The 115,343-nt window shown below is 44.5% G+C and carries 87 protein-coding genes, 3 tRNA genes, 5 pseudogenes and 1 riboswitch (2 of these 96 cut by a window edge); of the genes and pseudogenes, 28 read left to right on the top strand and 67 right to left on the bottom strand.

Translation table 11 applies throughout. The features are described 5' to 3' along the window. The 11 genes from dnaE to ispU all read right to left on the bottom strand — a co-directional run. Positions 1-3,336, bottom strand: partial view of a DNA polymerase III subunit alpha gene (gene dnaE, locus Xsze_RS07650; protein WP_038236311.1) — the 5' portion only. 147 nt of this gene lie to the left of the window's left edge; only the first 3,336 of its 3,483 coding nucleotides appear in the window; the start codon lies at positions 3,334-3,336; its stop codon lies beyond the left edge, outside the window. Between the two features lie 28 nt (positions 3,337-3,364). Next, positions 3,365-3,955 carry a ribonuclease HII gene (gene rnhB, locus Xsze_RS07645; RefSeq protein WP_038236313.1) on the bottom strand — a complete coding sequence of 197 codons (591 nt, stop codon included), beginning with the start codon at positions 3,953-3,955 and terminating at the stop codon, positions 3,365-3,367. Further along, positions 3,955-5,139, bottom strand: coding sequence for a lipid-A-disaccharide synthase (gene lpxB, locus Xsze_RS07640; protein WP_051462343.1), 1,185 nt, complete (start codon positions 5,137-5,139; stop codon positions 3,955-3,957). The genes rnhB and lpxB overlap by 1 nt, the downstream gene beginning before the upstream one ends. A 4-nt stretch (positions 5,140-5,143) precedes the next feature. Beyond that, positions 5,144-5,941, bottom strand: coding sequence for an acyl-ACP--UDP-N-acetylglucosamine O-acyltransferase (gene lpxA, locus Xsze_RS07635; protein ID WP_038236317.1), 798 nt, complete (start codon positions 5,939-5,941; stop codon positions 5,144-5,146). A 3-nt stretch (positions 5,942-5,944) separates the two neighbouring features. Continuing rightward, complete coding sequence (gene fabZ / locus Xsze_RS07630; protein WP_038236319.1) at positions 5,945-6,397, bottom strand: 3-hydroxyacyl-ACP dehydratase FabZ; 453 nt, start codon at positions 6,395-6,397, stop codon at positions 5,945-5,947. 148 nt (positions 6,398-6,545) lie between these two features. Beyond that, a complete protein-coding gene (lpxD, locus tag Xsze_RS07625) occupies positions 6,546-7,574 on the bottom strand; it encodes a UDP-3-O-(3-hydroxymyristoyl)glucosamine N-acyltransferase (RefSeq protein ID WP_038236322.1) in 1,029 nt (342 codons plus the stop codon). Positions 7,575-7,578: 4 nt separating this feature from the next. After that, a complete protein-coding gene (gene skp, locus Xsze_RS07620; RefSeq protein ID WP_038236324.1) occupies positions 7,579-8,076 on the bottom strand; it encodes a molecular chaperone Skp in 498 nt (165 codons plus the stop codon). Between the two features lie 146 nt (positions 8,077-8,222). Continuing rightward, positions 8,223-10,601 carry an outer membrane protein assembly factor BamA gene (gene bamA / locus Xsze_RS07615; RefSeq protein WP_038236326.1) on the bottom strand — a complete coding sequence of 793 codons (2,379 nt, stop codon included), beginning with the start codon at positions 10,599-10,601 and terminating at the stop codon, positions 8,223-8,225. 34 nt (positions 10,602-10,635) lie between these two features. Next, positions 10,636-11,991, bottom strand: coding sequence for a sigma E protease regulator RseP (gene rseP, locus Xsze_RS07610; protein WP_209435272.1), 1,356 nt, complete (start codon positions 11,989-11,991; stop codon positions 10,636-10,638). A gap of 6 nt (positions 11,992-11,997) precedes the next feature. Next, on the bottom strand, positions 11,998-12,861 hold the full coding sequence (gene cdsA, locus Xsze_RS07605) for a phosphatidate cytidylyltransferase (protein WP_038236330.1): 864 nt from the start codon (positions 12,859-12,861) through the stop codon (positions 11,998-12,000). A gap of 9 nt (positions 12,862-12,870) precedes the next feature. Continuing rightward, positions 12,871-13,566: a (2E,6E)-farnesyl-diphosphate-specific ditrans,polycis-undecaprenyl-diphosphate synthase gene (ispU, locus tag Xsze_RS07600; protein WP_244431776.1), complete on the bottom strand. Its 696-nt coding sequence runs from the start codon at positions 13,564-13,566 to the stop codon at positions 12,871-12,873. Positions 13,567-13,662: 96 nt separating this feature from the next. Between ispU and Xsze_RS22100 the strand changes: the two genes are divergently transcribed. Beyond that, positions 13,663-13,800, top strand: a complete 138-nt coding sequence (locus Xsze_RS22100; protein ID WP_156935877.1) for a hypothetical protein — start codon at positions 13,663-13,665, stop codon at positions 13,798-13,800. Positions 13,801-13,890: 90 nt separating this feature from the next. Here Xsze_RS22100 and ispC read toward each other — a convergent pair whose 3' ends face one another. From ispC to rpsB, 5 genes are all read right to left on the bottom strand, one after another. Then, on the bottom strand, positions 13,891-15,087 hold the full coding sequence (ispC, locus tag Xsze_RS07595; protein WP_038236334.1) for a 1-deoxy-D-xylulose-5-phosphate reductoisomerase: 1,197 nt from the start codon (positions 15,085-15,087) through the stop codon (positions 13,891-13,893). A 156-nt stretch (positions 15,088-15,243) separates the two neighbouring features. Next, positions 15,244-15,801 (bottom strand): ribosome recycling factor, encoded by a 558-nt coding sequence (gene frr, locus Xsze_RS07590; protein ID WP_038236337.1) that lies wholly within the window; start codon positions 15,799-15,801, stop codon positions 15,244-15,246. Between the two features lie 169 nt (positions 15,802-15,970). Further along, positions 15,971-16,699 (bottom strand): UMP kinase, encoded by a 729-nt coding sequence (pyrH, locus tag Xsze_RS07585; protein ID WP_038236340.1) that lies wholly within the window; start codon positions 16,697-16,699, stop codon positions 15,971-15,973. A gap of 156 nt (positions 16,700-16,855) precedes the next feature. Beyond that, positions 16,856-17,713, bottom strand: a complete 858-nt coding sequence (gene tsf / locus Xsze_RS07580) for a translation elongation factor Ts (protein ID WP_038236342.1) — start codon at positions 17,711-17,713, stop codon at positions 16,856-16,858. 222 nt (positions 17,714-17,935) lie between these two features. Further along, on the bottom strand, positions 17,936-18,661 hold the full coding sequence (gene rpsB / locus Xsze_RS07575) for a 30S ribosomal protein S2 (RefSeq protein ID WP_038236345.1): 726 nt from the start codon (positions 18,659-18,661) through the stop codon (positions 17,936-17,938). A gap of 391 nt (positions 18,662-19,052) precedes the next feature. On the opposite strand from rpsB, the gene map reads away from it, so the two are divergent. Continuing rightward, a complete protein-coding gene (gene map, locus Xsze_RS07570) occupies positions 19,053-19,850 on the top strand; it encodes a type I methionyl aminopeptidase (RefSeq protein WP_038236349.1) in 798 nt (265 codons plus the stop codon). A 575-nt stretch (positions 19,851-20,425) separates the two neighbouring features. Here the strand turns inward: map and Xsze_RS22095 are convergent. Next, positions 20,426-20,563: a hypothetical protein gene (locus Xsze_RS22095; RefSeq protein ID WP_156935878.1), complete on the bottom strand. Its 138-nt coding sequence runs from the start codon at positions 20,561-20,563 to the stop codon at positions 20,426-20,428. 329 nt (positions 20,564-20,892) lie between these two features. Here Xsze_RS22095 and glnD point away from each other — a divergent pair, with 329 nt between their 5' ends. Both glnD and dapD read left to right on the top strand, forming a co-directional pair. Beyond that, entirely contained in the window at positions 20,893-23,547 is a 2,655-nt protein-coding gene (gene glnD / locus Xsze_RS07565) for a bifunctional uridylyltransferase/uridylyl-removing protein GlnD (RefSeq protein WP_038236351.1), read from the top strand. Between the two features lie 40 nt (positions 23,548-23,587). After that, complete coding sequence (dapD, locus tag Xsze_RS07560; protein WP_038236354.1) at positions 23,588-24,412, top strand: 2,3,4,5-tetrahydropyridine-2,6-dicarboxylate N-succinyltransferase; 825 nt, start codon at positions 23,588-23,590, stop codon at positions 24,410-24,412. A gap of 62 nt (positions 24,413-24,474) precedes the next feature. Here the strand turns inward: dapD and Xsze_RS07555 are convergent, their stop codons facing one another. The 6 genes and pseudogenes from Xsze_RS07555 to Xsze_RS07530 form a co-directional block, all read right to left on the bottom strand. After that, positions 24,475-26,796 carry a T6SS phospholipase effector Tle1-like catalytic domain-containing protein gene (locus Xsze_RS07555; RefSeq protein WP_038236356.1) on the bottom strand — a complete coding sequence of 774 codons (2,322 nt, stop codon included), beginning with the start codon at positions 26,794-26,796 and terminating at the stop codon, positions 24,475-24,477. Further along, positions 26,784-27,281, bottom strand: a complete 498-nt coding sequence (gene tli1a / locus Xsze_RS07550) for a Tli1a family immunity protein (protein ID WP_038236358.1) — start codon at positions 27,279-27,281, stop codon at positions 26,784-26,786. The genes Xsze_RS07555 and tli1a overlap by 13 nt, the downstream gene beginning before the upstream one ends. Before the next feature lie 666 nt (positions 27,282-27,947). After that, positions 27,948-28,316 carry a hypothetical protein gene (locus Xsze_RS07545; protein WP_038236360.1) on the bottom strand — a complete coding sequence of 123 codons (369 nt, stop codon included), beginning with the start codon at positions 28,314-28,316 and terminating at the stop codon, positions 27,948-27,950. A 468-nt stretch (positions 28,317-28,784) separates the two neighbouring features. Next, positions 28,785-29,171, bottom strand: a complete 387-nt coding sequence (locus tag Xsze_RS07540; RefSeq protein WP_038236363.1) for a hypothetical protein — start codon at positions 29,169-29,171, stop codon at positions 28,785-28,787. A 166-nt stretch (positions 29,172-29,337) separates the two neighbouring features. Continuing rightward, positions 29,338-29,658, bottom strand: a complete 321-nt coding sequence (locus tag Xsze_RS07535) for a hypothetical protein (protein WP_038236368.1) — start codon at positions 29,656-29,658, stop codon at positions 29,338-29,340. 377 nt (positions 29,659-30,035) lie between these two features. Further along, positions 30,036-30,173, bottom strand: a pseudogene (locus Xsze_RS07530) (DUF3304 domain-containing protein); the annotation flags it as partial. A 144-nt stretch (positions 30,174-30,317) separates the two neighbouring features. Between Xsze_RS07530 and Xsze_RS07525 the strand changes: the two are divergent. Beyond that, positions 30,318-30,704: a DUF3461 family protein gene (locus Xsze_RS07525; protein WP_038236371.1), complete on the top strand. Its 387-nt coding sequence runs from the start codon at positions 30,318-30,320 to the stop codon at positions 30,702-30,704. Positions 30,705-30,789: 85 nt separating this feature from the next. Here Xsze_RS07525 and Xsze_RS07520 read toward each other — a convergent pair whose 3' ends face one another. The 4 genes from Xsze_RS07520 to syd all read right to left on the bottom strand — a co-directional run bounded on the left by Xsze_RS07520 (position 30,790) and on the right by syd (position 33,519). Continuing rightward, on the bottom strand, positions 30,790-31,236 hold the full coding sequence (locus Xsze_RS07520) for a flavodoxin (protein ID WP_038236373.1): 447 nt from the start codon (positions 31,234-31,236) through the stop codon (positions 30,790-30,792). Positions 31,237-31,250: 14 nt separating this feature from the next. After that, a complete protein-coding gene (gene truC / locus Xsze_RS07515) occupies positions 31,251-32,024 on the bottom strand; it encodes a tRNA pseudouridine(65) synthase TruC (RefSeq protein ID WP_038236375.1) in 774 nt (257 codons plus the stop codon). 3 nt (positions 32,025-32,027) lie between these two features. Beyond that, complete coding sequence (locus Xsze_RS07510; RefSeq protein ID WP_038236377.1) at positions 32,028-32,354, bottom strand: YqcC family protein; 327 nt, start codon at positions 32,352-32,354, stop codon at positions 32,028-32,030. A 613-nt stretch (positions 32,355-32,967) separates the two neighbouring features. After that, a complete protein-coding gene (gene syd, locus Xsze_RS07505) occupies positions 32,968-33,519 on the bottom strand; it encodes a SecY-interacting protein (RefSeq protein WP_038236379.1) in 552 nt (183 codons plus the stop codon). A 258-nt stretch (positions 33,520-33,777) separates the two neighbouring features. Here syd and Xsze_RS07500 point away from each other — a divergent pair, with 258 nt between their 5' ends. The 4 genes from Xsze_RS07500 (at position 33,778) to xni (ending at position 38,986) form a co-directional block, all read left to right on the top strand. Then, entirely contained in the window at positions 33,778-35,469 is a 1,692-nt protein-coding gene (locus Xsze_RS07500; protein ID WP_038236381.1) for a cholesterol oxidase substrate-binding domain-containing protein, read from the top strand. Positions 35,470-35,806: 337 nt separating this feature from the next. Next, positions 35,807-36,652, top strand: a complete 846-nt coding sequence (gene queF, locus Xsze_RS07490; RefSeq protein WP_038236385.1) for an NADPH-dependent 7-cyano-7-deazaguanine reductase QueF — start codon at positions 35,807-35,809, stop codon at positions 36,650-36,652. An 87-nt stretch (positions 36,653-36,739) separates the two neighbouring features. Then, positions 36,740-38,107, top strand: a complete 1,368-nt coding sequence (ppnN, locus tag Xsze_RS07485; RefSeq protein WP_038236388.1) for a nucleotide 5'-monophosphate nucleosidase PpnN — start codon at positions 36,740-36,742, stop codon at positions 38,105-38,107. Positions 38,108-38,227: 120 nt separating this feature from the next. Then, positions 38,228-38,986 (top strand): flap endonuclease Xni, encoded by a 759-nt coding sequence (xni, locus tag Xsze_RS07480; RefSeq protein ID WP_038236824.1) that lies wholly within the window; start codon positions 38,228-38,230, stop codon positions 38,984-38,986. A gap of 142 nt (positions 38,987-39,128) precedes the next feature. On the opposite strand, the gene Xsze_RS07475 is transcribed toward xni, so the two are convergent. From Xsze_RS07475 to Xsze_RS07440, 8 genes are all read right to left on the bottom strand, one after another. Further along, on the bottom strand, positions 39,129-40,493 hold the full coding sequence (locus tag Xsze_RS07475) for a TolC family outer membrane protein (RefSeq protein WP_038236826.1): 1,365 nt from the start codon (positions 40,491-40,493) through the stop codon (positions 39,129-39,131). Between the two features lie 47 nt (positions 40,494-40,540). Further along, positions 40,541-41,878: an HlyD family type I secretion periplasmic adaptor subunit gene (locus Xsze_RS07470; protein WP_038236391.1), complete on the bottom strand. Its 1,338-nt coding sequence runs from the start codon at positions 41,876-41,878 to the stop codon at positions 40,541-40,543. A gap of 51 nt (positions 41,879-41,929) precedes the next feature. After that, positions 41,930-43,696 (bottom strand): type I secretion system permease/ATPase, encoded by a 1,767-nt coding sequence (locus Xsze_RS07465; protein WP_038236395.1) that lies wholly within the window; start codon positions 43,694-43,696, stop codon positions 41,930-41,932. Between the two features lie 19 nt (positions 43,697-43,715). Further along, complete coding sequence (locus tag Xsze_RS07460; protein WP_038236397.1) at positions 43,716-44,045, bottom strand: protease inhibitor Inh/omp19 family protein; 330 nt, start codon at positions 44,043-44,045, stop codon at positions 43,716-43,718. 169 nt (positions 44,046-44,214) lie between these two features. Next, positions 44,215-45,648: a serralysin family metalloprotease gene (locus Xsze_RS07455; protein WP_038236399.1), complete on the bottom strand. Its 1,434-nt coding sequence runs from the start codon at positions 45,646-45,648 to the stop codon at positions 44,215-44,217. 373 nt (positions 45,649-46,021) lie between these two features. Next, complete coding sequence (rlmM, locus tag Xsze_RS07450; RefSeq protein ID WP_038236402.1) at positions 46,022-47,119, bottom strand: 23S rRNA (cytidine(2498)-2'-O)-methyltransferase RlmM; 1,098 nt, start codon at positions 47,117-47,119, stop codon at positions 46,022-46,024. Beyond that, a complete protein-coding gene (locus Xsze_RS07445; protein ID WP_038236404.1) occupies positions 47,112-47,507 on the bottom strand; it encodes a DUF423 domain-containing protein in 396 nt (131 codons plus the stop codon). Before Xsze_RS07445 ends, rlmM begins: the two co-directional genes overlap by 8 nt. A gap of 27 nt (positions 47,508-47,534) precedes the next feature. Beyond that, positions 47,535-48,461, bottom strand: a complete 927-nt coding sequence (locus Xsze_RS07440) for a transcriptional regulator GcvA (protein ID WP_038236407.1) — start codon at positions 48,459-48,461, stop codon at positions 47,535-47,537. 403 nt (positions 48,462-48,864) lie between these two features. On the opposite strand from Xsze_RS07440, the gene csdA reads away from it, so the two are divergent. After that, on the top strand, positions 48,865-50,070 hold the full coding sequence (gene csdA / locus Xsze_RS07430) for a cysteine desulfurase CsdA (protein WP_038236829.1): 1,206 nt from the start codon (positions 48,865-48,867) through the stop codon (positions 50,068-50,070). Between the two features lie 169 nt (positions 50,071-50,239). On the opposite strand, the gene Xsze_RS07425 is transcribed toward csdA, so the two are convergent. After that, positions 50,240-50,554, bottom strand: coding sequence for a hypothetical protein (locus tag Xsze_RS07425; RefSeq protein ID WP_038236408.1), 315 nt, complete (start codon positions 50,552-50,554; stop codon positions 50,240-50,242). Between the two features lie 116 nt (positions 50,555-50,670). Next, positions 50,671-51,789, bottom strand: a complete 1,119-nt coding sequence (locus Xsze_RS07420; protein WP_038236411.1) for a hypothetical protein — start codon at positions 51,787-51,789, stop codon at positions 50,671-50,673. Between the two features lie 364 nt (positions 51,790-52,153). On the opposite strand from Xsze_RS07420, the gene csdE reads away from it, so the two are divergent. After that, a complete protein-coding gene (gene csdE, locus Xsze_RS07415) occupies positions 52,154-52,612 on the top strand; it encodes a cysteine desulfurase sulfur acceptor subunit CsdE (RefSeq protein ID WP_038236413.1) in 459 nt (152 codons plus the stop codon). Between the two features lie 54 nt (positions 52,613-52,666). On the opposite strand, the gene tcdA is transcribed toward csdE, so the two are convergent. Then, entirely contained in the window at positions 52,667-53,479 is an 813-nt protein-coding gene (tcdA, locus tag Xsze_RS07410) for a tRNA cyclic N6-threonylcarbamoyladenosine(37) synthase TcdA (protein WP_038236415.1), read from the bottom strand. 74 nt (positions 53,480-53,553) lie between these two features. After that, on the bottom strand, positions 53,554-54,648 hold the full coding sequence (mltA, locus tag Xsze_RS07405) for a murein transglycosylase A (RefSeq protein ID WP_038236416.1): 1,095 nt from the start codon (positions 54,646-54,648) through the stop codon (positions 53,554-53,556). A 226-nt stretch (positions 54,649-54,874) separates the two neighbouring features. On the opposite strand from mltA, the gene Xsze_RS07400 reads away from it, so the two are divergent. From Xsze_RS07400 to Xsze_RS07390, 3 genes are all read left to right on the top strand, one after another. Continuing rightward, positions 54,875-54,951, top strand: a tRNA-Met gene (locus Xsze_RS07400). A 119-nt stretch (positions 54,952-55,070) separates the two neighbouring features. After that, positions 55,071-55,147: transfer RNA gene (locus Xsze_RS07395), tRNA-Met, on the top strand. 69 nt (positions 55,148-55,216) lie between these two features. Next, positions 55,217-55,293, top strand: a tRNA-Met gene (locus tag Xsze_RS07390). A gap of 198 nt (positions 55,294-55,491) precedes the next feature. Here the strand turns inward: Xsze_RS07390 and amiC are convergent. Next, positions 55,492-56,739 (bottom strand): N-acetylmuramoyl-L-alanine amidase AmiC, encoded by a 1,248-nt coding sequence (amiC, locus tag Xsze_RS07385; RefSeq protein WP_038236417.1) that lies wholly within the window; start codon positions 56,737-56,739, stop codon positions 55,492-55,494. 240 nt (positions 56,740-56,979) lie between these two features. On the opposite strand from amiC, the gene argA reads away from it, so the two are divergent. After that, entirely contained in the window at positions 56,980-58,305 is a 1,326-nt protein-coding gene (gene argA, locus Xsze_RS07380; RefSeq protein ID WP_038236419.1) for an amino-acid N-acetyltransferase, read from the top strand. Positions 58,306-58,308: 3 nt separating this feature from the next. Here argA and recD read toward each other — a convergent pair whose 3' ends face one another. Genes recD through recC form a run of 4 tightly spaced genes read right to left on the bottom strand, consistent with a single transcriptional unit; the run spans position 58,309 to position 70,252 of the window. Then, positions 58,309-60,225 (bottom strand): exodeoxyribonuclease V subunit alpha, encoded by a 1,917-nt coding sequence (gene recD / locus Xsze_RS07375; protein WP_176553702.1) that lies wholly within the window; start codon positions 60,223-60,225, stop codon positions 58,309-58,311. An 18-nt stretch (positions 60,226-60,243) separates the two neighbouring features. Beyond that, positions 60,244-63,918: an exodeoxyribonuclease V subunit beta gene (recB, locus tag Xsze_RS07370; RefSeq protein ID WP_176553701.1), complete on the bottom strand. Its 3,675-nt coding sequence runs from the start codon at positions 63,916-63,918 to the stop codon at positions 60,244-60,246. 23 nt (positions 63,919-63,941) lie between these two features. Further along, the gene (gene ptrA, locus Xsze_RS07365; RefSeq protein ID WP_038236425.1) at positions 63,942-66,827 is read right to left on the bottom strand and encodes a pitrilysin; all 2,886 of its coding nucleotides are present in this window, start codon (positions 66,825-66,827) and stop codon (positions 63,942-63,944) included. 29 nt (positions 66,828-66,856) lie between these two features. Continuing rightward, complete coding sequence (recC, locus tag Xsze_RS07360; RefSeq protein ID WP_038236427.1) at positions 66,857-70,252, bottom strand: exodeoxyribonuclease V subunit gamma; 3,396 nt, start codon at positions 70,250-70,252, stop codon at positions 66,857-66,859. Between the two features lie 384 nt (positions 70,253-70,636). On the opposite strand from recC, the pseudogene Xsze_RS07355 reads away from it, so the two are divergent. After that, a pseudogene (locus Xsze_RS07355) lies at positions 70,637-71,642 on the top strand (IS110 family RNA-guided transposase). 509 nt (positions 71,643-72,151) lie between these two features. Here the strand turns inward: Xsze_RS07355 and Xsze_RS07350 are convergent. The 15 genes and pseudogenes from Xsze_RS07350 to rppH all read right to left on the bottom strand — a co-directional run bounded on the left by Xsze_RS07350 (position 72,152) and on the right by rppH (position 88,255). Next, positions 72,152-72,490: a DUF7716 domain-containing protein gene (locus tag Xsze_RS07350; RefSeq protein ID WP_038236430.1), complete on the bottom strand. Its 339-nt coding sequence runs from the start codon at positions 72,488-72,490 to the stop codon at positions 72,152-72,154. 110 nt (positions 72,491-72,600) lie between these two features. Beyond that, positions 72,601-73,104, bottom strand: a complete 504-nt coding sequence (locus tag Xsze_RS07345) for an SMI1/KNR4 family protein (protein WP_038236432.1) — start codon at positions 73,102-73,104, stop codon at positions 72,601-72,603. Positions 73,105-73,249: 145 nt separating this feature from the next. Further along, entirely contained in the window at positions 73,250-73,561 is a 312-nt protein-coding gene (locus Xsze_RS07340; RefSeq protein WP_038236434.1) for a DUF7716 domain-containing protein, read from the bottom strand. Between the two features lie 16 nt (positions 73,562-73,577). Further along, positions 73,578-77,843 (bottom strand): RHS repeat-associated core domain-containing protein, encoded by a 4,266-nt coding sequence (locus Xsze_RS07335; RefSeq protein ID WP_038236436.1) that lies wholly within the window; start codon positions 77,841-77,843, stop codon positions 73,578-73,580. Positions 77,844-77,855: 12 nt separating this feature from the next. Next, positions 77,856-78,281 carry a DcrB-related protein gene (locus Xsze_RS07330; protein ID WP_038236438.1) on the bottom strand — a complete coding sequence of 142 codons (426 nt, stop codon included), beginning with the start codon at positions 78,279-78,281 and terminating at the stop codon, positions 77,856-77,858. Between the two features lie 536 nt (positions 78,282-78,817). After that, a pseudogene (locus Xsze_RS07325) lies at positions 78,818-79,615 on the bottom strand (DNA primase family protein); the annotation flags it as partial. Positions 79,616-79,828: 213 nt separating this feature from the next. Next, a pseudogene (locus Xsze_RS07320) lies at positions 79,829-81,041 on the bottom strand (tyrosine-type recombinase/integrase). 133 nt (positions 81,042-81,174) lie between these two features. Beyond that, positions 81,175-81,612 carry a prepilin-type N-terminal cleavage/methylation domain-containing protein gene (locus tag Xsze_RS07315; protein WP_051462345.1) on the bottom strand — a complete coding sequence of 146 codons (438 nt, stop codon included), beginning with the start codon at positions 81,610-81,612 and terminating at the stop codon, positions 81,175-81,177. Next, positions 81,609-82,079: a YgdB family protein gene (locus Xsze_RS07310; protein ID WP_038236440.1), complete on the bottom strand. Its 471-nt coding sequence runs from the start codon at positions 82,077-82,079 to the stop codon at positions 81,609-81,611. Before Xsze_RS07310 ends, Xsze_RS07315 begins: the two co-directional genes overlap by 4 nt. A 6-nt stretch (positions 82,080-82,085) precedes the next feature. Then, positions 82,086-82,697, bottom strand: coding sequence for a prepilin peptidase-dependent protein (locus tag Xsze_RS07305; RefSeq protein WP_038236443.1), 612 nt, complete (start codon positions 82,695-82,697; stop codon positions 82,086-82,088). Positions 82,698-82,704: 7 nt separating this feature from the next. Next, the gene (locus Xsze_RS07300; RefSeq protein WP_051462356.1) at positions 82,705-83,280 is read right to left on the bottom strand and encodes a prepilin peptidase-dependent protein; all 576 of its coding nucleotides are present in this window, start codon (positions 83,278-83,280) and stop codon (positions 82,705-82,707) included. 367 nt (positions 83,281-83,647) lie between these two features. After that, on the bottom strand, positions 83,648-84,442 hold the full coding sequence (gene thyA / locus Xsze_RS07295) for a thymidylate synthase (protein ID WP_038236445.1): 795 nt from the start codon (positions 84,440-84,442) through the stop codon (positions 83,648-83,650). Then, positions 84,439-85,347, bottom strand: a complete 909-nt coding sequence (lgt, locus tag Xsze_RS07290; protein ID WP_038236448.1) for a prolipoprotein diacylglyceryl transferase — start codon at positions 85,345-85,347, stop codon at positions 84,439-84,441. Before lgt ends, thyA begins: the two co-directional genes overlap by 4 nt. A gap of 127 nt (positions 85,348-85,474) precedes the next feature. Continuing rightward, the gene (ptsP, locus tag Xsze_RS07285; protein ID WP_038236451.1) at positions 85,475-87,721 is read right to left on the bottom strand and encodes a phosphoenolpyruvate--protein phosphotransferase; all 2,247 of its coding nucleotides are present in this window, start codon (positions 87,719-87,721) and stop codon (positions 85,475-85,477) included. Positions 87,722-87,730: 9 nt separating this feature from the next. After that, positions 87,731-88,255: an RNA pyrophosphohydrolase gene (gene rppH / locus Xsze_RS07280; RefSeq protein WP_038236454.1), complete on the bottom strand. Its 525-nt coding sequence runs from the start codon at positions 88,253-88,255 to the stop codon at positions 87,731-87,733. Positions 88,256-88,371: 116 nt separating this feature from the next. After that, a riboswitch (TPP riboswitch) is annotated at positions 88,372-88,476 on the top strand. Between the two features lie 100 nt (positions 88,477-88,576). On the opposite strand from rppH, the gene thiB reads away from it, so the two are divergent. Genes thiB through thiQ form a run of 3 tightly spaced genes read left to right on the top strand, consistent with a single transcriptional unit; the run spans position 88,577 to position 91,858 of the window. Next, complete coding sequence (thiB, locus tag Xsze_RS07275) at positions 88,577-89,590, top strand: thiamine ABC transporter substrate binding subunit (protein ID WP_038236841.1); 1,014 nt, start codon at positions 88,577-88,579, stop codon at positions 89,588-89,590. Beyond that, positions 89,566-91,170, top strand: a complete 1,605-nt coding sequence (gene thiP / locus Xsze_RS07270; RefSeq protein WP_038236457.1) for a thiamine/thiamine pyrophosphate ABC transporter permease ThiP — start codon at positions 89,566-89,568, stop codon at positions 91,168-91,170. The genes thiB and thiP overlap by 25 nt, the downstream gene beginning before the upstream one ends. Beyond that, on the top strand, positions 91,163-91,858 hold the full coding sequence (gene thiQ, locus Xsze_RS07265) for a thiamine ABC transporter ATP-binding protein ThiQ (RefSeq protein WP_038236461.1): 696 nt from the start codon (positions 91,163-91,165) through the stop codon (positions 91,856-91,858). Before thiP ends, thiQ begins: the two co-directional genes overlap by 8 nt. Before the next feature lie 223 nt (positions 91,859-92,081). Here thiQ and Xsze_RS07260 read toward each other — a convergent pair whose 3' ends face one another. Together Xsze_RS07260 and Xsze_RS07255 are read right to left on the bottom strand one after the other, a co-directional pair. Beyond that, positions 92,082-93,779, bottom strand: coding sequence for an ArnT family glycosyltransferase (locus tag Xsze_RS07260; protein WP_038236464.1), 1,698 nt, complete (start codon positions 93,777-93,779; stop codon positions 92,082-92,084). Between the two features lie 668 nt (positions 93,780-94,447). Beyond that, a pseudogene (locus Xsze_RS07255) lies at positions 94,448-94,852 on the bottom strand (GNAT family N-acetyltransferase); the annotation flags it as partial. Positions 94,853-95,669: 817 nt separating this feature from the next. Here Xsze_RS07255 and Xsze_RS07250 point away from each other — a divergent pair. The 3 genes from Xsze_RS07250 to rluA all read left to right on the top strand — a co-directional run bounded on the left by Xsze_RS07250 (position 95,670) and on the right by rluA (position 101,950). Then, the gene (locus tag Xsze_RS07250) at positions 95,670-98,018 is read left to right on the top strand and encodes a DNA polymerase II (protein WP_038236467.1); all 2,349 of its coding nucleotides are present in this window, start codon (positions 95,670-95,672) and stop codon (positions 98,016-98,018) included. 224 nt (positions 98,019-98,242) lie between these two features. After that, positions 98,243-101,152 (top strand): RNA polymerase-associated protein RapA, encoded by a 2,910-nt coding sequence (gene rapA / locus Xsze_RS07245; RefSeq protein ID WP_038236469.1) that lies wholly within the window; start codon positions 98,243-98,245, stop codon positions 101,150-101,152. 138 nt (positions 101,153-101,290) lie between these two features. Next, entirely contained in the window at positions 101,291-101,950 is a 660-nt protein-coding gene (rluA, locus tag Xsze_RS07240) for a bifunctional tRNA pseudouridine(32) synthase/23S rRNA pseudouridine(746) synthase RluA (protein WP_038236471.1), read from the top strand. 130 nt (positions 101,951-102,080) lie between these two features. Here rluA and djlA read toward each other — a convergent pair whose 3' ends face one another. Then, a complete protein-coding gene (gene djlA, locus Xsze_RS07235) occupies positions 102,081-102,890 on the bottom strand; it encodes a co-chaperone DjlA (protein WP_038236473.1) in 810 nt (269 codons plus the stop codon). Positions 102,891-103,072: 182 nt separating this feature from the next. On the opposite strand from djlA, the gene lptD reads away from it, so the two are divergent. The 6 genes from lptD (at position 103,073) to apaH (ending at position 109,846) form a co-directional block, all read left to right on the top strand. After that, positions 103,073-105,442: an LPS assembly protein LptD gene (gene lptD / locus Xsze_RS07230; RefSeq protein WP_038236475.1), complete on the top strand. Its 2,370-nt coding sequence runs from the start codon at positions 103,073-103,075 to the stop codon at positions 105,440-105,442. A 64-nt stretch (positions 105,443-105,506) separates the two neighbouring features. Further along, positions 105,507-106,811 (top strand): peptidylprolyl isomerase SurA, encoded by a 1,305-nt coding sequence (gene surA / locus Xsze_RS07225; RefSeq protein ID WP_038236478.1) that lies wholly within the window; start codon positions 105,507-105,509, stop codon positions 106,809-106,811. After that, a complete protein-coding gene (gene pdxA, locus Xsze_RS07220; RefSeq protein WP_176553648.1) occupies positions 106,798-107,793 on the top strand; it encodes a 4-hydroxythreonine-4-phosphate dehydrogenase PdxA in 996 nt (331 codons plus the stop codon). The genes surA and pdxA overlap by 14 nt, the downstream gene beginning before the upstream one ends. Beyond that, complete coding sequence (gene rsmA / locus Xsze_RS07215) at positions 107,783-108,607, top strand: 16S rRNA (adenine(1518)-N(6)/adenine(1519)-N(6))-dimethyltransferase RsmA (RefSeq protein WP_038236482.1); 825 nt, start codon at positions 107,783-107,785, stop codon at positions 108,605-108,607. Before pdxA ends, rsmA begins: the two co-directional genes overlap by 11 nt. Positions 108,608-108,635: 28 nt before the next feature. Further along, entirely contained in the window at positions 108,636-109,013 is a 378-nt protein-coding gene (gene apaG / locus Xsze_RS07210; protein ID WP_038236483.1) for a Co2+/Mg2+ efflux protein ApaG, read from the top strand. 2 nt (positions 109,014-109,015) lie between these two features. Then, positions 109,016-109,846 carry a bis(5'-nucleosyl)-tetraphosphatase (symmetrical) ApaH gene (gene apaH / locus Xsze_RS07205; protein WP_038236485.1) on the top strand — a complete coding sequence of 277 codons (831 nt, stop codon included), beginning with the start codon at positions 109,016-109,018 and terminating at the stop codon, positions 109,844-109,846. Here apaH and Xsze_RS07200 read toward each other — a convergent pair. The 5 genes from Xsze_RS07200 to parC form a co-directional block, all read right to left on the bottom strand. Then, complete coding sequence (locus Xsze_RS07200) at positions 109,810-109,995, bottom strand: hypothetical protein (protein ID WP_038236489.1); 186 nt, start codon at positions 109,993-109,995, stop codon at positions 109,810-109,812. The genes apaH and Xsze_RS07200 overlap by 37 nt on opposite strands. Positions 109,996-110,117: 122 nt before the next feature. After that, positions 110,118-110,609, bottom strand: a complete 492-nt coding sequence (gene folA, locus Xsze_RS07195; protein WP_038236493.1) for a type 3 dihydrofolate reductase — start codon at positions 110,607-110,609, stop codon at positions 110,118-110,120. 189 nt (positions 110,610-110,798) lie between these two features. Then, positions 110,799-112,214 carry a cell division protein FtsP gene (gene ftsP, locus Xsze_RS07190; RefSeq protein ID WP_038236496.1) on the bottom strand — a complete coding sequence of 472 codons (1,416 nt, stop codon included), beginning with the start codon at positions 112,212-112,214 and terminating at the stop codon, positions 110,799-110,801. Positions 112,215-112,669: 455 nt separating this feature from the next. Next, positions 112,670-113,395 (bottom strand): 1-acylglycerol-3-phosphate O-acyltransferase, encoded by a 726-nt coding sequence (locus Xsze_RS07185; protein ID WP_038236499.1) that lies wholly within the window; start codon positions 113,393-113,395, stop codon positions 112,670-112,672. A gap of 127 nt (positions 113,396-113,522) precedes the next feature. Then, a protein-coding gene (parC, locus tag Xsze_RS07180; RefSeq protein WP_038236503.1) for a DNA topoisomerase IV subunit A crosses the window boundary here: on the bottom strand, positions 113,523-115,343 show its 3' portion. Its footprint extends 435 nt past the window's final position; 1,821 of the gene's 2,256 nt are visible here — the last part of the coding sequence; the start codon falls outside the window, past its right edge — the gene reads right to left on this strand; its stop codon occupies positions 113,523-113,525.

Here is a 115,343-nt window from a genome sequence, read left to right as displayed (position 1 = left end):
CGTACCTGAACGATGTGGCTCCAATACACCACGAAGACGGTTCAACAATTGCTCATCAATTTGCCTGTCTGACAACGAGATAGCAAGCCCACGTGCAAACTTTTCACGGGCCTCGCTGATATCCATTAATTCACGAACCGTCATTTTAAGGCCACCGTTAAAGTCATCAAAGCTGACTTGTCCAGTGGCAATCAAAATTTTGTCCTGCTCTAATAAATGCTGGTACTTTTCCAGCGCATCAGAAAACAGCATAATTTCCAGCCGTCCAGAGCGATCATCCAACGTACTGATCCCAATCCTGTTTCCCTTTTTGGTTGTCAGAATTTTGGAAGCCAGCACCAAACCGACGACAGTCGTCACCTGACCGCGAGGTGTCGGATTCACATCTTTTAGACGCAATCCATTTGTATATCGTTCAATCTCTTTCAAATAACTTGTGATCGGATGACCCGTTAAGTACAAACCCAACGTTTCCCGCTCACCATCAAGAACAATCTGATCTGGCCATTTAGGTGTACTGGCATATGAACGTTCAACTTGCTCAGGCTCTTCAGCCAGCACCCCAAACATGTCGGTCTGACCAATGGCCTCGGCTTTTGCATGCTGCTCAGCGGCTTTCAATGCATCTTCCAAAGAAGACATCAATGCAGCACGATGTGGCCCGAGCCTGTCGAAAGCACCAGACATAATCAGCTTTTCCATCACTCGACGATTTAGCTTCTTGGTGTCAACACGGGCACATAAGTCAAAGAGTTCCTTGAAATGTCCCCCTTTCTGGCGAGCATCGATGATAGCCTCAATCGGCCCTTCACCAACGCCCTTAATCGCCCCGATGCCATAAACAATTTCACCTTCGTCATTGACGTGGAAATGGTACAGGCCGCTGTTAATATCAGGCGGCAACACTTTAAGCCCCATGCGCCAGCATTCATCCACCAGCCCGACAACTTTTTCAGTGTTATCCATATCCGCCGTCATCACTGCCGCCATAAATTCTGCCGGATAGTGAGCCTTCAGCCATAAAGTCTGGTAAGAAACCAATGCATAGGCTGCGGAGTGAGATTTATTGAAGCCATAACCCGCGAATTTCTCCACCAAATCGAAGATCTTCATCGAGAGTTCGCCGTCAACGCCCTGATTTATTGCGCCAGCTTCGAATACCGAACGTTGTTTCGCCATCTCCTCAGGCTTTTTCTTACCCATTGCGCGGCGAAGCATATCTGCACCACCAAGGGTATAACCCGCCAATACCTGAGCGATCTGCATGACCTGTTCCTGATACAGGATAATGCCGTATGTTGGCTCCAATACAGGTTTTAAGGATTCATGCTGCCATTCAACATCAGGATAAGAGATCTCTTCCCGCCCGTGTTTACGGTCGATAAAGTTATCCACCATGCCGGATTGCAGTGGGCCGGGGCGAAATAACGCCACCAATGCAATCATGTCTTCAAAACAGTCAGGGCGAAGGCGCTTAATCAGGTCTTTCATGCCCCGGGATTCAAGCTGGAAAACCGCTGTCGTTTCGGAGCGTTGCAGCATATCGAAACTTTTCTGGTCATCCAATGGAATGGCCGCAATATCAATCGGCTTCAATCCTTTTTTGGCATGGCGGGCATTCACCATCTCAAGAGCCCAATTGATAATGGTCAGGGTTCTCAGGCCAAGGAAGTCAAACTTAACCAGCCCCGCATATTCCACATCATTTTTATCAAATTGGGTAACTGGGTTTTGCCCTTCCGGATCGCAGTAAATGGGGGCAAAATCGGTGATTTTGGTTGGTGCAATAACAACACCTCCCGCATGTTTACCCGCATTACGGGTCACGCCCTCCAATTTGCGCGCCATATCAATCAGCGCCCGGACTTCTTCATCCGCTTCGTAAATTTCAGGCAGTTGTGGCTCTGCAACAAAGGCTTTCTCAAGCGTCATGCCAGGGTCTGGCGGGACTAATTTCGATATCCGGTCGACAAACCCATAGGGATGACCCAGTACACGCCCAACATCACGGATAACTGCTTTTGCCGCCATCGTACCAAAAGTGATAATCTGCGATACCGCGTCACGCCCATACATATCGGCAACGTGATCAATCACCTGATCACGTTTTTCCATACAGAAATCGACGTCAAAGTCAGGCATGGAAACACGTTCAGGGTTAAGGAAACGTTCAAACAGCAGATCGAACTCCAGCGGGTCGATATCGGTGATTTTCAGGGCATAGGCCACAAGGGAACCCGCACCAGAACCACGTCCCGGCCCAACGGGAACACCGTTATCTTTCGACCACTGGATAAATTCCATGACGATCAGGAAGTAACCGGGGAACCCCATCTGGTTAATGACTCTCAGTTCAATATCCAGACGATCATCATATGCAGGGCGTTTTTGTGCCCTGATTTCCGGATCAGGGTAGAGAAACTCCAGACGTTCTTCCAAACCTTGCTTCGATTTTTCAACCAGAAAATCTTCAGTACTCATTTCTCCCGTAGGAAATTGCGGAAGAAAGTATTCGCCAAGGCGGATGGTAACATTACAGCGTTTAGCAATTTCTACGCTATTTTGTAGTGCTTCAGGAATGTCAGAGAAAAGTTCACACATTTCCTGTTCACTGCGCAGATATTGCTGAGGACTGTAACTTTTAGGGCGTTTCGGATCAGCCAGTGTATAGCCATCATGGATAGCAACCCGAATCTCATGAGCATCAAAATCTTCACTTTCCAGAAAGCAGACATCGTTGGTCGCCACAACAGGAAAGTTTTTTTCTGCTGCCAACGTAACAGCCGCATGAAGATAATTTTCTTCATCCTGCCGCCCGGTACGGATCAATTCAAGATAATAGCTGTCAGGGAAATGCGCCTGATAAAAATCAAGACACTGATCCACCAATGCACGATTGCCACGCAACAGGAACTTACCGACATCCCCCATGCGCCCCCCCGACAACAGGATTAATCCGGCTTTGTATTTTACCAGCCATTCCCGTTTGATAGTCGGGCCAATCGCTCCGTAGCCTTTTTGATAAGCCTCAGAGATCAGCAAAGTCAGGTTTTGATAACCTTCATTATTGCGGGCAATGACGGTCAGATGGGAATATTCATCCCCCAACAAATCACTTTCCACAAAAAAATCAGCGCCAATAATTGGCTTGATGCCTGCGCTGTGAGCACTGCCATAGAACTTCACCAATCCACACAGGTTGGTAAAATCCGTAATCGCAAAAGCTGGCATACCCAATTTGGCGATTTTTTTCACCAATGGGCCGGTCTTAGCCAAGCCATCGATCATTGAATAGTCGCTGTGAACACGTAAGTGTACAAAACGTGGTTCTGTCATAATCTGCCCAGATCCTTATCCCGGATATTTATCCGAGACCCAGTGCCCGTTTAACCGGAGCAAAACTTTTACGATGATGCTCCGTAGCCCCCAGAGATGCCAGTTTTTCCAGATGCAGGGCCGTTGGATAACCTTTATGTTTGGCAAAACCATAATCAGGAAACTGTTTATCCAGTTCTGCCATTTCTCTGTCGCGGGTTACTTTAGCCAGAATGGAAGCCGCACTGATTTCAGCAACCAGACTATCGCCCTTAACAACGGCTTGGGAGGGCATCGCCAATGCCGGGCAACGGTTGCCATCAATCAGGACATAATCAGGTGTGATTGATAAACCCGCCACTGCACGTTGCATGGCAAGCATCGTGGCATGAAGGATATTAAGCTGATCAATTTCTTCCGGCTCTGCCCGGCCAAGACTCCAGCACAGCGCTTTTTCTTTAATTTCCAGATACAGTTTCTCACGGCGTTTTTCCGTGAGTTTTTTCGAATCCGCCAAACCCGCAATCGGGTTAGCAGGATCAAGAATAACGGCCGCAGTAACAACAGCACCGACCAATGGGCCGCGCCCCACTTCATCAACACCGGCAATCAGGTTCGCCTGAGGATAAACAAAATCCATTATCTTCTCGCTAATTCCAGAACGGCTTGCGCAGCCTGTTCATCAGCATTACAGCGAATGCTTTCATGCAAATGCAGGAATGTCTGTTTCAACATTTCCACATCTTCACCACCTTGCAGAAGAGGCAATAATGCCTTCGACAACATTTGTGGCTCACATTCATCCTGCAATAACTCTTTGACTAATTCTTTACCTGCCAGCAGATTAGGCAAGGAAACATACGGTGTTTTTACCAAGCGTTTTGCCAACCAGAATGTAAACGGTTTCATTCTGTAGCCTACAACCATGGGCGATTTAGCCAACATGCACTCCAGTGCCGCAGTTCCCGAGGCCAGTAAAGTGGCATCGCTGGCAATCATGGCTTCACGGGCTTTTCCATCCAACAGATGAAGTGACAAATCAGGTGCAATTTCATCTTTGATTCTCTGGAATTGCTCACGGCGTTTAGCATTAACCAAAGGAACCAGTACATGCAAGTCAGGTAATTTTTCCTGTAATAATTGTACGGCCCTGAGGAAATCAGCACTCAGCATGTCAACTTCAGCATGGCGGCTACCGGGCAACATCGCCAGACAAGGGACATTCAATGGAATATCAAGAGATTGTCTTGCGGCTGCTTTATCGATATGCAGAGGGATAGCATCTGCCATTGTGTGACCAATGAAGCGACATGGCACGTTAAAGCGATCGTAAAATGCTTTTTCAAATGGCAAAAATGCCAACACTAAATCCGTTGACCGACCGATTTTAAATACGCGCTTCTGGCGCCAGGCCCATACAGATGGACTGACGTAATGGATTGTTTTAATCCCGCGTGATTTCAGCCGCCCTTCCAGGGTAATGTTGAAATCCGGGGCATCAATGCCAATGAACACATCTGGCTTCAGGTCACTAAAGCGAGCCGTGAGATCTTTGCGAATTTTCAGCAAGCGGGGCAAGCGTCCGAGAACTTCAACAATTCCCATGACGGCCAACTCCTCCATCTCATACCAGGCTTCACAACCTTCGGACTGCATAAGAGGGCCTGCGACGCCCACAAAGCGGGCATCCGGAATTTTTGCTTTCAATGCACGTATCAGCCCAGCTCCCAAAATATCACCGGATGTTTCTCCGGCAACTAGGCCAATCGTCAACGGACGCTGATTATTAACAGAAGAAAAGGTAGCCAAAGGAGTATCCTTCATCTACTTAACGAATAATGCCACGGCTGGATTTTGCTGAACTTTCCAGAAAATCACTGAATACTTGCACGTGTGAGTTATTTTCAGCTTGAAGGCTAATTTCTTGTCTGGCTTCTTCCAGTGTTTTTCCACTGCGGTAAAGTGCCTTGTAAGCATAACGGATCGCATGCAGTGATTCTTTGTCAAACCCGCGACGCTTCAGGCCTTCAATATTCAACCCGAAAGGTGTTGCATGGTTGCCTTGCGCAATAACGTAAGGAGGAACATCCTGAGCGACACCAGAGCAACCCCCGATCATGGCATGGGAGCCAATCTGACAGAATTGGTGAACCGCTGTCATTCCGCCAATGATGACATAATCACCTAAAATGACATGACCACCCAAAGTACCATTATTCGCAATGATACAACGTGAGCCGACGATGCAATCATGAGCAATATGGGCGTTGATCATCAGAAGATTGTCACTACCCACTTTGGTCAAACCACCGCCTTGGATGGTACCACGATGAATAGAAACGCTTTCGCGGATGCGGTTACGATCGCCAATTTCAACACGAGTGGGTTCACCCTGATATTTAAGATCCTGATTCACCTCACCGATGGAAGCAAATTGGTAAATTTGATTATCACGGCCAATTTTGGTTATCCCATTAACCACGACATGGGATTTCAGCTCAGTCCCTTCACCAATTTCAACTTGGGAACCGATATAGCAAAATGGGCCAATGCGAACATTGGCACCAATAACAGCACCTTCTTCAATCACAGAAGAAGGATGGATAATTGCAGTCTGATCAATCATGGATTAGGCCTCACGACGGCGAGCACACATCATTTCAGCTTCGCAAGCCAATTCCCCATCGACTTTCGCCACGCCTTTGAAACGTGCAACACCTCGACGTTCTTTAATGAATTCAACTTCCAATACCATCTGATCACCAGGCAACACTGGACGCTTAAAGCGAGCTCCATCAATTGCAGCAAAATAATACAATTCACCCGGCTCCAATGATCCGACACTCTTAAATGCCAGAATACCCGTAGCCTGCGCCATTGCTTCAAGGATAAGCACTCCCGGAAAAATAGGTTTACCCGGGAAGTGCCCCTGAAAGAACGGTTCATTAAATGTGACGTTCTTAACTGCGCGCAGAAACTTGCCTTCCTCAAAATCCAAAACACGGTCTACCAACAAAAATGGGTAACGGTGAGGAAGTAAATTCAAAATTTCTTCAATTTGCAGAGTATGATTATTACTCATCTAAATACTCTTCCTGTCTATAATAAGAATCATTGCATTAACGACACGGCCCGCATGAACTCTTTATTCAGAGTTATCAGGCAGGCCGCAAAAATTAAAAGCACAACCAAAACGCTAATTAAAAACGTCTAATCACAATATTGGATGATTACTCGTTTTCACCTTCCATTCGGCGCTCTACTGACTTCAACCGCTTATTCATTTCGTTAATATTCATAACTAAAGCAGTTGTCTTACGCCAAGTTTTGTTTGGTTGCAATGGGATGCCCGATGAGTAGACCCCTGGCTCTGTGATTGGGCGTATCACCATGCTCATGCCTGTAATGGTCACTTTATCACAGATTTCCATATGCCCATTAATGACACAGGCCCCGCCAATCATACAGTAACGACCCACTTTCAAACTGCCCGCCATAATGACGCCACCGGCAAGCGCTGTACTTTCCCCAATCGTCACGTTATGGGCTATTTGGCATTGGTTATCAATGATAACACCATTGCTGATAATAGTGTTATCCAGAGCACCACGATCGATAGTTGTACAAGCACCGATTTCAACGCGATCACCGATGATAACCGTGCCCAACTGAGGGATTTTGATCCAGTTTCCACGATCGTTCGCATAACCAAAGCCATCGGACCCAATGACAGCGCCTGATTGAATGAGACATGAATCGCCAATTTCAACGTTATGGTATACCGATACGTTAGCCCAGAGGCGGGTTTGTGCACCAATGTGCGCATTCTTGCCAATGAAGCAACCTGCCCCAATGATGGCACCATCACCGATGACGACACCAGATTCGATAACCGCATTCGCCCCTACTGCTACGTTTTTTCCCATGACGACATCAGAAGAAATAACTGCTGACGGGTGGATATCCTGAGCGGGTTGTGGTGTTGTATCCATGATTTGCGCCATGCGGGCATAGGCAAGATAAGGATCTTTCACAACAAGTGCAGCGACTTTACAATAAGGAAGGTCTGCTTCTCGCAACACAACAGCGGCAGCCTGACATTCAGAAAGCTTGTCAGTATAACGGCTGTCAGATAAAAATGTAATTTGCCCGCTATTTGCTGAATGCATCGGCGCAAGGCCAGTGATGACGGTATCGCCATCACCTTGCAACTGCGCATCCAACTGCTGAGCGAGATCAGCCAATCGAATCGAAACCATCTATTTATTTAACCTGTTTCAGTACTTCTGCGGTAATGTCTTTTCCTGAAGCAGAATACGCAACGGTATTTGCATCCAGAACCAGATCGTAACCTTTTTGACCTGCAACTACTTTAACTGAATCGTGAATGCGAGTCAGGATTTTATTTCGCTCTTCCATCTGGCGACGTTGATTATCAATGTCGAAAGCCTGAGCTTTCTGAGCGAATTCATCACGTTTTGCGACAACTTCTTTTTCTAACTTTTCACGCTCACTGGCTTTCATTGTTGAGCCATCACGTTGCAATTTCTGGATCTTAGCCTGCAAGTCAGATTCCATGCCCTGCAATTCCGAAGCACGGCCTTTAAATTCGTTTTCCAACTGTTTTGCCACAGCTGCACGGGCTGGTAACTGCTGGAAAACCTCAGCAATATTTACTACAGCAATTTTATCTGCTGCCTGAGCTCCCACAGAAAACGCCAGTGCCATACCCAGACTTGCTGCACACAATACTTTTTTCACTATAAACTCCTTTGACCTATGCTATTTTTACAGGTTGGAAAACTCAGAGATTCTCTCATCAGCCTATTTCGGCTGAAATGACAAAATAGGGCTTGAATATCGCCCTATCTAATAATAGGGCGATATTCACAAAAAGTGACTAAAAATTACCAAGTTCCACCAATATTGAACTGGAACTGCTCTGCTCTGTCGCCTTCATATTCCTTAATGGGTTTAGCGTAAGAGAAGACCAATGGACCTAATGGTGACAACCATTGCAAAGCAATACCTGCCGAAACACGGACATTATTGGGTTTACTGTAATCAGGTATCCCGGGGGAAGACTTGGACCAATTGGTATCCCATACCGTCCCTGCATCAACAAACAAAGAGGTCCGGACTGCATTAGAATATTTCGCATCCAGGAATGGCGTTGGTGTGATCAGTTCGAAACTGGCCACTGCCACGGCGTTACCCCCTACCGCATCACGCGATGGGCTTTTCTCCGGATAACCATTTTTATCCAAGTAAATTGCTTTCGGACCGATATTATTGGACCTGAAGCCACGAACACTGCTGGAACCCCCGGCATAGTAGTTTTCATAGAACGGCAGCTCTTTGCCGCCAAAACCACCGCCATACCCCATCCGCGTACGCCCCATCAGCACCCACGAACGATTATCATCCAAAGGATAATAACCCGTTGCATTCCAGCTGACTTTATAGAATTGGTTGTTGGAACCCGGCGCTGTCACTTTTGCATCCAGAGAGGATTTCAAACCCGAAGTCGGGAAAAAGCCGCGGTCGAGGTTGTTATATGTCCAACCCACGGTCATTGAGAAGTCATTGGAGTCAAATTCTGCTTTGTCGACATTATTGAGCTTCTTGCCCATTTTGTTCAGATAACGCCACATCGCTACCTGCGGACGCATGTTAGACAAGGTGTTATGCGTATAACCCAGTCTCAGCAGTAAGGTGTTATTCTCATTCAATGGGAAACCGAGCGTTCCTTCTGTACCGTATGCTTTATTGGTATAGTTCGAAAGCTCTGCTTCATCAGCCCGGAAGTCGTTATAGAATACACGCCCCCCCAAACTGACACCATTCACAGTAAAGTATGGATTGGTCAAGGATAAATCTGCTGACGTTGAGTAGTCATTCTTACTTGCACTGACCCCAACAGAGTTCCCTGTTCCCAGCCAGTTATCCTGTTGGACACCAACCTGGAAACCCACACCACTTTCTGTACCAAAAGCAATACTGAAGTTCATTGAGCCTGTATTGCGCTCTTTGACCTTATATACCACATCAACCTGATCCGCGCTGTCTGGCACTCGCTCTGTGTTGACATCAACCGTTTCAAAATAGCCAAGCCGGTTTAAACGCTCTTTACCTTGTTCGACGAGATCACTGCCCAGCCATGCCCCTTCCATCTGGCGCATTTCGCGGCGCAATACCGAATCTTTACTGATGTCATTGCCTGAAAAGCGAATGTTGCGTACGTAAAAACGGTTACCTGCATCAACATTTACATGCAATTTAACGGTCTTATCCGCCTCATTAATTTCAGGCTGGGTCATCACCCGAGGATAAGCATACCCATAACGACCAAGCAGATTTTTGATGGCATTCTCCATTTGGGTTACTTCTGTACCGTTATAGAGAGAGCCTGGCTTAATTTTAGTTAACTCTTCAATTTTCGATTGGTAGCCCGCTAAATTACCATTCAGCTCAACACCTGCAATTTTGTATTGATCGCCTTCGGTGATATTGACGGTAATGTAGATACCTTTCTTGTCCGGGGTCAGATTGACCTGAGTCGAGTCAATGTTAAAACGGGCATACCCTCGGCCAAGATAGAAACTGCGCAGATTTTCAAGATCACCCGCCAGCTTTTGTTTCTGGTATTTCTGGTCTGCGGCCAAATTCCACCAAGGAACATCATCCCTCAACTGAAAATGATTCAGCAGTTCATTGGTAGGAAGAGCCTTATTGCCAACAATATTAATTTGTTGGATCTTGGCAGAACCCCCCTCTGAAAAGACGAATTTCAAATCAACGCGGTTACGGGGCAGCGGTGTGACAACAGCTTTCACTGTCGCGTTATAATTACCGATGCTGTAATAGAAGTCTTCCAACCCTTTTTCAATATTGGACAGCATAGTGCGGTCAAGAGCTTCACCAACACGGACACGGGAAGCCTCAAGGTTCTGCTTGAGCATGTCATCTTTCACCGTTTTATTACCGGAGAAAGTAATGTTAGCGATGGTTGGTCGTTCTTTTACTTGAACAATAAGTGAATTGCCATCACGTAAGACACGAACATCTTCAAAGTTTCCTGTCGCGAACAGTGCATGAATCGCACGGCTGATATCTTCATCGCTGATTGAATCACCTACGCGAACTGGCATGTTCAGTAATGCTGCACCAACGGTGACGCGTTGAAGACCCTCAAAATGAATGTCCTGAACCACGAATCCGTCTGAACCGTATGCAGTGGCGCTGCCGAACAGCAGCGACGCTATGAGCAACTTTTTCATCGCCATCGTTGTTATGCGTTTTCCTAACCGGTCCCCCACCTCAGAAGCGGGAGAAATCATTGAAAAGTGCAAGCCCCATTAATAACATCAGCAACATAGCACCAATGCGATAACTGAAGTCTTGTACACGCTCGGAGACCGGCCTTCCCTTGATCTTTTCAATCGCAAGGAAAAGCAAGTGTCCACCATCTAGTACAGGTAACGGGAACAAATTAATGATCCCAAGATTGACGCTAATCAGCGCCAAAAACATCAAATAATACACCAAGCCTGAATCAGCTGATACTCCAGCGCCTTTGGCTATGGAAATCGGGCCGCTCAGATTATTGAGTTTCACATCCCCGACAATCAATTTGCCGATCATATTGACGGTCAGCCTCATTAATTGCCACGTTTTATCCCCTGCCTCATAAAGGGCAGAGAAAGGCCCATATTGTTGAAGCACTTTGTATTCATCAGCCAAGGGAATAAATTTTAGCTCAACACCAGCAAACCCTTCTTCACTGCCATTGGGTAATTCTTTAGCCTCAGGAGTCAGGGTCAAGGAAATCAACCCGCCTGATCTTGCAACGTCCAATTTTAGAGGAAGATTGGGATTCTTCCTGATAAAAGACGAAAAAGTGTGCCAGACATCGACATCCTGCCCATTGACTTTAATTATCCTGTCCCCACTTTGTAAACCCGCTTTTGCCGCAGGTGAATCAGGATGAACTTTATCCAATTGCGCGCTGACTCGCGGAACAACAGGCATAATTCCCATCGACAGCAAAACATCTTGCTTGGATGGATCAAATTCCCACCCGTGAAGGTTGACTGTTTTGTGAATATTGTCAGTGGACCTTAGCGAAGAGACTTCCATAGACACAGATGATTCACCTAACTTACTGATCATCGCAAGCCGTACCGAATTCCAATCAGGAGTTTCGATACCATCAATGGCTTTTAGTTCCATTCCGGGCAAAATATTTGCCTGCGCAGCAATAGAATCAGGTTTAACATCCAACACGACAGGACGCACGGATGGCACACCAATCACAAAAACCAGCCAATAAGCGATGACCGCCAGAATGAAGTTTGCGATTGGCCCAGCACTAACAACTGCCGCACGCTGACCAATGGTTTTGTTGTTGAATGCCATATGACGACGTTCGTGAGTCACTTCCGCCACCCGTTCGTCGAGCATTTTGACATATCCGCCAAGGGGGATAAGGGCAATAACGTATTCTGTTCCCTGTTTATCTGTGTAACGCCAAATCGCTTTACCGAAACCGATAGAAAAACGTTCAACATAGATACCGCATCGTCTGGCAACCCAAAAATGACCAAACTCATGTACGGTGATGAGAACACCTAACGCAACAATAAATGCAACCAGATTCCAGAGAATATCCATTATGTACCTTTAGAGATTAAATCCAGAAGAAACTAGCATCACCAGCCCGGCAAAAACAGGAATTGCTGCCGTTAAGCTATCTACCCGATCCAGAACACCGCCATGGCCCGGAATCAACTGGCTGCTGTCTTTAACCCCTGATTCTCGTTTGAACATACTTTCTGTTAAGTCACCAAAAACTGAAGCGATAACAACGACAGTAGAAATTAACATCAAATGTTCAGGCATTGCAGGAACATGGACAAATTTACTGAATAGCCATGAAATGAGAGCCGCGGTCAATAACCCGCCGACCAGCCCTTCAACAGTCTTTCCGGGTGAGACTTTGGGGGCCATTTTATGCTTGCCTATGGTTCGACCGAAAATATAAGCGCCGGAATCAGCGGCCCAGACCAGCAACATCACATACAGCAACCACCATGCACCGTTATAAGTATTATTTTCATAGCCCTGGATACGCAGCACCATCATTCCGCAATAAAAGGGCACGATGGTGAGGACACCAAACAGCAAGCGTAATACAATCGATGATTTCCAAACAGATGCAGAGGCTGGATATGTAATCACTAATAAAATTGCCGCTATCCACCAGGCCATACCCGCCCACAATGGATAAACAATTTGTCGTTTTTCGAGCAGATGGGAAAAATCCGCCACAGAATACTGCAAGAGCAAAAGCCCTACAGCGAATGACACAGCCAACGCAATGCGTTTAGTCTGAGTGAAAAGACCGGCAAATTGCCCCCATTCCCATGCAGCAAGTGCTGAAACAGCAATGACAACCAGACCAAACCCTGATGGAGGGAGGAAAAACAGTGCCGCAACAACAAGTGGAATCAATATTAACGTAGTTAAAAGACGGTACTTCAGCAAGTTTTCCTCCTATGATCCCACTTCGGCATCGTCTGGTTTTGTTCCGCCAAATCGGCGTTCTCGTTTGACAAAGGCATGAATCGCACCTTCAAAAGCAGTTTCATCAAAATCAGGCCAAAGTATATCGGTAAAATACAATTCTGCATAAGCGATCTGCCATATCAGGAAGTTACTAATTCGATGTTCGCCCCCTGTTCTGATCACAAGGTCAACTTCAGCCTGTTGGCTTAAGTTCACACAATCACCGATTGTGTCTTCAGTAATTTCTTCAGGGGACAGCTCATTCGCCTTAATTTTATTGGCAACTTGCCTGACACTCTGAACCAAATCCCAACGGCCACCATAATTAGCTGCAATATTAAGCTGCAATCCGGTATTGCCTGCGGTCAATTCAACTGAGCGGCGAATACGTTCCTGCAACCGTGAGCTAAAGCGACTGATATCACCAATAACCGATAATTTTACATTGTGCTTATGCAGGCTCTTGACTTCATTATCAAGGGCAAACACAAACAACTCCATCAAAGAACTGACTTCTTGTTGCGGGCGATTCCAGTTTTCGCTGCTGAAAGCATATAACGTCAGTGATTCGATATTATGCTTAACTGAAAAACTTACGGCACTCCGCACGGCTTTAATTCCTGCGCGGTGACCAAAAACTCTTAATTTGCCACGTTTTTTGGCCCAGCGGCCGTTGCCATCCATAATAATGGCAACGTGTCTGGGCACGATTGGCAATGAGTCACTATCACTAGGAGATATCACTCAAAATAATCCTTAAATAACTAAGTAGGGCTTTACATGAATTCAATCACTTCCAAACATGAAAAAGCCGTGTTACGTGTTAACTATTATCACGGCTACCACGGCTGTTTCTGGCTCGGCCTGAATGAAAGTCTTTATTCTGGTTTTCGCTACTGGAACATGGGTACCAATTAATTGAATTGGCTATTATAACAACTATTATTGCCCCGCGAACTATATCATTTGCCCAAACGCAAACAAACAGATACTTATTAATAAAACTCTTTATTTGGAGCAGTTTCGAATAGCCTCTTTCGCCGAAATTCTTGCGATATTATCGATTTCTAAGACCTCTTCGATATTTTTAGGTTCAGGTAAATTTAATTTTTCGACAACCAAACGATTAATTTTTGCAATATCGGTGAAACAGATCCCACCTTTCAAAAAAGTATCCACGGTTTCTTCATTTGCTGCATTCAACGTTGTCGTTGCGGCCTGACCCTGATGACAAGCTTCGATGGCCAATTTCAGGCAAGGATAACGCTGATAATCTAATTCTTCAAAAGTCAGCATGCTCAGCTCAGTAAAATCCAATGGTTTCGCGCCAGATGAAATACGGTGTGGATAAGCCATGGAATAGGCTATCGGCGTGCACATATCCTGTGTCCCCAATTGCGCAATAATACTGCCATCCTGATAGCGAACCATGGAGTGAATAACCGATTGGGGGTGCAACAAGACTTCCATTTCATCAGCAGATGCATTAAATAAGTAGCGGGCTTCAATGTACTCCAACCCCTTGTTCATCATGGTTGCAGAATCAACAGAGATTTTGCGGCCCATTGACCAGATAGGGTGTGCACATGCTTCATCCGGTGTTACATCAGCAAATTTATCCAGCGGTGTTTTACGAAAAGGCCCGCCTGATCCCGTCAGAATAATGCTCGAAATGCCATGATCTTTCAAATTCACTGTACCGAGATTACGCTGAATCACCTCCGGGAGACTTTGAAAGATAGCATTATGTTCACTGTCGATTGGCAGCAATTGAGCTTTATGCTGGACAACGGCATCCATAAACAAGCGGCCACTGGTAATCAGAGATTCTTTGTTCGCCAACAGAACTTGCTTTCCTTTACGGATAGCCGCCAAGGTCGGCAATAATCCTGCAATACCCACAATAGCAGACATCACTTGATCAACATCGTCCAATGCAGCCAAATCACAGATAGCGTATTTGCCAGAAAACACTTCGGTCTGACTTCCCTGCTCCAACAATAATTGACGCAGGGCGTTTGCTGACTGTTCATCTGCCATTGCGGCATATTGAGGAGTAAACTCCAGACATTGCCGGGCCATCTCTTCAACGTTTTTCCCAGCCACAAGTGCAACAATGCGAAATTTCTCTGGATTATTTCGGACAACAGAAAGCGTACTTTTCCCAATCGACCCCGTTGAGCCAAGAATAGTTAACCGTTTCATTTTAATACTCTGAATAATGCTACTGATAGAAAATCGCAATAGTTTGAGTGGTACTAAACACTATGTCCATTGCTTGAGAAAGAAATGTGATATGACGTGTAATAAATTATAGTAACAACGCCGCAAAAACTGCGGCGCTGCAAACAAAAATGGCACTTAGAAATCCATCAGTTCGGCTTCTTTGTTAGCCAATGCTTCATCTATCTTCTTGATGAAACTATCAGTCAATTTTTGAACTTCGTCCTGTGAACGGCGTTCTTCATCTTCACTGATTTCTTTATCTTTCAGCAATGCCTTGACCTTATCGTTAGCATCACGGCGAATGTTACGGACAGCTACACGCCCTTGTTCCGCTTCATTGCGAACAACTTTGATCAGATCCTTGCGGCGCTCTTCTGTCAGCGGTGGCAATGGAACACGGATGATGGTTCCGGCAGAAGATGGGTTCAGACCCAAATCAGAAGCCATAATCGCCTTTTCAACTGCCGCAGTCATAGAACGGTCAAAGACAGTGATAGCTAAAGTACGGGCATCTTCTGCAACGACGTTGGCAATCTGACGCAGTGGGGTTGCTGAGCCATAATATTCAACATTGATCCCATCCAGCAGGCTAGGAGAAGCGCGGCCAGTACGAACCTTGCTGATTTGATTTTTCAGTGCTTCGACGCTTTTTTCCATACGGTCTTGTGCGTCTTTTTTGATTTCATTAATCACGTTACAAACCCTTGGGAGATGGTTATTTTTTAGGCCGCCATGCGTAATTAGCAGATACGCTAATCAAGCTAATGAATAAGTGGCCCTGTGTTATTAAATTTGGCGCATCAGGACGCAGATCATACCGTCAAATTTTACGGGTGTCTCTTTGAACACGAATGAAGAAAAATCAGCCGTGAGAAATCAGCGTACCTTCATTTTCCCCCATCACAACACGACGAAGTGCGCCTGGTTTGTTCATATTAAAGACACGAATTGGCAGGTTGTGATCACGAGCCAGCGTAAAGGCTGCAAGATCCATCACTTTCAACTCACGTTCCAATACTTCCTGATAAGTCAAATGGTCATAGAGAGCGGCTTCAGGATCTTTCGCAGGATCGGTTGAATAAACGCCATCAACTTTGGTTGCTTTTAATACAACATCTGCTTCAATTTCAATGCCACGCAAGCATGCAGCAGAATCTGTTGTAAAGAACGGATTCCCCGTCCCCGCAGAGAAAATAACAACACGACCGTGACGCAGTAAGCTGATTGCCTCAGCCCAGCTATAGTTGTCACACACACCATTCAGAGGAATGGCGGACATCAAACGAGCGTTCACATAGGCGCGGTGCAATGCGTCACGCATTGCCAAACCATTCATCACAGTCGCCAACATGCCCATGTGGTCGCCTACTACACGGTTCATCCCTGCTTGTGCCAAACCAGCACCACGAAACAGGTTGCCTCCTCCAATAACGACACCGACCTGAATACCCAGCTCAACCAGTTCCTTGATTTCCTGAGCCATGCGATCTAAGACTCTAGCGTCGATACCAAAACCTTCTTCGCCTTGCAGGGCTTCTCCACTGAGCTTAAGCAGGATTCTCTGATATACGGGTTTTGCATTGGTTGCCATGGTGTTCAGTCCTAAGCAGATAAGGATATTGGGGATTTATTAAGATTGACTTAACGACTACACATCCACGCTATTGCTATGCAGAGATAGCCCAGATGTCAAAAATTCATAATAAGATAAAACAGAACCGCCAATCGGCGGTTCCGTTTAAGAAAATTAAGACTGTTTGCTCATTGCAGCAACTTCTGCTGCGAAATCAGCTTCAACTTTCTCAATACCTTCACCGACTTCGAAACGGATGAAGTTGATTACTTTCGCGTTGTTTTCTTTCAGCAGATCACCAACAGATTTGCTTGGGTCCATCACGAAGTTCTGACCAGTCAGAGAGATTTCGCCGGTGAATTTGTTCATACGGCCAGAAACCATTTTCTCTGCGATTTCACGTGGCTTGCCAGACTGCATTGCGATGTCCAGCTGGATCTGATGCTCACGCTCAACAACGTCAGCAGGAACGTCAGTTGGATTCACGTATTCTGGTTTGCTTGCAGCAACGTGCATTGCGATGTGCTTGATCAGTTCTTCGTTTGCGCCTTCAGCTGCAACCAGAACGCCAATGCGTGCACCGTGCAGGTAAGAACCTACAGCTTCGCCTTCCAGAATCTCAACACGACGGATGTTGATGTTTTCACCGATTTTTGCTACCAGAGCAGTACGTTGTTCTTCGAACTTCGCTTTCAGTGCTTCGATGTCAGCATTTTTGTCAGCCATAACAGCTGCCATCACTTCTTTACCGAATGCCAGGAAACCTGCATCTTTAGCAACGAAGTCAGTTTCACAGTTCAGTTCAACAATACCTGCAAATTTAGCATCAGCTGAAATTTCAGTCAGGATAACGCCTTCAGCCGCAACACGGCCTGCTTTTTTAGCTGCCTTTGCCTGACCTGATTTACGCATGTTATCGATAGCCAGCTCGATATCACCATTTGATTCAACCAGTGCTTTTTTACATTCCATCATGCCAGCGCCAGTACGCTCACGCAGTTCTTTTACCAGTGCAGCGGTAATGTCAGCCATTTGTTTTATTCCTCGATGTGTCTCGCGGGAAGATAATATTCCGCGTGGAAAGTTCTATATCAGATAATAATTCTGTATCAGATAGCTAAAGGGGGCCATAACAGGCCCCCTAACCAACATATATCTGTCATATTCCAGACTGCCGCTTTTGGCGACAGACCGAAATTCATCGGATATATTTCATTATCTGGTCAATAAGGGCTCAAAAATGAGCATACCTTATTATTCAGCGTCTACAAGACCTTCTTCAGCCTGAACAGCCAGATCCTGAGAACGACCTTCACGAACAGTAGTAGCCACAGCAGTCAGGTACAGTTTTACTGCACGGATTGCGTCGTCGTTACCAGGGATGATGAAATCAACACCGTCTGGATCAGAGTTGGTATCAACGATAGCAAATACTGGGATACCCAGGTTGTTTGCTTCTTTGATAGCGATGTGTTCGTGCTCAGCATCGATAACAAACAGAGCATCAGGCAGGCCGCCCATGTCTTTGATACCGCCTAGGCTGTTTTCCAGTTTGCCAAGCTCACGAGCACGCATCAGCGCTTCTTTTTTGGTCAGCTTGTCAAAAGTACCATCCTGAGACTGAACTTCCAGATCTTTCAAACGCTTGATTGACTGACGAACAGTTTTCCAGTTAGTCAGCATACCACCTAACCAACGGTGGTTAACGAAGTATTGGTCACAGCTCAGTGCTGCTTCTTTTACTGCTTCGCTTGCAGCACGCTTGGTGCCAACAAACAGAATTTTGCCTTTACGGGAAGCAATTTTGTTCAGCTCTGCCAATGCATCGTTGAACATTGGAACAGTTTTTTCCAGGTTGATGATATGAACTTTGTTACGAGCACCAAAGATGAAAGGTTTCATTTTTGGGTTCCAGTAACGAGTCTGGTGACCGAAGTGAACGCCCGCTTGCAGCATATCGCGCATGGAAACAGTTGCCATTTTAGACCTCTATAAAGTTAATTGGGGTTATGCCTCCACAGATCCCATGACACCGACTCTTTAGCTGCGGATTATTCACATCAATTGACCTATGAATCAGCCGCATGAGAGCACCCCGGTGTATGTGCCGACCTGTGTGTGTTATTTACACATAATGAGTTTATTTAGTACTCCCGCGCATCGCATCATATCAGAAACAATTACACAGAATACCGGCGCGCTTTATACCATAATCCACCACCATACACCAACATTTGTTTATGCGCTTTCGATAGTCTTTCACCTAACGGTTATTGGCAGATATTCAGTGGACTGATACCATTACCAACAACATTTTTCCTTAGTTAATCTCAAGTAGTCGGTGCTTTTCCGACTTAAATGGACCCATTTCATGGCTATTTCTATCAAAACAGAAGAAGACATTCAGAAAATGCGCGTTGCCGGTCGTCTGGCAGCCGAAGTTCTGGAAATGATTGAACCTCATGTTAAGGCAGGTATCACCACCGGTGAACTTGATCGCATCTGCCATGAACACATCACTGAAAAACAGCAAGCCATCTCCGCCTGTTTGGGTTACCACGGTTTCCCTAAATCAGTGTGCATTTCCGTCAATGACGTGATCTGCCATGGTATCCCGAGTGATGACAAGGTGCTGAAAGAAGGTGACATCGTCAATATTGATGTGACGGTCATCAAGGACGAGTTCCACGGTGATACCTCCAAAATGTTCATTGTCGGTAAACCAACCATTCAAGGTGAGCGCCTGTGCCGTGTCACCCAAGATAGCCTGTACTTGGCCCTGAAAATGGTCAAGCCCGGCATTCGCTTGCGTACCATCGGCAAAGCAATCCAGCAATTTGTAGAAGGTCAGGATTACTCTGTTGTTCGCGAATATTGCGGTCACGGCATTGGCAGAGTCTTCCACGAAGAACCCCATGTCCTGCATTATGATGCAGATGATGGCGGTGTGGTTCTGCAAAAAGGCATGGCATTTACCATTGAACCCATGGTCAACGCAGGTGATTACCGCATTCGTACCATGAAAGACGGCTGGACAGTCAAAACCAAAGATCGCGGTTGGTCTGCGCAATATGAACATACGATTGTCGTTACCGACAACGGCTGTGAGATCATGACATGGCGCAAGGAAGAAGAAGCGTCTATCTCAGCGGTATTGGTTAACGGGTAATCTCTGATTGGCCCGTGAATGGAGATTTCATTTTCAGGGAACGGTCCACGCTTACGCAGCTCAATGTCGTTCTTCCAAAAACACATTGAGCGGCCATTCCTTGTTATGAGGCACCATTGAATTGACATCCTCTGAAGGACAGGTTCTTAGATACATTGGATAAGAAAACCTTTTATTTTTCCTGTCAGTCTTCAGCAGTTGATTTTCTTTTTCGCAAAGAAACCTGCCCCAGCGTCTCTTCATTAAACAGGCCGAATTCTCCTTGAAACATGGGCGCTACTTTCCACTGATAAACCTGGCATAGAATTTTCAAGTGAAACTTCAGGAATGGGATTTCCACTGACAGCTTCTTTTTTTATTTCTTTTTCTTCTTGTTCTTTTTTTCTTTTAATTTTTTTTCAGGCACATTAAGTTCGGGTTCGTACCTATCGCCATACTCAATCAATAATGCCCCACCTCTTTCTATATCCTGAGATGTAATGAAAAAGGTAATAACCTTTCCTACTTGGCAAATCCTTTATCGTAATATTGACACTGATAAGGCTTTTCTCCTGTGTAGGTTCCCACATGCCAATTTAACTTACTCGATTGTTTAAACTCTTTACCGCACTCTTTATACACATGATTTTTTTCTTTCTATGCTTTTCTTTAGTGTGTTGTTCTAATTCTGCCTCATCTTCAAATTCTTCATTACAAACTGAGCAATTAACCATAAAATTTCCTTTTTTTGAAAAGCCCCCAATACACTTTCTAATTGTATATTTATAAAAACCAATGCTTATAAAAATTAATATTCAAAAGAGCAATATTGATAAAAATCAGTGTCTATAAAACGGTAACCGGGCATTGTAAATAATAAAATCTCGTAGCCAACCATGCGGCAATTTGAAAAACACAGGGCATAGCAGCGAGGAAGTGAATCCCCTATCTGTACGATTGGGGTGAATGGGGGTGAATAAATGTCGCCTACAGCGCTATAACTTAAAAGACGACGGGTATAACATCTGTTCATCTCACGGTTTCTTATCATAGGTCTTTGAATATGTCAGCTGATATTGATTTTGCACATGTCCCTGTGCTTCCCTTGTCGCCCGTGGAGTTTTCCCATGATGATCTTCAATTTCCTGCGCTGAAACAGCATATTGATGAATTTCAGCTGTGGCTTGAACAGTCATTCAAGGCCGGTGTATCACCCAATACACTGATTTATGCCCGCAGTGATTATATTGACCAACTTTTAAATCGGCTATGGCAAGAGCGGGGATTTGATCAAATAGCGTCCCTTTCTTTGATTGCCAGCGGAGGATATGGGCGCCGGGAGTTGCATCCGCTATCGGATGTTGATCTGTTAATTCTGAGCGAATCCCCCTTGACTGAAGAACAGTCCTCCCGTCTCTGTGAATTCATTGCGCTTCTCTGGGATATCCGTCTGGAAGTAGGCCACAGTGTCAGAACATTTGAAGAGTGCCAGAAAAAAGGCCTTTCTGATCTCACTATTGCTACCAATCTCATTGAAACACGATTAATTTGTGGGGATTTACCCCTATTTTTACGATTGCAGAAATACATTTTCAGTGATGATTTCTGGCCGTCCGCTCAATTTTTCGCAGCCAAACTCGTTGAACAGCAAGAGCGCCATCAACGTTATCACAGCACCAGTTACAATCTGGAGCCTGATATAAAAAGCAGCCCGGGCGGATTACGCGATATCCATACGTTACTTTGGGTCGCCCACCGCCATTTTGGGGCAACCTCCTTGGAAGAAATGGTTAACTTTGGTTTTTTGACTCACGAAGAATGCAATGAATTAAACGAATGCCAGAACTTTCTCTGGCGTATCCGCTTTGCGCTGCACTTGGTCGTTACACGCTATGATAACCGCCTGCTTTTCGAACGCCAGTTCAGTGTCGCCCAGCTTCTCGGTTATGAAGGAGAACGCAATCAGCCTGTAGAGCTGATGATGAAGGACTTCTACCGCGTTACTCGTCGTGTCAGCGAACTGAATAACATGCTTCTTCAATTATTTGATGAAGCCATTCTGGCATTGCAACCCGACGAGAAACCCCGCCCCCTGAATGCAGAATTTCAATTACGGGGAAATCTCATTGATTTAATCGATGAGACATTATTCAACCGTGAGCCTGCCGCCATGTTGAAAATGTTTTATCACATGGCTGAACATCGGGAAATCCAGGGGATCTATTCCACCACCTTGCGCCAGCTCCGGTATGCCCGCAGAAATTTGACAACACCTTTATGTGAATTGCCGGAAGCACGAAAGATTTTCATGGATATTCTGCGTCATCCCCACTCCGTCAACCGATCGCTGCATCCCATGCACCTCCACAGTGTGTTGGGAGCTTATATGCCGTTTTGGAGCAACATCGTTGGTCAAATGCAATTTGATCTCTTCCATGCCTATACCGTTGACGAGCACACTATCCGGGTACTGCAAAAACTGGAAAGCTTTTCTGATGAGAATACGCGGGTAATCCACCCATTGTGTGTTGATCTTTATTCGCGCCTTCCTCAACCGGAGCTATTGCGGTTGGCCGCTTTTTTCCATGATATCGCCAAAGGGCGCAGCGGTGATCATTCTGAACTCGGTGCCAAAGATGCTTTCGCCTTCGCACTGCAACATGGCCTGACAAACCGTGAAGCTGAATTGGTGGAGTGGCTGGTACGCGATCACTTATTGATGTCTGTTACCGCACAGCGACGAGATATCCAAGATCCCGATGTCATCCAGCAATTTGCACGTGTCGTCAAAAACCAAGACCGCCTGAATTATTTAATTTGCCTGACCGTTGCTGATATTTGTGCAACCAACACCAAACTCTGGAACAGCTGGAAACAAAGCCTGATACGCGAGCTCTATTTCGCCACCGAAATGCAGTTGCGCCAAGGTATCCAGAACCCGCCGGATTTACGGGAACGCATTCGACACAATCGCTCACAGGCACTGGCGCTTTTGCGGCAAGAAAATATCGACGAACAACAATTAAATAATATCTGGAGCCGTTGCCATGCCGATTATTTCCTGCGCCATACACCTGACCAATTAGTCTGGCATGCCAATCACTTAACTCAGCACATGTCTTCTGAGCCTATGGTGTTGATCAGCACCGCGTTTTCTCATGGTGGTACAGAAATCTTTATCTGGTGCCAAGACAGGCCTTCACTTTTCGCCGCTGTAGCCGGCGAGCTGGACAAGCGTAATTTGAGTGTCCATAATGCCCAGATCTTCACAAGCCGTGATGGAATGGCAATGGATACTTTTGTGGTACTGGAACCCAATGGTCATCCGCTGGCACTGGATCGCCATGAATCCATCCGCCAGGCACTGCTGAAAGTGGTGAACGATCCACACCCTAACGTCCCCAAGGCACACAACCTGTCGACCAAATTGCGCCATTTTAATGTCCCGACCAAAGTCAGTTTTTTGCCGACCCAAAATGCGCGTCGCACCTATATGGAATTAGTTGCATTAGATCAGCCGGGATTACTGGCCAGAGTTGGTAATATTTTTACCGAATTAGGCGTATCTTTGCATGGCGCCCGTATTACCACCATCGGTGAACGTGTAGAAGATTTTTTTGTTCTGGCAGACAAAGAACACAATGCGTTACACAAAAAAATCAGGGACGAATTATCAGAAAGGTTGACAGAGGCCCTCAACACACGGGATAAACTATAGCAACACCCTCGTATTAACATAAATCAGGAACCGCATACTTATGCAGCAATTACAAACCATCATTGAAAATGCATTCGAAAATCGCGCAAACATCACACCAACAACCGTTGATGATGCAACCCGCGATACCATCAACCAAGTAATTCAAATGCTAGATAGTGGCAAACTGCGCGTTGCTGAAAAAATTGATGGACAGTGGATGACGCATCAATGGCTGAAAAAAGCCGTATTGCTTTCTTTCCGCATCAACGACAATCAAGTCATGGAAGGCGCTGAAAGTCGTTATTTCGATAAAGTTCCAATGAAATTTGCTGATTATGATCAGGCGCGTTTTGAAAAGGAAGGATTCCGCGTCGTTCCTCCCGCAGCTGTCCGCCAAGGTGCTTATATCGCCCGCAATACCGTGCTGATGCCATCATACGTTAACCTCGGCGCTTACGTGGATGAAGGTTCAATGGTCGATACTTGGGCAACCGTAGGTTCCTGTGCACAAATTGGCAAGAATGTTCACTTATCCGGTGGTGTAGGCATTGGCGGAGTTCTGGAACCCTTGCAAGCGAATCCGACCATTATTGAAGATAACTGCTTTATTGGTGCACGTTCTGAAATCGTGGAAGGCGTCATTGTGGAAGAAGGCTCCGTGATTTCAATGGGGGTTTATATTGGCCAGAGCACCAAAATATACGATCGTGAAACCGGTGAAATTCATTATGGCCGTGTACCTGCGGGATCTGTTGTGGTATCCGGTAACCTTCCGTCAAAAGATGGCAGCTACAGCCTGTATTGTGCTGTTATCGTGAAAAAGGTTGATGCCAAAACCCGTGGCAAAGTAGGCATTAATGAACTACTGAGAAATATTGATTAATCTTTAAAAATAGCGGATGTTACCATCCGCTATTTTAGCCAGCCCACCCATTCCATTCTTATCTAACTGGCGACGCCCAATTTTTTACCGCCACTGTTAATCAGTAGTTCCGTTAACTTCTGGCGCATATCTTCCATCTGGTTCTGTCGGGCAATCGTGCGGGTTGCGGTCAGCAGCTCTGCGGCGTCCGTTGTCGGCTGCAATAATTTTTCGGCATCCGGCATAAACGGAATGGTGGCGCCGGTGGCGATGTCGACGACCTGATATTCAATCGATAACACACCTATCGTACCGGCAATTCCCTCAACAACCCCGAGCGCATTGCGTTGCCTGACCGTGTAAATCACACCGCCCACCAATGTGGCGATGCCGATCAGTTGCCCCGCGGTGGCAATGGGGGAAAGGGCCTTGTTGGTCTGCTCGCCAAAATATATCATCCGGTAGAGGAAATACCCTGCCCAAGGCTCCCGTGCCCCGGTTTCAAAATGCATAAACCAGGCGCGCGAGTCATGAACCTGATCATCAAAGAGCGCGACAATATTACGATAATCCTTATCCTTTGATGGTTCCCCATTTTCCTGAAAAAGTAATTTTTTGTATTTTTCGCCCGCCGCTTTCATTTCGGCATATTCCACTTCTTCATCATCAGAATTGAGTAAGTACATGGTGTACTTGGGAATGACATCCAGCACCATATACAACGGGCGATCGTTGAAATTGCGAATATGGTTGTGATAATCAGACCGAAATTCAGCCGCCGCCTCTGAGAGCTGGGTTTTGTCCCGTTTACTTTCAAAAAGCGGTTTGCCTGCCGGGTACTGTGCCGACACGGGGCGATTTTGGGCTTTGTCATCATCCCGTTTACTGACGGCTTTGTTCACTGCTTTATTCTCAGCTTCACGTTTTTCTTTTTCCTGGTCGATGGTGTCCTTATCCCATTCTTCTGCACTGCGAAAAAACGGTTGCTGTTGATAATGCCCTTGTGCATAGCGATTGATACGCCAGGCGGTCATCCAACCCATTTGGTCCTTGATGACCTCTTCCAGCCGGCGATTAATATTGACCGGGGTGTAATCGTCATTATTGGCCTGTGTGGTGTGTGAAATTCCGAGGGTTTTTCGCCATGAATTAAAACGTCCGACAAGGGCATCGTTGACTGTAAATTCATCTAAATTTGCTTCAGACATGAGATAAATTAACGGTGAGCTGTTAACGACATTTTCCAATATGGGGCTGACCTTGAGGGGGGCACCCGCCATAAAGGCGGCGAGATACATATCGTGCAACACGATTTGCGAGAGGATTTCATCGTCACTTTCCCGTGATTTTCCCTGGTCGTTGACGGGGTAGCCGCCCCCGACATCGGAGTGCATCCCCGGGTAGACAATTTCGACGGTATTTTCCGGGTAGTGGCTGGTCTGGGTTTCTTTATTGTTTGGACGACGAACGGAATCAACGGGGAAACACAGGCGCTGTTCATGGGCGGCCACAAAGTGACGGCAACATCGGACAAAGTTGGGATACTGGGTTTCGTTTGGCAATTGCTGGGTGCCGTTGGCCCAGTCCATATGCCCGGTAAACGACGGCACCAAATGCACGATACCCACCGAGGGCACGGTGTCCAGCACCCCTAAAAACTCGATACTTATCGGCAATCCGAACAGGGTCGGGTTGTGTTTGTCTTTTGTGATGTCGGTTAACTGACTTAACCAGCTGACGAAGGCACGGGCTTCCGCGGCGCCGCGTGAAAAACCGTAGATAAATAATTTCATGCCCAGAATTTTGGGCCTTGTGGTGGCTATTTTTTCGAGGAGCTGTTTGCTTTTGATGATATTTTCCAGAGTACTTTGACGCCTTTCGTAACCATTATCCATCAGCCAGTTAGTAGACATGGAGTCAACAAATCCCCGGTAGTCATCATCTGTGTAGTCAGGCATTCTGAGTGCGTTCAGCAACGCCCGGCAGAGCATCATAATGGCCCAGTTTATCCGGTTTTCACCACCGGTAGCATACTTTAACCCTTCAGAACTGTACTGGAATTCGCGAATTTCAGGAAAAGGTGTCCCGACCCCGGGCATGTAATAGGCAAAATACTCTTTTTGGTCAATATAACTGGTGTCAAAAAGCTTGGCGATATTGGTGGGGTGTCGTGGCTTGGTGGATTTATCGTTATCTTTGTTGTTATTGGTGCCATCAAAAAAAAGGCTGATATGCAGGGTCTTGACACAGGCCAGCTGCTTTTTTTTATCGGACTTTTGGTATGCCCAATTTTCTTTGTTACGCCGGCGGTAATTGCCGACAAGTTGGGCGTGAGTGAGGTTTAATCGCCCGCCCTCGGGAAACGGGGGTGGGGCAAACACCCGATCGGCCTTTATTTCGGACATACTGCGGGCTCCTTCATTTTTTCGGGTTCTTGAATAGGGTATTCAGGCATACCGTACCAATAGCAGGAGGAGGTGACTTTCACCTGATGGCAGGGCAGAAAATGGACTTTTAACCCGCAGGATTTATCGTATTGGGGAATGGGCACAGTGATTTCGTGATGTTGAAGGCTGTTTTTTAATTTAATCCGCCATTTTTTATAATTCGCTTCATCATTAAACTGAGGGATAGGTCTTAAAGCCTTCGAGGCTTCTGGTGAGAGTGAATTCCAGGAAACATGGGCTGTTAAATCGGGGGTCCATTGTCTGGGCATCATAACGCAGCAGACCGTTCCGTTGGTCGAGCCGCCTGCACCGTTAACTTTAAAATCATCTATTTTATATTCAGTGTGGTTTATGCCATCAATACTGCCCGGGTTAGCATCCGGTTGGCGGGCCACTGAGCAGCCTGACATCATTAACATCAACACAGCGGTTAGGAGGGTCATCCTTTTTTTTATCTTAAAGTCGTTTTCCGGCATTGTGATAGTCCGTTCAAAGTGTCATTTAAGGTGGGCAGATATTAACCTGAATATTACTTTAGGGGAATTTATCAATAACAGAGAATTAGACCCAAATGAGAGCAGATAATTGGTCGATAACCCTTGAGCCGGAAGGTAACCCCCCTTGAACTATCCAACCCAATAAGTCAGCGAGTCACCCTATTTTCAGAAATATCTGACGCATCCATTCAAAAAGTCGCGAAAGGATTTTTTACCTGTATGTATTCCACTTTTATTTAGATACCATATCATCGAAGAAACAGCACGAAAATAGGTTAATAAACGGTATTGTAAAGCCTATTCCCTTTATAAAAAGGCAAAAAAGCATTTAATAATTAAGGAATACAATCTAAATAATATCTTTCTATTTCGGTCAGTTGCTTATAGCTCACTGTGACGTGCCTCTGGCAAGAAAGAGTCCTGCTCCTGCTATAGCAACTGACCCTCAAGACGCTAGCTTATTAGGTTAATCCGAGTAATTAATCTATTAAACCGTAATATACTCAATCATCCAAAATTACCATAACTGTATAACAAATTAGTCGGTATTTTCCTTATGGTATAATATTATATTTAGACTCAATCAATATTTTTAATATATGAAAATAATTCTTAGCCAATTTCAATATTATCTTCTTTAGCAGTATTAGATATGGGGTTACTAAGGCCAAGCATGCTGACTTTAATTGATGAAATTATTCCGTTCTTGCAGCCCTTAACATAAACAGTTCCTTTTCTTGACATCGCAGTTACCAATAGATTCAATACTCCCATTCCTTTAGCGTCATTTAATTCATGAAGGATTTGAACTTCAGTATAAGTGCCGAATGAAACAGAGAAATGATAACCATCTTCAGCTATTGTTATCTCTTTAATTTCTCCTTGACTCTTTGGTATGCATAAACCTGCGTGAGCATGACTTATAATCGACATAGAGAGTATGAATGATGATAATACTATGATGTTTTTAATTAAGCTCATTTTGTTTCCTTAATGTTGCATGAATGGCAATTAAGCTAATTTGCTTTATCCATCGACTAATTCAACAAAACAATAAAATATGAAAGGAGAAGTATTAATAACTCACCAACACAACACAACACAACACAATGTAAAACTATATTTATAACAACCAAGATTAAAGTATATTATGAGTCAACCAAATTTAATAATTATGGAATAAAATCTAAGTAATATCTTTCTATATAGGTCAGTTGCTTATAGCTCACTGTGATGCGCCTCTGGAAAGAAAGAGTCTTGCTCCTGCTATAGCAACTGACCATCAAGACGCTAGCTTATTAGGTTAATCCAAGTAATTAATCTATTAAGCCGTAATATACTCAGTTATCCAAAATCACCATAACTGTATAACAAATTAGTCGGTATTTTACTTATGATAGAATATTACATTTAGACTCAATCAACATTTTGGATATATGAAAATCATTCTTAGTCACTTTCAATATTATCTTCTTTAGAGATATTAGGCATGGGGTTACTAAGGCCAATTGTACTGGCTTTGATTGATGAAATTTTCCCCTCCGTGCAGTTATTAACAAAAATAGTTGCTTTTCTTGAAATCGCAGCTCCCAATAGTTCCAATACTGCCATTCCTTCATAATCATTTAATTTATGATAGACTGGAACATTATCATAATTACCGAATGAAACAGAAAGAATTGCTATCTTTTTTCCACGATGTTCAGTATTAGTTATTGATAATTTTTTAACCTTTCCATGCATATTTGGATTTGTATGACATTCACTTGCGTAAGAATGACTTATAGACAATATAAATAATGTTAATAATATCATGATGTTTTCAATTAGTTTCATTTTATTACCTTAATGCAAATGCATTGCAATACATTCATTTTATGAAAAAACACATCATTTCCTTAAATAAATCGACTGGCTTTTATCATTCATCCACAATTATTATTGTGTAGATGTTTTTTATTTTAGCTATTTTTAATATTATCTTTTCAGATATATTAATAAATTAGTTATTTACATTGACTTTGAAATCCAAAATAGAGCTACTGTTACAAGAAACAACCTCAATATTTGCTGAATTTGAAAGAGCAATTCTCAATAGAGCAAATGCTGCTCTGCCGGTAGGTTCTGTTTGATTACGCCAGACCATAGTTTCAGTATAATTACCGAATGAAACAAAGAAATGATAACCATCTTCAGCTATTGTTATCTCTTTAATTTCTCCTTGACTCTTTGGTATGCATATATCTGCTGCGTAAGCATGACTTATAATCGACATAGAGAGTATGAATGATGATAATACTATGATGTTTTTAATTAAACTCATTTTGTTTCCTTAATGTTGTATGAATGGCAATTAAGCTAATTTGCTTTATCCATCGACCAATTCAACAAAACAATAAAATATGAAAGGAAAAACATTAATAATTCACCAACATAACACAATGTAAAACTATATTTATAATAATCAAGATTAAAGTATATTATGAGTCAACCAAATTTAATACATAACATATTTAATGGGTAAACAGTTAAATTAACTCATCAAATACCATATAGCCTCAGTGTAAAATTACAACCTGCTATTGCCAAGGGATTTAATTTCTACATTATAACTCACTATAAATTAAAACAATGCCATACCCTTCGTCTTTCAATTTCTATCAGTAAACACCTAGCCATATCACCAGTTCCGCCTTTATTTCAGATTTTTTCGGGTTCTTGAATAGGGTATTCAGGCATGCCGTAGCAGGAGGAAGTGACTTTCACCTGATGGTAGGGTAAAAAATGGACTTTTAACCCGCAGGATTTATCATACCGGGGATTGGGAACGGTGACTTCGTGATGCTGAAGGCTGTTTTTTTAAATGTCCTCAAATTACCTCAAGTACTATTAACCAATTGACTTTTAACGACGCCAAAATGGATAATAAATCCACTATTTTTTTACTGTTTCCATTTCAGTTAAGTGACTAGGTGACGCGCTATGTACGATAATTTGAAAAGTTTGGGGATCACGCATCCTGAAGATATTGATCGCTATAGCCTCCGTCAGGAAGCGAATAACGATATTCTCAAGATTTATTTCCGGAAAGATAAAGGCGAATTCTTTGCCAAAAGCGTTAAATTTAAGTACCCACGACAACTGAAAACCATCTCTGATGAGAGCACAAGTCAGGGGTATAAAGAAGTCAAAGAAATCAATACCACCCTCCGTTATGTGATTGCAGAGCTGGACCAAATTTGTAAACGTGACACTATTGAAGTGGATTTAAAACACAAGATCCTTGATGACTTACGTCATCTCGAACTTGTTGTGGCTAATAAGATTGCAGAAATCGAAGCGGATTTGGAAAAACTGACTCGCAGGTAATGGTGTCAGTTGTGTTACTACACCGCTTATCCTCCCCAGCGTTCCGGGTGAAATAAAGGAATAAGCGGTGTGACAGAAAACGTTATTACAACAAAGTTCCCCATCCTTCAATCCAGTCCTGAGCAAATATTTCTGGCTCAGTCACATCAATGGCATCTATCAGCAGCATATCTCCGATCCGTTTGGCTCCCTGCTCTTGCAACAGTTCATCAAAAGCACGGCCTCCACCGCAGAACGTATCATAACTGCTATCACCCAGCACAATCATGCCGTAACGCAAATCAGGCTGATAACCCAATTTATCATTCAGATCGGTATAAAGTGGCTCTATACCATCAGGGAGATCACCATTGCCTGTCGTTGAAGTCACGACCAAAATGACATCCTGCAAATACTCCTGCCATTGCTCCAACGTTGCATCTTCAAATATCTCAACTTGGTGCCCTTGCTGTGTGAGAATTTGCAGCGCCTCTTCCGCAACTGCCAAAGCATTACCATAAACTGTGCCAACGAAAATACCAATCTTTGCCATAAATATTGATCTCTTTAATCGGTTTGAGAGTGTGTTAATTTATGAATGGATAGACATTCCAAATCAGGAACAATTCCCTGCCAGCCAAACTGTTCAAGCAAATGCTGCCATGAAGCATCCAACCGCGCGGTCAGAAGAAGCTCATTTCCTGTCACAGGATGTTTAAGTTGAAGATGGCTGGCATGGAGCATTAACCTACCGGTTTGATAATATTTAGCAACTCCTCGATTTTGCCGCAAATCGCCATGCGTAGTATCCCCGATAATAGGATGCCGGATGTGTGACATGTGCCGCCGCAATTGGTGCTTACGACCTGTTTTCGGCTTCAATTCCATCAGACTGAAACGTGATGTAGGATAACGTCCTATTTCGACCGGACACTCGACTTTAGCCAATGAACGATAATGAGTAATTGCTGATTGTGCTTCCCGCTCTGTATCTGCAAACTTATCTGCAATTTTATCCAGTTGTTCCATTAAGGCGTAGTCGATAATATCACCACCTTCAACATAACCCCGCACGATCGCGTGATATGTTTTTTGTACCTCGTGGAATTCAAATTGTTGTGACAATGTCCTGGCAACTTCACTTGACAGTGCCATCAATAAGACACCGGATGTCGGCCTGTCCAAACGATGAACGGGGAAAACATGCTGCCCGATTTGATCACGCAATGTCTGCATGACAAAAACAGTTTCATGGCGGGCCAGCCAGCTCCGGTGCACCAACCATCCCGCGGGTTTATTGACCGCTACAATATGTTCATCCTGATAAATGATATCCAGCATCTCTCAAGCATCCTGCATAAACACGTTATCCAATTCACGCAACAGTTCAAGCAAAGGCAAATAAACATCTGCCTCTTCTTTATACACTTCCTCAAAATACGGGGAGATAGAAAATGCTGCCGGCAAGCAGGCTTTCTGCTCTATCAACGCACGCATTCTCGGAATTAATACCCACTGAAGCCACTCATTTGCTGACATTGTATCAATGGAAAAAGGCTCTGTGCTTTCAAAAGATTCAGGTTTAGGGGGATAGGTTTGCCATATGCCCATTGTTTGCATGGTGGCTTCAATTAACTGCAATTTATGTAGAATGTGTTTCTCGATGCTCATGATATTTCTTCTGACGTTTATCCTGTTGCCCAAGCAGCAGAAACTGCAAACGGGCTATTCTGCCAACCGGCTATTAAGGCATAAGAGTATCATTGATATGATTTCAGCGGAAAACTTGCAGTAAGATAAAATTCAGTAAAAAAAAGAGGAGAGATATAAAATCTCCCCTCTCCGGTTGGCTGTCATAGCAATCCTGCTAAATAGGTCGCTCCCTGCTCATTCCCTGACAAAAATACTTCCCTGTCAGCTATCCTTCATTCAATCGTTGTACTGCTCAATTCTTATACTGATAGTATCTGGCGATGATTGTATACGGCACCCTGCCTGACCTTACCGTCCCTGAACCACCTTCCCGGTGGATTTATTCCCTGGTTATTGTTTTGCTGTAATTCCCTGAGGAACGGTATAAAGGATCTACTATTCACTCCCTCGAAACAAGTAACCCATTCAGCATTGTGATGATTTGATAAATAGGGCGAATCAATAAATTCACTCATCTTATTGATATATATTGTAAATAATATTACCAGGAAATATCCATGCAGTGATTAAGAGAGATCTCTTACATATCATGTGAGAGATCTCCTACAAAAAAGCAAACCGATATCTGCAATTAGTCGGCCATCTCAGGATTGAGGGCCAAAAGGAAACTTGCCAAATCAGCCGATAACACGGTTCGTTCATCGCGATCAAACTGCTCAAAAATGACCTGCCCAGTCAAATTACAGACAGAAATAAGCCCCATTTCAGAATCAGTTGTCCCAATAAATACGGTGGGTGAGCGTTTCAACCGCTTCTGCGTGACCAAATGACCAATAAGATTTTCCTGCAACCGAATAAAGTCATCTTCACTCCACACCTGAATCAAACTAAGAGGTTTCCCGTCAAAACTGGCAGACATATCCCCGGCAAACTGGGTTACATAGTAATCATGGATGGGATCTTGTAAACAAATCTCCAATGCTGTTTCTACCTTACTGAGTTTCCCTTTAATGGAAAAAGGCTGAGGAAGCCAGTGCACCTTCTCGTCCCCGGTACGCTCAATACATGGAGAAGGAATGCCATATAACTCGTTGCTGGCAGGTGGGAACCCTGTTTTCTCTTGCCACAATTCAATATACCGCTGGGTAAAACCAGAAAGTGCTTCTTTCACATCAAAGGTCATAGGGCTATATCATCCGTCATTTTTAGGTATGTTATATAATGTTATCCTACCTATTCCTCTGTTTCCTATACCCAATTAACCAGTAATACGTATTTTTTCATCACATCTGCCTATCAAATCATGAAATTAATAATCTGACTTAATGATGATTTTATTTTTACTCCTACATCAAACAATTTTTGACCAATAGATTTATTTTTAAATTTAGATTAAAAATTAAAATAACTAAAACAATAGAAAAAGAAAAAGGAAACAGAAATGGCTTCATCTGACTCAACTAAAAAAAGCGACCTCTCCTTACAAGAAAATACCCTCCATGAATTCGAATTCAACTTACCCAACTTCCCCGAAAATATAACCTGCAAGAATATCTCATACAGAAATTGGTCGGGAGAGATTCAGGCTGATAATATACCATGCTGTATACCACGCAGTGTAAAAGACGTTATTTCCGTCGTTAATTGGGCATGGAGAGAGAATTATAAATTAAGACCCATTGGTCAATCTCATAATTGGTCACCATTGATAATGGATTCGGGAAAACGTCCTAGAAAACACATTTTGTTGATGGATCTTTCACATCACTTTACTCATGTCAATATCGAGCATCATGATAAGTTTTCTATCGTAACAGCCCAATCCGCGATATTGATGGAAACACTCATGACAGAAATGGAAAAACAGGGCCTTGGTTTTACCGCAACACCCGCCCCTGGCGATTTAACACTCGGGGCGGTTCTTGCAATAAACGGGCATGGCACCGGCGTTAAAGCCCTCGGCGAAGTTCCGCTTTCCGGGCACATATACGGCTCTCTGAGCAATACAATATTGTCTTTGTCTGCTGTTGTTTGGGATGCAAAAAGCCAACAATATATCGTCAAACGCTTTGAACGAAGCGATCCCGATTGTGCCCCGTTATTGGCTCATGTCGGCAGTGCCCTTATTTTGGAAGTTCAATTTCAATCAGGTAAAAACCAACGTTTACGCTGTCAAAGCTTTGTTGATATTCCCGCAGCAGAGTTATTTTCCGCTCCGGAAAATGCAGCAAAAAATCGCAGCTTAAGCCAATTTATCGATAAGAGTGGCCGGACTGAAATTATTTTGTTTCCTTTTACCGATAAACCTTGGTTAAAGGTCTGGAGTGTTTCCCCCAAAAAACCAGCGTCTAGCATTGAAGTTGATGCACCTTATAACTATTCATTTTCCGATAATATTCCGCCAATTTTATCCGACATTGCAGAAAATACACTTATCAATGCTCCCGGATTAACGCCAATCATTGGTGAAACTCAATATCAACTGGTCAGAACGCTTTTACAGGATCGCGCTAAAGATATTTGGGGTTGGAGCAAGAACTTACTGTTATATGTGAAGCCAACGACATTACGCGTTACCGCAAATGGCTATGCCGTATTAACACGCAGGACTAATATTCAGCGCGTACTGCACGTATTTTATACCCAATGGCAAAGTCTAATAAAAGAATTTGAATCTAAAGGGCAATATCCTATTAATGGCCCCATTGAAGTCAGAGTCACGGGATTAGATGATACAAGCGAAGTCATGGTTGCAAATGCCGTCACGCCCAGTTTATCGGCCATTCGCCCCATTCCGGAACACCCCGAATGGGATGTCGCCGTATGGCTGGATATATTGACCTTTCCGAAAACACCCCATGCCATTGAATTCATGCGTAAGTTTGAAAAATGGTTATTTCAGGAGTTTAATGGGAATTATGCTTTCGCGCGTGTCGAGTGGAGCAAAGGCTGGGCATATGGAAAAACGGCAGCTTGGGAAGATGACGATATTTTAACAAAAACAATTCCAACCTCATTTAATTATGGCCTACCGACCAATAACAACTGGCATTTAGCCATTTCCACATTACAGAAATACGACCCTCATCGTATATTCCGATCCCCGCTGCTGGATAAATTATTTTCTCATTAATCCAATGAAGTCTTAACAGGTGGCAGATATAGAAATATATCTGCTTATAAAATAAATAAAAATACCTTTATCATTCCCAGCATTTGCTTAAATTCCTTTATCCCATTTATGCTGGGCCAAAAAACTCAGAATAACAGTAAAAAAATAATAATATTTAAACAATTTATAAGCTATGGCGCTTCTATTGCCGGGAAAATACCTTAAACCAATTTCAAGGAACAAGATATTTGAAGAAACAAGGCAATCGTGCACAATAAAAATACGAACCAACAGAGTTCCTTGATACACTATAAAATAACCTCAAAGCCTAATATTTCTTCAACTTTAAGGACGTCTAATGTCTCTATATCAGGATAATGAAGCACTCACACAGCTTACGTTAGGTAAACCCACCCCCTACAAAGACAGCTACGATCCCACTTTACTCCAGGCAGTTCCCCGCAGCCTGAACCGTGAACCTCTTGAGTTGTATCCTGACAATCTCCCATTTCATGGTGCGGATATCTGGACTCTGTATGAACTCTCTTGGCTAAACGCACGCGGTGTCCCTCAGGTTGCCATCGGGCATGTTAGTCTCGATGCTTCCAGTGAGAACCTGATTGAGTCAAAGAGCTTTAAGCTTTACCTGAACAGTTTGAATCAAACTCGCTTTGATAATTGGGAAGCGGTACAAAAAACCTTGCAAAAAGATTTAGCTGCCTGCGCCAATGGCGGTATTGAGGTTGTTTTACATCCCTTACACAATTTCAATCAGCAGCCAATAGCCGAGTTTGCAGGTGAATGCATCGATAATCAGGATATTGATATTGATGATTATCAGTTCGATCGCAACTATCTTAATGGGGCAGCAACTGGCCCTCTCGTTGAAGAAACACTGGTCAGCCATTTGCTAAAATCAAATTGCCTGATCACCAACCAACCTGATTGGGGGTCCGTCATGATCCACTATCAGGGAGCGAAAATAAATCAGGAAAAATTGTTGCGCTATTTAGTGTCTTTCCGTCATCACAATGAATTTCATGAGCAGTGTGTTGAGCGTATCTTCAATGATCTAATGACATTATGTTCGCCGGAAAAACTCACTGTTTATGCCCGTTATACCCGCCGGGGAGGGTTGGATATCAACCCATGGCGCAGTAACGACGTATTTACCCCAGCAACAGGAAGGTTAGCCCGCCAGTAATCGAATTAATCCGGTTAGTGACAGGTCAGCCAATTGGCTGGATACAATCATTATTGAGGGGTCCCCACAGGGGAAAAGGAGTCATTCTTGATTACACACGTCAGCCCATTAGGTTCAATGGATTTGCTCTCTCAGCTTGAAGTAGACATGCTTAAGCATACCGCGAGCGGTGATTTATATCGACTTTTCCGTAACTGTTCACTAGCCGTGCTTAATTCCGGCAGTCAAACTGATAACAGTAAAGAATTGCTGTTAAAATATAAAGATTTTCACATCAACGTACTGCGCAGGGAGCGCGGGGTGAAACTGGAGCTGGTTAATCCGCCGGAAGAAGCTTTCGTTGATGGTAAAATCATTCGTTCCCTTCAGGCAAACCTGTTTGCCGTGCTGCGGGATATCCTGTTTGTGCACGCGCAAATTGACAATGAGCAGAAAACCCACAAGCTGAACATGGAAAATGGCATGCATATTACCAGCACCATTTTCTCCATTTTGCGCAATGCCAAAGCACTTCGCCTTGCAGAAGATCCCAATATGATTGTTTGCTGGGGAGGTCACTCTATCAATGAGAATGAATACCTTTACGGGCGCAAGGTCGGAAATGAGCTGGGGCTGCGTGAACTGAACATCTGTACGGGATGCGGCCCGGGTGCCATGGAAGCGCCAATGAAAGGGGCTGCGGTGGGACATGCCCAACAACGCTACCAAAAAAGCCGTTTCGTCGGTGTTACAGAGCCTTCAATCATTGCGGCTGAACCCCCCAATCCTCTGGTCAATGAACTGATTATCATGCCGGATATCGAAAAGCGCCTGGAAGCGTTTGTTCGTATGGCCCACGGCATTATTATCTTTCCGGGGGGAGTCGGGACTGCGGAAGAACTGCTGTATTTATTGGCAATTTTGATGGACCCTGACAATAAAGATCAAGTATTGCCCCTGATTTTGACCGGGCCCGCAGAGAGTGCGGATTACTTCAACGTATTGGACGAATTTATCGTTAATACTCTGGGGGTTCAGGCCCGCCAACACTACCGCATTATTGTGGATGATCCATCGGAAGTGGCACGTATCATGAAAAAGGCGATGCCACTCGTCAAAGAAAATCGCCGTTCCACCGGAGATGCATACAGCTTTAACTGGTCAATAAAAATTCATTCCGATTTGCAGGCTCCTTTCATTCCATCCCATGAAAATATGGCCGACCTGAATTTATACCCTCATCAATCGTCAGAAAAACTTGCTTCAGCGCTGAGAAGAGCATTTTCTGGCATTGTGGCCGGCAATGTAAAAGAAATCGGTATTCATGCCATTGAGGAATACGGTCCATTCAAAATCCACGGTGACGTCAGCATTATGCAGCGTATGGATAGCCTTCTGAAAGATTTTGTGGAACAGGATCGCATGAAACTTCCCGGCGGTACTGCCTATGAGCCATGTTATGAGATAATCAGATAAACTTAGTGATACCAGCCCTCTTTCAAGTTGCAGCATTATCGGCTGCAACTTGAAATTCATGGGGATATATTCAATGAGGCTGATGCCAGGGAATCAATCCACGGACGGAATATGAAAACGATGATACACCTTTTAATTGTAGACGCCCTGAACCTGATCCGGCGTATTCATGCAGTACAGGGAAGCCCTTGTGTGCCGGCCTGTGAACATGCGCTAAAACAATTGATCACTCACGCTTCCCCTAGCCATGCTGTTGCGGTATTTGATGAAGATGATCGTGGTCATAGCTGGCGCCACCAATTGCTTCCCGATTACAAGGCCGGTCGTTCGGCTATGCCTGACGATTTGCAGCAAGAAATGCCGCAGATTAAACACGCATTTAATGCCCTGGGAGTCACTTGCTGGCACGCGGCAGGACATGAGGCCGATGATTTAGCGGCAACACTGGCAACAAAAGTGTCTGGCTCGGGGCATCGGGTGACCATTGTTTCCACCGATAAGGGATATTGCCAACTGCTTTCCCCCAATATCCAGATCCGTGACTACTTTCAAAAACGCTGGCTGGATTTGCCTTTCGTTCAGCAAGAATTTGGGGTCGAACCTAACCAACTTCCCGATTATTGGGGGTTGGCAGGCATCAGCAGCAGCAAAATCCCCGGTATTCAGGGTATTGGTCCCAAGACCGCATCCGCTCTGCTACAACAAACGGGTTCACTGGATAATTTATTTTTGCACTTGGAAAGCCAGCCGGATAAATGGCGCAAGAAATTAGAACACAACAAAGAAATGGCGTACATCAGCCGGGAAGTGGCTTCGCTACGAACAGATTTATCACTGGAAGGTAATTTACAGCAACTCAGGCTGGCAACCAGAACATAACTGGCCAGCCTCCGCCTGAACTGAATATTTACCTGAATTGGTTCTCCGCCCGATAGGGCGGATAGCCGGTATACCACCTCTTTTGGGTATCTGATTTTTGCATAACCTCAAAAAGTTCAGGAATGACCTGTTTGAAACGGGTTTAATCAAAATATCCTGCAATTAATTTAATATGCTCACCATTTAATTGACCGGACTCATTCAACAAACCGATCCACGCTTTCATGTAATCATATTTTGCCTGAGAGAGCTCACGGCGGGACTGATAAAGCTGTTGCTCAGCATTGAGGACATCAACATTCACTCGCTGCCCCAACTCCACACTTTTTTGAGTGGCTTTCACTTGCAATGCAGCTGCTGCTACGGCTGTTTCATATGCCCGTATGCGTTTCTCTCCATTGATACAGGCATTATAATGGCGTCTCAGGGCATTCAGGGTTTCCCCCGTCTGAGCATCCATCTCATATTTCGTCTTACCATAATTTGCAGCGGATTGACGCAATGCGGCGGAAGTTCCCCCACCATTATAGAGGCTCATAGAAACACGCAAACCAACAGAATCGGTCCGATATTTCTGATCGATGCTGTTATCGCTACTGGATTTATTTTCGCTATGGGAAGCATACAATTCTACCTTAGGAAAATAACCCGCCCGATTGCGCTCAATATCCCGGTACGCCACATCCACTTTCTGGCGCGCTGTCGCCAACTGAGGATTCTGATGTAACGCCAGTTGTTCCCAGTCAGCATAGCGCTCTGCATTGAGTTTGAGCGTTTTAAACTGTGTCGTATCAGCTAACTGATTGACAGGCAAATCCATCGGCAACGATATACCAACCAATAGCTGCAAATCACGGATTGCCGCATCCAATTCATCCTGTGCCGTTAACTCATCAGCCAGTACCTGACTATAACTGGTTTGGGTTTCCGCTATATCAGTACGCGTACCTTCACCAGAGGAAAACAGTTTTTGATTACGTTCCAGTTGCTTCTCATAAGCCTCCCGCTGCTGGAGAACTTGTGTCAGCTTATCTTGAGCATAAGCCACAGCCAGATAATTATTCACCACCCTGACCGCCAGCTCTTGGCCATCAGCCCGAAACCGAACGTCACTCATCAACCCATAAGCCTGATGCACCCGATACAGCGCCCAAGCTTCGTAATCGAACAACGGCTGAGTCAGAATAACCGAACCACTGTAGCTGTCGTATTGTCGGTTTCGGCTGCTTTTGACCGTTCTTCCCAACCTGTCTACAGAATCAGCTTCCACCTTCTGCCAGTTTTTAGGGGCATTCTGGTAGCTGAGTGATAGCTTGGGCAGCAACTCCGCCACCCCAAGGTTCTTCTCTTCCTGTCCGGCTTCCAGCTCCTTGATAGCCGCCTGAAAGGTAGGATCGTGTTGCAATGCCAAGGCATAAGCTTCCGTCAGTGAAAGGGCGGAAGCAGAACCCGGGTGCAACAAACAAGCCAATAGCATTGACAGCAGCAGCATCAGAAATGGAAGCATCCCAAAAATACGTTGTCTGGACACACGACGATATCTCAACATCTCCATTACTCCTCAATCAGCGATGTAGAAGCTCTGTCCACCAATGGCTTGAACAAGTAACTCAACAGGGAGCGGGAGCCGGTTTTGACGAATACCTCAACGGGCATTCCCGGTTTGATATGTAATCCCGCCAGCTTTTCCCTCTCTTCAGGGGCCACTTTCAATCGCATCTGGTAATAAGGTTCTCGGGTAACTTCATCCACTAACCGGTCGGCAGAAATAACCGCCACTTTACCCGTGACTTTCGGTGTCCGGTTCTGGTTAAACGCAGTAAACATCAAATCAACATCCTGCCCCACCGCAACCTTATCAATCAGGTGCACCATCAAACGTGCCTCAACTTCCAGTTCACTCTGTACCGGCAAAATCTCCATCAATTTCTCGCCGGGGGTTACCACTCCCCCTTGAGTAAATACATTCAAGCCCACCACCGAACCGTCTACCGGAGCAATAATAGAAGTGTGGGATAAATCGAACTCAGCGGTTTCCAGTTTATTTTTCAGTTCATTGGCAGCAACTTGCACATCAGCCAACTGACTGCGCACTTCACGCTGGTAATCTGCCTGCTGTTGGATTATCCGTTGCAATGTTTCCTGTCTTTGTTTCTCCAGCTGACCAATTTTCCCTGTCATTTCGGCCATACTGCCACTTAATTCACTTTCATTGCGCAGTAATTCCAGATACCGGTTACGGGGGAAAAAACCCTCTTCCGTCAGGGGCTGCAAATTTGCAACCTGTTCCTTGAGCGAGGCCAACTGTTGACGTTTACTCTCCAACGCTTCTTTCAATCCTTTGATTTGGAAATTCATTCCCTCTTCAGCTTGCCGCATTCCTGCCAAATCACTCCGCAGCATTTCACGGCGCGACAAAAAAAGTTGTTCCTGTAAAGCAAGAATATCGTCAATGCGCTGCTCTGATTGCTGAGTCAGTAATGCGGACGGAAAAACAATCTCCTCCTGCCCTTGCTGTTCCGCCAGTAATCGGGCCTCCGTTGCCAATTTCGTGTAAAACTGTTGCTTCAGGGAGTCAATTTGCGCATTAACCTGCACTTGACTAAGCTGGACCAAAATCTGCCCCGCTTTAACAAGCTCACCTTCCTTTACCTCAATTTGCCGGATGATGCCATTCACAGGAGACTGTACTGTTTTTCGATTGCCATCCACCACGACAGTGCCTGAGGAGGCAACGCCTTTATCAAGCGGCGCAAATGCAGCCCAAATGAAAAACCCCAAAATGCCAATGCCAATAATTAACCAGCCAATTCGCAGGTAACGATTTGCATCCAGCGGCAATAATTCCGATACCTCATTTTGGGCATCCTTTGCGTTGGTCTGATAGGACATCTTTACTCCCCAATAGCAATATCCCAAGAATTACAATATGGCTGAATCATGTTACGAGGCACGTTCGACCGCTTTGGATTGTGTTTGTGTTTGTGCTGGTGACTGCGATAACGCCGCCATAACCTGCTGAGAAGGGCCAAACATCTTCATTTTTCCCTGAACCAATAACAAAATTTTGTTGGTTTGCGAGAGCAATGACGGCCGATGAGTGATCACCACCACCGTTTTTCCTTGTTCCCTTAACTGGGTTATCGCATTATTCAGCGCTTTTTCACCAAGATCATCCAGATTAGAGTTCGGCTCATCCAGAACAATCAATGACGGGTTGCCATACAAGGCCCGGGCCAGTCCGATTCTCTGTTTCTGCCCGCCGGACAATCCCATGCCTCCCACGCCAATCAGCGTGTCATAACCCTGTTCAAGATTGAGGACTAACTCATGGACACCTGCTTTTTTGGCAGCTTCAATAACTTTTTCAGGTTCGACATCATTAAAGCGCGCAATATTTTCTGCAATCGTGCCACCAAAGAGCTCAATATCCTGCGGCAGATAACCAATAGAAGCCCCTAACTCATCTTTATTCCATTGGTAGATATCAGCATCATCCAGCCTGACGACACCTTCCTGTGCCTGCCATACCCCCACCAGCAAACGGGCCAGGGTTGATTTACCCGATGCACTGGGACCAATCACCCCCAAAACATCACCGCTGTTCAGGGCAAAGCTGAGATCCTGCAAAACATATTGCCCACTCTGTGAACGCTGATTCGGTGATGCCTGAGCAAGCGCGGTTTTAGTGGGAGGCATTGCGGAGACTTTATCCAACAGCAACATCCCCTTCGGTACCGGCAGCGACATGCCGCTTTTCCGTTCCGGCTGGGCTTTCAACAGCGTATCCAGCCGTTGCCATGACAAACGGGCGGCATTCCAGCTTTTCCATGCCTGTATCAGTTGTTCGATCGGGGATAACGCCCTTCCCATCAGAATTGATCCCGCAATCATCATTCCCGGCGTGATCTCTCCCTCAATTGCCAGCAAGCCCCCCAATCCCAAAATCAGCGATTGCAAAGCAATGCGCACTGTTTTGGTCAATGCTGCGATTGATGCCGAACGTTCACTGGCAATGCGTTGAAAATTCAAAAAACGCCCATGCAACTCAAACCAACGACGACGCAAAACCGGTAACATACCGAGTGCTTCAATCACTTCGGCATTACGCAGATTAGTGCTCGCCAGATTGGCTGAACGTAAAGAAAGGTGGTTTGCTTCCGCTAAAGGTGTCTGGGACAGCCACTGGTTCAACACTGCCAACGCAATCAGCATGATCGCGCCAATCAGGGCCAACAACCCCAAATACGGACTAAACAGGAAAATAACGCAAAGATAAATGGGGAACCAGGGAGCATCAAAAAAGGCAAACAGGGCATTTCCTGTGAGGAACTGACGAATGGTCGCCAAGTCATTGAGCATTTGCCCCGCATCTGTTGAACCACTTTTTAAGTTAGATTCATAGGAAGCAGTATAAACCCGTTGATTCAGGTTCATATCAAACTGACTGCCAATGCGGATAACCACCATACTCCGGATGTATTCCAACCCGCCCATAATGGCAAACATGCCAAGCGTGATAAGCGTCAGCATCAGCAAAGTCATTTCATTGCTGGACGGCAATACCCTATCATATACCTGTAGCATATAAATGGAGGGAACCAGCATCAGCAAATTAATGAATGCGGTAAATAGCCCGATAGTCCAAAACACTTTGCTGCGTGCACGAATCACATCCGTGATTTCATCTTTTGGAAAACGTAGTTTCACTGCAATCTCTTCATTATTTTTATTTTAAATCACGTTCTGCGCCATCAAATGTCATAAACAGTTCCCTGCCATCCACAAGATAAGCGACCCATTTTTCAGCCCCATAACTAAAAAAGGCCAAACTGTTACCGTCACTGTCAGTAACGGTGATTCCATCAGGGGTCGGACGCCAACCAGCGACAAGTTGCCCCAACAGTTCTGTCACGCAAGAATCCCCTTTCAATGCCCAAATTGAACCCTCCTGTAAACGGGTATCGGTTAATTCAACATTGCATACCTGATGCCCATCAGAGAGTTTCCATAGCCCTTTTAGCTCATTAGCGGAAGGGAGTCTCAAACTGTCAGCCATACATCCTCCTACAAAAAAGAGAAACAAAAATATTGATAACCCCAGTTTCGATAAAAGCGAGAAAACAGGCTTTAGCCTAAAGTCACCAGATAACATGACTACCTCCTTTCTACGGCCTTGCCACATTTATAAATAAATGTGGCAAGATTTCATTATCGCAGCAACATCATCAGACGATAAAGTCAGACTCTGCCAGTGGTTGACCAACAACTTTCACCAAAAAGTCATCGCCAGCCAAATTACCACCGAGACTTATCTCGAGATCCGTCACGCCATTCACTTTGTCATAAGAGAGCAATACTTCGCCCGCTTTGCCGGAGAACGAATCCACAAACTTAATCCCGCCGGTTGTACCAAAATTGAACAATGACAGGTCAATTTTATCCGCGCCCGTTGTAAAATCATGGATCCAATCAGGATTGTCTTTCAGTGATTCTTTACCGTTGAGATACACAAAAGTGTCATTGCCTGAACCACCCCAGAGATGATCACCACCCAAACCGCCATAGATGATGTCATCACCGGCACCGCCTTTCAGGGTGTTGTCTGCGCTGTTACCAACCAGAATATCATCACCGCTGCCGCCAATGGCATTTTCAATCATGACACCACGTGCGATAGAAACGTTTCCTTTCAGGCCGCCGACATCAGAGAAAGCACCTTCATTCAAGTTAATGCGCTGATTTTGGGTAAAGCCGGAGAAATCAAATGTATCTTCACCGCCTGCATCCCAAACACTGAACACCAATTTGCTCTTGGAATCCGTTGCCGTCATGAAATCGCGATCCGTATTGGAGTTGAAACCGTATACGGTATCCCCTGTACGCGTTTCATTATTCGCACCATACAGACTTTGAATAGCAGAAATATCATTCAGCAACGGAGCTGAAGAGTATTCGCTTTTAAAATCTTGCCCTGTGGATTGTTCACTGAAATAACTCATCACAGTGTAAGCGCGAGAATCCTCAAAATATTCCGCTGAATTATAATAACTCGGGCGCACTTCATCAGAAGCGTCATAATCAGCAGGATGTTCTAAACCTAATGAGTGACCAATCTCATGAGTGAATGTCTGACGGGCATAACCATTCACATCAATGTCATTATCGATGAATGTATGGCTCTGGGCGTTATACCATGTATAAGATGTTTTTTGCCCCTGAGGTAACGTTGAGAATGCATAATCTTTACTTGCACTATAGTCAAAGAAACCAAATGTAATATTTGCCTTTGACGCTTTACTGACTTCAGTAAATTTAATATTGGCAACATCTGACCAAGATTGTAAAGAAAGTTCCGCAGCTTCCTTTTGCTCTTCATTAAAAGCGCTGAAACCAGCGATTTTAAACATTGGCATTATGGCTGGTTTCGACTCCATAAAATGATATGACAATTCCAATTTACCAGAGGAATTAATATATTTTTTGGACCATTTATAATTCTCCCTCACCAATTCATCAGGGGCATCATTCCCCAATGGAACATGAGAGACTTTAACAGTGGGATCGTAATTCGGAACGTAGGCTGTGAGAAGTGCTTTTACATCCTGAACAGAATTAGAATCAGACAACCCCACATAGGTATATTTTTTCTTTGAGGTCATACAAATCTCCTGAAAACTAAAGCAATATCTGAGGCCCCGAAATATAAAAACAACGGGAACAAGAGTTTTTTAATTATTTCTTAATTGATATCAGAAATAAAACTCCTGAACAAAATAACGCTTGTTTTTGTCTGTGTAAAAATAATTAATATATCTTTTTAGAATACATATTAAATAATTTAGATTTAGGTTTTTATTGATTAATTCTTTTATGATTTTTTTTGAAAACAAAAAAACAGTATTATCTATTAATAAATAATACTGCTTTTATATACTGGCGATTGCCTTTATGGAAAAATTATATTACTTCCCTGCCCCTCCCTCGTTTCGATCACATTTTGAGCAATTGAGTTCCGTTAAATTTCGATAGCCATCAATAATCTCGGTTAGGTGCATAAACAGACCAAATGCGGCGGACATGCACGGTCACTTCTTCGCGATCATGGTACAAATGTTTCGCCTGAATCTGGGCATTGACCCCATTTTCTTTCAATTGCTGTTCTATCTTTTGCAAAATATGGGAGACTTCTTCGTAACGCTTTTTCATCGGTAGCTTGAGATTGAAGATTGCCTCACGACACCAACTTTTCACTAACCAATCCGTCATCAATTGTGCAACCTTAGCGGGCTTCTCAACCATGTCACACACCAACCAGTAAACATTTTTTACTGACGGTTCGAATTTAAAACCATCCACACGATGATGCTTGACCTGCCCGGTATCCATCAGGCTATCAGCCATCGGGCCATTATCTATCGCATGAACCAGCATACCGCGTTTCACCAGCTGGTATGTCCATCCTCCCGGACAGGCACCGAGATCCACTGCATGAAGCCCGCTGTCCAAACGCTCTTCCCATTCGTCATACGGGATAAAGACGTGAAAAGCTTCTTCCAATTTAAGTGTTGAGCGACTTGGTGCATCTGAAGGAAATTTCAGACGGGAAATACCCATATAAAAACTAGAGTTATTATTGCTATAAGAATACCCTACATAGCAACACCCCGGTGCGATGAAAAAGACATGGATCACAGGACGGTTGAAACTTTCCTTTGCCAGCAACAGTTTTTCCTGACGCATCGCACTACGCAGGGGAACCGTAAACTTACGGCAAAATTTCATTAATTCTTTGCTTTCATTGGTATCCGGCACTTCCACGCGCAATTCACCTGCGCGTTCAATGACCCCCATCAGCATTCCCATAATTGGTGTAATGCGATCTTCCGGCGGTAAGTCTTTTAATAGCTCCCCCACAACCAACATCTGACGGGCAAAAATCAACTCCTTAAACGGAATTTCACGGATCAGGCGATCAGCATCATCGGGCTGATAACACTCAAACAACACATATCCACTGTTTTCTTTTACGCGGGCAAAACCGTAAATTTCTTTCTGCCCCGCCTTATCAGTAATCTCTGCCGCACACTCTTTTTCAAAACCAGGGCGGCAATATAAAGCAACTTTATTCATGGCTAGGCGCCGATTTCCTTAGACGCAGAGCGCCAATTAATAAACATAACCAACCGATGAGAAAACTAAACCCACCGATGGGTGTCAAATACACCAAAAATTTTAACGGTAAAAAGGCCAGACAATAAAGACTGCCACTGAACAGCACAATTCCCGCCGTGAAAAAAATCCCACTCCAACCAAACAGTGCCACTGCCTGACCCATGGACAAGACAGCCAATGCCATGATGGCCAGAGTATGCAACCCTTGATATTGCAGGCCGGTATGAATCCATTCCATCTGGCGTGGTGTCAGGATAGGCGCCAACATGTGCGTTCCTATTGCGCCCAATGCCACATAAAAAAAACCACTTATCCCAACAAAAATAAGCATGATTCTGCTACTCATCACACTGCTCCTGTTTCTGGTTGCCCGCTACTGGGCATACTGGGTGACAAATCCTAATCTCTCTTGCTCCGCTGCGGCTTGTGCCAGTATCCATTTTCTAAAAGCTGCAATCTTGCCCAATTCTGCCTGATTATCGTGATAAACCAAATAAAATGCATTCTTGCTGACCAAAACATCATTGAACGGGCAAACCAGACGACCGGCATCAATTTCATTTTGTGCCATGACATTATTTGCAAGGGCCACGCCCTGTCCGTGCACAGCCGCCTGAATCACCATGGCACTGTGGCTAAAGATAGGCCCTTGCTGAACATTGATGTGCTGCTGCATATCAAGCTGGCGGACATAAGCCTGCCAATCCCGGCGTGATGAATCATGCAATAAAGTATGTTTGGTGAGATCTGAATGCGTCTTCAACGGACGATCCCCCGTCAACAATGAAGGCGAACAGATAGGCAACAAATATTCCGGATAGAGACGATCGGTCCTTAACCCCGGCCAATTGCCCCGGCCATAAAAAATCGCGACATCAACATCATCAGCCAATTTGTCTTCTTCCCTGTCCACGGCCTGAATTCTGACATCAATGCCCGGAAAGCTCTGATGAAACCCTGACAAGCGTGGCACTAACCATTGAATGGCAAAACTGGGAGATAAACTGACCGTTAACGCACCCTTAGCACTGCGGGCCTGAAGTTTGCGGGTCGCATCATTGATAGCGGTAAAAATTTCTTTGATATCCAGATAGTAACTCTGCCCATCTTCCGTCAGCAATAACGAACGATTGCGACGGCGGAAAAGCTTTAACCCCAGAAAATCCTCTAGACTTTTCATCTGGTGGCTGACTGCGGCCTGAGTCACAAATAATTCTTCTGCTGCCTTAGTAAAACTTAAATGACGGGCAGCAGCATCAAAAACACGTAATGCATTGAGTGGAGGCAGACGTTTAGACATATTGGTTTCTTATGTAGTGGTGACGATACCGGTAACTCTTTTCTATCAGGTATTAGTTTTTGTAATCCGAATCATTATAATTTGTCCATTGATGATACACCAGCAAATCCCTATAGTGTGCGCACTTCCTAAGCCGGAACGAAAAGTCTCTTTGTCGCAATACATTGGAACTTTTGGCTTTGTGGTTGTGATGTTGTGTTTGCAAGTTGTCTGGGAAACCAGACTTTGTAGCGCAAGCTACTGTTTTTTCACTTCCTGTACATTTACCCTGTCTGTCCATAGTGATTTTTTTAATGCACCGCAATTGCGGTGCTTTTTTTCCTCGCTTTCCTGTAGAATCCGTCTTATCTTGATTAAAGAAAAAATCATTCTTTATCATACAACAACTAAATTAACACCATTTATGAAAGCCTTTGACTCAGAAACATTCCGCCTGCAATTTCCTGCCCTGCGCCAATCAACGGTATTTCTGGACAGCGCGGCAACCGCACTGAAACCGGCATGCATGACGGCAGCAACCGAACACTATTATCAAAATCACAGTGCAACCGTACACCGCAGCCAGCATGCCACGGCACAGGCCATGACCGCACGTTACGAACAAGCCCGCACCTTGGTTTCGGAATTGATCCATGCCCCCTTGCCGGAAGATATTGTCTGGACAAAAGGTGCAACAGAATCCATTAATCTGGTGGCCCAAAGTTACTTTCGTTCCCGCCTCAACGTGGGTGATGAAATTATTGTCAGTGAACAGGAGCACCACTCCAACTTGCTGCCATGGCTGATTTTGGCACAACAAACCGGGGCAAAAATCGTCAAGTGGCCGATTGATGCACAGCGGAAGCTCGATCTCAACGTGCTTGCAACATTACTGAACGAAAAAAGCCGGTTGATAGCCATCAGCCACATGTCGAACGTGACGGGTGCCAGCGTCGATTTAGCTCAGGTAACGAAGCTTGCTCATCAATATCATTGCCGGGTATTGGTCGATGGCGCTCAGGGAATTGTTCATTCACCCATTGATGTGCAGCAATCAGATATCGATTTTTATGCTTTCTCTGCCCATAAACTGTATGGCCCGAATGGTGTAGGCGTGTTGTATGGCAAAACAGAGTACCTTAATGCCATGTCGCCCTGGCATGGGGGCGGAAAAATGTTGACGCAGGTTTCATTCGACGGTTTCACACCGGAAGCTGTACCTTATCGCTTTGAAGCAGGCACACCCAATGTTGCTGGTATAATAGGCTTTGCTGCCACTTTGGAATGGCTGAAAGAGACAGATATCCGGCTCGCAGAATCCCACGCGATTGCCCTCACGGATTATGCGGAACAACAACTCAGCACATTGCCGGGTTTTATCAGTTACCGCGTGGCAGGTTCGAGTCTTCTGGCCTTCAATATTGCGGGAATACATCACAGTGATTTAGCCACCTTAATTGCTGAACAAAACATTTCCCTCCGTTCAGGGCAGCATTGCGCACAACCCTTGATGGATGCGCTCGGGATTAGCGGCTGCTTACGGGCTTCATTTATGCCTTATAATAATCAACAAGATGCCGATCGTCTGGTCAGTGCCGTAAAACTTGCCTTGTCATTGCTGGATGGGTGATATTAGTTTACCCACGCTATTTTGCAGAAGGTATTGAAATAGGTTACTGCAACTATCTTTTATTTTTATGAAAAGAGTATTGTTTTTTCATTTGGAGAAAGGTTTACTGCACTGATAGTAAACCTTGTAACATAAGGAGATTCCATATGAAATTAAAAAGTGTTAAACATTATATAGTGCTTATTATAACACTTGAAATGTAACCAAAACCATTTTTGTCAATGGTTCCTGTCGTTTTCAATGTTACCTTTATAGAGTTGGTTAAAGCTAATAATAGCGTTGTATATACGCCTATTCCTTGTATCTGTTTATCAGGATATTGTAAAAGGTATTTATCATTCTTTGTCCCATGTTGATCCATAAATTCTACTCGGACATTATTATCTGCGACACCAGATGTTTCTAATGTTGTTATTATTACATTAGAGATGGTGCCAGCTGCTGATAAGTTCATTGGCTTTTCATTTTCAATATTATCGTTCATGCTTACTCTCCATTAATTAATTGACAAAGATAAAATCAAAGCAGATGAAAATATTTTTTTATCCAAATACAACTCTTGCCATTATAAATTTCGACCAAAAGTAAAATATGTGGTTTTCACTCAAACTTTTGAACGATATTAAGTGTTTTATCTAAAGTTGATAAAAAAAGCATATTGCCTGATTCTGTATTTATTTTTTTAAACTCATCTAAATATTCCTCACACTTACTCTTATTTCTTGGCCAATTATTTTCTTTGAGAAGATCATCTATTTTTTGAGCTTTTATCATTAATTGTTGATTAGTTGCCTTTAGCTTATTAATGGTTCTCATATATTCGCTGCTAATTCCATAACTTGCATCAGATAAATCCTTACATGATCTTTTTAACTTAAAAGCAATCATCAAAGTAGGATTCCAATCAATTAATTTACTCTCTAAATTAGAAATGATGTCTGATAGCTCATTGTATCTGAAAATTGATTGGGTCAAAGGAATAACAACAGACAATGTGGTCATTATGAGGCCTATTATTCCAACGATTAAACCCGCAGTAGCATGAGTAGGAGCATTAGAAGAAATATTAAGTTCTGATACATCACCTTTCTCATCATTTATAGCTGTATTTTTCACTCTATGTGTTTTTAAAAGATCTTCCATATAAGTAGGTGGTGTTTTACTACCCCTAAAGAGACTCATAAAAATACCAGCAATGCTATTATTTCTGTCTATAATGTAATTTGATAAGCTAAAAATTTCCCCTCTATTCCTTTCATTTGCTTCGCGATGGATTTTATCATAAACAGGTGTTATTCTTTGGACATAATCAATCATTTCATTTTTTATTGAACGAGCATCTGCCTGTATATTATTTTTGTACTCTACTTCCAACTCTTTCTCCATAGCCTTTATGGATTTTAATAGATCTTCAGAATATCTTCTTATAGATTGAATTGATGAAGAGGATGAATTTATTTGTTTTCTTAATGTATTTTCTTGTTCATCCATTTTTTCTGACAGATGTCTCATGCCATTGAAAGTATCAAAGAGTGATTTTTTAAATTTAAGAACATCACCTTCAATATAACTTGTTACATCCCCAATAATCTTCTCTAATGAATACGCTTCATCGCCGTTTCCTTTAAATTCCAGCCTTTTTTTTCTCAACATTTCCACATTTTCACAAAACTTCCTACATGCATTTGTAAACTCAGGAAAAATTTCGCCGTATGCCATGTTGACACCTCGATTTTATATGAAAACTTTGTTTACTTTATCACCGATTTCTATAAAGGATATATTTTTAAACCTCATATCAATAATAAGAAACAGCTAACTTTAAATCCTGACCATGGCAATTAAAAAGTAGTGTGATGTAGATTGCCATAATATGATTTTAATTAGTGGCAGAACCCACTGTTAAGTTGATTCAGACGCAACAAGGAGAGCAGTTGATAGATATTTCTATGTGATTCATGGAATTTTAAATCAAGCAGAAAATTTTAGTGGCAAACGGCTTTCGTTTAAGCACACACCTGCTATGATCCGGAAACCTCACGCAGAGGAATAGGCGATAAACTCACAGCAAGATAAATAACCCATGACACAACCTTTAAAAACTATCCTTGCTCCACATCCGTTTGGAACGGAAATCACGGAGCAACAACTTATTGAACACTTCCAGCAATGCAAATTATGGGAAGAGCGCTATCGGCAACTTATCGGATTAACCAAAAAGTTACCGAATCTGCCGGATGAGCTAAAACAGCAAGATATTGAAATATCAGGCTGTGAGAATCGGGTTTGGTTGGGGCACCAACGACTTTCTGACGGCTGCCTGCATTTCTATGGAGATAGCGAAGGCCGAATTGTCAAAGGATTATTGGCCGTTATCCTGACCGCTGTGGAAGGCAAAACGCCAGAACAGGTTTTACAAGCACCTTTAACTGAGCTATTCCAGCAACTCGGCCTTGAACAACAACTCAGTGGCTCAAGGCTCAATGGCGTGAAATCCCTGATTAATACCATTCAGGAAATTGCCCGTAGCTATATTGAATAAATCCGTTAAGCATATATCTATTGAATATTCTATGAATATTCAATAGATATTATATTACAGGGTATTTTCCCGCCCAGCTTTCGCCACCATCTTTTTCAGTGCATGGGAAACCGCCACAAAACCAAAGGTTGCCGTAACCATTGTGGCAGCACCAAAGCCAGATGCACAATCCATCCGCTTTGCACCCTCCGCGGTGCTCTTTGCCGCACACACAGTGCCATCAGACTGAGGGTAAACCAACTGCTCTGTTGAAAAAACACAATCAATGCCTAATTTGCCCTTGCCATTTTTCACGACACGGTAATCCGATTTCAAACGCTCTTTCAATTTAGCCGCCAAGGGGTCTTGTACCGTTTTCGCCAAATCCACCACCTGAATTTGGGTAGGATCAAGCTGCCCGCCCGCACCACCCGTTGTCACAACAGGAATTTTATAACGGCGGCAATACGCCAGCAGCGCCGCTTTGGGCCGTATACTGTCAATGGCATCCACCACATAACTGAATTCCACAGACATCATTTCTGCCACATTATCAGGGGTAACAAAATCATCAATGCAAGTCACACGGCATTCTGGATTAATGGAACGTATCCTCTCAGCAATCACTTCTGTTTTCGGCAAACCCACATTCTGCACCAAGGTATGCAGTTGACGATTCGTATTGGTGACACAAACATCATCCATATCAATCAATGTGATAGCGCCGATACCTGTACGGGCCAACGCTTCCGCAGCCCATGAACCCACACCACCGATGCCAACGACACAAACATGTGAACGAGCAAATAATGAAAGCGCTTTCTGACCATATAATCGGGCCGTACCTGAAAAACGCTGAAGATAAGCATCAGAGAGAGAAACTTGCATCACTAAATACATCCTGCTTAATACCTATCTCTATTGAGATAGGTTATCAATTGATTATTTGAACTGGGAAGATCTTACTGATTTGCCGCCAAAACACCAGATGCGTTTTTTTTCAATACCCAAACACGGCCATAGTGATTGTAAAAACCCGCCATCTCACCGGCTTTTTCACCTACACCATGATAAATATCGAAATGGTTTCCTTTAATGGCCCCTCCGACATCCAGGGACACCATCAGCCGCATCCGGTATTGTCCGGTAAATTTACCCACAGTATCCAACACCGGCACTTCCACCAGCAACGCCGTGCCGGGAGGTATTAATGACTTATCTGATGCTACGGAAGCTTCTGCAACAAGGGGAACCGCACTTGCTCCCCTGACATAGGTATAAGGCTCAGGCCGGAAAAAAACAAATGACGGATTCTGTTCCAGCACGTCTTTGACTTCGGCTTCGCTACGCTGTTTTCCCCATTGACGAATTGATTTCATCGACATTTTTTCTCTGGGTACTTCCCCGCGGTCAATTAACACTTTGCCAATACTCCGATAAGCGTGCCCATTCTTTCCCCCATAGCCAAAAAAGGTCAATGGTTTCCCATCACCGAAATCAACATAACCGCTTCCTTGCACTTCCATCATAAAATTATCCATCAAGGAATTACTGTATCCGATGATAAGATTTTTACTCAGGGCACCTTGATATATGGCCGCTCGGTTTGGCAGGCGGGAGTGTGATTTAGCCGGCATACGATACAAGGGGTATTTAAATTCTCCTTGCTTGCTATACCGTGCCTGCAAAACCGGTGTGTAATATCCCGTAAACTTGACATTTCCATAATTATCTTCGCCTTCCATCTGATAGGCGAGTAAGCCAAATTCATTTAAATTGCGCGTATCACCGCCGGACAACATCCAATTTTCGATCGCATTAAAGGTTTCACTATTATTGCTATAAAGCCGGGGAGAAGCATCCTTAATAAATTTAACCTGCGTGGCGAAATCCTTTGCATTGACCGGAGAGCCTTGGGCATTCGGTGCATTGACCAATTGGAAATGATGAGGGATCCGGCCATCTTTATATTGTTGCGCCTGATCAGTCGGCCGATGACATCCCGACAACAATGAAATAACAACTCCAAAAAAAAGATATTTTCCCCAAAATTTCATAGTGATACTTTACCTCCAAGCCCTGACGATTTGACGATGAACAATATCAAACACCAATTCATAATGAAATCTGGTTATAAAAAAATAGTGCATCATTACAGAAATCAAAGAGAACAAAAACAGGACAATACGATTAAAACTCAATCAGGAAACAAACAAATTCAATAAATATCAATAAAAAAACTTGCAACACTGCCGTTCAAGAGTATAGTGTGCCGACATCAGACGCGGGGTGGAGCAGCTTGGTAGCTCGTCGGGCTCATAACCCGAAGGTCGTCGGTTCAAATCCGGCCCCCGCAACCAACTCTCTCTGATTCGATTATCTCTGAATCGGTGATTATAGAAACAGTCTGATAGAAAAATCGTGTGATCGTTTTAATATCTGCATGCATTGGTTATCACCAAAGTTTGCAAATGACGGACGCGGGGTGGAGCAGTCAGGTAGCTCGTCGGGCTCATAACCCGAAGGTCGTCGGTTCAAATCCGGCCCCCGCAACCAATTTTACATGATATTAATAACGCAAAATCTGTGCCTGATACGCATATTCAGTGTATACAGATAAACGGACGCGGGGTGGAGCAGCTTGGTAGCTCGTCGGGCTCATAACCCGAAGGTCGTCGGTTCAAATCCGGCCCCCGCAACCAATTTCCTCAATACTAATTCCTTCAATATCAATTCCCTTAATTTCTTTTCTCTTCTTAACGACTTTTTATCTTAATGCCTTTCTCATTTAAGCAGCCCTACAAGCAAGTCCAAATAATCACCAATAAGCAAGATAATAGGTTGAATAACAATCGACTGAATAGTCATTGTTTAAGAAACGCTCATTTTGAGCGGCTATTTCACCGCTGTGCCAACACTCCGCCACGCTTAAAATAAGATTTAATGCCGGCAAAAATTGATTCCGCCACTTGCTGCTGAAACTTTGCCGTCTTCAGTTTTCGCTCTTCTTCCAAGTTACTGATAAATGCAGTTTCCACCAAAATAGAAGGAATATCTGGTGCTTTCAAAACGGCAAACCCTGCCTGATCGATACTATCTTTATGCAGCTTATTGATTTTTCCCAACCGTTTGAGTACTTCGTCACCAAACTTCAGGCTGTCATTGATCGTTGCCGTCTGGACCAAATCCAGCATGGTATGATCTAAATATTTATCACCACTTTTGCTTACACCGCCAATTAAATCAGCCTCATTCTGAGTTTGTGCTAAAAAACGGGCAGTGTTGCTGGTCGCCCCTTTTGTAGAAAGGGCAAACACCGATGAACCACGTATGGAACGATTTGTAAACGCATCGGCATGAATAGAAACAAAGAGATCAGCCTGCAACTTACGGGCTTTCGCCACCCTGACTGTCAGAGGAATAAACACATCTTCATTGCGGGTCATGTAAACTTTCATGCCGGGTTCACGTTTGATCAGCGCCTGCAAGCGACGGGCAATTTGCAGTACGACATCTTTTTCGCGGGTTTTGTATTTACCTATCGCCCCCGGATCTTCCCCCCCATGACCGGGATCAAGCATAATCACAATTGGCCTGTCTTTCCCTGCCTTGCCCGGTTTACGGGGATTCGCCGGCATATGCTTTTCTAAACTTCCGCTGTTGTACTCTTCCAGCAATGCTTGCAGGGGATCATTATCGGCATTAACGTTCTTGCTGGGGTAAAAATCCAATACCAAACGGTGCTTGAATTTGGCAATCGGCGGCAATGTAAAAATATGCGGCGCAATAGGCTGTTTGATTTCAAATACCAAACGCACGGTTGTAGGATTAAATTGCCCGGCCCGGACCAGTTTCAGGTAAGGGTCACGATTCTGGACCTGCGCCCCCATACCGCTCAATACACTATTCAGCTGGAGTCCTTTCAAATCAATCACAATCCGGTTCGGATTTGAAAGTGAAAATTGGCGGTATTTAAGTGGAATATTAGATTCCAGAGTCACTCTGGTATAACTGGATGCAGGCCAGATACGCACAGCAATAACTTTTGAAGTTGCTGCATACCCTATCGGACTAATCCCCAACAGCCACATAGCGGCTGCGCCTTTCAATAAACGACGACGTGAAGAGTTATGGTCTGAATGACTCATCATTTATTCCATTTAAAAACAACCAAGCACAGTAATTTTTCTGCTAAAAATAATAATTGCGTGAGAACTTTAATGAATTCACGGGAATCTGTCATCAAAAAAGCGCTGAATACTTTCTCAATACATTTATCTCAATATAAATAATAACGTTATTTTTCTCCATCTTTCCTCTTGCCATTTCGCCACGAAAAGAATAAAAATACAAAAAAATCGAATAATAATTCATTCAGAGAGGATTTCATGAAAGAGCAAAGTACCGAATTGGTTGAACTCTTCCGACAGTCTGTTCCATATATTAATGCACACAGAGGCAAAACATTCGTCATCATGTTAGGTGGGGAAGCCATCGCCCATGATAATTTTGCCAACATCATTAATGACATAGGATTATTACATAACCTAGGTATCCGTTTAGTCGTTGTATACGGTGCTCGCCCTCAAATTGAACAGAATATTACTAGAAACAATTATCAATCGGTATATCACAAGCATATCAGGGTCACGGACACTGAGACGCTTGATTTAGTTAAACAATCAGCCGGCTTATTGCAGCTGGACATTACTGCACGTCTTTCTATGAGCCTGAGCAATACCCCATTACAGGGCGCCCATATTAACGTTGTCAGCGGTAATTTCATTATTGCACAACCGTTAGGCGTCGATGATGGTGTCGATTATTTTCATAGTGGCAAGATCCGCCGCATTGATGAAGAAGCCATTAATCGGCAATTGGACAATAACGCAATCGTGCTGATTGGGCCTGTGGCTGTTTCCGTGACAGGAGAAAGTTTTAACCTGACAACAGAAGAAATCGCAACACAACTGGCTATCAAATTAAAAGCAGAAAAACTCATCGGCTTCTGCTCATCTCAAGGAGTGCTTGATGCCGAGGGAAATACCCGACCAGAAATATTCCCCAATGAGGCAGAAACGTTTCTGTATGAATTGGAGAAATCCAGTGATGATTATTCAGGGGCCGTGCGTTTTTTAAGGGGGGCGATTAAAGCATGTCGGCGTGGTATTCGCCGTAGCCATTTGATCAGCTATCAAGAGAATGGTTCACTCGTGCAAGAGTTATTTTCGCGCGAAGGCATAGGAACTCAAATTGTCATGGAGAGTTCTGAACAAATCCGGCGGGCCAATATCAATGATATCGGTGGCATCCTTGAACTTATTCGTCCTCTGGAACAACAAGGTATCTTGGTACGGCGTTCACGGGAACAATTAGAAATGGAAATTGATAAATTCACGCTGATAGAGCTTGATAACGTCACCATCGCCTGTGCCGCGTTATATCCTTATCCCGCTGAAAAAATCGGGGAAATGGCTTGTGTCGCGGTACACCCTAACTACCGGAACTCTTCCCGGGGAGAAGTTCTGTTGGATGCCATTGCCAATCAGGCCAAACAGATAGGATTGGAAAAACTGTTTGTACTCACGACCCAAAGCATTCACTGGTTTCAGGAAAAAGGATTTGAACCTGTTGGTGTTGAGATCCTGCCAGAAGAAAAACAAGCGCTGTATAATTACCAGCGCCGGTCAAAAATCTTAATGCTGAATTTATAGAATCTATAAGCTAAACCAATGAGCCAGCCCGCTGCGTCGTTGGGTAGCGACAGCAACCGCCTTATCCAGAACCGGCTTATGCGCATAGATAGTCAATTTGTCTCTGGCCCTCGTCAGCGCCGTGTACACTAATTCACGGCTGACTGCGGGGGAATATTGGGTCGGTAAAACCAATGCAGTATGTTCAAATTCAGATCCCTGAGATTTATGCACAGTCATGACATAAGCCGTCTCATGCTGAGGCAACCGGCTTGGCTGAAAATCTTTGATTTGCCCGTCAGACAACTGAAAGTAAGCTTTCAGCTCATCATGTTGGTTCATCAGCATAATGCCAATATCACCATTAAATAACCCGAGGGTACTGTCATTGCGTAATATCATGATTGGACGGCCCACATAGCTGCGGTTTTCCATATTTCTGGGCATATTTCTGGGGAAATTGATAACCCCTTGCCGATGCAGCAATTGTTCCACCCGCTGATTCAACCCGGAAACCCCAAACGGCCCTTCCCGCAAAGCACACAACAACCGGAACCGGTTAAATTCCGCTAAAATGGCCCCTTCTGATGCCCGCTGATTCACCATCGCCAAATATTGATGATAGCCCTCCGCGGTTTCCAGCAACAGACACTGATAATCTTCATTCCCTGACAATGGATTGAAACAGACATCAGGGAAAGATTGTTTCAGCAGCCCGGAGACACCCGAGCGATCTCCCCGATTGACCGCCGATGCCAGTTGCCCAATACCGGAAGATGCGTTGAAACGGTAACTTTTTCGCAGCAGGCATAAGCAATCCCGGACGGTAGAAATATTCTCGCCAACATCAGGCAAAGCATAAGAGGTCAGTTCACATCCGGTTAACCGGCCCAATTGTTCAGCACGCCTGACGCTGTAACCTTGCTCCGCAAACCGGCAGATATCCCCCAATACTGCCCCGGCTTCCACCGATGCCAATTGATCTTTGTCGCCTAAAAAGATCACTTTTGCCCGCGACGGCAAAGCATCAATCAGACGGGCCATCATGGGTAAATCCACCATGGATGCTTCATCAATGATCAAAATATCCAGTGACAGGGGATTATCACGCCCATAACGCAGTTTTTGGCTATCTGGCTGTGCCCCCAGCAACCGGTGTATCGTTTGTGCCTGTTCGGGAATACTGTGCCATTGCGCTAATGTCAGATCCAATTTCTTGACGGCTTCCCTGAGCGATTCCGTCAATCTGGCCGCAGCCTTACCTGTTGGTGCCGCTAACTGAATGCTCAGTTGCCGGCCTTCATGAAGTTTAATCAAAGCAACCAACAATTTAGCCACCGTTGTTGTTTTTCCCGTCCCCGGCCCTCCAGAGATGACCGAGATTCGGCTTGTCACCGCAACAGCCGCCGCCACTTTCTGCCAATCTATTTCCTCTTTTGCAGTAACGCCAAAAAGCTCATCCAGTATGGTGCGTAACTGCGTTTCATTAATGGCAGTCTCTTCAATGGCAGTCTCTTCTAAAACTTCACCGGTTCCGACAGACGCAAAGAAACGCGCTACCCGCCGTTCACTTTGCCACATACGTTGTAAGTAAAGGCGATATTTCGCATTTCCCTGCCGGGAAAGCACAATCGGTGCAGGCGTATTCCCCTCACTGACTGCCGGACATACCTGTAAAGCCGCAATGATTTCCGTCAGATCAGGCTCTCCCGCGAAAGACCAAATAGCCTTGGTCAGTTCAGGCTGCCTGCCTTCAAATAAATATTTTGGTGAGATCCGTTCCAGGGGCAAACAAACATGCCCGGCCCCAGACTCAGCACTCAACAAAGCAGCAACCAACAATAACAGCGGATTTTGATCTTCAATCACGGTGTAGGCAAATTGCACATCCAATGGACGCAACAATTTCTGACCCACAGCTTGCTGCAATAATGACATCATGGAATTCATACGTATTATTTATTCCTCATCAACAGCACTGAAAAGCGAATCCAATTCGTCAATAAACGCCACGGGAGGCAAATAGGAGTAAACACCATGACCGGGGTTATCTTTATCTATGCCCCGCAAGAACAGGTATATCACACCACCAAAATGCTGCTGATAATCGTAATGGGCCAATCGATGACGTAAATAACGATGCAGGGCCAATGAATAAAGCTGGTACTGTAAATCGTAACGATGCTCTATCATGGCCTTCGCCATCGCTTCCTGCGTATATGACTGGCTACTTTCGCCCAACCAGTTTGATTTATAATCCACCACGTAAAATTTATCCTGCCAGCAAAAAACCAGATCAATAAACCCTTTCAACATTCCCTTAACCTGACGAAAAATTAACGGAGCGCATTGTGCCGACAACGGATCATAACGACGGCTCACTGCATCCAGCTCTTTTGCATGCAACAACTTATCGACAGGCAGATAAAACTGCATTTCGCTTTGTTGCTGATGACGGGGAATATGCACAAGTTTCAACCCTTGTTCATTCAGCTCTGCATTCAGGATATCATCTATCCACTGTTCCAATACCGGCGCCCAATGCTCATCAAAACCTGATGCCACCAGCTTCTCCACCAACCATGTTTGTTCAGGGGGATGGGCAAAATCCATATTCTCCAGAATACTGTGCAAAAACGTCCCCGCCGACGCTCCACGAGGAAAAGCATGAGGAGTCATTTGCAGCATTTGCTCCCCCTCTTTCTCACCTCGCGCATCAATATCCATCTTGGGGGAAATGGATTGCACGATAGCATCCACGGATTCGCCGAATGCTCTGGCATGGTTATCAAAGGTAGCGTGGGCACTGAGGGCAGATGCTGAATGTTGTAAACCTGAATAACTTGTTACCCTCCAGTCATCCCGAATAGCACGTCTGAACTTTCTGGCTTCCAGTGATGCCAGATTTTCACGCTGTGAATCCCAGGGAGCATCTGCAATCTCTTCTGTGAACCTGAACTCTATATTCTCATCACTCATTTCTCTGAGGCAGTCCACCAACAACGCCGCATTACCTTGCTCGCCTTTTTGCAATAAATAGCCAAGTGCGGACAAATGTAGATCCGTATCTCCCTCTTTACTCTTGTTTCCTTTGATAAGGGGTGCAATACCGATGCTACAGTGATAAATCGATCTCGTTAACGCAACATAGAGCAAACGTAAATCTTCCGCCAGACGCTCTTCATCCGCCAGTTTCAAAGCCGCTTTCTGCTTTTCGACATCATGGGAAATATTGAGATGAGTATCAAAATGCTGACGATCATGGTAAATCGCCTGTTTTTGCTGCTTATAATTGCAAATGAAAGGCAGGAAAACCAATGGGTATTCCAATCCCTTGGATTTATGGATGGTACAAATTTTCACCAGACTGCGATCGCTCTCCAATCGCATTTGCTGACTTTCTGACTGAGAGTTAGGACGGGAAATTTGTTGCGCCAGCCAACGGGTCACCGCATGTTCGCTATCCAGTTGTTGTGAAGCTTCCTGCAATAACTCACCGATATGCATAATATCAGTCAGACGCCGTTCTCCATCATTCCCGGCCAGCAAGTTCTCTGCTATCTGATATTTCACCATGACTGCCCGTAACATCGGCAGCACACCCCGGGTACGCCATAAACGAGCATAACCATCAAACTCATCAACAAGGCGATCCCATGCTCTTTCATCACGATTCAGTTGATCGATTTGCTGCGCACTCATGCCAAATAAACTACTGGCAAGCGCACTCCTTAACTCTCGCGCTTTCTCCGGTGCCAATACCGCCTGTAATAACCACAGCAGATCTTTCGCTTCTGGCGTATCAAACACACTTTCTCGGTTAGAAAGAAACACAGAAGGGATTTTCAGTGCATTCAGTTCATCACGGATCACAGATGCTTCCTGCCGGTCACGAACCAAAACCGTAATATCCGCCGCCATCACTGGCCGATGCTTTCCTGCCTGATGCAGGAGTGCTTTTCCTTCTTGCCCTGCCTGTAGCCAGTCCCGAATTTGTGCAGCACACTGCTGGGCCATGCTCTGTTCATATTCTCTTTTGGAAACTCCCTCCCCAGATTGTAACCAAAATCGCAAAGCAGCCTGCTCTTCGTTATGCAACGTAAATTTCAACGCCTGATTTTTCTCTGCGGCATTAACCTGAATAAACGGGATCTGTTCAAACAAAAATGGCAATTCTGTCCGGGAAAACAGCTTATTGACGGAATAAACCATCGGTACAGACGAGCGCCAGTTAGTTTCCAGTGTGTAATGGGCACGGACATTGGAACGCGCACGAATATAAGTAAAAATATCCGCACCACGGAATGCATAGATGGCTTGTTTAGGATCACCGATAAACAGCAGGCCATTTTCTGCCGATGTATTCTCTGGTGGCGGATTTTTCGGTAAACCATCTTCTGCCTGATGTGGCTGATAACGGTATATAGCCTGAAAAATACGGTATTGCTGTGGATCAGTGTCCTGAAATTCATCAATCATCGCGACGGGATAACGCTGCCGTATCGCCTCCGCAAGCTGCTCTCCCCCAGCTCGCTGTAAGGCACTGTCCAAACGGGTCAACAGATCATCAAATCCTATATAACCACGCATCAGTTTCTCTTGGTAAACTGATTGCCGGACTTCCGCTATCGCCTTAGGAATAATGATATCTTTCACTGTCAGCGGATGCCGGTATAACGCCTCAATCGCATCAAACAATGAATGCCGTGGAGCATCACCTTTTTTGGTCTTTTCCAACAAGGTGGATTGACAAAATTTATCCAAATCTTTGGGAAGCTGGTAGTCCTGAGTCGGTGACAGCGCCCATTCAGAAACTTTATTTAACCAGTTCGGTAAATGCCTGCTGCTGTAACTACGCTTATCAACACCGGAGTTAGTGATAAGCTCAAGGAGATCAAAAGCCGCCTCATTCCATTGGCGCTTTATCAAATCAATCTGTTCAATGATTTTTTTGTGGCGGCTCAACAACGTTTCATCACTATCGGCAGCGCTGACAATGTACGGCATATCTCCTTGCAAATAACCCGAAATGTCTTTCAGCAACGCTTCCGGACCACTCCATATCCGGCTTACCTCCGTCGCTATTTCCAACGGCAGGGGGTAACAGTGGCGACGCCAGAAATCGGCACAACCTTGTTTATGCAACTGGCTTTCATCATGAATTAATGTTTGTTCAAACAAAACACCCGATTCAAACGCATTGTGCGCCAGCATTCTTTGGCAAAACCCATGAATAGTGTAAATTGCCGCTTCATCCATCTGACGTTCAGCAAGCAATAACCAATCAGCAGCACTCTTTCTGTCCGGAATTTCATCCAGCAATTGCTGATAAATGGGATCACTGACGCTGACATCTTCCCGTATGCAAGCCAGGCGAAGCCGGTGGATGTTTTCACGAATACGCCCACGTAATTCATCTGTCGCCGCTTTGGTAAAAGTCACAACTAAAATATCTTCAACACTCAAAGGCCGGAAAAAGGCGGCAGAGCCGCCCAGTCCCAGTAATAAACGAAGATAAAGCAAACCTATTGTGTAAGTTTTTCCTGTCCCTGCTGAAGCCTCAATCAGCCGCTGGCCATACAATGGCAGCGTTAACGGATTGAGTTGATGAGACTGCACACGATGGCCCACCATTTCATGGGCCAGTTTTTCTTTGCTCACTGAGCATTCACCTTGACTGGTAATTGTTTTTGAAAATCTGACACAAAGTTATACGTTTTCCAGCCAGTCAGCTCTGCATATTGGTGGGCTGCGCCTTTTTTCCCGGTGATTTGAGAAATCAGCGCTAGCCCCTGGCGCTTCATCACGGCTTTGTCATAAAAATCAATCAATTGATCTCGAGTGACTTTTTCCATCTCCGCAATCGTTTTCTCATGAGTATCAAATTTGAAATTATTACGCCCAAAGTCTGAGCCATAGCGAGAGACTTCTGAATAGAACATTTGTGGTGGTTGGCGCATTTCTGTCAGCAATGAATTTTTATACTGCTCAAATTCAGCTTCAGACATCGCTTTCAATTTTTTATCCGCTTGTTGATAGAAGCTTTGATAGCGTTGATGCAGATAATCAGGGGACTGGCTGTTACTCTGCAACAGGAAACTGATCCCCCAATGGTTACCGACATTCTGATTGAAAGCGAAAACAGCATAGCCAAGCTGTTCCGTTGTTCTCAATTGATCATAGAACCACGGGGACAAAATGCTACTCAACAAATTGGAATAAACTTGCCCTTTGATGCGGCTATACCCCGTTGGAATATAGAGTTCCGCCAATGCATTATCTGTACTGTTGGCCGTTCCCTGGACATCAACCGCATAATTATGATCAATGACGATATGCTCTCCCGTCCACCATACCGTTCCCTGATTGGCGAGCTGTTGATGGGCTGCCTGAACAATATCAATACTCTGTTGCTTCGTTAAGTTACCGAAAATCAGTGCCTGTAACGCCGAATGTCGGATCATTTTTTCGCGATATTTCACAATATCGTCAATAGTCACTGCTTCCAGCGCCTTCAGTTTCTCGTCCTGTTCAAAGTAAGGGAAACTCGAAAGACGTGAAACGGGCTGCATCGCCATTTGATAGGCTTTACTGTTGTTTGTAACCTCAATCTTTTCCCGATACCATGATTTCGCCTGATCCAATTCTTCCTGAGTCGGCGTAAAAGAAATATATTGATGAATCACAGAGGCTAATAATTCAGGCAAATATTGCGTATAGCCACTGACGCCGATTTTCAGGCCATCTGCATATCCTGTAGAAATCCCCATTCCACCGACAGAGGCTTGGTAACCCAATTGATCCAATGCAACATCAGACAAATAGGCCAGCAGTGTATCGGCCAATTGATCTTTAATTGTCTTCAGTCCGTCAGGATAGCGCATTTCTAACGTAATGCTGCCCTTGGGTTCATCGGCAAAATATTGGCTTGGCATATACAGCAGGCGAACATTCGGCTGCTCCAATATCATTTCAGGATGTTTCTGGCCGGCTGTTTTTTCAATCAGGGTCAGTTTATTCGGAATATAAGGATTCAGCTCAGGCAAGGAGAACGACGTTTCCTGCTCGAGCTGTTTCCACGTGGCTATCTGCTTACCGGTAATCTTATTGACTTGATACGGAGCCTGAACAAAGTAAGCTTCTTTGTTATGTGGCTCCGTTGGGCTGACAAACCAGATGCGGGCATTTTCCGGTGTTAATTCATCCAGACGGGCAGCGATGGCTTTGGGATCGAAATCACTCGCAATATAATCCGCATCCAGCACATTGGAAATCGGTAATTGCAGCAGAGAATCTGACAGCGCTTCAATGTAATTCATGTCCCGCACAATTGACGCATATTCAAATGACAAATTGAATACTCTGGTCATTTCATCAAAGTAATTCTTTTGGATGCCTTTTTGCTTTAATAAATTGATGTAAGAAAAAATGGCGGCAATAACCTGATCACGATGTGCCAGCCCTTTGTCCGTTAATCCGACATAAATGTTGAATGTTCCCGAATTACCATCGGTTTTCGGGTTGGTGGACGCGCTGATCACTTCTATCAGCCCCTGTTTCTGCAACCAGTCAGACAAAGTATTCTGGCTGCGGTTACCAATCAGGTAGCTGATATACGCATCTGTTTTACTGCGAAATTCTGCACTATTGTCAGGTATGCTGAATTCCAGCCGCAACGACTTATGGGGCTGGGCAGGAACATAATGAATAATTGTGCCTTTTTCTTTATCCGTTATTGCAGGAACCGTAATGGGGCTCACCGTAGCATGGTGATTTGGAATGCGCCCAAATGTTTCTGCTGCAATCTGTGCCAATTTGTTAATCGGCTGGTCACCATACAGAACACCTTTCATCAGATTAGCGGAGTAATAGCGATGATAAAAATCAACAAGTGCTGTTTGTAATTTGCTGTCAGGCTTATCTTTCAGTGTATCCAGGTTTCCACCCGAAAAACGGGCATTAGGGTGAGCGGGATTGATAGTCTCAGCCCGGATCTGCCACATACGATGGCCTTCACCAGCACGGGCAATGGTCATTTCATTATCAACGGCATTGCGTTCACGGTCAGCATTAACAGGGTCCAGCAGCGGTTCTGCAAGTGCATCTGCAAGGCGATCAACAGCCCCGATTAAGGCATTGTTTTCAACTTCCAAATAGAAAGCTGTGCGGTTAGCGCTTGTACTGGCATTGCGATTGCCCCCATTTTTTTGCAGGAACTCCGCAAATTCACCCGGCTGAGGATAACGTTTAGACCCCATTAACACCATATGTTCTAAATAATGGGCTAATCCCAATTGGTTATCTGGGTTTTCCATATGACCAACAGGGAGGGCAATGGCAGCCAATGATTTTACCGCCTTTTTATCAGACACCAGCATAACCGTCATACCATTGTTGAGCTGAATAGCCTGATATTGGCGAGGATCACGCTGACTCTTGTGAATGGTATCCGGCAATACACTCCATAGAGACTGTGCATACGTTGTGACACCAAAAAACAGCAGAAAAAGCATCGTCATGATGCGGATAATATATTTAGGCATAACCTAATAATTCTCCCTATATTTAATAATCAACTACTTGAATAACGAGCCATCGGCAATAAATAGCTCTGAATTTCGCATTTCATGCGTTCTAACAACAATTGATCAACTTGCCGGAAAACTCTCTGCACATAATGATCGCTGCCTTCACCTTTTCTGTCGTGTGTTCCCAGCCATTGTTCTATCAATTTATTTTCCGCTCTCTGTTGAGCCTCATCATTTAAATTGATCTCCTGCTTTTTCTTATCAAAACAGGCTTCCAGCCATGCCCAACCACTTCGGCAGAATAGGGGAAGAGGCTCTGACATGCCTTTAAAATAGCCTCTGACCATCTGATTCAGAATCTCTTTTGCTTCATCCTTGTTCAACGGTAAAAAACGCCATTCTTTGCCTTTCCTTCCCTCTTTTTCCCCTTTACCGTACATACGGCTTTCATTCGTTCTACCAGAAAGACAATAGGCAAGATGTTCAATCCATAGTTGGATACCATCATTGGCCGTTAAGTTCGCAGGGCGCCAACGTAAAATTCCATCGTTTTGAACTTGATTGATTCTTCCGGTCAATACAACAGTGCCCAGATTTTCATACAGGTCAACAGAGAACGAATCCATTTTTTCCCCATTCACTTTGTCTGCCAATAGCTGCATCGATTCCAATTGATTCATCCAATAAACCTCACCAAACGCACCATATGGCAACCCTCCCGATGCCTTGAGATGGGCAAATAAAGCATCTGGAGGGCCTTGCTCCAGCAAAATGCTCAAAAGTAACTGGTTAAATTGATAACGTTGCAAGTTATCCAAAACAAAAGGCTCTTCTTCCGGTAATTCCATTTCCTCAATGACAAAATGAACCTTTAAACGTTGCTGAAAAAACGCCCGGACAGGATGACGGTAAAAGCGAATCAGTTCATCCAAAGAGATTTCTTTCACCTCACTGCAATCAAATTCAATAGGATGACAAAAATCCCCGTTTGAAATGCCTTGCTGAGTTGCCGCAGGTAACCATTCCGATGCATAACTTTGCCGATAATGGTTGGGCAGGAAATTTTCCGTCGCAAAAGGAACTCGTGCATGCTGTGATAGCAAATAGTTTCTGACGTTCCTTGAACTGTCATCGACATTCAGTATTTCGTCACCTGACAGACAAAAACTCTGGCAAACGTAATCCAGTAACTCATTAATCAACACTGATGGGTTACATTCAGTATCATCCCGAATAGATTTACCAATATAACTGATATAAAGATATTGCTCCGCCGATACCAATGCTTCCAGAAAAAGGTAACGGTCATCATCACGCCGTTTTCTATCCCCTCTTTGTGTTTTTTCTACCATCAGGTCAAACCCAAGCGGCTGAATTGTCCTGGGATAAACCCCGTCATTCATTCCCAGCAGGCAGACAACCTTAAAAGGAATAGAACGCATAGGCATCAGGGTACAGAAATTCAGCGATCCGGCGAGAAAACGCTGGCTTATCTTTTCATCATCAAAACGAAATGCCAGTTCATCACGTAGCAGCACCAAAGGAACGCTTTCGCCGTAATGCGCATTCAAACCACTTTCAATCAATTTTTGCCATTGCTGAGTAATCAGTGCCAGCACTAATTCTGTTTCTTCATCCACTTCAAAGAAAGTATCCAGCAGTTGCGGGCACACGGTTAACCACTCCGCCAATTTCCGATCTTCACCCAAAATCTTACGCCAGTGGTTCAGCTCCATCAGAAATTCAGCCAGTTGCCCAGCCAATTCAGCAGCAAGGCCACTGGATTCATCATAAGGCAGGACTGCATTCCATGGCCCGGCGTGGCTATCCATCGCATACCCCAACAGCATGCGTGTTAAACCAAAACGCCAGGTATTCTGCCCTGTGACAGGTAAAGACAAGGCTTCTATATTGTCATCATCCAATCCCCAGCAGATGCCCGATTCTTTTACCCAGCGCCGCAGCAAGCGCAGCCCTTCTTCCTGAATGGAAAATTTACCGGCTAGAGCCGGAACTTCCAGTAATGCCAGTACCTGTTCTGCCGTAAACCGGCTCTGCGGTAAATCCAGCAAATTAATAAATGCCTGCAAGACGGGGTGTGCCTGACTGGCTTTCCGGTCAGAAATGGCAAAAGGAATGTAACGTTCACTGGGTGCATTACCGAACACAGCCTGAATATAAGGGGCATAGCTGTCTATATCCGCCATCATCACAATAATATCCCTCGGTGTCAGCGAAGGGTTATCATCCAGCAAATGCAGGATTTGATCTTGCAGTACCTCCACTTCTCTCTGTGGGCTATGGCATGAATGGAAAGTCAATGAACGATCGATACAATCAAATGGGCGCTTTTTCAGGCTGTTTTTGAATGTATTCTCTGTTGCACCAATCTGGGCGTAATCTTCAAGATCAAGAATATCCCGTTGAACTTGATGCAAGATGCAATCAGGTTCTAATTCAACAAAGGCATGAATATCAGAATCCGGTTCCAATTGTGATAATAGGTAAAGATTATCCCTCCCCAGCTTTCCCCAAGAGGCCAACAAAGGATTATTTAAGTTCTGTTCTCCCTCTTCATTAAAAAGTGAGGATGCATTTTCCGGATCTTTGAATCTCTCCAGCAACTGGCTGCTTTGATGATGTTTGGGTTTACGGCTGTTCAGCTTGGCGAGAAACGTATAACTCTGAATATCTCCCCAATAATATTGGCACGGGTTAGTGAACATGAGATGAATATCAATATGTTGCCCTAACGCCTTAAAAACTTGTAAATAGGCAGGGGGCAATGTCGATATGCCGCAAATAAAAACGCGTGAGGGTAAATTTCCCGGCGGAAAATCCCCTGATTCCAGCGTGCTAATAAACCGTTGATATAAATTGGCCCGGTGCCACAAAGGTTGCTGTAACCGACGGGTATATTCAGTCAGTTCAGACCATAACCTTTTTTGCCATAACTGATTGCTGCTCAAACCATCAATTAACTGACCATCTTCCCAACTTTCCAGCCATTGAGGGCGATAAACCAGATATTGGTCAAACAGGTCGGCGATCCGTCCCGCCAATTGGTGGATCTTGCGTTTATCACTATCCTGATCAAGATAATGCCTGAGTGACAAAAACTCAGGCTCTGCCAGTAAATTCGGCAGTAGAGTCATCAGCTTCCATTTCATGGCATCTTTGCTGAAAGCTCCGTCTTTGGGGACATCAGGCAATATTTGAGTAAACATCTGCCAAATAAACGTCGCGGGCAGCGGAAACTCCATATTTGCGGCAATACCCAGTTTTTCTGCTATCTGAATTTGCAGCCACTGCGACATGCCGGGGCTTTGAACAAGGATCACTTCTTTGCCAAAGGGATCAGGCAGGGGATTGTCCCGAATCAATATCGTCATCAATTCCTTAAGAATATCCAACTGATTTGAATGATAAACTCTAAACATCAATGCTCCCGCTAGAATAAAACAAACAAATTAACATATTGATATTAAATGACATTTGTAATTAACCTATCCAAATCCATACGAATTTCTATACAAATTAAATCATTGCTGGGGCTTTTTATCTTATATACTTTCCTAAGAGAACATCACTCTTATCAATCATTATATATGGTGAAATAACATCCAAGAACAACCCTCTCTATAAACTATCCGTTATTTTGTCACGCCTCCGTTTCAAACAACATCGTGATTTTTCACTACTGCGATTTGAAATATCGACAAGGGTTAATCAGTTTGCTGCAAACGTAATAAATGAAATGGTTCCCCTCTCCCCTGACAACAGTATATTAACAGGGGTGATTATCTTATTAAGAGGCCAGCATCATGAACAACATCGCGCTTATTGGTATTGATCTCGGTAAACATTCTTTTCATCTCCACTGTCAGGATAAATCGGGAAAAGCCCTGCTGCACAAAAAATTAACCCGAACTACATTGATGGAATTTATGGCTGAATGCGCTTCTGCAACCGTTGTCATGGAAGCCTGTGCCGGGGCGCATTTTATGACAAGACGGATTGCTGAATTGGGACATGAAACAAAATTAATTTCACCGCAGTTTGTCCGTCCCTTCGTGAAAAGTAACAAGAATGATTTTATTGATGCCGAAGCTATCTGTGAAGCGGCTTCAAGGCCTTCAATGCGGTTTGTCCAACCCTGAACGGAAGCTCAACAGGCCATACGGGCACTTCACCGGGTCAGAGGATCTCTGGTTCGGGATAAAGTGAAAACCACCAACCAAATGCACGCGTTCCTGCTGGAATTTGGCATCAGTATGCCGAAAGGAATTGCCATTATAAATGGCCTTTCCACCGTCCTGACCGAACACGCACCACCACCTTATCTGGCCCAATTATTATTGCGGTTACAGGCCCATTATCGCTATTTGGCTGAACAAATAACGGAGATTGAAACGGCGTTGATGCAGGAAGTCATGCAGGATGAAACGGGGCAACGACTCATGACAATTCGTGGTATTAGTCCCATGACGGCGAGTGCATTATCATCACAATTAGAGGATGGAAAGCAATATGCCCGCAGTCGGGACTTTGCTGCCTCGACGGGCTTGGTTTCCCCGACAATACAGTACCGGAGGCAAGACGGCCTTGTTGGGTATCAGCAAGCGGGGCGATAAAAAACTCCGGCAACTGTTAGTGCTCTGCACCCGTTCATTCATGCAATCGCTGGCATATCGGTCGGGGAGATTAGCAGAATGGGTTAAAAGGCGACGGGAACGAAAACATACCAATGTGGTGGTCTGTGCATTAGCCAATAAACTTGCCAGAATAGCCTGGGCAGTCACGACACGGCACACTGTATTCGAAGTTTAATTTTGGCTTATTGAAATTGAAGTTAACCATTATTACCCATCTGATTTTGCGAAGACTGATAATTGATGACACTATCGGCCTGATGAAAACCTGATTGGCAAAATGGCTCATTGAAGTCGGTTGGATTTTTAGGTGTATCAGGTGTGGAATTCATTGAGGCGCTGGCAATTTTGCCAACTTTGACGCCGGATAGATTTACGCAAACCCTAAATTCATCAAAATTAGTGTTGCAAAAACGGAGAAGACCATAGATTTATTTCGCCACCCGAAGGCGATCCTGACAGGCGATGGATCGTTAGTATAGTCAAATACTATATCGGTTGGGCTAAACGAGGTCAAATATTCACCTCCTCATAATACACTGAAAAACAAGATTTTATTTTCTTAATGAAAATAACTTTCTTCTGTATATACGTTTAACTAGCTTATAGGAAGTCTAGGCTATTGTTCTACTATAATCCCCCAGTTAATAACTGGGGAATGTTTCTCTTGCGACATTAATTGTTATATCAAAAATCTAAAAAGTCATCATTTTCAGTATAATCATTAAGTGCCATAACAAAGTCGTCCAACGTCGCAGATGGTTTCTGTGCAAGAACTGTATCAATTACATCAGCAAGTTGTTGTCCTGAATATAAATAATGTAATTTATTTTTAACAACTATTTGTGGGTATACTTCTTCGTCATTATCATCAACATCAGGAAAAGCTGCGATGTAATAATTACCATCTTTTTTCAATTTTTCATCATTAGCGCCATATAGGCAAAAACCATCATCCCTTGCGTCAATATTTTTCATATCAGTTATAATATCTGCTAAGTAGTATTTTTTATTCTTATTTAACATATTCACTCTAATTTTTAGATGTATAAATCGTATCTCTCTACAATTTATAAGGCAGGTGGATATAAAGACAAATCATAGTATGACTGTTTTTAACCCACCTTGACCTTACATTAATTTTCTTCGTTTTTAGTGAACTCAATAATATATTTCAAGAAATCACCAAATGAATCAGAAACCTTATATAGATTTCCACATTCATCTACTTCTTCGAAGTGATAACCTTGTAAATCATCTTCTACATGTAAATGTGTTCTATCCCAATAATATATTCCTTTATAATTTCCATTATTAACTAAAACATAAAAATTATCACCAGGATCAGAACCAATAATGAAGCTAGAGTCAATGAAAGAGATTTCGTCTAGATAATCATCGTTATTTCCAATAAGGTCAAAATTTTCATTAATAAAATCAAGTCCAAACAATGTATGAAACGATATATAACCATTATCTACCTTGTTATAAGGAAGATTACAGAACTCTGGATCTCTAATAATCAATCCATTATTTTTATTTAAAAAATCAATGTACTCTTTTGAAAAAGAAATTGAATACTTATTTTCAATTTCAACAATCTTTTCATTATTCAAACCATTACCATACACGATTGGCATAATTACTCCAATAATTACATTCAGCCTAATACCAGTAAAACCAGCCCAGTGAGATCAAGTTCAGAATACACAAACTGATTGCAGATTATGGGCAAGGATATTATGAAAAACAGCGGGAAGATTATTAAAACTTCCCGCCTAATAATTAATCTAAGAAATCATCTTCTTCAAGGTAATACACCACAGCTTCCAGCAATTCATCACGGGTTGCATTGGGGTGATGTTCGAGTTTGTTATCAATGATGGCTCTGAATGTTTGGTAGTCTAACCAAGTTTTATATTCATCTTCCATTTCTTCCATATCAAAGTCTTCATCCCTCGTTTCAGAAAGGTAATATGTTGCATCATTAATACAATTGATTTCATTCTTAAAGTCAGGATCAACGAAAAAGCCCATTGCATCTTCAAGCTCTTTATAAATTACTAATAGCCCATCAAACCCTTTAATAGTCTTCATAAATTACCTTCTTTTGTTAACGACAATCTGAGCCACCGCCCCATTTTTTCCTACCTCCAGAGCCGTCAGGGTGATAAATTTTGTGATAAGACTTATGGTCATTGTAATCAACTAAACTCAATTTGCCTGATTCATTTTCATGGTGCCACGTCATTCCTTTTGGTGCTCGAGTGCTATGATTTCCTTTTGAATTTGGCTTAACGTGATCTACAACTGCCGGATACTTCGTTTGCATTTCACGCTTAAATTCAGGATCTTTCTGTATACGCTCATGAACAGATTTATTACCTCGTTTGAAGTGTTGCCCATCGGATAATTCATATTCAGATGGATTCAGTGTATGTTCATGGAAGACATGATATTTTCCTAAATCTCGCTGACCTTCTCCTTTATATAATCCCAGTGGGTCAATCCACAACAATGGATTAGGTGCATAAGCGTATAAATTTATGCCACCATTCAACCCGATCGGATCTGGCGAAATAAACCGACCAATCTCCGGCGCATAATACCGATAAGTATTAAAGTGCAGCCCGGTCTCTTTGTCAAAATATTGCCCGGCATAACGCAGGTTCTGGTCAAAGTTTCGGGATGAGCGTTCCGTATCGGTAAAATACGCCATCGTGGTGCTGTTGACGGCACCAAAGGCATCATATTTTCCTGACCATGCGATTTTTCCGTTTTCGTCCGTGACTTCCAGTGGCGCACCGTTAATATCCGTGTGATACCAAAAGTAATTACGCACAGAACTTTTAGCAACGATACAGGCCAACGGCGTATAGCTCTCGTGGGATTCGTAACAATAGGTATGGGTTTTACCCGTATTGACGTTGCGCTCCTGCAATAATTTCAATCCATGCCAGACAAAATCCGTCTGATCCTGCTGAGGCGTCCCTGTCGGCCAGGTGGTCACTACCTTGCGGATACGTCGGCCCAGGGCATCGTAATGATAAATGGCTTTCATGCCGTTGCCTTCAGCAAACATCAGGCGATTATCACCATCATAACGGTAGATTTGTCGATTGCCGCTGCTTGTCCCACGGCTGATAACATTGCCATGAGCATCATGCTCATAACGCCATTGGTTCCACTGGCTCAACCTGTCCCCCTGTGGAGTCAGGTGCTTTTGCTGCTCAGCCTCTCTTTCCAGCATGGATTGCGGACGTTCAAGCAGGTTATCCGCTCGGTCGTACCACAGCATTTCTTCAAAGCTGTCCACGCTGGTGACTTTTTTCAGCCGGCTTTCCGAGTCATACAGATACTCCACCCAGCCCCGGTAATGGTCTTCCATCAGGGACAGATCATCCTGTTGGTCGTAATGCCACGCACGCCACGGTTTGCCCTGTCCAATAGCCGCTGATTTATCCCTGACGCTGTATTGGCTGATGCGACGCCCCAGCGGATCATATTTGCGGAACTGGAACAATTTACCTTGTGTCCGGCTGGTTTCGCGGTGCAAATTATCACGCTCAAATTCCGTAATCATCTGCTGATTATGCCGAATGGCACTGAGATGACCGGAACCATAGTAAAGCCAGCGCAGGGTATCGCCTTGTGGCAGGGTCAGTTCGGTCAGGTTATCCATTTCGTCGTAACTGAACTGGAGAATATCTTCACCACTCTGTTCCCGGAGCACCCGCCCCAGTGCATCGTAGGCAAAGCTAACCGTATTCGGCAATAACCCCAGTTGTTTTCCGGTGGCATTCGGTTCACGGGAGGCGGCCAGTAACCGATCCATGTTATCCCACTGGTACTGGTAATTGTCGGTGCCGGTTTCCCGTTTAATCAGGTTGCCCGCGGCATCGTAATGCAGGTAAACCACGCGGACAGGTTGCCGGAATACCCGATCCCCCATGCGTTTTTCAGCGCGCAACAAACCGGCAGCATTGTATTCGTATTGGATAAGGGTATCGTCAGGGCGGATTTCTTCAATCAAACGCCCTTCTGCATCACGGTTCAGCTGATAGCGTCCGCCATTGGCGTTTTCAATCTGTACCAGATAGCCTTCGGGATTGTAATGATAACGGATTTGGCGTTGCAAACGGTCAGTGGCACACACCACCTGTCCCAGAGCGTTGTATTCCCAGCCACGGGAAGCATTTTCATTGCGCTGGTGATGGGTAAGCTGACCGGCATTGTCCCACACCATTTGCTCTGTCGAGCCGTCCGGGTAAGTCACCATTGAGAGCTGTCCGTTATCGTCATAGTGATAACGGACGCTTTCCATCAGGGCATTGATAAAACGGCTCAACCGGTTTTCATCATCATAGCCCCATGTGCTTCTTTGCCCTGAACAGTCAGTATGGCTGATTAACTGCCCCTGACCATTCCACATAAAATGACTGTCACCGCCTTTGGCATCCGTGCGTTTATGAGGGCGCAGTGTCTTTAAGCTGTAGTAATAACGGGTCGTTTGTTTCAGTGGTGACGTTTCGCTGACCAGGCGCCCGAACTCATCATATTCCAGCGTCGTTTCTGTGCCATCCGGCCAGAAAATGAAAGCCAGCCTGTCCGTGTCATTCTGGTATTGCCACTGTGTCTGATTGCCGTTGCCATCGGTCATGCTCAGCAGCCGGCCTAATTTGTCCCATTCACCTGAACGGGTATGATCTTCGCCATCTTTGTATCCGCTCGGCAGACCAAACTCATCCCAAAAGAGATGGTGCTCTGTGCCATTACGGTCAGTACAATGAATGATTTGATGATCCTCGTTTAATCTCCAGACGGCACAAGAGCCATCATGCCAATGGGCGGTACGGGTCAGGTTTTCATCATCATAATCCAGTCGGTAGCCTGCGCCTTCGCTGGTTTTCTGGGAAATAACACGCCACAAACCTTCTTCGATGGATCCCCATGCATAATCACAACGCAGCCCGCGCGTGTCCTGATGCCACGCCATCATACCGTGTTCAGTCCAGCCGAATTGACGCTGGAGATGGTCATTGCGGTGGTTGACACCAGTCAGCCGGGCGTTTTCATCATAGTGATAGTGGCAAAGGCGAATGCGTTGACCGTTATACAACACCCGCCAGACGGTAGTAAGCCGGGAAACCATTTTGCCATTGATTTCCATGAGCTGATAATCACAGTGCAGATTCATTGCACCACAACCGGTGATATTGACCATCTGATGCCGATCGTTGTAATAGAATCGCTGTTCATTACCAACATTATCACGGATATGACTTAACCGGCCGATGCCTTCATTATCAAAAGCGGCATAGTGATAAACCAATTCGCCCGCATCCCTGATTTCCCATTCGCCGTCTTCCGTGTGTATCAGCCAGCTTTGTGCATCCGGACAGAAACAACGATGGCCTTCCGGCACATCTGGGAAAGGCACGATATCACCGGACAAATTGCGCCAGAGCATACCTTCTTCAACACAGATTAACTGGCTTTCCCAGAATAAATTCCAGCCCTGCCCCAGCACACTGTCATACTGATAGCTGCTCAGGTAACTGCGTTGCCAGTAAAGAGGGAATTCAGCCTCAAAAACAAAATCCAGTTCATCGTCATCATTCAGGAATTTTTGACCGGCAATGACTTCAACCGGATTCGTCAAAATGCCCACCACTGGCAAGGCCACGCCAAGCCAGCCAAACCGGCACGCAAATTTGCGGATTTTATCTGCCCCCGGCAATTTACTGAACAGCTTTTGCAAAGCACCGGGGCCTTTGGCGGCCGCCCCGCCAAAACTGAGCAACCCCGCCGCAAACATGGTTAAATCAGAGGCGGTATACGCCCACTTAGGAATTTCCGGCGTGATTTTTTCCGTTGTTTTTGTTCCCCCACCGATAATGACATTCGGGGAACCCGTCATCACGGCGGCATCGCAGGTGGTTTTATCGCCCACCCGCGATGCAGGAAGCCCGTTAATCAGTACGGAATCCGAACCTTGCGCCATCTGACGGATACCATTTTCCTTACTGCATGCCACCTGACTCCGTGTCGCAATGGCCGCCGCCTTGTTATTGATAAAGACATTGGGTGAACCTGTTGTAATGGTTCCGGTGGGGCTTTGCGACGATGCCCCCATTGAAACACCGGCATCACGCGCCTTATCCCCTAAAGTGCTTGCTGCCATTCCCACAGCAACGGCAGCACCAATCAACAACACGCCAACCCCGATACAAGAGGCCGCCACCCCGGCTGCAAAAAGAAAGCCGGCCGCAATTCCACCTGCGGCTGAAATCAAGGAGCCGATAAGGGTTCCACCAATTAATCCAGCCATTGCATTGGAATGGCCTATCGTATCCCCCAACCTTGCCGCTTCTGGCATAATGTTCTCTCCCTAGAACTGAAAACTTTTCAAACAATCATCCAGCCACTGTCGCTGTAAGTCAGTGAAAGTCTGTTGAGATGACAAAGTAAAAATCAGCACTTTTTTCTCATCCCGCAAAAATACTGCCTGACACTGGTAAACTTGTTGGCCTTTTTTGGGGCGGTAACGGGAAAGCAGCAAACTGCCTTGCAGCAAGTTGTCACCCAATGCGGCAGGGTGTTCTTCAAGCAGTTGCCAATCTTTCAGACCGTTTTTCAGCAACGTTTTCTGCCGGATAACATAATCGGCTAAATCTTCCCCTTCATTCAATTGGTCGCGGCTGATATTCAATGCAGGCAAATTGGGGGCGATAATAATATTGACGGTCTGTTCCTGATACCCTTCCGGTAGAGTAATGCTGCCTTCCGAGAACAGACAGCGTGGGCGTGTTTCCATATTTCCTTTGCCTTTTTAAAAATAAATTTATGTTTTAATAACATGATTAAAGGCAGGATATAACAGCCACATTTATGAACTCCAGACTGAATAAGAAGTCCACATGGAAATTGTGATTAACTTCTATTTATAAATAAAATCAGATTATTACCTAGTGTTAATTTAACTTAATGCTTCAAATTAAAACCACACTGACGCGCTACGCTTGTCTTCTCTGATTTATCTGGCTAATACATTAACCAGATAAATCAGAGATCTTGAAAGATATTCTACCCGCCAGAAAAACCCTTTTTATTTAACCTCTCCCCCTCTCTATTAAAGAATTAGGGTTAAAACTGTTCACCTCTAAATATTTACAATTAAATTCATAGTGTTAAAGGGTGATAACTTGAAATCCAACTCATCACCCCTCTTCACCCAACCCTTCACCTTTAAATCTGAAAAAGGTGAACAGGGGTGAACACTTTTGACTATTTTTTAGGAAATCTTTATTGGTGTGAAGAAAGTTATTCTTTTGGCAGACTATCCCTTGCCAATTAAGGCATCCATTCGATAGCCGTGTCGATATTCAGGTTCAGATTGCTGCGAATGCCCTGTTTACTTTTCTTACGCAGGTCATGCTGACTGTATTCACCCAGTGCGCCCGGCATATCCATACCAAATCGGGTTACGGAAACCGGTTTTTTCAGGTTGTTGCCTTTCATATAGGCAAGGTAAGCATGATAGAGGTATTGACGGGGATTGAACGGCACGATTTCCGCCTTGCCGATTAGCAGACCATCAGCTTCATGAGAAGCAACAAGATAGCCGCAAAAATCAACCAAAGGATCTGTCCCCCGTTTTATATCTAGCGCCTCGCCAGATTTTTGTTGCTCTGCCAATAAACGCCTTGCAGTATGTGGATCAGCAAACCGATGCAGCAGTTGCCGGATAATGATAGGCAGTTCTGCCGCGATTTTGTCCCGCAGAAGCGGATCACGTTCATTTTCCGGCACGACTTCGGAAAAGTTGAAAATCACCCGACGCCGTGATACCTCGCCACTGCGATCACTGAAACTCATGGCGTTATTGTTCACCGCCAGCACCACAGCCGGAATGCGGGTTGAATAGGGCTGTTTGTGCTTGGGGTCAATGGCGATTTCATCCCCGCCTGTGATGGCCTTGATGCCGGAACCGTCGCCCACATAGCGGGTCTGGTCGGGCAAAATAATCAACGAATACCCGACAATCAACGCACGTTCCCGTGGATTTTCCAGTGCAGCCATACTGGCGGAAACGGTATTGCCTTTCCCTGCCAGCATCGCGCAGATTTCAGCAAAAATGCTTTTGCCACTTCTTTTTTCCTGTTACCGAGTCCTTGAGCGCTCATCGTGGACGTTGTTTGATGACAGGCGGATTATTTAAAAAGCAAGATTAAATGAACAGCGTTAATTGTTTTTCCATTTGTAAGATTTATCGTTTTATAGAAAGTATCAGCTCTAATTGTATTTTGAATGAAAATCAGTCACTGTTGGCACTGCCAACACGGAGCAAAAACAATCATCCTTTTATGCCCTTTTGCCAAATTTTCCGATTAGGACATTTTCACCCCGTTCCAGTATCTCCATATAATCCGCATACCATTGCATCATTTCCCTGCATCCTTCCAGATGTTGGACGTGATTGTAAGTTCCCCGGATACTGTTTTTATCAACATGAGCAAGCTGAGTTTCAATCCAGGCCGTGTTATAGCCTTGTTCATGCAAGATAGTACTCATGGTATGGCGGAAGCCGTGGCCTGTTACGCGCCCTGCGTAGCCGATGTGCCTGATTAATGTATTTAATGTCATTGCACTCATTGATTGCACTTGATTAATTCTGCCCTGAAAAACGTATTTTCCTTGTCCTGTAATGGGTTTTATCTGTTCTAAAATATTAATCGCCTGTCTAGATAATGGGATAATATGAAGGCGGCGCATTTTTATTTTTTCGGCAGGTATCTCCCATTGAACTTTATCAAAATCAATTTCTGACCATTCAGCTTTACGCAATTCACCGGGGCGAACACCTATTATCATTTGTAAACGCATTCCCATCTTTACAATAAAACTACCTGTATATGCATTTAAAGCTTTATAGAATTCATGTATCTCATCAATATTTAAAAATGGGTAATGTGCTTTTTTATGTGCAGCAAAAGCAGAGACTAAATCAGGCGCGGGGTTATATTCAGCTCTCCCTGTAGCTATTGCATATCGCCACACTTCTCCACAGCGTTGGCGAATTTTTTGGAGTTTTACTGCCGCTCCCCGATCATTCAACTTTGATAAAACAGCCATCAATTCCATTGGCTTAATCTCAACAATCGGTCTGTTGCCTATGTAGGGAAAAACATCTTTTTCAAATGCTTCCATCATTTCTATTGCGTAGGAAGAGCTGCCCATCTGTCTTTTCGTTTTTCGTACCACTCACATGCTATATTTCTGAAGGTATTTTCTATCAGGTTTGCGACAGATATTTTTTCAGCTTTTCTGAATTCACTGGAATTGATTCCATTAGCAACTAACTTTCTGGTTTCATCACGTTTGGCTCTGGCTTCAGTGAGTGTGATTACCGGGTAAGTATCTAATGAGATCATTTTAGTTTTACCCGCAAATTGATAACGATATCGCCAGCCTTTGGAACCATTGGTATCAATAAAGACAGCCCATTGCCATCCGCCAATGTATAGGCTTTTTCCTTTGGTTTGGCTCGCTTGATTGCCAAATCTGTCAGTTTCATAAATCACCAATAATGTTGTATAGAAAAATCACAAAGGGAAACTCTATACAAAAAATTGTATAAATTTAGGAAGATGACAATGGACTTCAAAAGAACAAAGTAAAATCAACTAGTTGATTTTACTTTAATTAATTTATAGAGGTGGACTATAATGGATATTAGTTATATGCTTCCCGCTTGTACAAAACCAGCGTTCTAATTTACTTTGTTTATTATAATATACTGTCAATCTAACTGTTACCTGATAGCATCCTTGCGGACGAAATTCCCGCTGAAATTCCATTTTCCACCTTTGTCGTAGTCTCTGTTCCCTTTCTGTCGATTCCGAGCTTATACGCCCTTCATAATATTCATATTGTTCCAACTGCTCATGTGCGTATCGTATCGCCTTTAATTGCTCCCAATACTGCTGGAAATTTGCTGACAAGACCTGATGGTAGCGCATTAAACCCAGTAAAGAGATTGCAAATACGATAGAGGCCACCATCACTTCAGGCAAACTCATGCCCTTTTGGCGAAAAGAATTGGGGCTTGGAAAACCAGGGCGCAGAAAGTTATGGCATTTCCTCATAAACAGAATTCTCCCTGAGATACGGGGCAAAAATCCAACCAACCACTTTCAAGAGGAATCAACTTAATAGTGGTAATTGTATCTTCATTTACGTTTTTTACCTGTTTCATCCATTGATAAAGCTCAACCTTGTTCTCTAATATCACCTGAGCCTTTCCTTTCAACAAAAAAAGGTGGCCGCTGTAGTGTTTGAGGCAGCTTTGCAACCCGGATTCCATTGACTGCAAACAAAACCAATTGCCTGTTTCTTGAACGTTATTCTGCCATAACTGCTTTTTACCCCATTCTAATGAAGATTCTGCCCGCAAAAAGGCATTCAAATAATTTTGTTCATCCACCATCATCAGCATCGCATTTTCTTGTTGGTAATGGAGTGCCCGCAGCATCATTAAACTCAATGCCAATAACATTATGATCGATACCAGTAAAATATTTCCCCGCTGCTTACCTGTAACTTTTTCCTCCATACGTTTTCATTCCCTGAAATTACGCAGCCGAATTGTTGTTTGACGACGATATACGATGGAAGGTGATTTCAACCAATGAGCTTTAACAAACAATGTGACAAAAATAATCCCTTCTTTTGCTTTCATTTTTTCAAGATGAAAATCATCAATAACAATTTCTTTCGGATCAAATAACCTTTCCCATCCGTTTCCCTGACAATCTCCCGCTCCTCTTTTCCATTCAAGAGCACGATTATTTAAACGATAGCCAAAAAATTCCGATTCAATATGCTCAGAATTTTCCCATTTATTATTTAAATTAAGATCAAAAGCGATAATAAAACAGGAATTAATCCGCTCCATATTTTTATTTCTTATAGCCAATGGATTACCTTTGCACTGTATTTTATCCTGACAATATCCTGCTCTCCGAATATCTTTTTCCATTAAATGAACTGTTCTATTAACCAAATAATGCAGCCGGTATTTTCGATACAGATCCAGAGACTGGCCTGATAAAATCGGATAACTTCTTGTCATGGCAACAAAAATAACGCTGCTGATCAGCATGGCGACAACAACTTCCAATAAAGAAAACCCTGTCTGTTTTTGTTTAAAACAGAACTGCGTTAATTTCATGAAATTTTTATTCCCTCACATTTTTTATTCCCTCACAGCCGGGCAGCTGACTAATGGTATTGCTACATGTTCTTATTCTTCCGCGCCCCGAAACCACCACACTAATTTCACCCGCCGCATTTTCCAATATAAAACTGGCTGGCATTGCTGTATTTCTGACACCATAAAAATCAATGCGTTCTGTTGTCGATGACGATAAAAATACATCATGGTGGGGCGATGTGACACGTTCACTATTGCCATTATTTCCTCCATTGCTATTATTGCCATCATTGCTATTGCCATCACTACAATCAGATTGTCTGGTGTCAGAAGATATCAGACACCAGGACTGCCCCGCGACCAACCACAGTGTGCGTTCCTGATTCAGGTAATTCGCCAAAGCCTGTTGCCTTTCCATAAATGAAAGCACATTATTCACCGCAGATTGCAAACGCAAACGGTTCTGATATTGTCCCCAGTGATACCCTCCCCAAGATAAACTGACAGAAATAATGAGCATCACAATTAATAATTCCAATAGCGTAAACCCCAATGATGCTCTGTTATTGACGGCATGACATTTTGCCCGGATTACTGCCATAACATGTGCTGCCCTATCCATTCACCGTTTTATTTAATCCTTTTAACCCTTTTAATCCTGCGTATTTCAGATTCATTTTGGTTGACACAACTATCTATGATTCACAAAAAAATGAAAAGACACTGAATTATGTTATGCGAAGCGCTTTCAGAAAAAAATAATGGCAATGTGGCTGTTTCATTTTATTTGCGTAATGGCACACAAAAGTGGTGAATGATCATTTTTTTAGATTGATAATCATGGAGGATAAATATAAAAAAAGAGCAGGAAGAACCCGCTCTTTAACAATTAAATATATTTTCTGTCTTTCAAGTTGCCGCATGTCGAATAAGCGGCAACTTGAAATCCATCGGATATGGGCGTGTTTTTAAATCGCGACAGGTGCCTTGATGCCCGGATGTGGATCATAGCCCACAATCTCAAAGTCTTCGAATTGATAATCAAACAGAGAATCCGGCTTGCGCTTAATGACCAGTTCAGGTAACGCGCGTGGCTCTCTGCTCAGTTGAAGCTGGGTCTGTTCCAAATGGTTGCTGTACAGATGGGTATCGCCGCCTGTCCAAACAAAATCACCCACTTCCAGATCACACTGCTGAGCCAGCATGTGCACCAACAGAGCATAGCTTGCAATATTGAACGGTAACCCTAAAAACACATCACAAGAGCGCTGGTAAAGCTGGCAGGAAAGTTTGCCATCAGCGACGTAGAGCTGGAAGAAAGCATGGCATGGCGCCAATGCCATGTTATCTAATTCACCAACATTCCAAGCAGAAACAATAATCCGGCGTGAATCCGGATCACTTTTCAATTGGTTAACAACTTGAGATAACTGATCGATTTGGCGACCGTCCGCAGCGCCCCAGGCACGCCATTGTTTACCATATACAGGGCCTAAATCACCATTTTCATTCGCCCATTCATCCCAGATGGTAACTCCGTTATCACGCAGGTATTTGGTATTGGTATCACCATTCAAAAACCAAAGCAGTTCATGAATAATGGAACGGATATGGCAACGCTTGGTTGTTACCAGTGGAAAGCCTTCCTGCAAATTGAAACGCATCTGATGACCAAAGATCGAGAGTGTTCCCGTACCAGTTCGGTCATCTTTTGCCGTGCCTTCTTCCAGCACTTTTTTCATTAAATCCAGATACTGTTTCATTTTGCTTCTTGTACCTTATTGTTGTGAGGATTATCATCATCAGGGGTGTTGTTGCGAGGGCATTTATATGCCCATACCATCATAACAATCCCCGCTATGATCATTGGAATCGAAAGGATTTGCCCCATACTGATCCCTTCAAACAACCCTAATTGTGCGTCGGGTTGGCGGAAAAATTCGACTATTATGCGGAATGCACCATAGCCAATCAGGAATAACCCTGAAACACTCCCCATCGGGCGGGATTTACGGATAAATATGTTGAGGATAATAAACAAAACAATACCTTCGAGCACCATCTCATAAAGCTGTGATGGATGGCGGGGCAGGACTCCGTATTGCTCCAGAATCGGCCATAAAGACGGATCACTTGTTGCTATTGCGATATCTTCACTGCGGGAGCCCGGAAACAACATTGCCCAAGGTGTATCAAGTGTAACGCGGCCCCATAATTCTCCATTGATAAAGTTCCCGATCCGGCCCATGCCCAAACCGAAAGGCACTAACGGAGCAACAAAATCAGCAACCTGTAAGAAATGACGTTTAGTCCGGCGTGCAAACAACCACATGGCAAAGATAACGCCCATCAATCCGCCATGGAAGGACATGCCACCATCCCAGACTTTGAACAAATACAAGGGGTTCTCAAGGAACATTGGAAAATTGTAGAATAAGACATAACCAAGTCGTCCACCGACGAAAACCCCGACGAAACCTGCATACAGCAAATTCTCAACTTCATTTTTGTCCCAGTCACTGTTTGGTTTTGCCGCACGGCGATTTGCCAGCCACATGGCAAAAACAAAGCCAACCAGATACATAAATCCGTACCAGTGGAGGGATACAGGACCAATTGAAAAAATGACAGGATCAATTTTAGGAAATTCCAGATAGCTAGTGCTCATCGTTCCCCACTAAAAGTAATGTTGTGTGAATAAATGATATTACGGATAAATTATCTTGTCCGAATGAAATTATATTGCTTGTTAAGCTTAAGACAAATTATCGCAAATCATAACATAGGCAGCAGAGCTAAACACCGCCCCGGATCAATCCTCCCAAGCCGCGCATCTCCATGAATTCAGATGATAATGCCTTTACCTGCTGACTAGTTTCAGCTTTTAGTATTACCCCGATAAGGTGTTCAAGTTCACTGGCATCCAAATGCCGCAACAAATATTTGATCCGCGCAACACTTCGGCCGCTCATACTTAAGCTGCGATAGCCCAAACCCAGTAAAACCAATGCCCCTAATGGCAGTCCCGCCATTTCCCCGCATACACTGACAGGAAACTCAAGACGTTGGCACTCATCAAATATCATTTTCAGAGCCCTGATGACAGCAGGATGCAAATTATCGTACAGAGAAGCAACATGCGTATTATTGCGATCTACCGCAAGCAGGTATTGTGTCAGGTCATTTGTACCGATAGAAACAAAATCAATCCGCTTCTTTAATTGCGGCAATAAAAAGAGGGTCGATGGAACTTCAAGCATGATGCCAATTTCAGGCATAGACACTGTATCGCCGATGACTTGCTCAACTTCTGTTTTTGCTCTTGTAATCAATTTTAGGGTTTCATCGATTTCCTCGATGCTCGTCACCATCGGCAACAAAATTTTTAGATTGCCAGTGTGTGCATGCGCTTTCAACATCGCCCTCAACTGAATCAGAAATATCTCCGGTTGATCCAATGTGATGCGAATCCCCCGCCAGCCAAGAGCTGGGTTATCTTCGCTGATGGGCATATAAGGGAGTTGTTTGTCGGCACCAATATCCAACGTTCTCAGTACCACAGACTTATTAGGAAAAAGTGACAATATCTCTTTATAGCGGTTTTTTTGTTCGTCTTCCGATGGGAAACCGCTATGCAACATAAAAGGGATCTCTGTCCGGTACAATCCCACACCATCAATGCTATCTTCAATATGCTGTTCATATTTCAAACTTAGACCGGCATTGAGTTGTACGAAAACCTGTTCCCCATTTTTGAGCTGTGCTTGCTGTTGCTGCTCACCTTCAGCCAATTTGCTGAGAGCTTGTTCTTCTTCAATTATCTGCTTGTACTCCTGGGCGACCAGCGGTTCTGGTTCAATAAAAATCTCACCGCGATAACCATCAAGGATTAACATTCGGTTATGCAACAGTTCAGGTTGAATGTCCGCCCCCATGATGGCCGGTATTCCCATTGCACGCACCAGTATCGCAGAATGAGAGTGAGTTGCCCCATCCCGCACAATCACCCCCGCTAATTTATCCTGCGGCATTTCAGCCAGTAAATTAGCACTGAGTTCATCAGAAACCAGAATAAAGCGCTCGGGCCATTGATCCGCCCCCGTGAAAGAATCATCCAAATGAAACAATACCCGTTGCCCCAAGGCCCGTAGATCCGAAGCCCTTTCTCGCATATAAGGATCTTGCAGGCTGGCAAAGCGCTCGGCATATTTTTCAATGACAGTTTTAACGCCCCACTCCGCCATAAAACCATTATCGACAGAAGAAAACATATCCTGCTTAAGCTGCGGATCATTCAGTAAGTGAGAGTAGAGATCAAAAATGGCGGCACTTTCTTTCTGCGAGCTGGAGGTAAAACGCTTACTGATACGACGACATTCCGCTGTCGCTTCCTCCAGAGCATAGGTTAGCCTTGAACGCTCAGCCTGATAATCCAGCGTCCATGCTTCATGAACCTGATCCAGCAAGGGTTGGGAACGATCCTGCCATCCCTGCGCCATGATAATTCCGTTGGAAATGGCGAGCGCCTTAATGTGGGTCTGGCGATACCGGCCAAACAGCCCTTTTGTCTGTACCTGAGCAAGAATAGCCGCAAGCTGCATTGCAAGCGTAACCATGAAAGATTCTTCACTTTCATCGAACAATCGCCGCTCACGTTGTTGAACAACTAATACACCCTGTAACTGTCGGCGATAAACAATGGGAGCGCCTAAAAAAGCCCTCAGGCTTTCTTCTTTCACTTGGGGAATATATTTAAAGCTAGGATGGTCACGAACATCTGCAAGGTTGATTAATTCAGACAAACGTCCGACTTCACCAACAACCCCTTCGCCAAAAGCCAGACGGATCATGCGCCATTTTGGTTTAGTCAGCCCTTTTGTTGCCATGAGGTAATAACATTGCTGTTGATGATCTGCCAGATAGATAGAGCAAACATCAGTGTTCATCGCGAGGCAGGTTTCATTAACCAATAGCTCAAGCGCTTCAGATAAATTGGTTGCCATAGCAACCTTTTCAACGATTTCCCTTAAGCGCATGAGCATAACAATTACCTAATATCTTCTGCGACGATGTAAATAAGGTGAATATGAAGCGGGTTCCTGCATTGGCATCACAATAGAAGAAAATTCTTTCATCACGCGGCGATACACATCACGTTTAAAAGAAACCACTTGCCGGACAGGATACCAATAACTCACCCAACGCCAGCCATCAAATTCAGGTGCCTTACTGTTTTGTACATTAATATCTGTTTCACTGCACAACAGCTGTAATAAAAACCAACGTTGTTTTTGCCCGATACAAACAGGCTTTGTATCCCAACGCACCAAACGCTTGGGTAATTTGTAACGCAACCAATTCCGAGTTGAAGCGAGAATCCGTACATCTTTGCGACTCAAACCAACTTCTTCGAACAGCTCCCGATACATAGCTTGTTCTGGTGATTCACCTTGATTTATTCCCCCTTGGGGAAATTGCCAGGAATGCTGCCCATAACGACGAGCCCACAAAACCTGCCCTTGGCGATTACAAATTACAATTCCTACATTAGGGCGGTAGCCATCATCATCAATCACCAGACTACCTCTCGATAAAACAAATTTGAAAAGATAACTAATTGTTTCATACTCGTCTCAAGCGGTAAACCTCTATGATTAGACTTTGCAGGCATCGCTTAAGCCTCTACAATACCGCCATCTCAACGGGGTGCAGTTGATGTTGAACAATGCTGCTGAGAATAAACCCGTCGAACCTGAACCGGCTAGTACCGACGTAGGGATTTGAGACGCAATCCATTGATATGCTATTCATTAATGCTAATGAATAATTTTATTCGGCCTCTCTCAGATCCTTTGCCAATCCGCTAATCACATTATTAATAACGACAGGAGAGCAAAGTGTTTAATAAATTATTTTCCCGCTTTATTGCCTTCAGTATGCTGTCAATTTCTGCTTGTCTGTTTGCTCAGGCCGCTCAGGCAAAACCCACACTGACGGTTTACACTTATGATTCATTTGCCGCTGAATGGGGGCCAGGCCCTGCCATCAAGAAAGCGTTTGAAGCTGAATGTCATTGTGAACTTAAAATCGTTGCTCTGGAAGATGGAATATCTTTGCTTAATCGTTTGAGAATGGAAGGGAAAAAAACATCGGCAGATATCGTGCTGGGTTTAGACAATAACCTGATTCAGGCGGCCCAGAAAACCGGATTGTTCACACCAAGCAGTATCGATACCTCAAAACTGAAGTTGCCCGTTGCCTGGAATAACACCACTTTCATCCCCTACGATTACGGCTATTTTGCTTTCATTTACAACAAAAACACCCTGTCGCATCCACCTGAAAGTATGGATGAATTAATCAATAATCACCAGAATTGGAAGATCATTTATCAAGATCCGCGCACAAGCACACCGGGTTTGGGATTCTTGCTTTGGATGCAAAAACTGTACGGTGACAAGGCAGCGCAAGAGTGGCAGAAAGTTGCCAAAAAGACACTCACAGTCACCAAAGGCTGGAGCGAATCTTATGGCCTGTTTTTAAAAGGGGAAGGTGACATGGTGCTGAGCTATACCACATCACCGGGTTATCACATCGTGTCGGAGAAAAAAGATCACTATGCTGCGGCGCTATTTAAGGAAGGTCACTATTTGCAAGTTGAAGTGGCTGCTCAAGTGGCATCAAGCAAGCAACCGGAACTTGCGCAGAAATTCATGCATTTCATGATATCACCGGCATTTCAGCAAACACTTCCGACAACACAATGGATGTACCCGGTCATTGACATCCCTCTGCCGGATGTTTTCAAGCAACTCCCCATTCCCGAAAAGTCTCTGCAATTCAATGCCGATGACGTGGCAAATCACCGTACAAAATGGATCCGTACATGGCAAAGCGCAGTAAGCCGTTAATTGCAGGCTGGTTATTACCGGGAGTTATTGCTTCCGGCCTATTAATTATCATCGCGTTGTCCGCATTCGGGGCATTGTGGTTCAATGCACCTGAAAGCAATTTACAGGAATTGCTGAATGATGATTACCTCTGGCATGTCGTCCGCTTCACGTTCTGGCAAGCATTTTTATCTGCTGTATTCTCTGTAATACCGGCTATTTTTCTTGCCAGGGCACTGTATCGCCGCCATTTTCCGGGGAGAACACTTTTCCTGCGGTTATGCGCCATGACGTTGATCCTGCCCGTTTTAGTCGCACTGTTTGGCATTCTCACTGTTTATGGTCAAACTGGCTGGCTGGCAACCTTTTCCCAATGGGCTGGCATTGAATATCATTTTACGCCTTATGGGATACAAGGCATTTTATTGGCCCATATTTTCTTCAACATGCCAATGGCAACACGTCTGCTGCTACAGTCTCTGGAGAATATCGCCATTGAACAACGGCAACTTGCCGCTCAGTTGGGCATGAGCGAATGGCAGCATTTTCGTTTTGTGGAATGGCCTTACTTACGCCGACAGATCCTGCCAACAGGTGCGCTGATCTTTATGCTGTGCTTTGCCAGCTTCGCGACTGTGCTCGCACTCGGCGGAGGACCGGCGGCAACCACCATTGAACTTGCCATTTATCAGGCACTCAGTTATGACTACGATCTGGCACATGCAGCACTGCTTGCCCTGATCCAACTCTTTTGCTGCCTTGGTCTGGTATTGCTCAGCCAAAAATTCAAAGGGGCACTTTCTGTCGGCTACAGCCATCAGCAACAATGGCGCAATCCACAGGATACATGGCTGCAAAAGCTCCCTGACAGTCTTTTGATTGGTGCAGCGCTGTTGCTTTTGCTTCCGCCCTTATTGGCCGTCATTATTGACGGGCTGAATCTCAGTTTTTTTACGGTGTTGCGCCAGCCTGCATTATGGCAAGCGCTGACCACTTCGTTGATTATTGCAATAGGAGCAGGGCTGCTTTGCGTTGTAATGACCATGATGCTGTTGTGGAGCAGCCGGGAGCTGCGTTTACGCCATTCGCTTCGCTGGGCGCAATCAATAGAAATAAGTGGATTGTTGATCCTTGCCATGCCGGGCATTGTACTTGCTACCGGATTTTTTCTTCTGCTGAACACAACGGTTGGATTGCCCCGTTCACCTTACGGGCTGGTTATTCTGACCAATGCGCTGATTGCCATTCCCTATGCAATGAAAGTCCTCGATAACCCCATGCGTGACTTGGCTGAACGCTACAATCCCCTGTGCCGTTCACTGCATATTCAGGGCATTCACCGGCTACGCTGGATAGAGCTAAAGGCCCTGAAAATTCCGTTGGCACAGGCATTGGCTTTTGCCTGTGTATTATCCATTGGGGATTTTGGTGTTGTCGCATTATTTGGTAACGAAGATTTTCGAACTTTGCCTTTCTATCTTTATCAGCAAATTGGGGCATACCGTAGCCAAGATGGGGCAGTCACTGCATTTTTACTGCTTTTACTCTGTTTTATTCTGTTCACTGTGATTGAACGCTTACTGGGCCGACGCCATGATTAAACTCGAAAATGTTACTTATACCTATGCACAGTTTCCCATGTATTTTGATATGTCAATTAAGGCAGGGGAACGCATTGCGATCCTCGGCCCAAGCGGGGCAGGTAAAAGCACATTATTAAATTTAATCGCTGGCTTTCAGTTTCCTGAATCCGGCAACATTTGGCTGAATGGAGAAAATCATACCCATACCCCTCCTGCCAACCGGCCTGTTTCAATGCTGTTTCAAGAAAATAATCTGTTTTCCCATTTAACCATTGAGCAAAACATTGGATTAGGATTGCATCCCGGTTTACGCCTGAGCGCAGAGCAAAAAAAAGCCCTTCAACATATTGCCGCTCAGGTTTCGCTGGAAACTTATTTGCCTCGCCTGCCTTCTCAGCTCTCTGGCGGGCAACGTCAGAGGGCAGCATTAGCGCGTTGTTTCGTTCGCCATCACCCCATTTTATTGTTGGATGAACCGTTTTCTGCCCTTGACCCTGCCCTGCGCAATGAAATGCTGGAATTGCTGGAACAAATATGTACTGAGCGGCAAATTACGTTATTGATGGTGTCTCATAATCTTGATGATGCCACGAAAATTGCACCTCGTTCGTTGCTGATTGTGGACGGAAAAATCCTGTATGACGGCGCAACAGAAAGATTAGTCAATGGCGATGTCGCTGAGGCTGCCATTTTGGGGATCAATTGAATTAAACATTGAGAAAAATGCCGTGGAAAGAAGTCAACTCGAATATAAATTATCATTATTCAGAGCCAGAAAATACATTGCTGATATTGAGGGGATAAGCCCCCCTCAATATCACCGCTTAATCGTGATGACTTTAGGTGGCACAAAGCGTGTTTAATCCGCCATTCATAAAATAAGTGAAAAACCACCACATTTAATTTAAATTCAATGAATTATACTCACTTTATTGTATATCGTTTAACACAACTTTCTTATAAACCACTAAATTTTCACGATATTGCTCAGATCTATGTCCATGCCAAAATAATGTCATTCCTTCAGGTGCAGGATTAATGTCTTCAGACAAAACCATCAACCATTCACACTGTTCCGGAAGCGTAAATGTCTTTTGCCTCTGAAGTAAAATGTGGGCAAAGTAATAAAGCATTGGGGCTTCAGATTCTCCAATGTTATATGATGCCATGCATTGGCTGTCCTGATATACCCCTGTCAATTCCCGCTTTAAGTCAAGGAATACGTATTTATAGCCTTTGGCATAATCAATCCAGCCCACAAATAATGTAAATACCAACCCCCAAACCGTCACAATGCCCAATACCCAATTCTGAGCGGCACGTAATGCCGGTGATCCTGAAATCAGCCAATTTTTCGCTATCCATACCGCAGTTATTAAAATGGCGATCCCAAATATCATCGCAGAAAAGTGCATCTGGTAGTTCATGGGGAGCCATCGGCCTAATGGTGCCAGCCAATGTTTATAGGTATCAGAAAGTGAGGCAAAATAACTGCTCCACAAAAATACAATCAGAAAAGACCATAATGTGGAAGAAAACAGACTGAAATACCGATGCATTTTTTCAGGCAGATGAACGAAAATTGCACTGGCCAATATTGCCATTGGCGCAATAAAAGGCAATAAATATAATGCACGGCCAGAGGCGGATATTTGCAATAAAATAACGCCGGATACAGCAAAAGCGGCACAAAGAAAATAATGCTGATCCGAAAAGACCTTAATCGGGTGCTTTAATATAAAAATAAAAGCCAGAATGCCCGATGGCAGTGCAAAAAACAACACGGCTTCCGGGATCATGGTCAGATTTCCCTGGGCGCCTAAATCTTCAACAGAAAAACCTAAAAAACGACCAATGTTATTGTCCCAAAACCAAATTTTGAATAAGTCTGCATGTTCAATAAACAGCATAACCGGCCATGGCAGAATTAAAATCAGTGCAATGACACCTGAAATGAAGGCATTTCGCCAATATTGTGGCGTCCGGCACTGTTTCAGGAACACAGGTGCCAGAACAAGGCATATCCACAATAGGCCGGGAATAAGGACACCTTTTGATAAGAGTGTTGCAGCCGTACCAATAGTTAACCATAAACAGGAATAAACAATTTTTTCGTTTTTGATTAATCCCTGCAAGCCATATAAGCCAATGATTGTTCCTGCTATCAAGGAAGTATCAGTAAACATGTCATGACTGTGGCGAACCAATCCGGGCGCGCTCGCATATAACGCAAAAGCAATCCATATCCGATGATCGGTGAAATTTTTGACATCAAATACACGTCGGGCCAACAAAATGAAAAAAGAAAAACTCGTTATAGAAAATAATAAAGACGCGGTTCTGGCAGCATCATGCATCGGAAGCCAGTGAGATAACAGATGTACAAATGAAGTTGCCGTCCAATAATACAAAGGAGGCTTTTCCATGAAAGCCTGCCCCGCATTCACAGGAACCAGCCAATTACCTGTCTCATACATGGTTTGAATAATGCCAAAACTATAATTCTCATCTTGTTTCCAGGGAGTATGCCCATAAATACCAGGTAACAAATAAATCAGCATGAAAACTATAAATAACAGTAAGGCCTTGAAGTCTGCCTGAGTCAATTTATTAGGGTTATTATTCATCGATATTTACCAGATTTAATTAATATTCATATTTTCCATAAAGTCATTAAGAATATTAGTCAATAAAAATGGTAACAAAAGGTCGTTAAATACAATTAGGATAGTAAAACTTCCATATAATTAAATAAGTTAATATCACTCAATGGAAGTAATTAAATAAAAGTCATAATATCTTTAATTTCCAAATTAATGATTTTTCCATTATTGCACTGCGTTTTTTTTGAAAATTATGTTTAAACCATGGGTAATTATTTATCGTAACTCAACGCTATTCAGGATTCGATTTATCAATATATTGATGTCTATTCATGTTATTTTTCAATTTCACAAAACTTAATAATTAAAACGTCTGGCTAAAGTTTATTACCCATAATCATAAGGCCCATCACCTGAATATGAGCCATTCCGGGGCCTGTGATCTGAATTGCAAGGCAGTCTGCTCATTGATGCAAATTATGGTCTGTTCGACAATCCCATATGATTACAGAATATTCATCTGAAAAACTGACCCAACTTGCCTTGCATACGTTGGGTCAGTTTGGCAATATGCAGGTGCCTATGCCGTTAACGGTAGGGATCAGTCACACAGGCAGTCGTTATAAAGTGACTTCATTTTGCAGCACATGATCAAGATCTTGTATCACATGGTCAGAATCAGGTTTGTTGAATTGCTTGGCAAGATAGAAACGAGTGTGATGATGTGCATATCCTTCAAGCTGTCCGTAAACTTTGTAACCCAACTTCTCATAAAAGCCTCTCGCTTGAAAACTAAAAGTATCTACATAAGCCATATGGCAAGATCGGCTTAATGCTTCTTTTTCGGCTTGTAACATAAGCTGTTTTCCCAAGCCTTTTTTACGATACTGCTCACTCACCCATAAATATTGAATTTCAAGACTTCCCCACCAGGTTCTGGATACAAGCCCGGCGACTATTTGGTTGGATTCATCCGTAAAAGAGATAAATAGAGGTTTGATATCTACATTGTCATAATTCTGATTATATTCCCAGAGGCTTTTAATTATATATTCTTCATTTTGTACATTTTGAGTATCGGTAATATGCATTTTCATTCTTTAGATTCCTGTTAATTAAAACCATTAAAATAAAACTATATCAAAGTGAAATTAAGAATTTGTATTATATTTCTTATCATTTTTCATGATCTCTTTTCAAGGGTGTTTTTCACCTATTTTAATTTTGATAAAAAAAGATTATATTCAATTAATGGTCGGACGGATAAAAAATATGAAATTCAACGCGATATAATAACTCTTCACTACCACATTTGGGTGAAAATGCAGTACCCATCTCGAGTATCACCAGGAGAATTCATGAATACTTTGATATAAAAATAAGTACAGTACAAATACAATAGCAATCTAATTTATAACCGTATCTCAGGCTATTTTCTCATCTCTTTGTGGTTTTTTAAAATACATAAACCATCAATCCCTGATTTATTATTACCTTAAGTTTGTAATTAATTAGTGTATGTATTGTTTCTCTGTTAATTTCAAAATTAAATTAAATATATATAATAAAAATATAATTCAATAAATAAAAATTTATGCTAATCAAATTGTGCTTTTTGCCTTTTTCAGTTACCCGTGATAGCCCCATTTGGGGTTGCAAATATCCGCCTCTGGCCATACATGCTATTTATTGCCCTTTATTGCACCTGTTATGTGAATGCCAGCAGGTGTATAAGTTCAGAAGAAATGTAATAAATAGTAGTGAGTCAATTTTTTTGAGGGAGTGGATATAACTCCCTTTTTCTTAACACGTTTTTATTTTCAATACAAAATACTGTATAAATAACCATATGTAGTGTTATAATTAAAACCATTCTCCCAAGATAGTTGACATTTGCCTTAAGAAAATCACCTTATGCAGATAAATCACGCCGAACAAGGTTTCATACTCACTCGACACTGGAAAGATACACCATCCGGCATTGAGTTAGTGTATTGGCTGGCGACGGATTCCGGTATCCGGTGCATTACCATCCCTCACCAAAAAGCCGTTGCCTTTCTGCCCCAGCGTGATTTGCCCAAAGTCAGGCCATTACTCGGGCAAGAACGATACTGCGAGCTGAAATTATTGCCCCTGAAAGATTTCAACCGCCAACCCGTCGCTGCCCTGTATTGCACCCAATACCGCCAGTTGCAGCATCTGGAAAAAGTGTTCAGAGAGCTGGGTGTCCCACTTTACGAAACAGATATCCGCCCGCCCGACAGGTTTATGATGGAACGCTTTGTTACGGCCCCCGTCTGGTTAAGCCAGAAACCAGACGGAATGTATCAAATGAAGCCTAATCCTGATTACCGCCCCTCCCTTAAATGGGTATCTCTGGATATCGAAACCAACCAGAATGGGGAGTTATATTCCATTGGGCTGGCAGGATGCGGTGAAAAAACCGTGTTTATGTTAGGGCCAGAGAATGGCACTCCGCAGAAGCCCGATTTCAAGCTGGAGTATGTTGCCAGCCGACCGCAGATGCTGAAAAAGCTCAATGAATGGCTGGCGGTGTACGATCCTGATGCCATTATCGGCTGGAGCTTGATTCAGTTTGATTTGCGGGTCTTACAGAAACATGCCGAACGCTATAATGTGCCTCTGAAATTTGGGCGCAATCAGGGTTTGCTTGAATGGCGGGAACACGGCTTCAAACCCGGGCACTTTTTTGCCTCAGCAGAAGGTCGCCTGATTATTGATGGCATTGATGCTTTGAAAACAGCAACGTGGAACTTTCCTTCATTCAGTCTGGAATACGTGGCACAAGCGCTATTGGGGGAAGGAAAAGCCCTTGATAATCCCTATGACCGGATGGATGAAATCAATCGCCGCTTTCAGGAGGATAAGCCGGCCCTCGCCCATTATAATTTGCAGGACTGTATTTTGGTTAACCGCATTTTTGAAAAAGCAGGTTTAATGGCGTTTCTCTTGGAACGAGCCACGGTCACCGGATTGGCGGTCGATCGCAGCGGGGGATCTGTCGCCGCGTTTACTCATCTTTATCTGCCAAGAATGCACCGCATGGGCTATGTTGCACCTGTTCAGCCAACTTACTTTAATAATGCCATCCCCGGTGGTTTTGTGATGGATTCATTTCCGGGGCTGTATGATTCGGTGCTCGTACTGGATTATAAGAGCCTCTATCCTTCGATAATCCGCACGTTTCTGATTGATCCGGTGGGCATGGTTGAGGGACTTGCCAAGCCTGACCGTGAGTATGCTGTCCCGGGTTTCCGGCAGGCATTTTTTTCCCGCACGAAGCATTGCCTTCCTGATATCGTGACGCAAATCTGGCTTGAACGGGATAAAGCCAAAAAACAACAAAATGCCCCGCTTTCCCAAGCCCTGAAAATCATCATGAATGCGTTTTGTGGCGTTCTTGGGGCTTCCGGTTGCCATTTTTTTGATCCTCGTCTGACATCATCAATTACCTTGCGCGGGCACAAAATCATGCACCAAACCCGCCAGTTAATCGAATCGCAGGGCTATCAGGTTATTTATGGCGATACGGATTCAACCTTTGTCTGGCTAAAGCACCCTCATTCTGAAGAGGACGCCTGCCGGATCGGTCATTTTCTGACACAATTCGTCAACCAATGGTGGCGGGAACACCTCAAAAATGAGTTCAACCTTGAAAGCATGCTGGAACTGGAATTTGAGCGGCATTATCAGCGTTTTTTCATGCCTACGATCCGGGGAGCGGAGCAAGGCAGCAAAAAGCGGTATGCCGGATTAAGTGGTGATGAGGTCATTTTCAAGGGATTGGAAACCGTAAGAACCGATTGGACGCCGCTCGCTCAGATTTTCCAAAAAGAATTGTATACGCTGATTTTTCACCGGCAGCCTTATCAGGACTATATTCGTGAGTATATTGCCAATACACTGTCGGGGGCGTTTGATGAGCGCCTTGTTTATCGCAAGCGTCTGCGCCGCAAATTGTCAGAATATCAACGCAATGTTCCACCGCATGTCCGGGCGGCGCGTCTGGCGGATGAGTATAACCAGCAACATAATCGCCCACTGCAATACCAAAATGGTGGTTGGATCAACTACATCATCACGCTGTCCGGTCCCGACCCCCTGGAAAATCAAGTCACCGCGCCAGATTATGAACACTATATCAGTAAGCAGTTAATGCCCATTGCTGATGCAATCTTGCCATTTATTCAAGATGATTTTCTTACCTTGCAAACAGGGCAAATAAACATGTCTTTTGAATAATGGATATTTTTGCAGGTGACGACGTGCCCGGCTTCAATTAACATATCGCTCCTTTAATGGGCAATGGCACTTTTGTGATCCCATTGGCAAAAAACATGAGTCATAAAATGCTATTGAAAACTTCCCTATCGATAACCAATGATGATCGATATCCAACAAAAGCAAAACGCAGCCATCCTGCAACCCTGAATAATATTGTCTAACAGAAAATTGAGCCCAAATTTATGCCATTTACTCTTGGTCAACGCTGGATAAGCGACACAGAAAGCGAACTTGGATTAGGAACAGTCGTAGCGCTGGATGCGCGCATGGTAACGTTGCTTTTTCCTGCCAGTGGAGAAAACCGTCTTTACTCACGCAATGATTCCCCCATTACCCGAGTTATGTTTAACGTCGGTGATACCGTGACCAGTCACGAAGGCTGGAAACTCAAAATAGATGACGTTCAACTAGATAATGGCCTGCTGAACTATGTCGGTACCCGCTTAGATACTGAAGAAGAAAATATCTGTCTCCGGGAAGTTTTTCTGGATAGCAAGCTGACGTTTAATAAACCGCAAGATCGCCTGTTTGCTGGTCAGATTGACCGCATGGATCGTTTTGCCCTGCGATTCCGCGCCCGTAAACACCAAAGCGAACAATCTAAATTGGCAGAAAGTGGTCTGCGTGGCATAAGAGCCAGCCTGATCCCCCACCAGCTGCACATTGCCAATGAAATTGGCAAGCGCCATGCCCCCCGTGTGTTGCTGGCTGATGAGGTCGGTCTGGGTAAAACCATTGAAGCCGGCATGATTATCCATCAACAATTGATGGCCGGACGTGCAGAGCGTGTACTCATCATCGTCCCTGACAGCTTGCAGCACCAGTGGCTGGTCGAAATGCTGCGCCGGTTTAACCTGCGCTTCTCTCTGTTTGATGATGGCCGTTACACCGAAGCCCTTCATGACAGTGATAATCCATTTGAAACAGAACAATTGGTGATCTGTTCTCTGGATTTTGTTCGCCGCAACAAACAGCGTTTTGAACTGCTTCTGGAAGCCAGCTGGGATTTGATGGTTGTCGATGAAGCTCATCATCTGGCATGGAGTGAAAAAGCCCCAAGCCGCGAATACCATGTGATTGAACAACTGTCAGAACAAATTCCTTCTGTCCTGTTGCTGACGGCAACACCTGAACAATTGGGGCAAGAGAGCCACTTTGCCCGTCTGCGGTTGCTGGACCCGAATCGTTTCCACGATTATCAGGCATTTATTGATGAGCAACAGAATTACCAACCTGTTGCGGATGCCGTCTCTTTGCTGTTGTCCGGTGAAACACTGAACGATGATCAACAAAATGCCATTGTCGAACTCATCAGTGAGCAGGATATTGAGCCTCTGCTGAAAGCCACAAACAGCAATAAAGATGAAGAGAGTGAAAATGCCCGCAACGAACTGATCACCATGTTGATGGATCGCCACGGCACCAGCCGCCTGCTGTTCCGTAATACCCGTGGTGGTGTGAAAGGTTTCCCGCATCGTGAGTTGCACGAAATCAAGTTACCCTTGCCGGCCCAATACCAGACGGCAATCAAGGTTTCTGAAATCATGGGCGCCAAAAAAACGGTAGAAGCCCGTGCAAAAGATATGCTCTATCCTGAGCGGATCTATCAGGAATTCGAAGGGGAAAATGCCACATGGTGGAATTTCGACCCCCGCGTAGAATGGCTGCTGGGTTTCCTGACTGCAAACCGTGACGAAAAAGTTCTGGTGATCTGTGCCAAGGCAGAAACCGCGCTGCAATTGGAGCAGGTTCTGCGTGAGCGCGAAGCAATTCGCAGCGCGGTGTTCCATGAAGGCTTGTCCCTGCTGGAGCGTGACCGTGCTGCCGCTTACTTTGCTTCTGAAGAAGAAGGCGCACAAGTGCTGCTTTGTTCTGAAATTGGTTCAGAAGGACGTAACTTCCAGTTTGCCAACCAACTGGTCATGTTTGATTTGCCTTTCAACCCTGATCTGCTGGAACAGCGCATCGGCCGTTTGGATCGTATCGGTCAGGGCCGCGATATCAAAATCAGTGTGCCTTATCTGGAAAATACGGCTCAGTCCATTCTCCTGCGTTGGTATCACGAAGGTCTGGATGCTTTTGAACACACCTGCCCGACAGGCCGTTCCATCTATGACAAATATTATGAGACGCTGCTGAATTTCCTTGCCAAGCCGAACGAACAAACAGGCTTCAGTGAATTTATTGCAGAATGCCGCACACATCACGAACAGCTCAAGCAGCAATTAGAGCAGGGCCGTGACCGTCTGCTGGAAATGAATTCCAACGGCGGTGAAAAAGGCCAGAAACTGGCAGAAAAAATTGCGGCTCAGGATAACAATCCGGAGTTGGTGAATTTCGCCCTGAACCTGTTCGATATCATCGGCATTAATCAGGAAGACCGCAGTGACAATATTATTGCCCTGCATCCGTCCGACCATATGCTGGTGCCTGATTTTCCGGGATTGCCAACCGATGGCTGCTCCATTACATTTGACCGTGAAAAAGCCCTGTCCCGCGAAGATACGCAATTCCTGAGCTGGGAACATCCCATCATCCGCAATGGCCTGGATTTGGTGCTGTCAGGAGATACCGGAAGCTGTGCGGTTTCTATCCTTAAAAACAAAGCACTGCCAGTGGGAACTCTGCTGGTTGAGCTTATTTATGTTGTTGAAGCCCAGGCACCGAAACATCTGCAATTGACCCGTTTCTTGCCACCAACGCCGGTTCGCCTGCTGTTGGATCTAAAAGGAACGAATCTGGCACCTCAGGTGGAGTTTGAAAGTTTCAACCGCCAGTTAAATGCGATCAATCGCCACAACGCAAGCAAGCTGGTCAATGCGGTGCAAAAGGAAGTCCATGCCATTTTGCAGCAATCTGAGCCTCTGGTTGAAGCGCAAGCGCGTGAGTTGATTGAGAAGGCGAAGAAAGAGGCGGATGAAGTGCTATCAGCCGAGTTGTCACGATTGGAAGCACTGAAAGCGGTTAACCCGAATATCCGTGATGATGAGCTGAGTGCCATTGAGTCTGAGCACAAGAATTTACTGCTCAATCTTGATCAGGCTAACTGGCGTCTCGATGCCATTCGTTTGGTGGTCGTTTCTCATCAATAATCCGCCATGAATAACAAATAGCTAATTCAAGCTCAGGGAATTTCCATGGAAACTCCCTGAGTTTTTATTCATTGGCCATATCTCATTAATCTCACAATTATTATTTAAATAAGCGTTATTCACATCATGGGAGCCGCTATGCTGGAGTCTTATAATCCCCCGACTGATCCTTGGTTATATGTACTGTATCAGGATGAGCACATTATGGTTGTCAATAAACCCAGTGGGTTACTTTCTGTGCCGGGAAAAGCAGAAGAGCACAAGGACAGTATCATGACTCGAATACAGGCCGGGTTTCCTGCCGCTGAATCCGTACATCGGCTGGACATGGCGACGAGCGGCATCATGGTTGTTGCATTGCATAAAGCCGCTGAGCGTGAGCTTAAACGCCAGTTCCGTGAACGTGAACCCAAAAAAGTGTATATCGCCCGGGTATGGGGAAAAATGGAACAGGATGAAGGCGTGGTGGATCTGCCCTTAATCTGTGACTGGCCAAACAGACCGAAGCAAAAAGTTTGTTTTGAAACCGGTAAAGCAGCACAAACTGAATATCAAGTGCTGGAGTATGAAAACGAGATACCCGCCACCCGCGTCAGGCTGGCACCCATAACAGGGCGTTCCCATCAGCTTCGCGTACATATGCTGGCGCTTGGCAACCCTATCCTCGGTGACCGGTTCTATGCCCATACTCAGGCAAAGGCGCTCGCACCTCGTTTGCAGCTGCATGCCCAAGAGCTGTGGATTACCCATCCTGAGTATGGCACACCGATGCATTTTGAGTGCAAGGCCGATTTTTAATGGGCGCCCTTTTGGCGATGTTTGCCTTTTCTGGTTATTTGATTTTTATCCGGTGCGCCATAAAACCTCGTTCGTCAGGGCGAGGAGAATACCAAAAGTGCGATTTGTCAAAAGTGCTATTCAAAAAGTGCTATTTAAAACCTTTCTCTTTTTTAATCAAATCATAAGCCGCTTGGATGGATTGCGCTTTCTGTTTCGCAATCTCCATCATTTCTGGTGGTAAACCTTTTGCCACGAGTTTGTCAGGGTGATGTTCCCCCATCAGTTTCCGGTAGGTTCGCTTGATGGTTGCTGCATCATCATTTTCACTGACACCCAGTACCTTACAGGCATCCGCCAATGTTGCGCGCGGTTGCCCGTGGCCTTGATAATGCCCGTGCTGACGATATTGACCATCAAAGTGCTGCCCCCCTTCCATCATGGCAAGAAACTGCTCAAACTGGCGGCGGGAAATGCCCAGTTCTTCGGCGATGACAAACAGCACCTTTCTTTCATTGGGATGCAGTTCCCCATCCGCAAATGCGGCCTGAAGCTGAATTTCCAAAAACATGCGGACCAAATCAAAGCGGCCAAAGCAGGCGCGTCGCAATTGCCGCAATGTGTCACGTAAACGGAACTGAGGCTGTTTACCCTCACGGAATGCCTGCTGTGCCTCAAGGCGGGCATCGCCATGCAGTTGCATTCTGTCCATCAATTGAGTGGCCAGTTGAATGTCCGTTTCTGTTACCCGGCCTTTCGATTTGGTTAAGTGCCCCAATACCTGAAAAGTACCGCGAAAAAAAAGCGCCTGTCGGGTTGGCCCTTTCGGTGTCTGGCGTTGATTCCGCAGCCTGACGGTGTCAAGCAGATGACCCAGCGATACCCCCACCACAATCCCCCAGAATCCGGCACCGGACGCAATACCAAATATTAATCCAAATAATTTTCCCCAATACTGCATATAGTCTTCAATTCCCCAATGCCCTGAGCGCGATTTTGCATTATCATACTATTCATTAAGCTCTGTGCCTAACAGCAAGATTAGCAAAGTAAAACTTTACTCTGGCGTATACTTATTAACTACGTTAGTCTCTGAGCATTTGCCGGCACGATGCCACTGATAACGGAACTGCATAAATATCTATGAATAAATGTTATCCCACTCTGCTGGCCACCATGGTCTGGGCAGCACTCTACAGTCAACAAGCACATGCTGACCTTGCAGCGCAATGTATGTTTGGCGTACCTGTCTACGATAAGCCGATTATCACAGGAGATCCGAATCAAATACCGGTCAACATCAAGTCTGATGATACTCACGGTGATTCCTCCAACTCCGTTGAATTCGTTGGTAACGTTGATATCCGGCAAGGCAATAAGACGCTGACAGCAGATAAAGTCCGGCTTGAACAAAAACAGGAACCGGGTAAAGACCCCACCCGCACGGTTACCGCAACAGGCAATGTCAGCTATGACGACCCCCTGATCATTTTAAAGGGGCCACGTGTCTGGGCTAACCTGAACAATAAAGATGCGGATGTCGAACAAGGCAATTACCAGATGGTCGGCCGTCAAGGCCGGGGCAGTGCAGATAAAATGATGCTGCGGGATGAAAACCGCTACACCATTCTGAATAATGGGATCTTTACGTCCTGTTTGCCGGGTAATGACAGCTGGAGTGTTGTTGGCTCCGAAGTGATCCTCGACCGTGAAGAAGAAGTGGCTGAAATCTGGAATGCCCGTTTCCGGGTTGCCAATGTTCCTGTTTTTTACAGCCCATATTTGCAGCTGCCCATTGGCGATAAACGCCGTTCAGGTTTTTTGATCCCCAACGCCAGTTTCTCGAATAAAAACGGCTTCCAATTCCTGTTGCCTTATTACTGGAATATCGCCCCTAACTATGATGCGACCATTACGTCACATTTTATCTCTGAGCGTGGCTTTAAACTGGACAATGAATTCCGTTACTTAACGAAGGCCGGCGCTGGGACTATTGCACTGGATTGGATTGGCAACGATCGTCTGTATGAACAAGACAAAAAACTCGGGACCCGGGCTAAACGGAACAGTAGCAACCGTTGGTTATTTTACTGGAACCACAGCGGGGTCATGGATCAGGTTTGGCGTTTTAACATTGATTATACCAAGGTCAGTGATCCTGACTATTTTAACGATTATTCCTCGCAATACGGCTCCAGTACTGATGGCTATGCCACTCAAAAATTCAGCGTTGGCTATGCGCAACAAAACTGGAATGCAACACTGTCGTCCAAACAGTTTCAGATTTTTACCCTCGACACCCCTGACAATAGAAGAAAAGCTTATCGGGTCGAACCTCAGCTAGACCTGAATTACTATAAAAACGATGTGGGTCCGTTTGATTTTTATACTTATGCCCAGGTGGCAAGATTCACCAGCGTAAACAATAAATGGCCAAATGCAACCCGCTGGCATCTGGAACCTTCTCTTAATCTGCCTCTCTCGAATGGTTGGGCCAGCATCAACAATGAATTTAAGCTGATGACTACCCACTATGAGCAGGATCTTTCTACTGAATCAAAAAAAGAAAATTCTTCGCTGGAGAAGTCAATAAACCGTGTTCTGCCTGTGTTTAAATCAGATGCACAGATGGTGTTTGAGCGCGCCATGAATTTCAACCGGGATTACACGCAAACCCTGGAACCCCGCGTTCAGTATCTTTATGTCCCTTATAAAGACCAAAGCCACATCAATAACTTTGATTCAGCTCTGCTGCAAGCAGACTATACCGGCTTATTCCGTGACCGCTTCTACAGCGGGCTGGATCGCATTTCATCAGCTAATCAATTTACCACCGGGGTAACAACCCGAATTTACGATAAAGATTTAGTTGAACGTTTTAGCCTGTCCGTAGGTCAAATCTACTACTTTGAACGCCCGCGAACGACGGATACCGATCCCGATTCAGGCACCAAAGATATTCTCAAAAACAAGAAAGGAACCGGGCCAACCACATGGGCCGGGGATGCACACTGGAGAGTCAATGACGATTGGGGCTTAAAGGGTGGTATCCAGTATGATAACCGCCTGAGCAGTGTCACAATGGGAAATGCCGTCGTAGAATACCGCCGTGATGATGATCGCTTAGTGCAACTGAGCTATCGCTTTGTCGATCGTGATTATATTCAGGCCACGATTAAAGGGGGGGCACCTGCTTATCAGCAAGGCATTTCTCAGGTCGGTGTGGCAGCAAGCTGGCCACTGTCCGATCGCTGGGCATTTGTGGGCGCGTATTATTACGATACCAAAGAGAAACAGCCCGCAAGCCAGCTGGTTGGCCTGCAATACAATACGTGCTGTTGGGCGGTCAATGTAGGTTATGAACGTAAAATCGATAACTGGAGATTCGGCAGTAGTCAATATGACAACAAATGGTCATTCAATGTTGAACTTCGTGGTTTAAGTAACAATCATAGTTTGGGTAGTCAGAAAATGTTACAACTGGGGATACTTCCTTACCAACGGGCATTCTGATACCGATAAACGCAATGTAAACTCAATAACCCCGCCAAGGCGGGTTTAATATGATGGGAAATGTATGAAGAACTGGAGAACGCTCATTCTCGGATTGATGTTTTCAGTAAGCTCTGTCGCAATGGCAGCACCACAAACACTGAATAAAGTCGCTGCCATTGTAAACAATGATGTCGTACTGGAAAGTGACGTCAACAGCCTTTTGCAGTCCGTAAAACTCAATGCAAAACATGCAGGCCAGCAAATACCGGATGAAAAAGAATTGCGTCACCAGATCCTTGAGCGCCTGATTATGGATGACATCATTTTGCAAATGGCAAAACAGATGCAAATTACCCTTTCTGATCAAGCTCTGGACTCTGCCATCGAAAATATTGCGGCTCAAAACCACATGACCCTTGCCCAGTTAAAACAAAATCTGTCTTCTGATGGCATTAGTTTTGAGACTTACCGCAATCAGATCCGCAAGGAAATGACCATTGCCGAAGTTCGCAATAATGAAGTACGCCGTCGCATTACTATCCTGCCACAGGAAGTTGACTCACTGGCCAATCAAATCAGCAGCCAGAACCATCAGGATACTGAGTTGAATATCAGCCATATTCTTATTCCGCTGCCAGAAAATCCAACTCAGGCTCAGGTAGAAAAAGCGGAGTCGACAGTTAAGAAAATCTTGTCTGAACTCAAAAACGGCAGCGATTTCGGTAAGCTGGCCATTGCTTATTCCGGTGACTCTCAGGCCTTAAAAGGCGGGAATATGGGTTGGAGCCGGTTACAAGAGCTGCCTTCTCTGTTCTCCGAATCTCTTCAGTCAGCACATAAAGGGCAAATTATCGGCCCAATCCGTTCCGGTGTTGGTTTTCACATTTTGAAAGTGAATGACATTCGTGGTGGTCAGACATCTATCTCCGTCACCGAAGTGAACGCCCGCCATATTCTGCTGAAAACCTCTCCTCTCATGAATGATGAGCAGGCCCGCAACGAGCTAACGAAACTCAGGGAAGAGATCCTGAGTGGCAAAACCACGTTCGAAAAAGCAGCGAAAGAGTATTCTGAAGATCCGGGCTCAGCCATGCGTGAAGGAGAACTGGGATGGAACTTGCCAAGTGCGTATGACCCGGCTTTCCGCGATACGCTGATAAAACTGAAAAAAGGTGAGATCAGCCAACCTGTCCATTCCTCTTTCGGGTGGCACTTGATCCAATTGCTTGATAGCCGGAAGGTTGACAGAACTGATGCAGCCCAGAAAGATCAGGCTTACCGTCTGTTGCTCAACCGTAAGTTCAATGAAGAAGCACAAAACTGGATGCAGGAATTACGTTCCTCTGCTTATGTGAAAATTTTAGATGGTAACAATGCACAAAAATAAACCCATCGTTATCACCCCCGGCGAGCCGGCCGGGGTTGGTCCTGATTTAGTCATTGCTCTTGCCCAAAAAGAGTGGCCGATTCAATTGGTTGTTTGTGCTGATCCAGAGATGATGCTCTCACGCGCCAGACAACTGAATTTACCGCTGCAATTGCACACTTATTCCCCTGATCACCTTCTTTCATCGCAGGCCGCGGGAACTCTGACCATCCTCCCCGTACCGCTTCAGTCCCCTGCCATTGCGGGAGAATTAAACAAAGAAAACGGTATTTATGTCACGAATACATTAGCCAAAGCTTGTGATGGTTGTTTGAACGGGGAGTTTTCTGCGCTTGTGACCGGCCCTGTCAATAAAGGGGTCATCAACGATGCCGGAATACCCTTTATCGGGCACACCGAATTTTTTGCCGATCGCAGTGAATGTGCAAAAGTCGTCATGATGCTGGCGACAGAAGAATTGCGGGTCGCACTGGCAACGACTCACCTGCCTCTTCTCGATGTTCCGAAGGCAATCACGTTCAATTCATTGCGAGAAGTTGTTACCATCCTTAATCATGACCTAAAAACCAAATTTGGTATTCCTCGCCCCCATATTTATGTTTGTGGCTTGAATCCTCACGCTGGAGAAGGAGGGCATATGGGACGGGAAGAAATCGATGTCATTATTCCCGTGCTGGACAGCTTGAGAAAAGAAGGCATATGGCTGGAAGGTCCTTTGCCCGCCGATACCCTGTTTCAACCGAAATATCTGGATAATGCTGATGCAGTGCTTTCAATGTATCACGATCAGGGGCTACCCGTGTTAAAATACCAGGGTTTTGGCAGAGCAATGAATATCACATTGGGCCTGCCATTTATCCGAACGTCTGTCGATCATGGCACAGCATTGGAGCTGGCGGGGACAGGTCAGGCTGATGTGGGGAGTTTTATCACCGCATTAAATCTAGCAATCAAAATGATACAAAACAGTAATGAACAATAAAGTCCATCAGGGGCATCATGCCCGTAAACGCTTCGGGCAGAATTTCTTAACCGACCAATTCATCATTCATAGCATTGTCGATGCCATGAACCCACAAATCGGCCAATCCATCGTTGAAATTGGTCCGGGTCTGGGTGCACTCACCGAGCCCGTTGGTGAACGCATGGATAAAATGACAGTTGTCGAACTCGACCGGGATCTGGCGGCTCGTCTGCATGTCCATCCAAAACTGAAAGATAAACTGACAATTATTCAACAGGATGCAATGACCGTTGATTTTGGTCAGATAGCCAAGGAGAACGGGCAGCCTCTGCGTGTATTTGGTAACTTGCCTTATAATATTTCTACGCCATTGATGTTCCATCTCTTCGACTATGCAAATGCTATCGCTGATATGAGTTTCATGTTGCAAAAAGAAGTGGTGAACCGTCTTGTCGCCGGCCCTGGCAGCAAAGCTTACGGTCGTTTAAGCGTTATGGCACAATATTACTGCCAGGTTATCCCTGTTCTTGAAGTACCACCAACGGCATTTACACCGGCACCAAAAGTCGATTCTGCTGTCGTTCGCCTGATCCCGCACAAAACCATTCCTTATCCTGTTGAGGATATTCGTGTGTTGGCCAGAATCACAACTCAGGCATTTAACCAACGAAGAAAAACAATCCGCAATAGTCTGGGGAGTCTTTTTTCTGTCGAGCAGTTATCTGAACTAGGTATAGATCCAAGTACCCGGGCTGAAAACATCTCTGTAGAACAATACTGCAAGATGGCAAACTGGTTATCGTCACAGCCTGAAATTGCCGGAAATCAGTAAACATCCGTTACTGTAATAGGAGGCACCTATGCTCAACGAACCAAGAATTCATATTCAAGTACAAAGTACTTATGTAGAAAATCAATCACAGCCAGAACAACAACGTTTTGTGTTTGCCTATACAATATCAATTCGCAATCTTGGGCATTCTCCTGTTCAGCTTATTAGCCGTTATTGGCTTATCACTAACAGTAATGGTCATCAAACCGAAGTCCAGGGAGAAGGGGTTGTGGGAGAACAACCTTTAATCCTGCCAGGAACAGAATATCGCTATAGCAGCGGAGCAATTCTGGAAACACCGCTAGGGACTATGGAAGGACACTATGAAATGGTCGATCACGACGGCCATCCGTTTCGTGTCGCCATTCCCGTATTCCGGCTAGCTATCCCAACATTAATAAACTAATTATGGCTACATACCTTATTGGCGATATTCACGGCTGCTATCGTGAATTACATGCCTTGTTAGAACAAGTCAATTTTAATCCCAATGAAGACAAACTGTGGCTGACGGGTGATCTCGTTGCCCGGGGCCCGGATTCTCTGGCCGTGTTGCGTTACATTAAGCAACTGGGCTCGGCAGTGAAATTGGTTTTGGGTAATCACGATCTGCATCTTCTGGCTGTTTATGCCAAAATCAGCCGCAATAAACCCAAAGATTTGTTAGATGAGTTACTCACGGCGCCCGATGTCGATGAATTGATAAATTGGTTGAGAAAACAGCCAATGCTGCAAATTGATCATGAATCAAAACTGATTATGGCGCATGCCGGACTGACGCCGCAATGGGATTTAGAAACAGCTCAGGCATGTGCCCATGAAGTGGAGGCCATTCTGCGCAGTGACAGCTACCCTCTGTTTCTCAACAAAATGTATGGTGATATGCCAAACAATTGGGCGCCAGAGCTGACAGGCCTTGCACGGTTACGTTATAGCACCAATGTAATGACACGCATGCGTTATTGTTTTCCCAATGGTCAATTGGATATGCTCTGCAAGTCTAAACCCGCAAATGCCCCCACACCACTGGTGCCATGGTTCAATTTACCACGCAAAATTCCGGGGGATTATTCCATTGCATTTGGTCACTGGGCGGCACTTGAAGGCAAAGGTACACCCGAAGGGATCTATGCATTAGACACAGGGTGTTGCTGGGGAGGAAAACTCACCATGCTGCGTTGGGAAGATAAGCAATATTTTTATCAGCCGTCATCATTGGCCAAGAAATCGGACAAATAAATCGGCAAAACTGAGCCGTTTTTCAGCATATTATCCCAATGGATATCGAGATTCAGGAACAGGGATGGCGGGTAACCGAGGGAGTGAGAAGAGTCAATATAGCCCAAAAAATAGTGCTGCAACGAGAGAACCCCTGCTAGCAGCAGCATACGTTTATCCCTGATGGCATTTATCTTTTATCGCACCGCCATCAAGCGTATGCTGCTGAACAATATGCTATACGTAAATGTTATACGTAAATGCTATATATAAATGCTACCGTAACCCACTGTCACTCTTGCTCTCGACGTTCTAAGATCTCAAAACAGTAGCCATGTGAGTTACTTTCATCTGCGTCGTGGTACTCAGTGAAAATCGAATTCCACTCATCCGGTTCATAGTCAGGAAAATGAGTATCACCAATCACTTCTGCATCAATATGAGTCAAATACATACGATTGGCCAGAGGAATAAACTGCTCATACACTTTTCCTCCTCCAATGACCATGATTTCTTCCACATCACCCGCCGCAGCCAAAGCTTCTTCAATAGTGCTAACCCAAGTAACTGCCTCATCACTAGCAGGTTGGCGACTAATGACAATATTCAAGCGCCCCGGTAGAGGACGCCCAATTGACTCATAGGTAACACGCCCCATCACTATTGGCTTTCCGAGTGTATTGCGTTTAAACCAGGCTAAATCACCTGATAGACTCCACGGCATCGCATTTTCCATACCAATCACTCGATCCATTGCCATTGCAGCAATCAAGCTAATATTCATTAAGTCACCTTACAGGCAAGTCGTGTTAAATAAAAAAGTTGGGACACTATACGGAAAGGGTTACTTTCAGTCGATAAAATTAGCAATTTTCAGCACAAATAATTAGCCTACATATAACTACATGGGTTCATGGATTCACAGATAAACATCGGTATTTTGGTTGGCAATGGATGCATCCTGACTTGCCCTTTAAACAGGGTTGACAATCAGCCGTCCGGCTACCCCGCGATCCGCCATTTCCAAGATCTGACTGTAATACATAAAAGGGAAATTCTCATAAGACGGTTGCGCCATATTGACCAACAATTCGGCTCGTTCGTCAATCCAGACGGTATCTTTCCAGCCATAATCCTGTGGTTCAGGATAATTGCCATTAAGACTGATAACCTTAAACCGTACTCCTTCGATATGAAAAGGCTGCGGTATTGATGTTGTGATTATCCAGCGCTCCCATGCTCCTTGCAGACTCGTGATATCAACCCGCCTGTCATTCAGTAAAGCGCCATTGATCCCTTGTGAATAATCCCCCAAAACGAGCTGTCGATTCCGGATAGAGGTATTGATTTGTGTATTATCAACAACAAGCCGCGCTGGCAACTGATCCGTTACCAAAGGAAGCAACCCACTGGCTTTAAGCGTCAGTACCGTGGTTGATATCAATTTGTTCGAAGACTCAAATAACCCTTTGAGACGATCCATCACCCCGGCAGATTCTCCGGCAGTCAGGACAACACTTTCCACTTTCGACATATCTATCAAAACTTCACGACGTTCACCGGGCGCAAGTGATAGTTGCTGTACCACCACAGGCGCGGGCAGCAACCCCTGATCGCTGCCAATCATGTAAAGGGGCTGACCATCACTGAGCTGCAATTGGTACCGCCGGGCATTGGACGCGTTCAGCAAACGCAGTCTGACCCAGCCTCTGCCCACTTCAACAAAAGGATTTTCAACGCCATTGACAACTAAAGTGTCCCCCAGAAACTCCTGATTGGCGGGAGGGTTGTATTGTGGTACGCCAAAATTATCCAGTCTTTTATCCTGCAAAATAACCGGAAAATCATCGACGCCATAATGCCTTGGCAAGGGGAGGCTGCGGCTCTCTTCATCTTCGACCAACCACATGCCAGCCAGCCCGGCATAAACATGCCGTGCCATTCGATTCGGGGTATTGGCATGATACCAACATGTTGTTGCAGGCTGGTCGATAGGAAGCACAGGTGACCAGCTTTCCCCCGGCGACATTAGACGTGATGGGCCACCCATTACGGTGCCGGGCACCAATAATCCGCCGACCGTCATTGAAACAGGTTCTGATAGCCGATTGCTGTATATCAGTTTGACATCATCCCCTCGTTTGACCCGGATAGTCGGCCCCAAATAATGTCCGTTGATACCCCAGGCCTGAACTTTATTGTGATTATTAAACGACCAATGTGCTTTTTGTATCGCTAAAAATAGCGGTCGTCCATTCCGGGATTCCAATAAAGGGGGAAGTGGTAATTTCGTCAGTTGCTTTTTATTGGCTCTAACGGAAAAAGGAAGCGCCCCTAAACACATGGCCAAACCAGAAGCCTGAATAAACTGACGCCGATTCAGTGACATACTTTCTCCACAGCAGGAATAGTCTCTATGACAGAAATGATTTCTACAACAAAAAATAGCAATCCCAATAGTTGATTATATGAACTCAAACACAACGCCGTCGCTATACAGTATTTATCGCCTTTCAAACTGCGGCTCTGCTAAGCGACATTTCCCGTCCTTGTTCAATAATGAACGATGATCCTGGAAATGAGCATATTTGCTGCCACATTATCTTTTTGCTATTACTGTGTATTTTATTACCACACTGTATTCTGTGACGACACTACAGTTTGGGATCTGCTGGATATAATAAAATGATTACTGGAATGAATCCCTGACATTGTAGCTATTGAAGAGTTGTTATTCTATCGATTGCGTTTAATAAAAACATTAATTTATTAAACGCAATCATCTTGCGAATAAAAAATAGACTCTAGGACGATCTTGAAGAAAACCTTGAAGAACCATATTCCTTATTTATTCAGCTTAGCCACTTCCTTATCCAATTCTTCAATTTTGGCTTGCATTATTTGCCGGCAATGCTCTGCCAATTCACGAACCTGATCTTTACCGTATTTCGACGTATCAATCGGAGGCAGCATTTCCACAATCACCGTTCCATTATCCCAGCGATTAAGTTTTATTTTATCGTGCATTGAAGAAACACAAACCGGTACGATAGGTACACCTGCCGCAATCGCCGCATGGAACGCCCCTGTTTTAAAAGGCAATAACCCACGGCCACGGCTACGCGTCCCTTCCGGGAACATCCAGACAGAAATCCGATTCTTTTTAATTTGATCAACAACCTGTGCAATTGTGCCGTGTGCTTTAGTCCGGTTTGCCCTATCGATAAGAATATTACCCGTCAACCAATAAAGCTGACCGAACAAAGGAATAAGTACCAAACTTTTCTTGCCGACAGTGACGGTGCGCGGCTGTACCGCATTTGACATGGTAATCATGTCATAATTATTTTGATGGTTGCCGATATAAATACTGGAATCATATTCCCGCGCTTCAGCCGGAATACGTTCCACTAACTTAATGCCAAATACTTTATGCAATTTGCCAAACGCATGGCCGAACGTCATGACATGACGCGGATTGCGCGGGCTGAATAAACAGTAAATACAACCGAAAATACAGGTCAGGATAGTGAATAAAATAACAATAATTCCACGAATAATTGCCAGCATAATTGCCTCTTGCAAAGCGGGCCAGTTTCACACTGACCCGTATTTATCATTGATACCTTCATCTTCCAGTTTGCAGCGTTGACAGCGACAACCTGAAGCCAGAGATATGCATGTAATGGCCCTCAACTTATTTGCTTGCGGGCATCTCTACTTCAACACGTTCGACACGCTGTAATCCACGCGGCAGCGCAACACCTTTGCGGCCCCTTTCCGACCTGAATTTTTGTAGATCTTCCGGACTTAACCGCAGCTTACGCTTACCAAAATAAAGTGTGACGGATGATTGTGGAGACAATATCAACAACCACGCCAGCATATCTTCTCCTGATGCCGCCTGTGCCGCAGGAATAGAAATGATTTTGTTTCCTTTGCCTTTCGAAAGCTGCGGAAGATCCGCCACAGGGAACATCAACATGCGACCCGCCTTAGTAATCGCCAGTTGCATGTCCTCCTGCTCATTATTGATTTCCAGTGGTGGCATGACTTTCGCATTTTCAGGCAGGGTAATCAGTGCCTTGCCTGCCCGGTTTTTAGCAATCAAATCACTGAAAGTACAGATAAACCCATAACCGGCATCTGAGGACATCAAAAATTTCTGATCTTCTTGCGCTGTCAAAAGGTGCTCAACCGAGGCTCCCGCCGGCAATGCCAGTTTGCCTGTCAGTGGCTCGCCCTGTCCCCTCGCGGAGGGCAGATCTAACGGATCAAGGGAGTAACTGCGCCCTGTTGTATCAATAAAGACCACAGGCTGGTTGCTCTTGCCGCGCACTGCGCTGCGATAGCTATCGCCTGACTTGTAATTCAGGCCGGACGGGTCAATTTCATGCCCTTTGGCACTGCGTACCCAACCCATTTCTGACATGACAACGGTGACTGGCTCAGACGGCAGAATATCATGATCGCTCATGGCCTTCGCTTCCAAACGCGCTTTCAATGGAGAGCGACGATCATCACCATAGCTTTCTGCATCAGCAATAATCTCTTTTTTCAGCAAGGTATTTAATTTGCGTTCAGAACCCAAAATCGCCTGAAGTTTGTCACGCTCTTTGGCCAGTTCATCCTGCTCACCGCGAATTTTAACTTCTTCCAGTTTCGCCAAGTGACGCAATTTCAGTTCCAGAATCGCTTCTGCCTGAGTTTCCGTTAACCCGAAACGCTGCATGAATACTGATTTGGGTTCGTCTTCATTGCGAATGATATGGATCACTTCGTCAATGTTGAGGTAGGCCACCAACAAACCTTCCAGAATATGCAGGCGCTTGAGGACTTTTTCCAGACGGTGATTCAGCCGGTTACGCACCGTTTCTCGACGGAAAACCAACCACTCGCTGAGGATTTCAACCAATCCCTTAACCGAAGGCCGATTATCCAGACCAATCATGTTGAGGTTAACACGATAGCTTTTTTCCAAATCCGTGGTTGCAAACAGGTGATTCATCACTTGTTCAACATCCATGCGATTGGTACGCGGAACAATCACCAAACGCGTCGGGTTTTCGTGATCGGATTCGTCACGCAGATCATCCACCATCGGCAATTTTTTTGCCCGCATCTGGCTGGCAATTTGCTCCAGAATTTTCGCACCGGAAACCTGATGCGGCAACGCAGTGATAATCATGTTGCCCTCTTCTTTCGACCACACTGCCCGCATGCGCACTGAACCGCGGCCATTTTTGTAGATCTTGCGGATATCTTCTTTTGGCGTGATGATCTCGGCTTCTGTTGGATAATCCGGCCCTTTCACATATTCCATCGCCTCATCAAGCGACAAATCGGGTTTATCCAGCATTGCAATCAATGCATTTGCCACTTCACGCGCATTATGTGGCGGAATGTCTGTCGCCATCCCCACCGCAATACCCGTAGTGCCGTTCAGCAGAATATTGGGCAAGCGCGCAGGCAGCATTTTCGGTTCCTGCAATGTGCCATCAAAGTTTGGCACCCAATC

This window comes from Xenorhabdus szentirmaii DSM 16338 (assembly GCF_002632585.1).
In the GTDB taxonomy this organism is placed as follows: Bacteria; Pseudomonadota; Gammaproteobacteria; order Enterobacterales; family Enterobacteriaceae; genus Xenorhabdus; species Xenorhabdus szentirmaii.
The sequence above is the reverse complement of the archived record's forward strand: the minus strand, read 5'-3'. Positions and strand labels throughout refer to the sequence as shown.

Coding starts and splice junctions, on each gene's coding strand:
- tli1a (WP_038236358.1), bottom strand. CDS start 27,281: ATGACCCTCCTAACCGCTGTGTTGATGTTAATGATGTCAGGCTGCTCA.
- rsmA (WP_038236482.1), top strand. CDS start 107,783: ATGAACAATAAAGTCCATCAGGGGCATCATGCCCGTAAACGCTTCGGG.
- Xsze_RS07425 (WP_038236408.1), bottom strand. CDS start 50,554: ATGAACGATAATATTGAAAATGAAAAGCCAATGAACTTATCAGCAGCT.
- ptsP (WP_038236451.1), bottom strand. CDS start 87,721: ATGCTCATGCGCTTAAGGGAAATCGTTGAAAAGGTTGCTATGGCAACC.
- recC (WP_038236427.1), bottom strand. CDS start 70,252: ATGTTTAGAGTTTATCATTCAAATCAGTTGGATATTCTTAAGGAATTG.
- Xsze_RS07455 (WP_038236399.1), bottom strand. CDS start 45,648: ATGACCTCAAAGAAAAAATATACCTATGTGGGGTTGTCTGATTCTAAT.
- truC (WP_038236375.1), bottom strand. CDS start 32,024: ATGCTGGATATCATTTATCAGGATGAACATATTGTAGCGGTCAATAAA.
- Xsze_RS07315 (WP_051462345.1), bottom strand. CDS start 81,612: ATGAGGAAATGCCATAACTTTCTGCGCCCTGGTTTTCCAAGCCCCAAT.
- Xsze_RS07420 (WP_038236411.1), bottom strand. CDS start 51,789: ATGGCATACGGCGAAATTTTTCCTGAGTTTACAAATGCATGTAGGAAG.
- mltA (WP_038236416.1), bottom strand. CDS start 54,648: ATGAAATTTTGGGGAAAATATCTTTTTTTTGGAGTTGTTATTTCATTG.
- rluA (WP_038236471.1), top strand. CDS start 101,291: ATGCTGGAGTCTTATAATCCCCCGACTGATCCTTGGTTATATGTACTG.
- pyrH (WP_038236340.1), bottom strand. CDS start 16,699: ATGGCAACCAATGCAAAACCCGTATATCAGAGAATCCTGCTTAAGCTC.
- apaG (WP_038236483.1), top strand. CDS start 108,636: ATGCTCAACGAACCAAGAATTCATATTCAAGTACAAAGTACTTATGTA.
- Xsze_RS07460 (WP_038236397.1), bottom strand. CDS start 44,045: ATGGCTGACAGTTTGAGACTCCCTTCCGCTAATGAGCTAAAAGGGCTA.
- Xsze_RS07260 (WP_038236464.1), bottom strand. CDS start 93,779: ATGAATAATAACCCTAATAAATTGACTCAGGCAGACTTCAAGGCCTTA.
- queF (WP_038236385.1), top strand. CDS start 35,807: ATGTCTCTATATCAGGATAATGAAGCACTCACACAGCTTACGTTAGGT.
- recB (WP_176553701.1), bottom strand. CDS start 63,918: ATGGTGGGCCATCGTGTGCAGTCTCATCAACTCAATCCGTTAACGCTG.
- Xsze_RS07300 (WP_051462356.1), bottom strand. CDS start 83,280: ATGGCAGTAATCCGGGCAAAATGTCATGCCGTCAATAACAGAGCATCA.
- lpxD (WP_038236322.1), bottom strand. CDS start 7,574: ATGGTTTCGATTCGATTGGCTGATCTCGCTCAGCAGTTGGATGCGCAG.
- lptD (WP_038236475.1), top strand. CDS start 103,073: ATGAATAAATGTTATCCCACTCTGCTGGCCACCATGGTCTGGGCAGCA.
- Xsze_RS07350 (WP_038236430.1), bottom strand. CDS start 72,490: ATGTTAAATAAGAATAAAAAATACTACTTAGCAGATATTATAACTGAT.
- xni (WP_038236824.1), top strand. CDS start 38,228: ATGATACACCTTTTAATTGTAGACGCCCTGAACCTGATCCGGCGTATT.
- fabZ (WP_038236319.1), bottom strand. CDS start 6,397: ATGAGTAATAATCATACTCTGCAAATTGAAGAAATTTTGAATTTACTT.
- Xsze_RS07310 (WP_038236440.1), bottom strand. CDS start 82,079: ATGGAGGAAAAAGTTACAGGTAAGCAGCGGGGAAATATTTTACTGGTA.
- Xsze_RS07545 (WP_038236360.1), bottom strand. CDS start 28,316: ATGAGCTTAATTAAAAACATCATAGTATTATCATCATTCATACTCTCT.
- thyA (WP_038236445.1), bottom strand. CDS start 84,442: ATGAAACAGTATCTGGATTTAATGAAAAAAGTGCTGGAAGAAGGCACG.
- recD (WP_176553702.1), bottom strand. CDS start 60,225: ATGATGTCATTATTGCAGCAAGCTGTGGGTCAGAAATTGTTGCGTCCA.
- map (WP_038236349.1), top strand. CDS start 19,053: ATGGCTATTTCTATCAAAACAGAAGAAGACATTCAGAAAATGCGCGTT.
- Xsze_RS07440 (WP_038236407.1), bottom strand. CDS start 48,461: ATGTCTAAACGTCTGCCTCCACTCAATGCATTACGTGTTTTTGATGCT.
- rlmM (WP_038236402.1), bottom strand. CDS start 47,119: ATGAATAAAGTTGCTTTATATTGCCGCCCTGGTTTTGAAAAAGAGTGT.
- Xsze_RS07520 (WP_038236373.1), bottom strand. CDS start 31,236: ATGGCAAAGATTGGTATTTTCGTTGGCACAGTTTATGGTAATGCTTTG.
- Xsze_RS07445 (WP_038236404.1), bottom strand. CDS start 47,507: ATGAGTAGCAGAATCATGCTTATTTTTGTTGGGATAAGTGGTTTTTTT.
- ptrA (WP_038236425.1), bottom strand. CDS start 66,827: ATGCCTAAATATATTATCCGCATCATGACGATGCTTTTTCTGCTGTTT.
- apaH (WP_038236485.1), top strand. CDS start 109,016: ATGGCTACATACCTTATTGGCGATATTCACGGCTGCTATCGTGAATTA.
- Xsze_RS07470 (WP_038236391.1), bottom strand. CDS start 41,878: ATGTCCTATCAGACCAACGCAAAGGATGCCCAAAATGAGGTATCGGAA.
- csdA (WP_038236829.1), top strand. CDS start 48,865: ATGAAAGCCTTTGACTCAGAAACATTCCGCCTGCAATTTCCTGCCCTG.
- Xsze_RS07540 (WP_038236363.1), bottom strand. CDS start 29,171: ATGAAACTAATTGAAAACATCATGATATTATTAACATTATTTATATTG.
- Xsze_RS07475 (WP_038236826.1), bottom strand. CDS start 40,493: ATGCTTCCATTTCTGATGCTGCTGCTGTCAATGCTATTGGCTTGTTTG.
- amiC (WP_038236417.1), bottom strand. CDS start 56,739: ATGAGTCATTCAGACCATAACTCTTCACGTCGTCGTTTATTGAAAGGC.
- lpxB (WP_051462343.1), bottom strand. CDS start 5,139: ATGAAGGATACTCCTTTGGCTACCTTTTCTTCTGTTAATAATCAGCGT.
- csdE (WP_038236413.1), top strand. CDS start 52,154: ATGACACAACCTTTAAAAACTATCCTTGCTCCACATCCGTTTGGAACG.
- folA (WP_038236493.1), bottom strand. CDS start 110,609: ATGAATATTAGCTTGATTGCTGCAATGGCAATGGATCGAGTGATTGGT.
- bamA (WP_038236326.1), bottom strand. CDS start 10,601: ATGGCGATGAAAAAGTTGCTCATAGCGTCGCTGCTGTTCGGCAGCGCC.
- Xsze_RS07330 (WP_038236438.1), bottom strand. CDS start 78,281: ATGGAAACACGCCCACGCTGTCTGTTCTCGGAAGGCAGCATTACTCTA.
- glnD (WP_038236351.1), top strand. CDS start 20,893: ATGTCAGCTGATATTGATTTTGCACATGTCCCTGTGCTTCCCTTGTCG.
- thiQ (WP_038236461.1), top strand. CDS start 91,163: ATGATTAAACTCGAAAATGTTACTTATACCTATGCACAGTTTCCCATG.
- ftsP (WP_038236496.1), bottom strand. CDS start 112,214: ATGTCACTGAATCGGCGTCAGTTTATTCAGGCTTCTGGTTTGGCCATG.
- ispC (WP_038236334.1), bottom strand. CDS start 15,087: ATGAAACGGTTAACTATTCTTGGCTCAACGGGGTCGATTGGGAAAAGT.
- Xsze_RS07500 (WP_038236381.1), top strand. CDS start 33,778: ATGGCTTCATCTGACTCAACTAAAAAAAGCGACCTCTCCTTACAAGAA.
- dapD (WP_038236354.1), top strand. CDS start 23,588: ATGCAGCAATTACAAACCATCATTGAAAATGCATTCGAAAATCGCGCA.
- Xsze_RS07250 (WP_038236467.1), top strand. CDS start 95,670: ATGCAGATAAATCACGCCGAACAAGGTTTCATACTCACTCGACACTGG.
- pdxA (WP_176553648.1), top strand. CDS start 106,798: ATGCACAAAAATAAACCCATCGTTATCACCCCCGGCGAGCCGGCCGGG.
- lgt (WP_038236448.1), bottom strand. CDS start 85,347: ATGAGCACTAGCTATCTGGAATTTCCTAAAATTGATCCTGTCATTTTT.
- tsf (WP_038236342.1), bottom strand. CDS start 17,713: ATGGCTGACATTACCGCTGCACTGGTAAAAGAACTGCGTGAGCGTACT.
- Xsze_RS07335 (WP_038236436.1), bottom strand. CDS start 77,843: ATGCCAGAAGCGGCAAGGTTGGGGGATACGATAGGCCATTCCAATGCA.
- thiP (WP_038236457.1), top strand. CDS start 89,566: ATGGCAAAGCGCAGTAAGCCGTTAATTGCAGGCTGGTTATTACCGGGA.
- rnhB (WP_038236313.1), bottom strand. CDS start 3,955: ATGGATTTTGTTTATCCTCAGGCGAACCTGATTGCCGGTGTTGATGAA.
- syd (WP_038236379.1), bottom strand. CDS start 33,519: ATGACCTTTGATGTGAAAGAAGCACTTTCTGGTTTTACCCAGCGGTAT.
- Xsze_RS07535 (WP_038236368.1), bottom strand. CDS start 29,658: ATGAGTTTAATTAAAAACATCATAGTATTATCATCATTCATACTCTCT.
- Xsze_RS07200 (WP_038236489.1), bottom strand. CDS start 109,995: ATGCTGCTGCTAGCAGGGGTTCTCTCGTTGCAGCACTATTTTTTGGGC.
- rpsB (WP_038236345.1), bottom strand. CDS start 18,661: ATGGCAACTGTTTCCATGCGCGATATGCTGCAAGCGGGCGTTCACTTC.
- Xsze_RS07185 (WP_038236499.1), bottom strand. CDS start 113,395: ATGCTGGCAATTATTCGTGGAATTATTGTTATTTTATTCACTATCCTG.
- Xsze_RS07345 (WP_038236432.1), bottom strand. CDS start 73,104: ATGCCAATCGTGTATGGTAATGGTTTGAATAATGAAAAGATTGTTGAA.
- Xsze_RS07340 (WP_038236434.1), bottom strand. CDS start 73,561: ATGAAGACTATTAAAGGGTTTGATGGGCTATTAGTAATTTATAAAGAG.
- lpxA (WP_038236317.1), bottom strand. CDS start 5,941: ATGATTGATCAGACTGCAATTATCCATCCTTCTTCTGTGATTGAAGAA.
- Xsze_RS22095 (WP_156935878.1), bottom strand. CDS start 20,563: ATGGTTAATTGCTCAGTTTGTAATGAAGAATTTGAAGATGAGGCAGAA.
- Xsze_RS07525 (WP_038236371.1), top strand. CDS start 30,318: ATGTACGATAATTTGAAAAGTTTGGGGATCACGCATCCTGAAGATATT.
- surA (WP_038236478.1), top strand. CDS start 105,507: ATGAAGAACTGGAGAACGCTCATTCTCGGATTGATGTTTTCAGTAAGC.
- rapA (WP_038236469.1), top strand. CDS start 98,243: ATGCCATTTACTCTTGGTCAACGCTGGATAAGCGACACAGAAAGCGAA.
- Xsze_RS07510 (WP_038236377.1), bottom strand. CDS start 32,354: ATGAGCATCGAGAAACACATTCTACATAAATTGCAGTTAATTGAAGCC.
- ispU (WP_244431776.1), bottom strand. CDS start 13,566: ATGGATGGCAACGGCCGCTGGGCCAAAAAACGTGGCAAATTAAGAGTT.
- tcdA (WP_038236415.1), bottom strand. CDS start 53,479: ATGCAAGTTTCTCTCTCTGATGCTTATCTTCAGCGTTTTTCAGGTACG.
- djlA (WP_038236473.1), bottom strand. CDS start 102,890: ATGCAGTATTGGGGAAAATTATTTGGATTAATATTTGGTATTGCGTCC.
- Xsze_RS07555 (WP_038236356.1), bottom strand. CDS start 26,796: ATGTCCGAAATAAAGGCCGATCGGGTGTTTGCCCCACCCCCGTTTCCC.
- Xsze_RS07305 (WP_038236443.1), bottom strand. CDS start 82,697: ATGAAATTAACGCAGTTCTGTTTTAAACAAAAACAGACAGGGTTTTCT.
- argA (WP_038236419.1), top strand. CDS start 56,980: ATGAAAGAGCAAAGTACCGAATTGGTTGAACTCTTCCGACAGTCTGTT.
- Xsze_RS22100 (WP_156935877.1), top strand. CDS start 13,663: ATGAATTCAATCACTTCCAAACATGAAAAAGCCGTGTTACGTGTTAAC.